Source organism: Parasediminibacterium paludis, assembly GCF_042651445.1.
In the GTDB taxonomy this organism is placed as follows: Bacteria; Bacteroidota; Bacteroidia; order Chitinophagales; family Chitinophagaceae; genus Parasediminibacterium; species Parasediminibacterium paludis.
The window spans coordinates 343765-459107 of sequence record NZ_JBHSDC010000002.1 but is presented as its reverse complement, the minus strand read 5'-3'; the positions used below and the strand labels follow the sequence as shown (position 1 = coordinate 459107).

The window sequence follows — 115343 nt, the reverse complement described above, 5'->3', positions numbered from 1 at the left end:
GCCATAATAAGTTAATTCTTGCGCAATCAGCATGATTTCTTTCACACCTTTCTTCACTAAACCTTCAGCTTCAGCCACCAATTGCTCTATTGGCTTACTCACATGCTGACCACGCATTAACGGTATGGCACAAAATGAACAAGTACGGTTACAGCCTTCACTAATTTTTAAATAGGCATAATGCTGTGGTGTACTTAACAAACGTTCGCCTATCAGTTCTGCTTTGTAATCAACCTCAAACTTTTTTAACATTAATGGTAATTCCATCGTGCCAAACCAAGCGTCTACTTCTGGCATTTCGGCTTCTAAATCTGCACGGTAGCGTTCACTTAAGCAGCCTGTAACAAATACTTTGTCTAGCTTGCCTCTCCGCTTTAATTCCAATTGATCAAAAATAGTATTGATACTTTCTTCCTTAGCTTTATCTATAAAACCACATGTATTTACTACTACAATATTGTGGTCTAGTTTTTTATTTTCATGAACCACATCTATATCACTAGCCTGCAACTGACCACTCAGCACTTCGCTATCTACTAGGTTTTTACTACAACCAAGGGTAATAATATTTACCTTGTCTTTTTTAAGCGTTTTCGATTTCATAATATGGCGGCAAAGGTAGGGATGTTGCATGATAGACCATAGTCAATAGAGCACATACTACAGCAAAACGAAAAGTCGTTAATGTTATTCTTAGTTACTATCGTCTTTTGACCATTGTCTAAGAGCGCTTTATCGCAAATAAATTCAGCGTTTCGTGCTCGTTTTTGGTAGTGTCTTTTAGCGCAAACCCTACTTTGGCAAGCACTTTTTCTGAAGCAACATTTTCTGGTTGTGTAATGGCAAATAACTGCTGTTTATCAAAATTGTTGAAGAAATAAGCCACACCAGCCTGTAGCAATTCTGTGGCATACCCTTTTCCCCATTCATCAGGTAGCAAAGCATAGCCAATATGATAATCGATATTGCCTTGCATTGGTAAAATAGAAAACATACCTATTAATTGGTCTGTTACTTTTTCACCCACATACCATCGGCCAAGCTTCGGCGTATCAACATATTCACCTAATTGCTGAGCCAAAAAGACCTCACATGCAGCCCTATCTTTTACGGGTCTTATATAACGCATCACTGCTTCATTACTATTTAGCAAATAGAAGGCTTCGCTATCTGTTGTTATAAATTGTCTTACAATAAAATGTTGTGTGGTAAAAATGAGCATGTTAACAGTGTTACTAGTGTTTATTCTTTTTAGGGTGTCTTCTAGTATCACTTAAATTTAGAATAATCAATGTATTGTCTTTTACGCGATAGATAAGTCTATTATGTTTGGTTATCAAAATACTTCTTGCATCTTTTAGCTTATCAGAACGAATGCCAATATTTGGTTGAGATGATAATAGAAGTATCTTACTATCAACCAATTTAATAAAATCTAAAGCTATTGATTCGCCCCAATTCTCATGTAAGTAAATCATTAACTTTTCAAGGCTTTTAAGATACCTATTTTTAAGAATAATTACTTTCGCCATTTAGCTGTCAATTTTTGATATTCATCCCAGCTAACACAATTCTCTTCAGTATCAGGCTCGTTTAACTGCGCTTCTAATTCTTTAAATTCCTCTTCGCTAAGTTCGTCAGCCCAGTCATGTTTGGCTTGTTGATTAAGTTCTTCAATATCAGTTTTTAATATCGACAAAATATTCTCATCATCTATTGATGCTACCATTTGCAATACTTCTTCTTTTAATGTACGTGTCATACAACTACAATTGAATAGCCGAATTTACAATATTTATATAAAACAATAGGCTACAATTCTTAAATCATAGCCTATCATTCCAATCATTCCCAATAGCGGTACTTATTTCTGCACCTCATTGGTAAAATGAAACTGTATATCTGGATTATTGCTGATTTCTGTATTTAAAAACCATTCGCTTTGTGCCAAATACACAGGATTGCCATCTTTATCAGCCGCAGAGTTCTGTTGTTTGAAACGCAAGAAATCTTCTAGCTTTTTCTGGTCATTACTCGTTAGCCAGCAAGCTTTGTAAAAAGGCAAGGTTCTAAACTCACAAGCAGCACTGTATTCGTGCAACAAACGGTACTGAATTACTTCAAACTGCAAATCACCCACACAACCAATGATCTTTTTATTACCGCCAAACTGTGTAAATAACTGCGCCACACCTTCATCTGTTAGCTGACTAATGCCCTTTTCCAATTGCTTGGTTTTCATTGGGTCTTTGTTCACCAATTCTTTAAATATTTCTGGCGAAAACGTTGGTATGCCTGTAAAGTAAAAATCTTCACCCTCAGTTAAGGTATCACCAATTTTAAAGTTACCCGTATCAAATAAACCCACTACATCACCAGGAAACGCATCCTCCACCACCTCTTTACTTCTTGCCAAAAACGAATACGGATTGCTAAAACGCACATCCTTATCTAATCTTACATGGTGAAAATATTTGTTACGCTCAAACTTACCACTACATACCCGCAAGAAGGCAATTCTATCTCTATGCTTAGGGTCTAGGTTGGCATGAATTTTAAAAATAAAGCCGCTAAACTTATCCTCGCCTACGCTTAAGGTACGCTTAGTGGTTTCTCTGCTACGCGGCACAGGCGCTATTTTTATAAACGTATCTAGCATTTCCTGCACACCAAAATTGTTTACCGCACTACCAAAAAACACAGGTGCTACTTTACCACTCAAGTAATCCGCTTTGTTCAGTTCGCCATACACGCCATCTATCAGTTCTACATCTTCCCGCAGTTGGTTGGCATCTCTGTCACCTACTTTCGCATCTAACACCGCATCGTTGAGGTCTTCAATCGCTACCGTATCTTCTTCGTCTTCACCTTTGGTACTTGCTGCAAATAAGCGTAAACTTTTATTATCCAAATTATACACCCCCTTAAAATCCTTACCACTGTTGATTGGCCAGGTCATTGGGTGTAGCGATAATTGCAACTCATTTTCAACTTCCTCTAGCAAGTCGAAACGGTTTTTACCATCACGGTCCATTTTGTTTACAAACACAATCACCGGTGTATCTCGCATACGGCACACTTCCATCAGCCTGCGTGTTTGGTCTTCCACACCATTCACACTATCAATTACCAATATTACCGAGTCAACAGCCGTCAAGGTTCTATACGTATCTTCAGCAAAGTCTTTGTGGCCGGGCGTGTCTAGTAGGTTTATCAAAAAGCCTTCATACTCAAACGTCATCACACTCGTAGCCACACTAATACCACGCTGACGTTCAATTTCCATAAAGTCACTCGTCGCATGTTTTTTAATCTTATTGCTTTTAACCGCACCAGCCGTTTGAATAGCACCACCAAACAACAACAGTTTCTCTGTCAATGTCGTTTTACCAGCATCGGGGTGAGAGATGATAGCAAAAGTTTTCCGCCTGTTTATTTCTTTCTCAAATTTCATAATAGGGCGCAAAAGTAAGGATTAGCGAGGCATTTCACACAAAGCAACCAAGAAGACTAAGTACACTAAGTTTACATTTAAAAAGGTGTATGTCACCAGCTTTTGTACTACTATGAGGCTTCGGTTGTATCACTCGCTTTTACGTTCTGTTCGCTGTGGGGCTTTTATTGCAGCGTAGGTATTTCACGCAACGATGAAACGAAGGCAAAGGGCGCAACGGTTTTCTTTGTCATGCTGAGGAACGAAGCATCTAACTGACTGAAACGTAAAAAAGCTCTTTGTGAAAGCATCAGTACAGTGGCGAAAACGCATGAGACCTATTTAATTAAATTGTTATCATAAGCATATATCAAACCTTTTTCTGTTGAAGCTACCCTTGAAAAGGCAATTACCCATATCGCCAACCCTTTATCAATAAGTTTCCCCATAGCTATTTTGAAGAACGATGGTGAAATATTTAGGGTCTGTATTATTGAACTTGAATATTCAAAACTATCAATCCCTTGACCGTTTAGAATTGCAATAAGTACAGTATCTAAGAGCTTGTTATCCTCTTCCATTTTCTCTTTTACAATTGGTATAAAAGGGTTATTTCCTATTGGAGGTTTTACAAATAATGGTGAATTATGAATCGTTCTAACAAGTTCATCGTAACTAAACTCAAAATCGTCTGCTTTGGAAAAGTTAATATAAAGTTTACTTTTTAAGAATGTAGGAACCTCAGTAGTTCCATTTTGACGTATAATTGGTATGATTTTAATTTCATCAATATTCTTCATTAAACTTGAGGTAATAATCATTTTCTCATAACCAACACCACCTTGTCCTTTATTAGCTTTTTCAACATATTTATTAGTACAAATCATGATTATTTTATCTGATGATGCTAAATGGGTTTCCATGAAATGTGGCAAATCTGCACCTGGCTGCAATTCAAATTGGTCTAAAATAGCATCGATACCATTATTACGTAATCTTGTAGCCAATTCAAGAGCCCATTTTTTATGTTCTAAAGTATCATGCGAATAAGATATAAATGCCTTTGGAATTATCATTTTATAAGTTTTAATTCTTTATTCTCGACTTCTGTGAGTTTCATATTCACCTACAGTAGCACTTCTATAATTGCTGCAATCTACTCAGTAGCCTAGCGAAATTACAAGTTTCATAACAGTATTTGATATACTATTTGAATACTTTACCCCTCTTTTTATTACATCCACCCTCTGCGTTTATCTGCGACATCTGCGAGAAACACTTTCACCCCCCAGTCACCCCACCCACCTTCTGCGTTTATCAGCGCTATCTTAGAGAAATACTTCCTTCATCCTACGTTTATCTGCTAAACAAGCTAGAACCACATTCTACGCCCTATGTTACGCCAAAATGACCCGAAAAAGGGTAACATAGCTCGGCAAAAGCATAACGTGGTTCGGAAAAATGTCAACGTGACAGCACAAAAGAATAACGTTGCGCTGCACATGCTTAACAGCATAACGCTTTGGTACAACGTGGATCTGAAATAATATAACGTGGTACCTCAAAACAGTAACGTGGTGCATAGCACGTATAACGTAGCTGAGCGGTGCTATGCCTAATCAAAAGTTATCCACAAAATAATATATTTATGCAGCAATACTTTTTATTTTAATATGCGCATTGTACTTTCAGTAAATAAAATTATAATTAATGCCTACAAAAGTTGAAACACGCCTGTATTCTATGGCCGATGCCGACCTAAAGCAAAGAGCCGATAGTTTAAAAGCCACCATCAAAAGAGACTTGACAGACTTTGCCAAGCGCAACATTACCGCTACACAAGTAACTGCCTACGAAGCACTGATAGACACCTTTGACGATGCCTCTACCGATGAAGAATTATTGGGCGAAGTAATGGTAGCTACCGATGCCAAAAATGTTATTGCAGAAAACACCCGTAAAGCGATACGTGCAATACGTGGCATGGCAGATACGGCCTATAATGGCAAGGGCAAGTACCGCATTTTTGCGTTTGAAGAGCTTACAAAATTAACCGATGCCGACCTGTATAAGCTAGCCAAGCGTGTGGTACGTGTGGGTGGCAAACTATTTACCGACCTTGCCGCGCAAGGGCTTACACAAGTACAACTCACCGAGCTTGATACCCTTGCCAAAAGCTTTGACACCGCCATAGATGCCGTAGAAGAAGCCATAGAAAACAGAGATTTAGAAACACAGGACAGAATATTAAAAGGTAATACCCTATGGCAAGAAATGCTACGCCTTGCAGCCATAGGCAAAAGCCTATACGAAGACACCAACGAAGCCAAGTTTAACGACTATGTGTTAGTAGGTGGTAGTAGTAATCCACCTGCACCGCAGCCTGCGGGATAAGTGGATGGTGTGCTCTAATAGCAATATCAAGAAAGGCAGAATATGTAAGCAGTTTTAAAACTGCTTACATATTTAATCAAAAGATTTAAAAATTAAGTAACTAAACTCAGAAAAATACTAATAGATATAAAAACCTGCGTATATTCTGGGTCGAACACCAAAACATGACAGCCTCAAAATTCTTACTTTCCTTTTTATTGACACTTACCTTTTGTTCTGCAAACAAGACAAAAATGAATAGCTCATTTACCCAAAAAGACATACTTGATAATTTAGAAGCGGCTGACTTAGAAAAGTATCATTTTTTTATAGACCTAGAACATCCATACTTTTTCACAGCAGGTTCTCGTTTGACACTTTATGCAGATGAAAAACGTTGGGCTATTGTGTTTGAAAAATCGGGTTATGACAATAGAGGTCTCAGAGGCGAAATTGATTTATTTTACTTCGGCAATTGTTTGCAGAACATGCAAGCTCAAGGCGACGCTATCGGTATTACTTCAAATATGCAAGTAGTCCCTTTAATTGATAATGAAGAAATGGAAAGAATTCAGGGTGGAAATTTTGAGTTGGTTAGTAAAAATATAAAGCAAGTTAAAGTAAGAGATACGCTAATAGACATTGAACACGATAAATCTGTTTACATCAAAAAGGACATAACAGATACGATATATGACCATGACAACCCAGAAAAACTTGTTGACATACCTTCATTAATTCGATATTTAGAAGAACAGCATCCCGAACTTTTCAGAGCGACAGATAAAGAATTAAGAACGTGTTTGCCGAAAGATTTACCCATGTTAATGCATATTGACTCTTGGCATCATGAAGCTTATAATCTCTACAGAAATTATACTAGCCCCACTCAATATACCTATAAGGTTCTAGGTAAAAAACCAAGTGAATATGAAACTTATAAAATGATTGCTAATATTCTTGTTTCAAGGGACACAACAAAATGGAAACCGACTTTGCAACCAAATAATAACTGGAGAAATTGGCGTGAAGGCGGACAGATGTAAATGAGAATTTCACTCTTGTTGGTATTTAGCCCAGCTAATATGTACACCTATAACAATTAAAACAAAAACTCAAGTTCATAACAAACAAAAATTACCAACTATGCTAGATACAGCGATTATTAGAGAACATTATGCATCAATGTCTGATGAACACTTGATTGCATTTACCATTAATGAAGGCTCGCAAATTTCTAATGAAGCTTTCGAAATTTTAAGGAATGAGTTTATAAAAAGAAATTTAGACACATCCCCTTTGGAAAATTCTGATGATACCAAAAAGTTAATTCACGAGCAAAAAATTCAGAAAGTCAAAGAAAGTGGTTCAGAAGAATACCTTAGTTCAATTTGGGATTATGCACTAAATGAAAAAGAAGAGAATAAAACAGACTTAGAAATTATAAAGGGTTTAAAGGAAAGAGGCCTTGAAGATGAAAATGCCCAATTTATCATATTAGGACTTGAAAACAGGGCAAAGAGTATTTTAAAACACCATGAATCCCAAACTGCTGTTGGTGGTTTTATATGTGTTGCAGGTATTATAATAACGTTTTGGACATTAGCGAACGCTTCAGAAAATGGTGGGTCTTATTTTATAACTTGGGGTGCCATTGTTTTTGGCGCAATAAGATTCTTTACAAATATTTCAGCTCAATCTAAGTACAAAACAATTGTAGCAAATATTGAAGCTATTAAACCAGCGGAACAAACAATGATATCTTAAGGAATTAGCATCAGTAAATGCATCTCAGTACCAATTATTACTTCACCTATTTATGCATTTTACCCTACCTTACTGCTTTAAATGGCAGCCAATGTTTAGGCATAAAGGAAAAACAAGAACCCTATTACACAATTTACAAATAGCATCGCTGCTATCTTTTGTAGCGGGTATGGTAAATGTGGCGGGCTTTTTGGCTGTGAAGCGGCTTACTACCAATGTTACGGGCCATTTCGCCTTTTTTGTAGATGAAGTGTTTAAGCTCAACTTTTGGGGTGGCTTTGTATACTTCTTGTACATCTTCTGCTTTTTCTTTGGGGCTTTTGCTTCTAATTTTTTAATAGAACTCACCTCTCGAAAAGATGACCATTATAGCTACCTAGTGCCTGCGTTTATCGAGAGTTTTATCTTATTATTAATAGGATGTTTTGGGCTTCATTTAGCTGTAACACATCCTAATTTGATTGCTTGTAGCTTATTATTTGCTATGGGCTTGCAAAACTCTTTGGTAACTACCATTTCTAGTGCTAGTGTACGCACCACACACCTTACAGGCTTATTTACCGATTTGGGTATAGAACTATCGCAACTATTTTTTTATACCACTACCGAGCAGCAACTGCGCCTACGCGCTTCTATTAAGCTGCGTTTCACCATTATTAGTTTCTTTTTAATTGGCGGTGTGGTAAGTGGTGTGCTATACGCACAAATAAGGCTGCATGTATTATTAATCACCGCAGCAGTGTTGGTAATTGGGCTTATTTACGATAGTGTAAAGTTTAGGGTATTACTACTAAAACGGAAGCTAAAAAGCAAAGACTAAACTACACAAAAAACCCTCTACCATGGCAGAGGGCTATTGACCTAAGGGGGTATCAACTTAGGCATTAGTTCGTTTTAATAAACCTACTTGTTGCTATTGGCTTGCCAATTGAATTGGTAACCACGATATTATAAGTGCCACTTGCTAATTCGCTCACAGGTAATACAGCGGCATTGCGGGCACCAGCCACAGTGGTTTGCTGAATGAGTTTGACTACCCTACCCTGCATATCAATAATTTTAATGGCAGTAGTATTACTTACGGCTACATAAGTCATTTGAACAGTAGTAGTAGCAGGGTTTGGCCAGGCTTTTACCACATCGAGTACTGGTCCAGGTATGTCTATCGGCGTTACGGCTTTGGTAGTAACATTTGCCGAGCAAGGCGTATACCCACCATCATTTGAGCCACCATATTCGCAACGTACCATATTACTGATACCCAAATTACTAGTTACAGTGAGCGTTAATACAATTTTAAAGCCATCATATTTGTAAAAACCAAAAGTAGTACCACCAGATAATGGGTAAGGGCCATACTCGGTGTTGCTTGCAAGATCTACCCAGCTATATGTCCAAGTGTACGATACTATACTACCAGTAACAATGCTACTGTTGTAAGGTGCCATATCTGCATAAGCACCAATATAAGTACCATAGTCGCGCACTGCAATAATGGCTTTAGGGGTAATAACTACGTTTACCACTTGAGTTTTTACATCGGTATTACCACCATTGGTATTGGTAACAGTAAGTGTAACCGTTTTATTACCACCTGTAGTAAATATGTGTTTTTTTGTAATGCCAGTAGCAGTAGTACCATCGCCAAAGTTCCAGCTATAGGTAAGCGATGCATTAACATCATTTACGGTAGTACTTGCAGCATTAAGTTCTAATACAGGATTACTGAATAAATTACCATTATAGTTAAGATTGGCCGTGAAATTAGCCGTAGGCTTTACGTTAAAACTAACAATTTGCGAGGTTGTAGCCACCAATCCACCTACATTACTTGTAACGGTAAGCGTAACGCTATAGCTACCGCCTGCGGCAAATGTATGTGAAGGATTAGCAGATGTATTTAAAGCCGTACCATCACCAAAATTCCATACATAGCTAAGTGTGGCAGTTGCATCGTTACTGGTAGAAGTTGATGTAAAAGTATACTGACCTCCTACCGTTGTAGGTGCATAAGTAAAGGAAGCTGTAGGTCTAATATATAAGTTACTCACTATTTGCGAAGCGGCGGCAACAATATTGCCATTACTACTAGTAACGGTTAATGTAATTGTTCGGCGAGCTGCACCAGTAGTATAAATATGCGCGGGAGGTATAATAGCTGTGGTAGTAACAATCGGCGTGTTATCGCCAAAATCCCAACTGTAAGATAATGTAGCCGTACTATCTGCAATAGCGCTAGTATTAGTAGCAATACCTACTACAATTTGATTGTTAGAATTAGTAGTAGGTGCGCTTGTGGTAAAAGCTGCTTTAGGCAATATATACATATTATTGAGCGTAACACTCATTGTATCTGTAAGGCCGCCATTGCTATTAGCAACAGTAAGTACAACTGTTCTATTAGCAGCGCCAACGGTGTAGGTATGGGCTGGCGGTATTGGCGAAGTAGTAGTAACAATTGGTGTATTATCACCAAAGTTCCAACTATAAGAAAGCGTAACGTTTGCTTCAGCCACGGTACTTGTATTGGTAGCAATAGTTAATACAGGTTGATTATTTGAATTATAAGTAATACCATTAGCTGTAAAAGCAGCTTTAGGTTTTATATACAACTGGTTCACAATTTGCGTAGCTATACCTACTAAGCCACCATTGGTATTGGTAACAGTAAGTGTAACAGTTCTACTTGCTGCGCCAACAGTATATGTGTGCGAAGGCAAAGTACTAGCATTGGTAAGTAATGCAGGCGTATTATCACCAAAATCCCAACTATAGGTTAATGCAGGTTGCGATTCATCTACCGAACTTGTATTGGTAGCTGCCGCAACAACAGGCTGACCAAGTGAATTGATAGCGGTATTGTTAAGGGAAAATACAGCAACTGGTCTTATATAAAAAGAATACGTACAGCTAGTGGTATCTACACAACCCACATCGCTAGTAACTTGTAGTTGTGTGATATAAACACCTCCTCTTGCATACTTGCTTGGTGTAGGTGTAAATAATGCAGGTGATAATGGCAAATTTCTTACCGTATTTGCAGTATAAGGTACTTGGTTGCACGCCCACACATTGTTCAATTTGGCAATAGCACCTGCATCTGTAGAATTATCAGTAAACGTAATGGTTGGCCTTTTAATATCACCAGCTACATCAGGCGTAATATTGGTTGTAAACGCAGCTACTGGTTTGCTTAAATAAAACGTAGCACTCGTACTGTCTTTACAACCCATATCGCTAGTAACAGCCAATTTTACAATGTACGTGCCAGCCGCATTGTAGCGAATACGCGCATTTGCGTTGGTATCGCCAGGTTCACGGTAAGTAATATTACTGCTACCAAAGCTCCATTTGTATTGCATTTTACCGCTAGCAATACTACTATTGCTGATAAATGAAAAATCAGCATTTGCGTCAAAGCAAAGTTTTATATTGTTAATATCTGTAAGTGTATTATTAAGGTACAATTGATAGCTCGCTTTAGGAATCGCCGCAATTGTAACTGTTTTACTAATAGAATCTACACTTGTACAAGCGCCAAAAACGTTTTTATTAATTAGCATTATGGTATATGTACCAGCATTGGTATAGCTATGCGTAGCAGCCAAAGAAGTACTTGTACTACCATCACCAAAATTCCATGTACTAGTCACAGTAGCGCTAGTGCCATTTAACGACATATTATTAACTGAAATCACATTACTTGAAGCACAATAATTATTAGCAGTGATAGAAAAATTAGCTGCCACTTTATTACATGTAGTAATTGATTTTGAAGCACTGTCTTCACAACCATTTTGCCCGGTTACGACTAATTTAATGGTATAATTACTAGCACTTGTATAAGTAATTGTTGGGTTTGCAGTGGTATCAGTTTTACCATTACCAAAATCCCATTGATAGCTCATGCTTCCCGCTGCAACGGTACTTGTACTGATAAAAGTGTATTTGTTAGGTATAGAAGCATCTGGCAAAATCGTAAAATCTACAATAGGGCAGCCTTGTTTTGCTTGCGAATTACCATTACCAACAGTAATTTGTTTGGTTAGCGAAGCTACACAACCACCAAGTTCATTAATAACAGTAAGTTTTACACGAAAAATACCTGAACCAGAAAAAATGTGTAGTGGATTTACAATAAAAGAAACATTGTTGCTATCGCCAGATGCGGGATCTCCAAAATCCCATACGTAACGCATATTACCATCTGTTACAGTAGAGGTGCTTATGAAAGTAAAGCTGTTATCGCCTCCATTTGCTTGATTGGATGAGCTTGTAAAACTAACCACAGGGCAACTTTGAGCCATCGCACCTATAAATAAAAACAGGCACAACACTAGTAGAGAATAGCGCATAGAAATACTAAGGTTTAGGATTAAGAATCTTAGCCCCAACAAATGCTACTACATTTTGTAGTAATTCGTTTAAGGTAAAATACACAGCATAAACGCAAAATTTTCTATTTTATTTTCCAAGTGTTATCAATCGTTAAAGAATTAACAGTCAATTAAATTCGCTATAAAAAAGCCCCTTGCAATAATGCAAGAGGCCTTTATCATTTTATAGTTTTGTCAATTTATTATTTCTTTTTAGCATCTTTATCAGCTGCTGCTTCTTGTTGCTTCAACTGACGTGTCATTACAACTGAAGCAATAGGAATACGTTGAGAGTTCATAATTTCCATTTCTGGCGCTTTAATGTCTTCTACACGTAAGTTTTCGTTTAAAGCTAGGTTAGTAATATCCACTTCAATAAACTCTTTCAAATTAGAAGGTAAAGTTTTCACTTTTACACTTTTCATTTTTACTACTAGTTTACCACCTTCTTTCACACCTTTTGAGACACCTACCAATTTAATTGGCAAATCAGCAATTACTTTTTTATCACCAACTAGTTCTAACAAGTCAACGTGTATTAAAGCATCGTTTACTTTGTCAAACTGTAAATCTTTCATAATAGTTGTGTATGTTTTACCATCCACTTTTACTTCTGCAAGTTGAAACTCTCCTGTGTAAACTAATGGTTTAAACGCCTTTGCAGGTGCAGAAAAAGTAACTTCGGTAGCCCCACCGTAAATTACACCAGGCACCAAGTCTTGAGAGCGCAACTGACGGGCAGCTTTTTTGCCAGTTTCGGTCCTCAATTGTCCTTCGATTGTAACTGTTTTCATGTTTGTTGTTTTTGTTTTTATTACCGCATACAACAATTGTATGCGCCCATTTTTTTGGATTGCAAAGGTAAGGGAAACAGATTAATTATTTGATACCTAGACTTAGATTTAGTAAGATTAGGATAGAGTTACCAAATTTATTACAAATAAAAAGCGATGCATTCTTCAATACACCGCTTAAATGAATTATAGACTTAAAATATCAAATTAAAAATTACTAAAATCCTCGCTCTCTGTTTCTTAATTGCGAATGGATAAACAAGCTGGTAATGCTTTTATTTTCGTAGGCATTACGTAAAGCGATGGCAAATAAATCAGCTACAGATAATACTTTTATTTTATCGCTTGGTCGTTTTAAAGGAATGGTATCGCAAACTACCAATTCTTCAAGTACACTATTTTCAATATTGTCGTAAGCTTTACCACTCAATATTGGGTGCGTACACAAAGCTCTTACACTTAAGGCTCCTTTATCTTTCAACAAGCCAGCTGCTTTAGCAAGGGTACCACCTGTATCACATATATCATCAATTAACACAATGTTTTTGCCTACCACATCACCTATAACCACCATGCTTGCAATCTCATTGGCACGTTTACGATGTTTATCACAAATAACCATATCAGCATTAAAATAGCTAGCTACTTCACGCACACGTGTGGTACTACCAACATCTGGCGAAGCAAAAGCTAAGTTACTTAAACGCATTTGCTCTATATATGGAATAAAAATAGCAGAGCTATCTAAATGATCTACGGGCACATCGAAAAAACCTTGAATCTGTGGCGCATGTAAATCCATAGTTACCACTCTATCAGCACCAGCTGCCTCTAACAAAGTTGCGACTAGCTTAGCACCTATTGCTACACGCGGTTTGTCTTTTCTATCTTGTCTACCATAGCCATAATAAGGTAAAACGGCAATTACTTTATAAGCACTTGCACGTTTTGCAGCATCAATCATCAGCAATAATTCCATCAAGTTATCGGTAGGGGCATATGTACTTTGTACTAAAAAAACATAATCACCACGTACACTTTCTAAAAAGATAGGCTGAAACTCACCATCACTAAACTTTTGAATCGTTACTTTTCCTAATGGCACACCAAAACGTTGTGCTATTTTTAATGCTAAATCTTGCGAACCTGTACCTGAAAATATTTTTACTGAGGGATTCATAACAAATTAAGAGGTTGCGGCGAAGGTAATTTTTTAAACCTTAGTGGTAAAGATTATTTATGTTTTTACACAAAAAAAATAAACAAGATGTATATTGAGGCTTAAATACATACATAATGACTGCTATAAAAGATTGGGCTTCCGACGATAGACCGAGAGAAAAATTAATGCTCAAAGGCCCTTCAACACTGAGTAATTCAGAATTATTAGCAATTTTAATAAATAATGGCACGTCTAATAAAAGTGCAGTAGACTTAGCTAAAGAATTACTATTAGCTTGTAATAATAATTTGCAAAGGCTTGGTAGTTTAGGCTATCAAGAGATGGTACAACTAAAAATAAAAGGTCTTGGTCCTGCAAAGGCTATTACGATTGCCGCAGCTCTAGAGCTTGGTATTCGCAGGGATACTTTTGAAAAGCAAAAAACTAAAATTGATTCAAGCAGGGATATTGCAGATTATTTAAAAGCACAATTGCAATACAAAAATAACGAAGTATTTGTATGTATGTTTTTAAATACAGCACATCATATTATTCACCATGAGATATTAAGCGAAGGCGGTATAGATATGGTAATGATAGAACCAAGAGCCATAATAAAAAAGGCGTTAGAGTATAACGCCAAATCAATTATTCTCTGCCACAATCATCCGAGTGGTAATTTAAAACCTAGCCGTTCAGATATTTCACTTACCGAGAAAATTAAGCAAGCTGCTACCCTTTTCGACATTAACGTGCTAGACCATATTATTGTAAGCAACGAAGGTTATTACAGCTTTTGTGATGAAGGGCATATTTAATTTATCATTTAAGATTTATGATTTGAAATTTCAAATCACAAATCTCAAATATTCTATGCCTGTGCCGTAGGCCCGCCAAAATTCATGGGGATTTCTACTTGCTCTAAATCTTTAATATGGCCATTAGCGGCTTCGTAGCGTTCTATATTTTCAATCATCGCTTTCATAAAACGCTTTGCGTGCATTGGCGTAAATATGATGCGGCTTTTCACTTTGCTTTTTGGAGTTCCTGGCATTACGTTTACAAAATCCATAACGAACTCTGCATGACTATGTGTGATAATAGCAAGATTGGCATAAGTGCCTTCTGCTACTTCTTCGCTTATTTCTATATTTAATTGGTTGGGTTGCTGTTCCATGTGATCAGTTATTGTTTTATAAAATGTAAATATAACCGTTGCAATAAAACAAGACTGTATTAAAAGTAAATTTCAAACAAAAGATTGCTAAACGGTTGCCACAAGTTCAACCCAAATGCATTCAATCCATTATAAAATAGTCGTAGCACCAATGGTGAACAGTGTTACAGGACGTACAAGTGTGCGACGCAACAGACGCTAAATAATAGTACAAATGCTGGCTACAAAAGTATTACCAAAGCATAAAAACAAAACAGCCTCGAAAATTTCGAGGCTGTTTTGATATCAATCTTAAAAGATTATTTATACTGAGAGAACAAGCCTTTAGCTAATTCTACCATTTTGTTTAAGCTATCGTCGTTTAATTGACCTTTCTTAAATTCAGCTAATACGTCTGGTAATTTAGTTTCCATTTCCATTAAGAAATGTGCTTCAAAATCTTTTACTTTTTTAACAGCAACGTCTTTTAATAACCCTTGTGTACCTAAGTAAATGATAGCCACTTGTTTCTCTACGGTAAATGGTGTGTATTGTGCTTGTTTTAGTATTTCTACGTTTCTAGCACCTTTATCAATTACGTTTTTAGTAGCAGCATCTAAGTCACCACCAAATTTAGAGAAGGCTTCTAGTTCTCGGTAAAGTGCTTGGTCAAGTTTTAAAGTACCAGATACTTTTTTCATTGACTTGATTTGTGCACTACCACCCACACGGCTTACAGAAATACCTACGTTAATAGCAGGACGAATACCCGCATTAAACAAATTACCTTCTAAGAATATCTGACCATCGGTGATAGAGATAACGTTAGTAGGGATGTAAGCAGATACGTCACCAGCTTGTGTTTCAATGATTGGTAAAGCTGTTAAGCTACCACCACCTTTTACCAAATGCTTAATGGAAGCTGGCAAATCGTTCATTTGACTAGCTACTTCGTCATTCGCAATCACCTTAGCAGCTCTTTCTAATAAACGACTGTGTAGATAGAATACGTCACCCGGATAAGCCTCACGACCTGGTGGACGACGTAATAACAAACTCACCTCACGGTAAGCTACCGCTTGTTTAGATAAATCGTCAAATACAATTAATGCAGGACGACCGGTATCACGGAAGAATTCACCAATAGCAGCGCCAGCAAATGGTGCGTAGAACTGTAAAGGTGCTGGATCGCTAGCAGAAGCACACACAATAGTGGTGTAAGCCATCGCACCGTTATCGTTCAATGTTTTCATTACACCTGCAACAGTAGATGCTTTTTGACCAACCGCTACGTAAATACAGTATACTGGTTTACCAGCGTCGTAAAACTCTTTTTGGTTGATGATAGTATCAATACAAATAGCAGTTTTACCAGTTTGACGGTCACCAATTACCAACTCACGTTGACCACGACCTACAGGAATCATCGCATCAATAGCTTTGATACCTGTTTGCAATGGTTCTTTTACTGGCTCACGATAGATAACACCTGGTGCTTTACGCTCAAGTGGCATCTCGTATAGGTCGCCAGTAATAGGACCTTTACCATCTATTGGCTCGCCCAATGTATTAATGACACGTCCTACAACACCCTCACCTACTTTAATAGAGGCAATTTGGCCAGTACGTTTAACTTTTGCACCTTCTTTAATATCTGCACTTTCACCCATCAATACCACACCCACATTGTCTTCCTCAAGGTTCAAGGCAATGGCTTTAACACCATTTTCAAATTCTACTAGCTCACCACTGCGTACACCATTTAGGCCATACACACGGGCAATACCATCACCCACTTGAAGCACCGTGCCTACTTCTTCCAAATCAGCAGAAGCATTAAAATTGCTTAGTTGTTGCCTCAAAATCGCTGAAATTTCATCCGGCTTAATTGCTACCATATTATTTGAGAGTTTAAAATTTTCGTGTTTTTATTTTTTGTTACCAGTCCCGATAGCTATCGGGATTGTACATCTATTAAGCTTCGTTGTATCACTCACTTGTACGCTTTGTATATTACGCAGCTATTAAATAGTGGACACATAATGATTTTTCAAGAACTGCTTTTTTACGTCGTTTAAATCACGTAAAATACTTGCATCTACCAATTTATTGTCAAATTCAAGTACAAAGCCACCAATCAATTTGTCGTTTACTTTAGTTTCTAATTCTACTGAGCCAGAAGCTTGTGTATTGTTTACTTTAGCTTGAATGCTTTGTTTCAATTCATCGCTAATAGCTACAGCAGTAGTTAAAGTAACGGTACGAATACCTTTAATATCGTTATACTGACCAATAAAAGCATTGGCAATTTCATACAAATCAGATTCGCGACCTTTAGTAACCAACAACTTAATAAAAGCCGTAGTTAGCTCACTTACGTTGCTACTTGTAACCGCAGAAATGATGGCTTCTTTTTTGTCAGCCTTAATAATAGGACTTACCAAAAGTGCAACGAACTCACTGCTAGCTTTACAAACAGCCTGTAAATATTTCATATCAGCGTACACCACTTCTAATTGATTTCTTTCCATAGAAAGATCAACTAAACTTTTGGCATATCTTGCTGCTAAACGTGGATTAGGCATTTCTTCAATTTTAAATTTGAAATTTCAAATTCCAAATTAGTTCAACTTAACTACTTCTGCTAATTGCTGAATATAACTTTCTTGTTCAGCTTTATTTGCTAGTTCTCTTCTTAAAATCTTCTCACTCACTTCAATTACCAATGCACCCACTTGATTTTTAACATCAGTTAAGGCCGCATTTTTTTGTTGCAGAATAGCCTGTTGTGCATCTGCAATAATTTTATCGTACTCAGCTTTCGCTTTATCTTTTGCTTCAGCAATCATTTTATCCGAAGCAGCTTTTGCTTCTTTAATCATAGTGGCTCTCTCTTCACGAGCATGGTTCATCATCACCTCGTTCTCGTTTTTCAAGCTAGCCATTTCAGCTTTCATCTTATCAGCTTGCAACAAAGCGTCTGCAATACCAGACTCACGTTCGCTAATAGCAGCCATGATTGGCTTCCAAGCAAACCTGCTCAACAAGAATAATAATACTAAAAAGGCTACAGTACTCCATATTACTAGACCAAAATCTGGTAATACTAATGGATTAATTTCTAAAAACATGCGTTAGTTATTTTGTCTTAACAATCATCTTACAAAAAATCAAGAAAGCCCATTGCCCTTTGCGTTGGGCTTTCTTAAAAACCATTGTGCTTAGCGTACAAATGCGTACTAGCCATTACCCAAAAGGGCAACCACCACAGCAAATAGAGATACCGCCTCTACCAATGCAGCTGCGATAATCATACTTGTACGAATATCGTTGGCAGCTTCTGGCTGACGTGCAATACCTTCAACAGCACCTTTACCAATTTGGCCGATACCAATACCAGCGCCTATTGCAGCTAAACCTGCACCTAGTGCAGCAATACTTCCTCCTAACATGTTGTAGAGTTTTTGATGATTAAAAAAGTTATTTATTAATGATGCGCTTCATGATGATGGTGTTCTTCAATAGCTGAACCAATATATAATGAAGCCAATAATGTAAAAATGAACGCTTGCAAGAAAGCTACTAATAATTCAATAGCGCCAATAAATACTGCAAATGGTACAGCTACTACAGATGTAAGTACAGATTTAAAGATGAAGATTAAACAAATTAAGCTTAATACAAGAATGTGCCCTGCCGTAATGTTCGCAAACAAACGAATCATTAAAGAGATAGGTTTAGTAAATACACCAATTAACTCAATTGGCAATAAGAAAATTTTCATTGGCACTGGTACACCAGGCATCCAGAAAATGTGTTTCCAATAATCCTTATTACCATTAATATTTACAATAATCAATGTAAAGAAAGCCAATGTAAATGTAAAAGCGATATTACCACTTACGTTAGCAGCACCTGGAAAGAAAGGAATTAAGCCAAGTAAATTATTGATTAGAATAAAAAAGAAAATAGTGAGTAAAAAAGGCATAAACCTAGCATACTTAGCACCAATATTCGGTTTTGCTACATCGTCTCTAACAAATAAGATTAGTGGTTCCAAGAATGATTGTAAACCTTTAGGTGCAGTTGTAACGCCAGTTTTTTTGTAAGCAGAAGCTACAGATAAAAACACCAATAATAGCAGCGTTACAGATAGTAACATAGAAGCCACATTTTTGGTAATTGACAAATCATATAAACCTTTAGTAGCATTTTGATCTATATTTCCTTTAGCGTCTACAATTTTAATTTTACCTTCAAATAATTTGTAGTTGTTTTTACTAACAAATACAACTGGTTCGTGGTGTTCATTGATTAAATGTGCAGAGCTAAACACATCTATGCCATTTCTTGTATATAGGATGACTGGTAGAGGCACAGTTGTGTGACCCCATAAATGCCAACCATGTTCATCTTTAATGTGATCGAGAATTGTTTCAGTAACGTTAAATTTTTCCTCGCCTTCTTTTTTTTCTACATGATGTTCTTCAGCAGCAGCATTTTGAAGGGTATCATTCGCAAAAGCAGACACTGTTAAAAATGATAAAATAATGCTGAAAGCCCCTGCCAATAAAGATTTCATGATTTTCGACGCCATATCTATTCTCAAATTTGCGGCGAAGATAAGGGGATACAGACAAAAAATAGAACCCAATAGAATCAAAAGTGGAAAAAAGTTATTAAACAATTGTACATATTCTCAAAACAAATTGCTGAAAAAGCAATCGGTTTTAATGTAACTTTACCCAAGCATATCATTACTCTAATTATCTATTCAAACCATAAAAAAATCACACGTAATAACAAAATGAGATATTTATTCTATTAATTAACCAATAACAGGTTGTTTATCATAGCTCATTTCATGCAGTTTACTGTAAAATCCACCCAAAGCCAATAGTGATTCATGATTGCCAATTTCTTTAATTTCACCTTTATCCAATACAATAATTTTATTAGCTTTACGTATGGTAGATAATCTATGTGCAATCACAATCGACGTTCTATCTGCAATCAAAGTATCAATTGCCTTTTGTATTAATAATTCGCTTTCTGTATCAATTGAAGAAGTAGCTTCGTCTAAAATTAATATCGCAGGATTATATAATAAAGCTCTTGCAAAAGAAATCAATTGCCTTTGTCCTAAACTCAAAGTACTACCTCTTTCCATTACATTATAATCATAATCGCCAGGTAATTGCATAATAAAGTCATGCAAGTCTATCATTTTACAGGCATCAATAGCAGCTTGTTTGGAAATTAATGGATTTCTTAACGTGATATTATCTAGCACCGAACCTGAGAACAAAAACACATCTTGCAATACCACACCTATACTACTACGTAACTTCTCAATCGGATAATCTTCAATATTAATATCGTCAATGCATATTGTTCCTTTTTGGATATGGTACAATCGATTTAGCAGACTAATAATAGACGTTTTACCGCTACCTGTATGCCCTACCAAAGCCACCGTCTCCCCTGCTTTTACATCAAAAGAAATATCTTTTAGCACATAATGTTCCTCATTGTAGGCAAACCAAACTTTGTCAAAACTAATTTGTCCTTTTATTGGCTCTAAGTGCTGTTGACTATTGACTGTTGACTGAGGACTTTCTACCAATACATTCTCATTGTCCAATACTTTAAAAACGCGTTCGGCCGCAATCATCCCCATTTGAATTACGTTAAACTTATCTGCAATTACGCGCAATGGGCGAAATATTTGGTTGAGGTACAAAATAAAAGCTACTAACAAACCTGCATCTAACTTTTTGTCGGCCACCCACCAAACTAACAAACCCGTACTGATTGCCAATACCAATTCTACCACAGGGAAAAATACACTATAAGCAAAAATGGCTTTGATATTAGCATTGCGGTGTTCTTTATTAATGACATTAAACTTGGCTAATTCTCGCTTTTCAGCAGCAAAAGCTTGCACAATATGCATACCTGTTAAGTGTTCTTGCACAAAAGCATTAAGTGCTGCCACTGCATTTCGCACTTTCATAAAACTTTTGTTCACGCTCTCTTTAAAATAATATGTGGCCACAATTAAAAAAGGAAAAGGAACCAAACTTACCAATGTCACCCGCCAATCCATCCAAATCATAGTGGCAAGTGTAATAATAATGGTGAGCAAATCGGCGACTATTGGTATTAACCCATCGCTAAAAATATCGTTAATACTTTCTATATCATTAATGGTTCTTGTGGTAAGCGTACCAATGGGTGTTTTATCAAATTGGCTTAAATTTAAACTCACAATTTTTTCGTACACCGTTACACGTAAATCTTTTACCACATTCTGCCCAAGCCATGAAGTAATAAATGTAAATGCAAAGCGCACAGCCGATTCTACAAATAAAAATATAATTTGAAAAATGGTAATATTGATGATAAACTGAAAAATATCGTTGCTATTTTTCAAGAAAATAATTTGCTGAATCCAATGTGGTACTGGCAAATTATTGTGTATCGATTTGTTAACCGTTAACTGAATCAAGTAAGGGCGAACAGGCGCAAAAATAGCCATGATAATAGCTAGCGTTAAACTAGCAATAAAGAAGCTACGGTAGGGTTTTACAAAATGAAACACACGTTTCATTATCGATAAATCTAGTGCCTTTTTTTTGGTTGTATCACTCATAATGGTCACAAATGTAACAGCATTGGCAGGTTATCGTTTGTTATTACTGGAAATTTATAAGACTTATGCAGCCAAAAAATTTACAGTTAACTCTTACTTAATAATCAGCCCATATTGTCTTATATTCATTATCTATGATGGAAGCGCAACAAATAGTAGAATCAATAGCACAGCCAAAGTATAATTTGACGCCCGAACAAGAGAAAAAAGAGATTCTTCGCCATTACCGTGCCTTGCTACGCAGTTTGCGTCCAAAACTTAAAAAGGGCGATAGAGAACTGGTACGTACCGCTTTTGAAATGGCGGTAGAAGCCCACAAAACCATGCGCAGAAAAAGTGGCGAACCTTATATTTTGCATCCATTAGCAGTAGCCATGATTTGTGTTGAAGAAATTGGACTTGGTGTTAGAAGCACCATTTGCGCTTTGCTACATGATACAGTTGAAGATACGGATATTACATTGGAAGATATTACCAGAGAATTTGGTTCTGAAATAGCGAAAATTGTAGATGGCCTTACCAAAATATCTAACATAGTAGATACCAATACTAGCCAACAAGCAGAAAACTTTAAAAAGATTTTATTAACCCTTACCGACGACCCAAGGGTAATACTAATAAAACTAGCCGACCGCTTGCACAATATGCGTACGCTAGACAGCATGAAAAAAGAAAAGCAATTAAAAATCGCTTCGGAAACCGTGTGGGTCTATGCACCATTGGCACACAGAATGGGTTTGTACAGTATTAAAACCGAGCTAGAAGATTTGTCGATGAAGTATTTGGAAACAGATGCTTACAAAGACATTGCAAAAAAATTATCAGATACCAAGCGAGAAAGAACACGTTATATCAACGAATTTATTCGCCCTTTAAAAGAAAAACTGGCAGCTACAGGCTTTAATTTTGAAATTTATGGCAGGCCAAAAAGCATCCATTCTATTTGGAATAAAATCAAGAAAAAAGGGGTGTCCTTTGAAGAAGTGTACGACCTTTTTGCCATACGTGTAATATTAGATGCACCTGCAGAAAAAGAAAAAGAGCAATGCTGGAAAGTATATTCAATGATTACCGATGAATACACACCTAGCCCCGAACGTTTACGTGACTGGCTAAGCAACCCAAAAAGCAATGGTTACGAGGCCTTACACACCACGGTTATGGGGCCACAGGGTAAATGGGTAGAAGTACAAATACGCACCAAGCGTATGAATGAAATTGCCGAAAAAGGTTTGGCAGCGCATTACAAATACAAAGAAGGCAGCAGCGATGAAGACAGATTTGACAAATGGTTTGGACAAATAAGAGAAGTACTAGCACAAGAAGATACCGATAGTGTTAACTTCTTAAACGACTTCAAAACCTCTTTTTTAGCAGAAGAAATTTACGTGTACACACCAAAAGGTGAGGTAAAAATGCTACCTAAAGGCAGTACTGCTTTAGACTTTGCATTTGCTGTGCACAGTGCCGTTGGGGCTAAATGTATTGGTGCGAAAGTGCATCACAAACTAGTACCCATAAGCCACAAACTGCGCAGTGGCGACCAAATTGAAATTATTACGAGCAACAAACAAAAACCTAGTGAAGATTGGTTAAACATTGTTGTTACCGCCAAGGCAAAAGCAAAGATTAAAGATAGCCTGCGTGAAGAAAAACGTAAGATTGCAGAAGATGGTAAATATATTTTGCAACGCAAGCTAGAAGGCATGGGTGCGGCATACAGCCAATATAATATTGATGAGTTGATGAGTTTTTACAAACTCTCTTCCCAGTTGGATTTGTTTTATAATATTGCTGTAAAAGCCAACGACCTAAAAGAATTGAAAGAGTTTAACGTTTTAGGCGATAAACTAGAATTACCAAAACCAAAGGTAATTGTACAAGAAGTTACAGTAGAACCACAAAAGCATTATAGCAAAAAAGATAGCGAACTCATCATTTTTGGCGAAAGCAGCGATAAAATTATGTACTCGCTAGCCAAATGTTGCAGCCCGATACCAGGTGATGCGGTATTTGGTTTTGTAAGTACTGGTAAAGGCTTAATTATCCATAGAACCAACTGCCCAAATGCCACACAATTAATGGCCAATTACGGCCATAGAGTGGTAAAAACCAAGTGGGCTAAAAACAAAGAAATCTCTTTCTTAACCGGCTTGCGGATTATTGGTGTAGATGATGTAGGTGTAATTAATAAAATTACCAATGTTATCAGTGGCGAGCTTAGCATCAATATCGCCGCCCTCACCATAGAAAGCGGTGAAGGCATATTTGAAGGCACAGTAAAAGTATTTGTTCACGATAAAGAAGAACTAGAAGAACTTGTAGCAAGATTAAAAGGACTTAACGGTATTCAAAGAGTGGATAGATTTGATACAGAAGAAGGAAAATAAAGATGCCCCTAGAATAAAGAATAAATAATAAAACAAATCGGCTGCTCACATCATTATGAGCAGCCGATTTTTATTCGTGTTTGCGAGGTACGAAGCAATCTATTCCTTTACAAATTGTTTTTGTTGCACGCCACCACTACCCTTTACAACCAATACGTAACTACCATTTGCCAAAGCACTTGTATTTACAGATAATGACACATTACCTATACCAACTTGTGTATCTTCTTGTTGCAGTAGTTTACCTTGTAAGTCTGTCAATTGTAGGGTTATTTTTTCTGCTTTCGTTGAGGTTATTTGTACAAATAGATTATCCTTTACAGGATTAGGATAAACCGTTAATGCCCTACTAATACCTGACAACTGACAACTGACTATTTTGCTATAAGTAAAACTACCATCCTTATCTACCATTTGTAAACGATAGTAAACTACAGAAGCACTAGGCAACTGATTATCTGCAAAAGCATAACTACCATCGCCTTTTGCTGTTACCTTACCTATATTACTAAAGCTAGAACCATCTACACTGCGCTGAATAGTGAAGAAAGAGGTATTGACTTCATTGGTAGTTTGCCAAGTAAGGGCGATATTATTGTTTTGTTGTTGTGCAGAGAAGGTAAGAAGATTAAGGGGAAGTGAAATTGTTTTTTTATTTTTTAGAATTGAAATTGTGGATGAACTTTGATTTGCTGTAGCAATATCTGGTAAGCCATCGCCATCTAAATCACCTAAAACTATACTTCTTGGGCCTCTGCCACCACCAGTAACATCTGCTAAAACATAATTTATTGGTAACCCGAAAACAATATCATTCAAGGTGCTATTATTTTTTAGCGCAACTACTGTATTACCCTGGTTTACTAAAGCAATATCTGGTTTTCCATCACCATCCAAATCCGTTATTCTTATTGAATAAAGACCTGCACCACTTCCAATGATATAATCAATTTTAGGAGCAAAAGCAATACTATCTATGGTACTTATGTTTTTATACACCGAAATAAGATAATTTGGTACACTTATTACAACGATATCTGGTTTATTATCCCCATCAAGATCTCCACTAAAAATGCTATTAGATGATACATTATTACCAGTAGAATAATCAATTTTGCTTGCAAAAGAAATACTAGTGGCAGAACTAGTATTTCTTAAAATAGATATTTTAGAATTTAGACTACTCACTATCGCTATATCTGGTTTATTATCCCCATTAAAATCATTTATTGTAATATCTTTTCCGTATGCCAAAGGGAAATCTTGTTTTGCGGCAAATGAGATACTCCCAACAGTACTAGTATTTTTAAATATTGAAATTGTACTTGCGCCTTCATTCACTACTAGCACTTCAGGTTTTCCGTCACCATCGATATCTGAAACAGCACCACTAGAAGGATTACTTTGATAACCAGTTAGATAGTCATTCTTAATATCAAACATTATTGAATCAACTGTACTTGTATTTCGTAAAGTGCTAAATGTGGAATTAAATGAGGTAGGTGCATTACCATTATTAACAAGTACTATATCCAGTTTTCCATCCCCATCTAAGTCGTTAAGACGAATACAATTTGAACCTGTATCAATGCCCCCTGTTATAATATCTTGCTTGTTATTCAAATTGATTGTACCAGGTATGCTTTTATTACGAAACAACGATAAAGAAAATTTTACACCAAAATTAACAGTGACTAGGTCAGATTTACCATCGTTATTCAAATCGCCATTAGCTATAAAAATGGGTGTACTTCCTGTTGTAAAATCAATATTCTGGGCAAATGAGTTGATAGAAAGTGTATCATTTACGAAAGATAATCCAAAAGGACGAGTTGAATATCCGGTGAGATTATTATTGACAGTTGTAACACTAATAGGACCATAAGTTGCGCATGCAGGTACTATTACATTTAGAGCGGTTGTTGAAGATGCGACAACAACTGCTTTAACAGCGCCAAAGTAAACAATATTATCTGCTGCTATTGGTCTAAACCCTGAACCTGCAATATTTATATTACTTCCTGCAACAGCCGTGGCAGGTGAAAATGAGTTAATAACTGGCCTATATATAAAACCATCAGCTTCACCTCTACCATAGACATTATCTACGCTCACTTTGCCTTTTGAACCAATACCAATTACAGAAGTAATAACCGTATCTGACAATATTGTAAAAGATGCAGATGTAGTACCGCCATATGAAACATTAGTGGCACCTAAAAAATTATAGCCTTGTATAGTGACTATTCCACCTTCTCCTGCCGCAGTAGGTGTAAAAGATTGAATAACAGGTTCATCCACTCTATTACGTGAAATAGATAAAAAGCCGTCTGGTGCAGAATATTTAGCACCTAATACGTCCATTTTACTATCATTATTTATATCAGCAAAACAAAATACTTCTCCAAAATTATAATTGGTAGTAAGTGTAAATGATATTGATGTTGTAGTCACATTTCGTAATAAACTATTTGAAGTTGCAATATCTACTTTGCTATCCCCATCAATATCTGCTATTGCTATGTTACGGGGGCTACTCCCAGTAGCAATATCTATTTTATTATCAAAAATTATAGAGCCAGGGGAACTTAAATTTTTAAATATTGAAACCGTATTGGAATTATAATTTGCAATTGCTAAATCTAGCTTTCCATCAGAGTCTATATCGCCAGATGCTATTGAGGAGGGATTTGAACCAACTTGGTATGTACTGTTTACAAAAGATATAACTCCAGAACTAGTGACATTTTTTAAAACGGTAATTGTATTATTAGAACTATTAACGGTAACCAAGTCCATCTTTCCATCACTATCTAAATCAATGACCGATATTGCATTTGAATTTACCCCAACATTTACCTGTTGATTTGATGAAAATGAGATAGTCCCCAATGTGGAAGTGTTTTTAAAAAAGGAAAGCGAATTTGATGTTTTATTAACAGCAACAATATCTTCTTTACCATCATTATCTAAATCCCCAATAACTACATCAATTGTACTGGACCCAGTTGTGACATAAATCGGACTAGCAAATGCGATATTACTACCCACACTAGTATTTTTCAAAATTGCCAAAGTACTGAAGTTTGAATTAGATATAACCAAATCTAGCTTTCCATCACCATCCAAATCGCTACTTGCAATGGCTTGGGTAGAAATACCTAAAAAAAGATTCACAGGTGATGAAAAAGAAATACTTCCATTTGAACTAGTATTATTAAATATTGAAACGGATGAATTGTTACCGTTAGCTGTAATAATGTCAATCTTTCCATCTAAATTTAAATCAGCCTTAGTAATACCAACAGGAGTGGCACTAGGTAAAGTACTAAGCATTGAATCAATTTTGGGTGCAAATAAATAATTATTAAATCCTGCATCTCTTCCAGGAAACGTAACAATAAATGGGATTCTAGAATAGTTAATTAATCCATTTACATTCACAGTGATTGGCTCATATGTAGCCCCATTTGGAACTACAACCACCAAAGTAATAGGCGTAGCAGAATTAACAACTGCCTTCACCGCCCCAAAATATACAATATTATTTGCAGGAATAATACTAAAATTTGTTCCTGTAATTGTTACCAATGTACCCACTGCACCACTACTAGGGCTAAAAGAACTAATGGTTGGCGCCTGCCCCTTAACACCTGTTGCCACAACAAATAATGTAACAACAGTAAAAACTACTCTAGTAAAAAGCTTCATAACAGTTGGCTTGCTTAATAATATAATGCAATAAAAATATAATTTTCAGACATTCAGCCAAATTATTTTTCTAATATCAAACAATTACCACCCCCCCTGCCCACAAAATTCCAATACCATCCCTCTTTTACTCCAACACAGCATAATTACTCAAATTATCAGCTAACAATGGTTTCCACAAGCCCCTTGTAATGCCATTACCAAAGCACTGTGGCTTCCATTTGATACATGTAATGCAATTATAAGTATGCAGTTGCTGCCACACTGTTAATGTATTAAGAAAATATTGGCAGTTTACAACATTATATACAATATTATTCGTACATTCAACTATTAATTAATTACAAAAAATGCATTGTATTGTATGAAAAAGTAAAACTATTTAGCCCCGATGCGACACCATCAACTAGCGGTACACCTACAACTTTAGGTACATCAGCCAACAACATTCCTAAAAAAGACATCGATTTTTTAGCAACTATGGAAGCAGTAGCAACTAAGTGGGCTTTAAACCCTTCACTTACTTTAGTTTGGGTAACGCAAGCAAGTTTTGCAACTACTGTTCAAGCCTATCGCACCGCATTAACTACCCGTAACACTACTGGTAGTAAGCGCCCTGCGCTTACCAAAGCCCTACAGACACTAGACAAAAAAATAGATGAAGCAGTAGCAGAAGTAAAAGTATATATACAAAAGAAATTTAAAAAAGCCAATGCCATACCACAGTTTAGCCGCTATGGCATAATTAAACAAGCAAGTGCTTACCAACTACCAAGAGACCATGAAGAAAGGCTGGCAGCCCTAGCCTTAATGCTAGCAGCTATTACTGCAGACGGCTTTGATAATGAAGAATATGGTAAAACTTTTTGGACCAGTATTACTGCTGAATACAAAACCACGCTAGATGCGGCAAACGCTACTGATGGCACAGTAAGTACCAACGTAGCTACAAAAAATGAACTGAGAAAGCAATTAAACAAAGTATCTGTGGCACTGCTTCTTTTGTTAAAAGCTAATTATCCTGATACTTATGCAGGTGTATATAGAGATTGGGGATGGAAGAAATAATGTACTTCCTAAAATGAAAAAAGTCCTTGATATTTTGAATCATCAAGGACTTTTTTTTATTAAAAATTAAAATCTTCTGGTTCACCATTTAACACTCTACCACGTAGTATTTGCTTTTTTATGTTGTCAAAAAGCCCTTCCATATCTCTATCGCCTGCGGGAAATTGTATCTTATTCGCTAGTCTAAACAAATAACTATCGTAGGCAAATGGCAAGCAGGCAATAGTTTGTTCCTTTTCAAATTTATGCCAGGCAGTTATTAAGCCTTTTCGCCAGTCTGCATTGGCTTCTATGGGTATCACTATCCCCTTTAGGCTATCCATGGCATGTAAAATATCTTGTACTTGCTGGTTAATATAGTCGTTATCATCATCCACTACATCAGCATTGTGCGCCCTACCATAATAGTAATAGCCATCGTATAAGCGAATATTGTCCGGTGTTTCAAAACGTTTCATAAAGTTCATCACGTCATTATAATCAAAGCCCCATAAATGTGGTCTTTCATCTGGTACATGGCGCTGTAATTCACCACTTGCATATTTCGCTTCAATCTCTACACTTTTTTCTTTGCTATTAAGTTCTCTATAAAAATCTTCCTTTTCTTCTCTAATTTTTGGCAGTAATAAGTTGCTACCAGCGCCTGTATATTGGTTGTGGTATAAAAACCAACTTGGCAGTTGGTCTACATCTTCACTATCACTACGAATGTCACAAACATCCATCCAACTAAAATAACTGTTGTACTCGTAGTGGTGGCTATTCATGTAAGCAAGGTATAGATCAAGTTCATCTTGTTGTATTGGTGTAAGTATTTTGCAGTTAAGAATATCATCTGCAAATGCGTAAAATTCCCAACAAATAGTTACGCCCTCAAGGACAATTTGCTCTGCATTCCATTGGCAATAAAGGTCAAATAATTTTTTGTATTGTATTTCCCTAAGGCACTCTTCTGCTTGTTCAAGATACGCTGATTCTCTTACATCCATCATTTCCTGAAAAAGTGAGCCATACTCGCTATATATACTTTTTATATGTGCATATCTAACAATAAAAGTATCAATACTACTGGCAGAAAAATTGCTAAAATAGGCTTGAATAGCAGGATCACTTTTTAACCATTCAGTAGTTTCAGCGGTTATTTTTGCAATACGCTCATCTCGGCTTGCTGCTTTTGAAACATCGTCTTTACTTTGTTCATTGCTACTTGTAAGTTCTTTATTATCTTCCATAACTTTAATATCATGATATTCGGCTTTGAAAATAATACAGAATTATATAAAAACAAATTGAATAAAAAATAAAATAGCGTGGATTGTGTGATTTTACAAAAACCCAACACTTACATTTGCTGCTCAATAATAAATTATGGTTGATGTAATTCTTGGTTTGCAATGGGGTGATGAAGGAAAAGGTAAAATCGTTGACTTCTTTGCACCTAACTACGATGTAGTTGCACGTTTTCAGGGTGGCCCAAATGCTGGACATACTTTATATGTAGGCGATAAAAAGGTAGTGTTACACCAAATTCCTTCTGGTATTTTTCATCAAAATACGACTAATATTATCGGTGGCGGTGTAGTACTTGACCCTGTAACATTGAAGCGTGAATGTGATTTGGTGGCTTCTTTTGGTATAGATGTAAAAAAGAATCTATTTATTAGCGAACGTACCAATATTATTGTGCCAACGCACCGTGCTTTGGATAAAGCGAGCGAGCTATCAAAAGGGGATAGCAAAATTGGTTCTACATTAAAAGGTATTGGTCCTGCTTATATGGATAAAACAGGGCGCAATGCCATTCGTGTAGGCGATTTGCTTGACAAAAGCTTTACTTCTCAGTACATAAAACTGCGTTTAAAACACCAAAAACTATTAGATAATTTTCATTTTATTGAAGATATCGCTGCTTGGGAAGATGAGTTTTTTGAAGCATTAGATTTTTTAAGAACGTTAAATGTTGTGAATAGCGAATACTTCATCAACAATCAAATTACTGCTGGAAAAAAAGTATTAGCTGAGGGCGCCCAAGGTAGTATGCTAGATATTGACTTTGGCACCTTCCCTTTTGTAACGTCTTCAAATACTATTTCGGCAGGTGTTTGTACTGGTTTAGGTGTATCGCCTAAAAAAATTAATGAAGTATTGGGGGTAACCAAAGCTTATTGTACAAGAGTTGGTAGTGGTCCCTTTCCGACAGAATTATTTGACGAAAAAGGCGAAGAATTGCGTAAACTGGGTAGCGAATTTGGTGCTACTACTGGTCGTCCACGTAGATGCGGCTGGATAGATTTAGTAGCTTTAAAATACACATGCATGATTAATGGTGTTACCAAAATCATCATGACAAAAGCGGATATTTTAGACAGTTTTGAGGAACTTCAAGCTTGTACAGCTTACTCGATTGATGGCAAGCAAACACAAGAAGTTCCATTTGCCATATCGAAGGTAAAAATAGATCCTGTTTTAGCATCACATCCAGGCTGGCACTGCGATACCTCTTCTATTAAGGATGCAGCTAACTTACCTCAAAACATGTCTAGCTACATTAGTTTTATAAACGATTATGTAGGTGCCCCTGTTAAGTATGTGAGCAATGGCCCGGGTAGAGAGCAAATTGTAGCATTGTAATAAAGAATTCGCAATTGTTTGAACTAATCTTCAAGATAGTGCGTAATTATTATGCCAATTAGTTATCCTCGAATCAGGGATTAAAAAAATATTTGGTCAATAAAAATTTCAGTTGAAAATTTACTCTATAAAATCTTATTAGAACATGGCAATTAAATCTGATAAGGATGCAAAATCCACAGGAAAGAAGACACCAGTAGCAAGTACTACACCAAAAGCATCATCAAAAAGTAAAAAACAATTAGAAGACGATGATGATGACGACGATTTAGACGATGAAGATGTAAAACCAGCAAAAAAAGGTGCCAAAGCTTCTACTAAAAAAAGTAAAGATGATGACGACGATGATGATGAAGATGTTGAAGTAGAGGATGATTGGAACAAGGCTGACGATGATGACGATTGGGATCCAGATTTTGATGAATTTGATATTCCAAAATCAAAAGGTGGTGCAGCTAAAAAACCCGCTGGCGGTAAAAAGTCAAAAGATGAAGATGATGACTTTAAATTAGATGAAGATTTTAAAGAATTTGATTTATTTGATACAAAGGGCGGCGGATTTGACGATGACGATGATGACTTTTAATCATCGCTATTAAAGCATCAAATTATTTGTGCAAAGAGCTACAGGAACATTTGTAATACAAGATTTTCAAAAAATAAAGCAACAGCTATTGCATTGGGCTAACCAATACGATAGCTGTTCTTTTTTAGACAATCACCAATACACATCGCTACACCATAGCGTTGAATGTTTGGTGGCCGTAGGTGAAGTAAATCGCTGCTCGCCTAGTAGCCATCATCAACAAGCATTAGCTAGCTTTTTACAACAGACCAATGATTGGTTATTTGGCCATATTAGCTACGACTTTCACAGTATTTTATACCCTTCATTAGCGCAGCAAAAGCCTGATAGCATTGGCTTTCAGCCCATCTACTTTTATCAGCCAGAAATTGTGCTACAACTATCTGCTACTGAATTAAGAATTGAAAGTTTGACGCTTTTACCAATTGATATTTATCAACAAATTCGTAAAAGTTCAATCACTAGCAGTCAGCAACCAATAACTAGCAGCCAACAACTAGCGATACAATCTCGCATTAGCAAAGCAGACTACTTACAAACGATTCATCAACTTCAGCAATATATTTTACGGGGTGATTGCTACGAAATAAACTACTGCCAAGAGTTTTATGCAAGTAATGCTGTAATAGAGCCGCTCGCCATTTATCAACAGTTAACAGCCATTTCCCCCAATCCATTTGCTAGCTATTATAAGCTTAACGATAAATATTTGTTGTGCGCAAGCCCCGAACGTTACTTAAAAAAGCAAGGCCATCAATTAATTTCTCAGCCCATAAAAGGTACTTTTAAAAGAAATTTGCAAAATACAGAAGCAGATAAGGCACTAAAACAACAATTGTTTGCAAGCCATAAAGACCGGACAGAAAATGTAATGGTGGTAGATTTGGTACGCAACGATTTGAGTCGTATTTGTAAAGAAGGTACCGTACAGGTAGAAGAATTATTTGGCATTTATACTTACCCTCAAGTGCATCAAATGATATCCACCATTGTAGGAGAAATAGACGAATCAACCAACCTTGCAACTATTTTACAAGCCACTTTTCCGATGGGTAGTATGACTGGCGCACCTAAACAAAAAGTGATGCAACTAATCAATGAATATGAACCAAGTAGCAGAGGATTATATTCCGGCGCAGTCGGCTACATTAGCCCAAACAAAGACTTCGATTTTAATGTGGTAATCAGAAGTATTTTATATAATTCAACTAGCAAGTATTTATCCTATCAAGTAGGCGGTGGTATTACGTTTAACAGCATTGCCGAACAAGAATATGAGGAATGTTTGTTAAAGGCTGAGGCAATAAGAAAAGTATTAAGCGTAAGTAAAGGCTAGCAATACTGATTAAACGGATTAAAGCAGATTTATCTGGTTATTTTAATCTGCGATGATCAGTTTCATCGGCTCAGTCAGCGTTTCTGTCAATAATCTTAGCAAATCATTGCATCATAAAATCATTAAAATCAACAATACACAACTACTTTTACAATTCATTGTTATAGCACTATGCAACCGGTTATAAAAGTTTCCCATCTATCCAAGCAATTCAAAGATTTCAAAGCCGTCAGCGACCTTTCTTTTACCGTCAATCAAGGGGATGTATATGGTTTTCTAGGGCAAAATGGTGCTGGAAAAAGTACCACTATTCGTATGCTAATGACGCTAATAGAACCTACTTCAGGTGATATTGAATTATTTGGCATGCCACTAAAAACACATCGCAACGAGATATTACACCAAGTAGGAGCAGTCATCGAAAAACCAGATGTATATAAGTATCTATCGGCATATGAGAACATTAAGCTATTCGCTAAGCTAAGTGGCGTGAAAGTAACAGATAAGCTCATCATGGACCAACTAGAAATGGTAGGGCTAGCTACACGTGCCAAAGACACTGTTAAAACCTTTTCGCAAGGTATGAAACAAAGGCTTGGTATAGGTATTGCGTTAATACATAACCCACAATTAATAGTACTCGACGAACCTACCAATGGCCTTGACCCTCAAGGTATTGCTGATATTAGAAACTTAATTTTACGACTAAGTAGAGACATGAAAAAGACGGTTGTGGTTTCTTCTCACCTACTGAACGAAATTGAACAAGTAGCAACACGTGTATTAATTATTGATAAAGGTAAAAAGTTAATAGAAGGTAATGCCAACGAACTCTTTGACCCAGCACAAACCATTGTTGAAATTGTAACAACCAATAACGCTTTTGCATCCCAGCAATTAACGCAAAGCAGTTGGCAGCAATATGTTCAAGCATCACGCAACAGCAATATTTTTCTAAAACTCAATAGACAAGCCATTCCTCAATTACACAAAGATTTAGTGAACCTGAATATTGAAGTGATTTCGCTGCAGCCACGCCATAGTTTAGAAGATTATTTTTTACAAATTACTAGCACCAACCAACATGTACAAGCTTATACAAATTGAGTTATACAAAATTTTCCGTAGACCACGCACATACATTGCATTTGCAGCCATTACGGCTTTAATCACCATTATTCAATTTGGTTTAAAGCTAGATGGCAAAACCTATGCAGATTTTATGATGCGTGACTTATCCTCTTCTCTCACTATAGATGGCAATATTTTAAATGGCTACTTGGTTTGCTACATTATGCTACAATTATTATTGGTACATGTGCCATTGTTAATTGCCTTAATTGCTGCCGATATGATTAGCGGCGAGGCAAATATGGGCACATTGCGCATCATGCTTACCAAGCCTATTAGTCGCACACAGTTTATGCTGGCAAAGTTTGCAGCAGCAGCCGTATACACAATGATGTTGCTCGTTTGGCTAGCTATTTTAGCTTTGTTTGTTAGCATGTTAATTTTTGGCACAGACGATCTTTTTTTAATGAAAAGCAGCTATGTTGTTCTATTGAAAAATGGTGATATATTTTGGCGCTACGTAGGTGCATTCGGCTTTGCAGCAGTCGCCATGTTAACTGTGGCAGCGCTTGGTTTTCTATTGTCCGTTTTTGCCGAAAACTCAATTGGCCCCATCGTTGCAACCATGAGTGTGATTATCTTTTTCACCATTTTAAGTACACTCAACATCCCTATTTTCAACTCCATAAAGCCGTTTTTATTTACTACACACATGAACGACTGGAAAGAGTTTTTTGATATGAAAGTCACAGAAACCAATGAATCTATTATAGGTTCGATACTAAGGCCAGATAAAATCATCAACTCCATTTTGGTATTGCTCGTTCACATCATAGGCTTTGTTACCGCAGCCATCCTCATTTTTAAAAAGAAAGATATTTTAAGTTAAACAGTGAGATTTATGTCACCAGCTTTTGTACTACTATGGTGCATCGTTGCGTCGCACACTTGTACAGATATAACTTTATTCAGCATTTAAACCATCAACACATGAAACAGCTACTCACCTTTATTATACTTTTTGCATTACACACCACAGTAGGTGCACAAGATGTTACAACACTCATTAATAAAGTAAAAGCAAAGCTAGATGCTGTGAACGATTATGAAGCAGATGGTAAAATGAAAACAGATGTGGCTTTTATTAAAGCGCCGTTAGGTAGAGTAAAAGTTTATTTTAAAAAGCCTAATAAATTTCGTTTGAAAAAAGATGGCGGCATTTCTTTATTACCAAAAGGTGGGGTTTCGGTAAATATGAATTCACTGATTAGTGGTAAAGATTTTGTAGCCATTGCAGCTGGTGAATCTGTCTTAAACGGCACTAAAGTAAAAATAATAAAGCTATTGCCAAGTAGCGATAACAGCGATATTGTATTAACAACTTTATATATCGATGAAGCCAATTTACTAATTCGCAAGGCCGTAACGACCACCAAAGAAAATGGCACTTACGACATCGAAATGGCTTATGGCAAATTTGCCAACTATAGCTTACCAGACAAAGTTGTATTTAGCTTTAATACTAAGGATTATAAGCTTCCAAAAGGTATCACTTTGGAATTTGACGATAACAAAAAGCCAGAAACAGAAGCTGAAAAATTACATAATAAAAAGGGAAGAGTTGAAATTACATATACAAATTATATCATTAATAAAGGTATTGATGATGCCGTGTTTAAAATGTAATGATAGGTTATTTTAATACTGCAGCCATTTGTGGCGCTAACTGATCTACCCATAGCTTATATTGCTTAGCACTTGGGTGTAAGCCATCAATGGCTACTAAGGTTCTATCTGTAGCTGCCAATCTTGATGCTGGCGTAATATCAATATAATGAACGCCTGAAATGCTTTGTGTTATTTGCCTATTAATGGTGTTATAAGCATCTATTTGCTGACTAATAGCGGGATTATTACCACCAAAAGGCGTTACACCATAGTCAGGAATGCTGAGTACAAATACATGGCTAGGTTGGTTCCCTGCAAGTTGAACAGCTGTTTGTAACAACTGCAAAAAGCGCCCGCCATAATCATCAATATTTCTACCTTGAAATTGGTCATTTACACCAATTAATAAACTCACTACATCAAATGGACCTTTTGGATTCACGCTAGTAATCGCATTTGCAAGATTGGTAGTTGTCCAACCGGTGGTAGCGATATATTGTAGCGGTACAATATTGATGTTCTGTTGTTTTAGTACAGCTGCGGTTTGGGCAGGAAATCTATCGACGCTGTCCACGGATTGGCCAATGGTATAAGAATCGCCCAATGCCAAATATGATTTAAAAACAATAGGTGTAGGCGTTGGTAATGGTATTGGCGTTACAGGTGTTATAGTAGGCATTTCAGTCATAATTACTTTCTTGTTGCAGCTTGTTGCGTCAATTGCTAAAAGCAATAATAACATTAACCAAGCTCGATATTGTATCAGTTTTCGCATATTAATATATACGTCAACGGTTGCATAATTGTTTGTGTTGTACGAAAATAGTATTCCATTACATTTGTAACCCTTATTAAAATTTGTAAACGAAAGAACATGCCACAAAAAATCAAAGTTGCCAATCCGGTAGTGGAATTAGATGGCGACGAAATGACCAGAATTATCTGGAAGTTTATTAAAGACAAATTAATTCTTCCTTACCTAGAATTGGATATTAAATACTACGATTTAGGTATGGAATATCGTGACGAAACTAACGACCAAGTAACAATCGACGCCGCAAATGCTATTAAACAATATGGCGTAGGCATTAAATGCGCTACTATCACACCCGATGAGCAACGTGTAGAAGAGTTTAAGCTAAAACAAATGTGGAAATCACCAAATGGCACTATTCGTAACATTTTGGATGGCACGGTTTTTCGTGAACCAATTGTTTGTAGCAATGTACCACGTTTAGTGCCAAACTGGACCGCCCCTATCTGCATCGGTCGTCATGCATTTGGCGATCAATACCGTGCTACTGACTTTGTAACCAAGGGCAAAGGCAAACTAACCGTAAAATTTGAAGGTGAAGACGGTACTGTGCAAGAGTATGAAGTATTTAACTTTAAAGGCGATGGTGTAGCATTGGCTATGTACAATACCGACGAGAGTATCTACGGCTTTGCACGTGCTTGTTTCAACCAAGCATTGGCAAAAAAATGGCCTTTGTACTTGTCTACTAAAAATACCATTCTTAAAAAATACGATGGTCGCTTTAAAGATATTTTTGAAGAAGTGTACCAAAACGAGTTTAAAGCCAAATACGCTGAAGCTGGTATTACTTACGAGCACCGCTTAATAGACGATATGGTGGCTAGTGCCCTTAAATGGAACGGTAACTTTGTATGGGCTTGTAAAAACTACGATGGTGATGTACAAAGCGACACGGTAGCACAAGGTTTTGGTTCACTTGGTTTAATGACGTCTACCCTAGTAACGCCAGATGGTACTGTAATGGAAGCAGAAGCAGCACATGGTACGGTTACACGTCACTACCGCGAACACCAAAAAGGCAAACCAACTTCTACCAACCCAATCGCTTCAATTTTTGCTTGGACAAGAGGATTAGAATTCCGTGGAAAATTAGATGGCAACCAAGAGTTAATCAACTTCTGCCATGCACTAGAAAAAGTATGCGTAGAAGTGGTAGAAAGCGGTAAAATGACCAAAGATTTAGCAGTATGTATTTACGGCAATAAGGTAAATCATGGTGAACATTACCTTTACACAGAAGAATTCTTAGATGCTTTAGACACAGCTTTACAAGCAAAATTGGCCTAGTTATTCCTCGTCATTGCGAGGCACGAAGCATTCTCAAAACATAAAAAGCCCTGCATAATTACGATGCGGGGCTTTCTTTTAATTATGTCACCAGCTTTTGTACTACTATGATACATCGTTGCGTCGCACACTTGTACGTTCTGTTTGCTGTGGAGCTTTTATTGTAGCGTAGGTATTCTGTGAAAAGAAACAACCGCTACCCCTTCATCTCATCTTTCACCCGCTTTATAATTGCGCCACCAAATACACAAAGCCCTGCATTAAACAATACCAATGCTAATGTACCGTACCCAAACCAAGGCTGCCCATTGGCTTTTTGGCTACCTGCATCTATCGCCATACTTAATCCTGCACCTACAAATATTAGCCCAAGTGGCGCTTGCCATAACCATGTTTTTATTTTCATACAATTAAAAATAAAGAAACTCAAATATCACAAAAGAAATTTTTTCTAAATTTACGCTTACTAATAACTTTGGTACATGACAACAACTTACCACTTAAACGTAAATGAGCTATCTATAGAATTACTAAATTCTATAAAGCTGGCATTTAAAGATAAAACGATTGATATTGTTGTTTCAGAAGCGGTAGATGAAACCGAATACTTATTGGCTTCACCAAATAACAAAACCTATTTAATGCAAGCCGCAAAAGATTTAGAAGAGGGCAAAGGCATTACTTTCTCGGTAAATGAATTACAAGAAAAATATGGCAAATGATGAGAGCCGTGACATTGAGTCCACTTGCACTTACTCAGCTAAACGAGTGGAAACAAACTGATGCCAAAATGCTCTCAAAAATAGTAGCACTTATTACAGAAATTGCAGCAACACCATTTGCAGGTACTGGTAAACCTGAACCATTAAAACACGACTTAAAAGGCAAATGGAGTCGCAGAATTAGTCAAGAACATCGATTAGTGTATCAAATAAAAGATACAAGCATTGAAATACTCTCTTGCAGATATCATTATTAAAAAAGGTGGCTAAGCATAGATTTGCTTAACCACCTTTTCTTATCCATCTAATTCAATCACACACAATTACGCTTCCATCACAAATGGATATTTGTAGTCGGTTGGCGGTACAAATACTTCTTTGATGGTTCTTGCACTTAACCAACGGTATAGGTTAAGTTGGCTACCTGCTTTATCATTGGTACCGCTGCCTCTTGCGCCACCAAATGGCTGCTGCCCTACCACAGCACCGGTACATTTATCATTTACATAAAAATTACCAGCGGCATTACGTAAAGCTTTGGTGGCTACCTCTATGGCGTAACGGTCTTGCGCAATAATTGCACCAGTAAGCGCATAAGCTGATGTACTATCAACCACAGCTAAGGTTTCTTCATATTTATCAGCATCATACACATAAATAGTGAGTACTGGCCCAAATATTTCCTCGCACATGGTAACATATTGAGGGTCTTTGGTTTCAATAATCGTTGGCTCTACAAAATATCCAACAGATTTATCGTAATTACCACCAGCAATAATTTTTACCTTTTTATCCTTCTTTGCTTCATCAATGTATTTGGTAATTTTCTTAAAGCTACGCTCATCTATTACAGCCGTAATAAAATTACTGAAATCTTCTGGGCTTCCCATTTTCATGCTAGCCAAGGCCGCTACCAATTTGTCTTTTATCGCATCGGCTAGGTTACTTGGTATATAAGCCCTAGAGCAAGCACTACATTTTTGCCCTTGAAACTCAAAAGCCCCACGTACTAAAGCTGTTACAGCTACATCTACATCAGCACTTTTATGCACCATAATAAAGTCTTTACCACCAGTTTCGCCCACAATTCTTGGGTAGGTTTTAAACTTAGCAATATTAGTACCTATAGCTTGCCAGATGGTATTAAACACAGCCGTACTGCCTGTAAAGTGTACACCCGCCAAATCTGGATGGGAGAAACAAACCTTACCCAATGTTGGGCCATCCACATAAATCATATTGATTACGCCATCAGGCAAACCAGCTTCTTTCATCACTTTCATAAACATCTGTGCAGAATATACTTGTGTATCGGCAGGTTTCCATACTACCGTATTACCACACATTGCGGCACTTGCAGGCAAATTGGCACCAATGGCTGTGAAGTTAAATGGCGTAATAGCCAATACAAAACCTTCCAATGGTCGCCACTCTAAACGGTTGTGCATACCCGGTGAAGACACAGGCTGTTGTTTATAAATTTCGCTTAGATAATGTACGTTAAAACGTAAAAAATCAATCAGTTCGCAAGCTGCATCTATCTCTGCTTGGTAAGCATTTTTACTTTGCCCAAGCATCGTTGCGGCATTAATATGGTAACGGTATTTTGTTGCTAGTAAGTCGGCAGCTTTTAAAAAAATATGCGCTCTTGCTTCCCAACTCATATTAGCCCAAGCTTCTTTGGCTGCCAATGCTGCGGCAATAGCTTGTGTAATATGTTTTTCTTCCCCCATATTAAAATAACCAAGCGTAAAAGCTTTTTCATGCGGCGGATGCATGGCTACTTTGTTGGTAGTTTTTACTGCCTTATTACCAATATACATTGGCACATCAATTTGCTTTTTCTTCATCTCTTTTAAAGCCGCTTTTAGAGCAGCTTTTTCAGGGCTTCCAGGACCATATTGCAATACTGGTTCATTTGGTGGTAATGGGTATGAGAATGTTCCAAAGTTCATAACACTTAATTTTTAGAACCTGCAATTTAGGGAAAGGATAGGAACACGGATAAAACTGATTTATACAGATTAGAATGAATTTTATATTACTGGTAAAAAAAATCATTGACCATAGTATTTATTTACTAAATTTTTCATTGTGCATAACATTGAAGCAACCATATAAACCTCACAACTAGGGAGCGAAGGAGGTAAATATTATCTCATGCCTCCTTCCTTCTTGACTCTAAGGTTCATTTACTTTTTAAATCAAAATGTTATCAGTTTAATCAGTAAAAATCTGCGTTATGAGCGTTCCCATCTACATCTTACCGTAAGTTTGTAATCAATTCTTTACTATGGCTATCGTTCTATTTGACAATGCACAGCGCAACTATTTACAACCATTTATCGCCACGAAAGCCATTGCTGCATTGCGGTTTGGGATTATAACTATTGCTGAAAGATGGGCTTTGCGCACCAATCAACAAGTGTTTATTCATACCAACCATTATTTACAATCACTTTATCCTTTGCTTGAAGAAGGCGACCATGTTTGGGTAGATGCATCTATTATGCCTACTGAAAATTTGCTAGATAGAATATTATCATTACAAATAGGTGAAGCTTTAGCCAATGAACGTGGCTTAATTGCTGGCAGAACTAATGCACCGTCACACACATTTAACCCAAAAGAAAGCCTACAATGGTTTCAAAATATTTATGACGTGCTAGATGTTGAGTGCATCCAATACCCACAACAATTATTTCATTGGAACGATAAAATGATTCGTGAAGATTTTGCCTATTTAACAAAAAACAAAACGTCACAACCCATTAATCATAGTAACCAAGTAATAAACGCCCAAGCTATTTTTCTTGAAGACAATGTGACACTCGATTTCTGTACGCTAAATGCTTCTACTGGCCCTATTTATATTGCCAAAGATGCCGTAATCATGGAAGGTTCGATGTTACGTGGGCCATTAGTCATTGGCAAGAATAGTTTGGTAAAAATGGGTAGTAAATTTTATGGTGCCACCACTATTGGCCCTAATTGCGTGGTGGGTGGCGAAATTAAAAACGTGGTATTTCAAGGGCATAGTAACAAAGCCCATGATGGTTATTTAGGCGATAGTGTGATTGGAGAATGGTGCAATTTTGGTGCAGGCAGTAGCAATAGTAACGTAAAAAATACTGGCGGTGACGTGAAAATTTGGAACGCTGGCGCAAATGCATTTGTATCGGGCGGACAAAAATGTGGCGTTCTGATGGGTGATTATAGTCGGGTGGCCATCAACTCATCTGTGAATACAGGATCGTTTATTGGTGTGTGTTGCAACGTATTTGGTGCAGGTTTGCTACCTACCAAAATTCCAAATTTTACTTGGGGTACATTGGCAGAATATGATTTGGAAAAAGCTTATACAGACATTAATAATTGGAAACAAATGAAACACCAAAGCCTAACCGACGCTGAAATTGGCATACTGAAACATATCTTTGAAGCCCGATAGGAACAGCGATTTATTGGATTAAACAGATAATAACATATAAACTAACAGCAAACCATTAAACTTTAAACTTCAAAACTTACCCATGCGTAAACAAATTGCAGCAGCCAACTGGAAAATGAATGGCACACTTGAACAAGCCAATACCTTATTAGATGCTTTTGCTTCGGCAGCATTAGATGTAAACGACAACAGACTAGCCATATTTGCAGTTCCTGCACCTTATCTTATTTTGGCAAAAGAAAAATTAGCTGGCAATCCATATTTGCAAGTAGCTGCGCAAAATATTTACAGTAAAAAAAGCGGTGCTTATACTGGCGAAATTTCGGTAGAAATGTTACAGTCTATTGGCATTAACTACGTGGTACTTGGTCACTCGGAAAGACGTGAATATTTCAACGAATCAAATGCGTTTTTAGCAGATAAAGTAAATATTGCTTTAGAATACAATATCACACCTATTTTCTGCTGTGGTGAGCCTTTAAACATTCGTGAGGCCGATACACAAAATGCTTATGTTGCTGAACAATTAACCGAAAGTTTATTTCATTTGTCAGCAGAAGCCATACAAAAGGTGGTGATTGCCTACGAACCAATTTGGGCTATTGGTACTGGCAAAACTGCAAGCAGCGCACAAGCACAGGAAATGCACGCCTATATCCGCTCACATTTTGCTGCGAAATATGGCGCAGATGTAGCCAATAATATATCTATTTTATACGGTGGTAGTGTAAAAGCCAATAATGCGGTTGAGTTATTTTCTCAGCCAGATGTTGATGGCGGCCTAGTTGGTGGTGCTTCGCTTATTGTAGATGAATTTGTACAGATAATTAATGCGTAATTAATCGTAGAATATAGTTTTAAATCCTATAAGGTTTTGCGCAACCTTATAGGATTTTTTATTTTAGTGACCAGCTTTTGTATTACAATTTAGCAACCGTTGCGTCGCACACTTGTACGTTCTGCCCCCTCTTGAACTTCTTATTTCCCATCAATCACTTTCGCGATGGCAAAAGCAGCAGCAGCGGCGGCAGCACCAATCATCATCACTTTTAAACCGCCAATAACTGGATTCACGCCTGTCATTTTACTTTTAAAATAGCCAAATACAAACAAGCATATGAGCGTTACTCCCACCGAAACTTTTAACGCATCTTCAGAATTTGCCACAAAGAAATATGGACTTAATGGTATTAGGCCGCCCATCACATAGGATAAGCCAATATTAAAAGCACTTTTAGAAGCCCGTTTAGGATCTGGTTTATCTAAGCCAAGCTCGTGTTTCATCATAAACTCTACCCAGCGGTCTTTGTCTTTACAAATTTCTTCTACCGCTTTATCCTGCAATTCTTTACTAAAGCCCCATTCTCTAAAAAAGATGCGTACTTCTTCCTTCTCTACCTCAGTTTTGGTTTCTATTTCGTCGTATTCAATTTTTAGTTCGCTATTGTAATGGTCTTGTTCGGTTTTGCCCGCTAAATAACCACCTAAGCCCATCGCTATAGACCCAGCAGCAATTTCTGCGATGCCAGCTACTACTATCAAACTCGTATTGCTTACCGCACCGCTTAAACCCGCAGCCAAAGCGAATGGTACCGTTAAACCATCGCTCATCCCTATTACAATATCTGTTAATAATTCCGAGCTTTTTAAATGTTTTTCTTGATGGTTGTGGTGTAAATAAGTGTCTTGCATGCTTAATCTTTATAACGGTGAAAAGTCGTGTAAATATAAACAACTCAAGTTTTCTACTACATGTTTTTCATCAGCTTTTGTGGCAACTGGTTTAAATAGTATTTTGCACACTGTATGAAACAAATAGCCTTCCTAGTTATCTTAAGTTGGTGTTGCTTGGCCTGCAAAAGCAAGCACGTGTACGACAATCCGCATGTACGTATTGAAACCTCTTTTGGCGATATTGAACTGGAATTATTTGATAAAAAAGCACCGAAAACGGCAGGTGCATTTTTGGCTTATGTGGATTCTGGTTTTTATGACAATAGCAATTTTTACCGTGTACTCAATATTACCAATCAACCTTCCGATGCGCCTAAAACTGAATTGATACAAGGCGGACTTTGGAAAAGTAATAATGCAAAAGCAAGAAGCCTAAAAGGCACACCACACGAAACCACTTTGCAAACAGGTATTTTGCATAAAACAGGTGTTATCTCTATGGCAAGAAACGAGCCCGGTAGCGCCACCACCGAGTTTTTTATTTGTATGGATAACGAACCTGGCCTTGATTATAACGGCGAAAACATGGCAGATAAACAGGGCTTTGCGGCTTTTGGCAGAGTGGTAAAAGGAATGGATGTTGCAAAAATGATTTACAAAGAATCGGATATCAACCAACAATTTAAAACACCCATCCCCATTTTTAAAATCGTACGATTATAGCTACGGCTTTACCATAATTTCTGCTTCTTTAGCAACAATTATTTCTGGTTTGCCTTTAAATTCTTTAATCACACCCGTAATACATACCTCCTTTTCTACATAAAACTCTTCAGGTTTATTGCTGAAGTTTTTTCTACTATCTGCTTCAATCAAAATGGTTAATGGCGATTGCGGATAAGCGGCACCCATATTTAGCAACGTGATTTTATTATCGCTTCTATCAAAATACCTGCCGCCAAATATTTTACCACATACCGTTACACTATCGCCGATATGTTTGGCCGCTTCGTCCGGGGTAATTTTTGTTTGGGCAGATAAGATAGTACTGAAAAGTAGTATGGCCACTACTGAAAAAATAAGATTACGCATGGTCTAATAATTTGGTGGCAAGTTTGGGGAATTTATTTTGGTAGCACTATCAATGACAATTAAACGCTTAAGTATGGGTTTAAATGGTCTTTTTTTGGGAAATGACAGATATAAGACGATGATCGCATCCAATTTCTGTAGATCTATTGTACCCATACAACAAGCTGAAGCAAGTTATAAGAAGGCGTTGCACTACTACAACAGCCTGACGCAAATTGCAGGAAACATCTGTACCTCTACGACAGGCTCTCGCAAATTGCAGGAAACATCTGTACCTCTACGACAGGCTCTCGCAAATTGCAGGAAGCATTTGTACCAGTACAACAGGCTGTCCACAACTTTCTACTCGTTGTACATGTGTAATGGCGGGAAGTTTTGTAACGCCTAAAACTTTTTTTATTTAAAAACGCAGTTTTCAAGTTTTAAGAATTTCGTTCAAATGGTTTAAAAGCTTCCTACAAATTACAGCAGCTATTTCAAATACTATCAAAACTGTTAACATAAAAATCCCGCCACCATGGGCGGGATGGGATTTATTTCTCATAATGCACAATGCACTTGCTTAATTACCAGCCACTTGCTTGCGAATGATGTTTAATGCTGCACCAGCTTTAAACCATTCAATTTGCTGGTGGTTGTAAGTATGGTTGGCTAAAATTTCGTCTTTACTACCATCGGTATGAGTCAATACAAGTGTTAACGGCTTGCCCGGTGCAAACTCAGTTAAACCCACGATATCGATGGTATCATCTTCTTGAATTTTATCATAATCGGCTTTGTTAGCAAAGGTTAAAGCCAGCATGCCTTGTTTTTTCAAGTTGGTTTCGTGGATACGCGCAAAGGATTTGGTAAGTACCGCCCGAACACCTAAGAATCGAGGCTCCATGGCTGCATGTTCACGAGAACTGCCTTCACCATAGTTTTCATCACCTACTACAATACTGCCTATACCTGCAGCTTTATAAGCACGTTGTGTAGCAGGTACAGGCCCATATTCGCCAGTTAATTGATTTTTAACGCTATCTGTTTTCTCGTTAAAATAATTTACTGCACCAATCAACATGTTGTTACTAATATTATCTAAATGTCCACGGAATTTTAACCAAGGCCCCGCCATAGAAATATGGTCAGTAGTACACTTGCCTTTTGCTTTAATGAGTAGTTTCAGGCCTTTCAAATCTGTCCCCTCCCATTCAGCAAATGGCGCTAACAATTGTAAACGCTTACTTGCAGGGTCTACCGCTACGGCTACGCTACTACCATCTTCAGCAGGTGCTTGATAGCCAGGATCGTCAACTGCAAAACCTCTTGGTGGTAATTCCATTCCAGTAGGTTCATCGAGCTTAACGCGTTCACCTTTTTCATTGGTTAAAAAATCGGTGATAGGGTTAAATGTTAAATCGCCAGCAATCGCTAATGCGGTAACCAACTCTGGACTTCCAACGAATGCCAAAGTGTTTGGGTTACCATCTGCACGTTTAGCAAAGTTTCTATTAAAACTATGAACGATGGTATTGCGTTCTTGCTTTTCTGCGCCCACTCGTGCCCACATACCTATACAAGGCCCGCATGCATTTGCAAAAACCGTGGCCCCCATTTTATCAAAGATTTCTAAAAATCCATCACGCTCAATGGTATAACGCACCTGTTCGCTACCCGGCGTAATGGTGTATTCTGCTTTGGCTCTTAAGCCTTTTTCATTGACTTGTTTTGCCAAAGACACCGCTCGAGAAATATCCTCATAACTACTGTTGGTACAGCTTCCAATTAAACCCACTTCAATTTTTGTTGGCCAATTGTTTGCTGCGGCAGCTTCTTTCATTTTAGAAATCGGCGTTGCTAAATCTGGTGTAAAAGGCCCATTTAAATGCGGCTCTAATTCACTTAGATTAATTTCAATCACCTCATCAAAATATTGTGCAGGATTGGCATAACATTCAGCGTCGCCATTCAAATATTCTTTAATTCCATCAGCCATGGCAGCAATTTCTGCACGACCAGTTGCAGCCAAATACCTGCTCATACTTTCGTCGTAGCCAAAGGTGGAAGTAGTAGCGCCAATTTCAGCACCCATATTACAAATAGTGCCTTTACCAGTGCAGCTCATGCTGGTAGCACCTTCGCCAAAATATTCAACAATAGCGCCCGTACCACCTTTCACCGTTAAAATACCTGCTACTTTCAAAATAACATCTTTAGGCGCGGTCCAGCCACTTAATTTACCAGTTAACTTTATACCAATCAGTTTAGGCCATTTTAATTCCCACGGTAAGCCTGCCATTACATCACAAGCATCTGCACCGCCAACGCCAATAGCAATCATACCAAGCCCACCAGCATTAACGGTATGGCTATCGGTTCCAATCATCATCCCGCCAGGGAAAGCATAATTTTCTAGCACTACTTGGTGAATAATACCTGCACCGGGTTTCCAAAAACCTAACCCGTATTTATTACTGACAGATGCTAAGAAATCATAGACTTCTTTGCTTTCTGAGTTGGCTACTTCAAGATCTTGCTTGGCTTCATTTTTTGCCATGATTAAATGGTCGCAATGCACCGTACTCGGTACAGCCACTTTAGGACGTCCAGCTTGCATAAATTGTAACAAAGCCATTTGCGCTGTAGCATCTTGCATAGCTACTCTATCGGGCGCAAAATCCACATAACTTTTACCGCGACCAAAGTTTTCCAACTTCATATCGCTATGTAAATGTGCAAACAGAATTTTTTCTGATAAGGTTAACGGTCTACCCAAAGCTGTTCTTGCTGCATCAACTTTTGCAGGCATTTCTGCATACACTTTCTTAATCATGTCAATGTCGAAAGCGGTATTTTTCATTTCCATATCGTTAAAATTGAGGTTTTTTAGAGAGGCTAAAGTTAGTGATTGTATTCGATTAAGACAGGTTTAGCATATTCGATTGTCGATAAAAAAAGCCCCATTCTATTTTAGTTGAATGGGGCTTCACAAGTAATTTGAATGATACTTTTATTTCACTAATTGCATACTAGATGGGGCAAATTTGGTTAAATTGATACCATCTACCGCTTTTACATATTCTTCAATCGTTGGTGTTCTACCAAGAATAGTAGATAATACCACAACAGGTGTAGAAGATAGTAACGATTCGCCTTTTTTACCTTCAGCGTCTTCAACCACACGGCCTTGGAACAAACGTGTAGAAGTTGCCATAACCGTATCACCTTTGGCAGCTTTTTCTTGGTTGCCCATGCATAAATTACAACCGGGTCGCTCTAGGTATAACATTTTTTCGTAAGTAGTACGTGCAGCAGCTTTAGGTGCGTTATCGTCAAATTCAAAACCAGAGTATTTTCTCAATACTTCCCAATCGCCTTCCGCTTTTAATTCATCTACAATATTGTATGTTGGTGGCGCTACCACCAATGGGGCTTTAAATTCAACTTTACCATTTTGCGCTTCTATGTTTTTAAGCATTTGCGCCAAAATTTTCATATCGCCTTTGTGTACCATGCAAGAACCAACAAAGCCAAGATCTACTTTTTTATCGCCACCATAGTAAGACAATGGTCTGATCGTATCGTGCGTATATCTTTTAGAAACATCTGCATTGTTCACGTCTGGGTCAGCAATCATTGGCTCGGCAATGATGTCTAAATCAACCACTACCTCTGCATAATATTTCGCATTAGCATCAGGTTTTAAGGCTGGTTTTTCGCCAGATTGAATTTCTGCAATACGTTTGTTTGCTTTGTCAATCAAACCTTGCAATACTTGGTTTCTATTATCCATGCCTTTGTCAATCATAATTTGGATTCTGCTTTTGGCAATTTCCAATGATTCAATCAAAGTGGCATCTTCAGAAATACAAATAGACGCTTTCGCTTTCATCTCAGCAGTCCAGTCGGTAAACGTGAAGGCTTGGTCTGCAGTTAAAGTACCAATATGTACTTCAATCACTCTGCCTTGGAACACATTTTCACCGCCATATTGTTGTAACATCTGTGCCTGCGTAGCATGTACCACATCGCGGAAATCCATGTAAGGTTTCATGGTACCTTTAAAAGTAACTTTCACAGAATCAGGAATTGGCATAGAAGCTTCACCAGTAGCCAATGCCAAAGCAACGGTACCTGAGTCAGCACCAAAAGCCACACCTTTAGACATACGTGTATGCGAGTCGCCACCGATGATAATTGCCCAATCATCCACGGTGATATCATTCAATACTTTGTGAATAACGTCGGTCATTGGATGGTAAACACCTTTAGGGTCACGACCAGTAATTAACCCAAATTCGTTCATGAACTTCATCAATTTTGGAATATTTGCTTGCGCTTTTTTATCCCAAACTGAAGCGGTATGACAACCAGACTGATAAGCACCATCTACTGTAGTAGAAATGGTGGTAGCCGCCATTGACTCTAATTCTTGAGCTGTCATTAAACCAGTGGTATCTTGAGAACCAACAATATTTACCAATACACGCACATCAGAACCAGCATATAACACTTTGCCTGGTGTAGCACCTACCGCATTTTTATTGAATATTTTTTCAACAGCAGTGAGGCCTTGACCTTCAATTGACACCTCTTTTGAAGGGGCAAATACAGGCGCAATAGCAATACCAAGTACTTGAGAAGCGAAAGTTTGGATTTTCTTACCAAACACAATGGCATATGAACCACCCGCTTTGATAAATTCCATTTTTTGTGGAGTGAATGATTTAGAAATATCAATCAACTCTTTATCGCCGTTGTACAATTTTTTTGTTTTTGTGTTAATGGTTAATACTGTACCAGTAGCCACAGAATAAACATGTTCAAGTATCGGTTCGTTATTTTCATCACGCACCACTTTACCATCAGCATCTACTTTTTTAACCCAGTTTTTAAGGTCAATACCAATACCACCCGTTACATCCACTGTGGTCAAGAAAATGGGAGAAATACCATTTGTACCACCTACAATTGGGGCAAAGTTTACAAAAGGTACATAAGGGCTCGCTTGTTTGCCTGTCCAAAGTGCCACATTGTTTACGCCAGACATTCTTGAAGAACCAACCCCCATGGTACCTTTTTCGGCAATCAACATCACAGATTTATCAGGATGTTGTGCTTTCAAAGCTTCAATTTCAGCTTGGGCAGCAGGAGAAATCATACATTTTCCATGTAATTCACGGTCAGAACGAGAGTGTGCTTGGTTACCCGGTGACAATAAATCGGTTGAAATATCACCTTCGCCAGCTATAAATGTTACTACTTTAATTTCTTCAGGTACATCTGGTAATTTGGTAAAAAACTCAGCCTTAGCATAACTTTCAAGAATGTCTTTTGCAGTAGCATTGCCACTTTCATAAGCATCTTTCAAGCGTTTCAAATCTGCATCGTACAAATACACTTGTGTTTTTAATACATCACCAGCTTGTTTTGCAATAGCAACATCGTTGCTTAAGGCTAAATCCAACAGCACTTCAATAGAAGGCCCACCTTTCATGTGCGACAGTAGTTCAAAAGCAAAATCAGGGGTTATTTCTTTTACAACAGCCTGACCTAAGATGATTTCTTTTAAAAACTTAGCTTTTACACTAGCCGCGGGTGTGGTTCCTGGTAAGGTATTATAGATAAAAAACTGTAGCGAGTCAGTACGATATTCATTGTCTAAATCTTTAATTTGCTCAATAATATCGGTTATCAAATCAGCACTATCAATAGGCTTTGGATGCAGCCCTTGTAATTTTCTTTCTTCAATTTCGTTGATGTAGTCTTTATAATTCATGATGAAACTTTTTCACATTAAACTTAAATACAGTTGTATAGTCACAGCCATTCAAACTTTTTAATAGTAAATTTTAGCTGCTTAAATTTTGGTGGCGAATTTACGGTAAAACAAAACCCAGTTAAAATGTGTTTTAGTTTATCATGTAAATTTTATAAATTGCATTTGATTGGCAACCCCTATCAATCGAAAAACGTACGACTATGGACAAGATTAGAGCTTTTTTTGAGGTTCATGCATTTGGGGTTTGCACAGCTTTGGGCGAAAGACTAGGCATTGCTACCACACGCATACGCATGTGGTTTATTTACATTTCGTTTCTTACCGTTGGTTCGCCTATTATTGTATATATGATTTTAGCTTTTTGGCTAAATATGAAACGCTACATCACCGCAGCACGTAGAAATCCTTTAAGGGATTTGTAGATTACATTAAACCTTAATTGCATTTTTAAACAATATTCATCTTTGCGTAAGGGATGGCAGCGAAAAGTCCACAGCCTGAGGAACGAAGGCGAGGACTTGCAGCGAACAGCCCAACCCAACGGGTTACGCCATAAAAAAGTTACTAAATTCCACGTAATCGTTCCCGTTTTTAATTCGTTATAATACCTAGTTACCCTTTACTTTTGCACCGCAAAAAATTATTTCCATTTAACCATAAAATTTTCTTGTATGAAAGTTACTGTAGTAGGTGCTGGTGCTGTGGGCGCTACTTGTGCCGATAACATTGCTCGTAAAGAGTTGGCTGCTGAATTGGTATTGTTAGACATTAAAGAAGGCGTTGCAGAAGGTAAGTCTATAGACATGATGCAAACCGCTGCTTTATTGGGTTTTGATACAAAAATTAAAGGTGTTACTAACGACTACGCTGCTACTGCAGATTCTGATGTGGTAGTTATTACTTCTGGCTTACCACGTAAACCAGGTATGACGCGTGAAGAACTAATTGGGGTAAATGCTGGTATTGTAAAAAGCGTTACTGAAAATATTTTAAAATATTCACCAAATACCATCATCATCGTTGTATCCAACCCAATGGATACCATGAACTACCTTACCTTACAAACGTCTGGTTTACCTAAAAACAAAATTTTAGGTATGGGTGGTGCGTTAGATTCTGCCCGTTTTAAATACTATTTAAGCCAAGCTTTAGGTTGTTCACCTGCTGACTTAAACGCTGTGGTAATTGGTGGTCATGGTGATACGACTATGATTCCTTTAATTAAACACGCTACTTGGAACAGCATTCCTGTCACCAACTTTTTAACCCAAGAACAACAAGATAAAGTAGTTGCTGATACCATGGTTGGTGGTGCCACTTTAACCAAACTAATTGGTACTTCTGCATGGTATGCACCAGGTGCTGGTACAGCAGCTATGGTAGAAAGCATTTTACGTGACGAGAAAAAATTAATTTCTTGTGGTGTAGCTTTAGATGGCGAATATGGTCAAAAAGATATTTCACTAGTAGTACCTGTCGTTTTAGGTAGAACTGGTTGGGAAAAAATTGTAAACTTCTCATTAAGCGATGCTGAACAAGCTGCCTTTAATAAAAGCGCCGACGCGGTACGTAGCATGAACGATGTATTGAAGACGTTATAATTTGTAAACGCAAACAAGTATTAATTAAGAAGGTATCATTTACAAAAACGTATTTGATACCTTTTTTATTTACTTTCAGCACCTAAATTTTGGAGATTTTGACATATATACAGACTTCTATCTGCATTATTGGTGCCGGTCCTGCCGGTGCAAGCACATCTATATTTTTGGCAAAAAAAGGTATTGCACACACTATTGTAGATGCGGCTGAATTTCCGAGAGATAAAATTTGTGGTGATGGGTTGGATTACAAAACCATCCGAATGTTGAACCACATAGATCCCAATATAATTGAAAAGGAAATTTTCAATCATCCAGATTTCACGGCTTCTTGGGGCTTGCGATCCATTATGCCTAATGGCAAATTGAAAGATTTTATGCACCAGCCTGATGCTGATAAACCACATCAATGCTCGTATTTTGTAAGTAAGCGCATACACTTTGATCATTTTTTGGTACAAAAAATCAATCCAGAGTTTGCCCAATTTATGCGCGGCATTAAAATAGTGAACATTGCACGGGATGGTAAAAAATGGCTATTATCTGCTGTTAATAAAGAAGGTGAACATACTATTTGTTGCGACCTTGTAATAGGTGCCGATGGCGACCATAGTATTTTATTAAGGCATTTAGGTGAACGCAAAATAGATCGAAGTCATTATGCTGGTGCTGTAAGACAATACTGGCAAGGCATCACCGATATGCATGAGAAGAATTTGCTAGAAATCTATTTTCCTAAAAATTTACCGATGTCTTACTTATGGGTATTTCCATTACCAAATGGCGAAGCCAATGTAGGTTTAGGTATGATTAGTAAATATGCTGCAAAGCAAGGTATCAATTTTAGAACGCAGATGCAAAAAATGATTGAAAACGATACTGCGATTGCACATCGATTTAAAAACGCCAAACCATTAACACCCATAGAAGGTTGGGGTTTGCCATTGGCTTCCTTACGCAGAAATCTGGCAGGCGATGGTTACTTGTTGACGGGCGACGCTGGCTCTATGATTTCACCTTCAAGTGGCGAAGGCATTGGCAACGCAATGATTACTGGCTATATAGCGGCGCATTTTGTAGAAAAAGCTATTGCCAAGAACGATTTTAGCGCTCAAACATTTGCCAATTATAACCGTGAGGTATTTCGCATTTTTAACGACGAGATAAAAGCGCATAACTTTTTCTCACAGTATAAAATTGCTGAAATTTCTATGTGGCTACTAAATAATGTGTGGTTGAACACATCATTATTCAAACATTTTTATGAAAATAAAATTAGCGCTTGGACAAATACTGCCTACAACAAAACATTGAAAGTAACAGTAGATTAAGCTAGTGTATAAATATCATCGGGGTAAGTCACTTTTACTAAAAACAAGCCATGTGCGGGTGTACTAAAATTAGCCTTGGTGCAATCTTTCGCTTCAATAATATTTCTAAAATCAGCGACAGAAATAGTACCCCTTCCTGCCAACAACATGGTACCAACAAGGCCACGCACCATACCCCGCAAAAAGCGATTGGCCTTTACATTAAATACCAAGCAGTCATTTTCGTATATCCATTGCGATAGCATAATATCGCAATTAAAATTATTAACTTGTGTATGCTTTTTAGAGAAGCTAGTAAAATCTTGATACTCAAACAACACTGCGGCGCATGCATTTAAAATTTCTATATCTAAAGGAAAAACATAGCGCCAAGCAGTCTCCTCTAAAAATGGATTTTTATCTTGGGTAATAAAATACTTGTACTCTCTTGCTTCGCCGCTAAACCTAGCATGCACATTGTCTTTTACTTGAGCGATATTTTTAATCACTACATCGTTTGGCAGTAGTGCATTAAGGTTGTACACTTTTTTATCTAATGGTAAATCGGTATCTACATGATAAAAATTTTGCAAGGCATGAACACCTGCATCGGTACGAGACGAACAAGTAAGTTGCAATGGCTGACGATAAAATATCTGCAACGCATCTTCAACTACCGACTGAATAGTGATAGCGTTTTGCTGTACTTGAAAACCGCTATAATGGGTGCCCTTATAAGCTACTTCTATAAAATACCTAGGCATTATTGCAGGGCTTTTCTAAATTGTTCAATAGTTTCTGGCTTGGTTAAAAGCTTTTGTAGTGTAGGAAAATTGTAAGTATCGTACACTGTTTTTTTGGCAGAGAGAAAGAAGGTTAATTTATTTTCTTCTTCTATTAACAAATAGCTTAAATACTTCACTTGTTCAACTGAAAAACATTTGTCTTTAAATGCCTGCGCACCAATATTGAGCATTTCGTATTCAGCTTCTGCTGCCGCCATTTTAGCGCGTGTTTTTAAAAAATCCTCATTGGTGGCGAATGTGCAGTTTTTTACACTCTTATCTACTTTGTTGGCCAAATTCGCTTTTACCGCGGTGGTGCTATCAGCTTTTGAAGTAGTAGCATTTGGTACAAACACACGCACAGTATCGCCTTTATCAATATATACTTCTGTAACACCAGTTTCTGAAATAATACTAGATAATTTTTTAATACCATTAGTTGCAACGTCTGTTTTTGGTAAGATGTTTATTGTGCCATCGTTATTTACTGATATGTTTGGCAGTTTTTTTGGCTGTCCGTCAAAATCAAAAGAACCATCATTCCCTAAAGTAGAGGTAGCTTGAGGTTTTGCAACTGCATTAACAGACGTAGTAGTGGTAGCTCCAGGCGTTACAGTTTCTACAGTTTTGGTTACTGTTGGTGCTTGTGCAGTTACATTGGTAGAATAAATCGCTTCAGACTTTAAGCCTGCACTCACTATAGAAAAATCTTCTAGATTAAAGAGTTCCCATTGCTTATCGGCATTTAATCTTAATGCATAACCCAAATCGTTGTTAGCAATAATAGTAGCAAAACTTTGTTCGGGATATTTATCTCTAGCAAAGCCAATTTTAAAATTCACTTCCCCACTTTTTAGCTTTGGTAAAATTAAATAGCCGTTTATACTAGAGCTATAGTTTATGCCGTTTAGCATTACATAAAATGGCTCTTTGGTTTCAGATTGAAAATATATAAAATGGTTCACATTTTGCTGTGCATTAGCGCTGGCGCTTAACAAACAACCCATTAATAGTATTGGTATCAATAACTTCATCGTAATAACATTCGTGATTGCAAACTTAAGTGGAAAATGCATTTGCGTAATAGAAAATGCGATTGTGTAACTTCTCATAATCTGTAACGTATTTATACGTCTTGCAATTATCTTTACCACAATAAAACTATTTGAATGAAGCAATTATTATTAGCATTGAGCCTCTTTGTGTCGCTTGTAAGTCTGGCACAGCCCGCTGCCCAAGACACCACTTGGAAAAAACAATACAGAGCATTTGCCCCCAAAGTAAACGACCTTGTACACACCAAACTTGAAGCAAAGTTTGACTACGCTAAGCAATATATGTATGGTAAAGTGTGGCTTACACTAAAACCACATTTTTATGCCACCGATAGCTTGCAATTAGATGCAAAAGGTCTAACAATCAACAAATTAGAAATAGTAAAAGCTGGTAGAAATACAGCATTACAATTTACAAATACTAAAGAATACTTAATTATTAAGCTAGATAAACCCTATAAAGGCGGCGAAACTTACACCATTTATATAGACTATATTTCTAAGCCAAATGAGCTTGAAGTAAAAGGTAGTGCTGCCATTAGCGATGCAAAAGGTTTATACTTCATTAACCCTTTGGGCGAAGAAAAAAACAAGCCCACACAAATTTGGACCCAAGGCGAAACAGAATCTAACTCAGCTTGGGTGCCTACTATAGATAAACCCAACCAAAAAACAACCACTGAGTTTTGCTTAACTGTTCCTGCTAAATATGTAACGCTTAGCAATGGCAGATTGGTTTCCCAAATAAAAAATACCGACGGTACTAGAACCGACTGCTGGAAAATGGAATTGCCACATGCACCTTACTTAATGTTTATGGGCATTGGCGATTTTGCCATTGTAAAAGATAGCTATAAAGGCAAAGAAGTAAGCTACTACGTAGAAAAAGAGTACGAAAAAGTAGCTAGAAAAATATTTGGCCTTACACCAGAAATGATAAAATTCTTTAGCGAAAAAGTAACTGGTGTAGATTTTCCTTGGAATAAATACGCACAAATAGTAGGGCGTGATTATGTAAGTGGTGCGATGGAAAATACCACTTCTACCCTACATGGTGAAGGTGTACAGCAAAATGCACGTGAATTGGTTGATGGAAACGGTTGGGAAGGCACCATTGCACACGAACTATTTCACCAATGGTTTGGTGACTATGTAACCGCCGAGAGCTGGAGCAACATCACTGTCAACGAATCTTTTGCTGACTATAGCGAGTACTTGTGGCAAGAATACAAATACGGTAAAGACGCTGCCCTAGAAGATAACTACTCACAAATGCTGCGCTACATGGGTAATCCTGATGACGCTAAAAAAGACCTTGTTCGGTACTATTATGCAGATAAAGAAGATGTGTTTGACAATGTAAGCTATCCCAAAGGCGGCCGTATTTTAAACATGTTACGCCATTATCTTGGCGATAGCGCTTTTTTTAAATCGCTAAACGTTTATTTAACTACCTACAAGTTTGGCAATGGTAACCCAGATAAATTGCGCCTAGCAATGGAACAAGTAAGTGGTAGAGACTTACATTGGTTTTTTAATCAATGGTATTTTGGAAGTGGTCATCCTAAAGTAGAAATTAGTTACGCTTACGATGCGGCCGCACAAAAAGCGTCTGTGTTTATTAAGCAAACACAAGCTGGCGATAAAATCTTTAAACTACCTATTGATATAGACATTTACCATGGTGCTACCAAAACAAGAAGCACTGTGTGGATGGAAAACAAAACAGATACATTTACCTTTAGCGCAGCTACCAAGCCAGATTTAATAAATGTAGATGGCGATAAGTACTTGCTTTGGGAGAAAAAAGAGAGCAAAACATTAGCTGAATATATTCATCAATATAAATATGCTAGCAACTTTGTAGATAGACGCGAAGCCATTGATTTTGCTACAAAAAATAAAAAAGACCCTGCTGCATTTGCCCTGCTAAAAGACGGTTTAAAAGACCCTTACTTTAAACTTCGCAATCGTAGCTTGCTACAAGTAAGTGATAAAAACCTTGATGCTACAACGCTTACTATTATTGAAAAAATGGCTACAAACGATCCAAACAGAACAGTACGTAGTTATGCTATTGATGCGTTGGCGAAAACTGAGAAAAAAGAATATCTACCATTGTACCTAAAAGCCGTAATGGATAGCTCGTACTCTGTAGCAGGTGCCGCTTTAGATGCCATAGCAGGACTTGATGAAGAGAAAGCGATTAGCTTATTACCTACTTTGTTAAAAGACAATAAAGGGCGTTTAAAATCTTCTGTAGATGCAGTGGTGGTATTAACCAAAGGCGACAAAGATTTTGATGAAATGTTTGGTAACTACAAGCAAGTAAAAGGCCTACAAGAGCAGTTTAATGCATCGTTTAATTTTATAGATTACTTAGCCAAGGTAACCACTACCGATAACTTTAAAAAAGGCATAGACGAGGTAATTGCCTTTAGAGAAAAAGTAGCGCAATACGGCGTAGCGCCGCAAATTAACAATGCTATACAAGACATGGCCAAAAAGAAAGAAGCTTACAAAGCCAAAGCACAAGATGCAGCAGCTATCGATATTCAACTGGCCTACATAAAAGAGAAATTGAAATAAGCTAGTTGCTTGTTAAAGGTTCTTAGTTGCTTGATAGAAATTTGCCAATCCTTAAGGATTGGCAAATTATCTTATTTAGTTAGTTTTATTGACTAATTGGTCAGACTTAAAATTGCTATACTTACCAATAAGTGCTATTACCTTATTAATGAAACTTCCTAGTATATTCAGCTAGCTTTACAATTTTACTATTTTTAATTTGCACGTCATTAATTACTGAAACAGAATCTTTTGCACCTTTTCCATCATCATAGTATTGCACGTACCATAGTGTTACCCATTCTTCGCTTTTATCTTTAGCAATTACGGATTCCCAGTCTTTCATGGTAACACTTACATTTTTATAATTATTCCAAGAACCGATTAACAAAACTTTCAAACTATCATTTGAAAGTTTTTTATCCATACCATCAAACATTACCTGAGTAGTATCTGCAAAATATTTTACACATTCATCAAATTTACCTTTTTCCCAAGATTTTAAAGCACTTAAAGCAGTTGCCGTATTGGCAGAACTACCTATTTCCCAATTATCGGGATGTTCAATAGTGTAAGCATAAGCTGTAGGTACTTGTGCAGAATCTTTTGTAGCTTTAGATGTTGAGTCTGCATTTTTGCAACTCGTAATTGCCGCTGCTGCTATTACAGCTACTAATAAAATCGAAATCTTTTTCATAAAGTAAGTTTTTGATGATTGTTTTTAAAATAACTGGTATTGAAAATAGTACATTATTTATGAAACAATCAAATTAATAATTTTTTATTTACTCATTTTAGTAAAGCGATATATATCTCTTTAAGGCCTCTCAAACTCTTCAAGAAGACTTAGTGAAATAATGTGGAAGACTTTGGTAACTCAAACAGTTCATTTTTTGAAGTCGTAATTAACTCTAATTTGTATATATTTCAAATACAACAATAGTGAATGTCTTAATGATGTTACCTAACCAAGCTTAACAAATAATTCTCTCTTACTTTCACTATTTCCTCTTAAATTTATTTCTGTTTGTAACGCTTCTGCAAAGCAGTTATTTTACTATCTAACGATGTATTAATTATGTCACACAATAAAGTTGCGCCACTTGCGCCAGCACTTACGCATACCGATTCGTTAAAAACATTGGTAGAAAACAGAACTATTTACAACCTAGATTACTGTGAGTTAAATGTATTTGAAACTTATCAAACAAGCGAATTAGTGCCACTTCGCTTTAACGATTTAGTAGTTACCAGCATGTTACGTGGAAAAAAAATAATGCATTTGTTTGACAAACCCGGCTTCGATTATTTACCTGGCGAGTCGGTAATTATCCCCGCCAATGTAGAAATGCACATAGATTTTCCTGAAGCAACTTTAGAAACGCCTACACAATGTCTTGCCCTTGCTATAGACAATAAAAAAATTGAAAACACACTGAACTTTTTAAACGAGAAATATCCCAAAGAAGGACGTAATAATTTTTGGCAATTAGACGATAGAAATTTCTTTTTCTACAACAACCAAGAGCTTGCTATCACGATTAATAAACTCATTGGTATTTGCCAAAGCACCTCGTTAGGAAAAGATGCATTGGCAGATTTAACCTTGCAGGAATTGCTCATCCATATAACACAAGCACAATCGCTGAAAGCTGTAAGTGAGATGGACTTACAAAAAACCAGTACATTTTTAGCGCAAGCAATTGACCTGATTCGCAAAAACTTAACGGGTAAGATTAACTTGCAGCAAATAGCCAAAACAGCTTGTTTAAGTACAGCTACTTTATACAGACTTTTTAAAAGAGAACTAGGCATTAGCCCAATAGAATTCATTATTCTCGAACGCATAAAATATGCCAAGCGCTTACTTAAAAACCAAGACATCTACATTAAAAATGTATCTTTTGAGGCAGGATTTGATGATTGCAACTACTTTATACGCGTATTTAAACATTATGAAGGTATTACACCAAAGCAATACCAACAGTTAAATAAAGCATCCTAATATGTATGATATTAGAAGTAAAATTTACTATTAATCTTCTAAAAAACGAATAGGTGACAAGTGTTGTAATTCTTCATCTGTAAATACACGAGACTGTGTTAAAAAACGCAAGCCCATAGGTATTTCTAATGAAAAACTTGCTCCTCTTCCAGCTGCTATATGTATATGTAATTGCGTATATTGCCAATATTCAAATTGATCTTTTGCCATCCAAAATTCACAGCCCTCAATCTCACCAAGGCACACATCGCTTGCACCGAGTTTAAAGTCACCCTTTTCAAAACACATGGGTTGAGAACCATCGCAACAGCCACCGCTTTGATGGAACATTAATGCGCCAAAACGTTGTTGTAAGGTATGAACTACAGCTACCGCTTCTGAACTTATGGTTACGCGAGGTATCATACAAAGAGATTGATGATTTAGAATTTAAATACCCTAAATAAAATAACAAGATGTCGCCAAGCTTACGTTTAGCGACATCTACAACCAAAACAAAACTACCAATTAAAAAAAGCCAAGTTTCTTTTTATCGTAGCTTACTAGCATATTTTTAGTTTGGCGATAATGGCCAAGCATCATTTTATGGTTTTCTCTACCAAAGCCAGATTTTTTGTACCCACCAAATGGTGCATGTGCTGGATAAGCATGGTAGCAGTTTACCCATACCCTACCAGCTTGTATAGCACGTGGCACTTGAAACAGTTCGTGAGAATCTCTCGTCCAAACACCTGCACCTAGACCATACATGGTATCGTTGGCAATTTCGATAGCTTCTTCAGTAGTTTTAAAAGTAGTTACGCATACCACAGGGCCAAAGATTTCTTCTTGAAAAATGCGCATTTTATTATGGCCTTTAAAAATTGTTGGTTGGATGTAATAACCTTCACTTAATTCACCGTCTAACTGCTGCACTGCGCCACCACATAACAATTCTGCACCTTCTTCTATTCCTAATTTTAGGTAAGTCTGTATTTTTTCGTATTGGTCGTTAGAGGCTTGTGCACCCATCATGGTTGTACTATCAAGTGGGTGGCCCATTTTAATGGCCTTGGTACTTTCAATAACTCTCGCCATGAATTTATCGTAAATGCTTTCATGGACCAATATTCTTGAAGGACAAGTACAAATTTCACCTTGGTTCACTGCAAACATTACCGCGCCTTCTACGGCTTTTGCAAAGAAATCATCATCCGCATCTGCTACTGACGGGAAAAAGATATTTGGAGATTTACCGCCTAATTCCATCGTTACAGGAATTAAGTTTTCAGATGCGTATTGCATAATCAATCTACCTGTAGTGGTTTCGCCAGTAAAAGATACTTTAGCAATACGTGGAGATTGCGCAAGTGGTTTACCAGCTTCTGGGCCAAAGCCAGTAACAATATTTAACACACCAGCGGGTACTATGTCTTTGATTAATTCCATCAAGCACATAATGCTGGTAGGCGTTTGTTCGGCAGGTTTTACGACGCAGCAACAGCCAGCAGCTAAGGCAGGCGCAATTTTCCAAGTAGCCATCAGTAAAGGAAAGTTCCAAGGAATAATTTGTCCTACTACACCAATTGGTTCACTTAAGCAAATGCTAACAGTGTTCTCATCGTGCTCAGAAATAGTACCTTCTTCCGCTCTAATAACGCCAGCGAAATACCTAAAATGATCAATACATAATGGCAAATCAACATTCACCGTTTCACGAATAGCTTTACCATTATCAATGGTTTCGATGGTTGCTAACAACTCTAGGTTTGCTTGCATTACATCAGCGATTTTGTTTAAAATGCCCGCTCGGTAGGCAGCAGAACTTTTGCTCCATGTAGGAAAAGCTGTATGTGCTGCATCTAGCGCCAAATCAATGTCTGCTTTACTAGAGCGAGCAGCTTTGGTAAATACTTTTCCATCAATTGGACTAACGTTATCGAAATACTCGCCGCTTACGGGAGCAATAAATTGGCCGCCTATAAAATTGTCGTAATGGGCCTTAAATGAAGGTTTGTTTTGTGGCATAGCAATGTTATTTTTAATTAACAGCACAACATTAGCTAGCATTTTAAAGAATGGTTAGCACTATTTAATCAAAAAGTAGCACAGGCAAAAAACAACAGAATTTCTAAGAACATAAACTAAGCACAACGATAATTAAATTTGTTCGAACCATAACATCTAAAAAATGGATTTAAAAGAGCTTTATAAAAGAGCAACTTTATACCCTTCGGTAATAACCATTATTGCTACCATTGTTTTTGTAACAATAGATAATTACAATTATAAGAGTGAATGGATGACTGGTGAAGCATTCAGCGGCTTTGAGATTATCATGGCATTCTTTTATTGCATTTTCATTAGTGCACTTATTTTACCCATCTTTCTAAACAGCTACTCAATAATTAGCCAAAATAGAGTTTTCAATTTTCTAAGTTGGTTCTTGCTTCCGATGAGTTTAATTGTAGTAGTAATTACACATGAAGTCAAGTATTATCTTGAATATAGTCATCACTTTGATTCTAGTTTAATAGCAGTAATAATTCTTAACCTACCCTTTCTAACAGCACTTGTCTGGACTTATTGTTCTTACATAAAGCATCAAAAGGTGGGTAATCTACCTTAACTTGCAACTCACAAAACGTTTGCCATGTCAGCTCAATTTTCTGCTTTTAAAGCCATCATGACCAATCCTATCAAGTATAAATTATTTTTACTAAATAAACTACCAATGGCTTTTTTGGCTGGGCTACAATTGCAGCAATTACAAGAAGATGCAGCCATTGTAAGCGTACGGTTTAAATGGCTAAACCAAAATCCTTTTCGCTCTATGTACTTTGCAGTATTGGCTATGGCGGCAGAATTAAGTACAGGGATTTTAGCCGTTGCATTTACCTACAAAAGCGAACCAAGCGTGAGCATGTTGGTAGTAAAATGCGAAGGCGAGTTTTACAAAAAAGCCGTTGGCAATATTGTATTTACCTGCAACGATGGTTTGGCCGTAAAAGCTGCTATTGCACAAACTATAACAACCAAGGAAGGCGTTACTGCATGTACCACATCAGTTGGTGTTAATGAACAAAAGGAAGTAGTGGCAAAATTTGTATTCACTTGGAGTTTTAAAGCAAAAGCTTCTTAGTAGGGCTCTCGCGGAAGACGCAGATAACGCAGAATAAATTTTGTTTGTTTGTTTTTACCAATAATTTGTCGTTTTCACACAGGCTATGCGTTTCATGTTAGGTCTATTTTTGTACAAATAATTATTTCATTTACCACTCAATAATTCAACATGGCTAATAAAATTCACCCTTGCCTTTGGTTTGATGGGCAAGCAAAAGCAGCGGCTAGTTTTTATACCAGTATTTTCAGCAATTCTAAAATTACTGCAGATACCCCAATGGTAGTAACCTTTGAAATTGAAGGTTTTAAAATAATGGGGCTAAATGGCGGGCCAATGTTTACCATCAACCCAAGTATTTCGTTATTTGTTACCTGCCAAAGCGAAGCAGAAATAGATAACCTGTATGCAAGACTGCTAGAAGGTGGTAATATTATGATGGCTTTAGACAAATATCCCTGGGCTGAGAAATATGCATTTGTAAGCGACCAGTTTGGAGTTGCTTGGCAGTTAATATATACAAGTGCAAGCATTGGTACTCAAAAAATTTATCCAAGCCTTTTGTTTGTAGGCGAGCAATTTGGTAACGCAAAAGCAGCTATAGAATCTTACGCAAGCATTTTTCCGAATACGCAAATACATCCTTTAAACCTCTACAAAGCAGGCGAAGAAGCGCCTGAAGGTTATGTAAAATTTGGTCAATTTGAACTCAATGGAGCGTTGTTTACAGCCATGGATGGTGCGGGAAAGCATGCATTCCAATTTAACGAAGCCGTATCTATGGTATTAGAATGTACTAACCAAGATGAAATTGATTATTACTGGGAAAAGTTAACCGCCAACGGTGGTAAAGAAAGCAGATGTGGGTGGCTAAAAGATAGTTTTGGTATCAGTTGGCAAATTATTCCTGCTAATCTTGGGCAACTTATGAGTAACCCAAGTAAGGGCGGCAGACCAATGCAAGCCTTGATGCAAATGGGTAAAATTGATATTGCTACATTAGAAAACGCCTAATAGTTATTATCGGTTTTTACAAGATATTCAGATTTATCCTAGTATAAGTAAGCTTTGCAATAGACAAAAGCAGTATCAATTATTAATTGTAAAAACAAAAGTTATGTAATAAACAATTGCTTTAACAATTTACTCACAATACCTATCTTGCAACTTTATTACCGCAGGCTAAAAAGTGCTATTCGATGAGCTTAGTTGACAAACTAAAACATGTTCGTATTGTTCGTTCGCTGATTTACGGCGTGGTTGGTGCTATCACCTATCCTGGTTTAACATTGGTAAATAAAATTGAAATCTCTGGTACTGAGCACCTTAAAAACTTGCCTAATCGCAATGTATTGTTTGTGAGTAATCACCAAACCTACTTTGCAGATGTGATTACTTTTATTCATATTTTTTGTGCAGTTCGCTGGCGCAAAGAAAACCGTTTGGGTCTACCGTATTACTTATTAAACCCATTTACCAATTTATATTTTGTTGCTGCTGAAGAAACCATGAAAGGCAGTTGGATAAGTCGCTTATTTATTTTGGCTGGTGCGTTAACGGTGAAACGCACTTGGCGCGCCGAAGGCAAAGAAGTACGCCGTGGTTTAGATCCTTCAGATACTAGAAAAATAAACCAAGCATTGGATAAAAGCTGGGTAATTACGTTTCCGCAGGGTACTACAAAGCCGTTTGCACCAGGCAGAAAAGGCACTGCCTATATTATTAAAAACAATCACCCGATAGTTATTCCTGTGGTTATTAATGGATTTTGGCGTGCTTTTACTAAAAAAGGCTTGACGTTTAAGAAGAAAGGTTCGTTACTGACCGTTCGTTTTAAAGAACCTATGGTAATCGATTATGAACAAACCACCGATCAGATATTAGAACAAGTAATGGATGCCATTGAACAAAGCAAAAAGTTTATGATGAAGGGGAAGCATCACTTAATGAACGCTTTGGACAAATAAATATGCTACAGTTCCAGTGTGCGACGCAAGCACAGCTACATAGCAGTACAAAAGCTGGTTACCAAAAACATATACCACTCAATTTTAGATTGCTGAAATCAAAAAAGTCGGTTTAAAACATGGTTCAGACTTTTGAAACCTTTACTTTTGCCGCCAATTAACTTGAAACTTAAAACTAATGGGTGCTCAATTAAAAGAGGTTCGTAATAGAATTAAAAGTGTACAGAGTACACAGCAAATTACCAAAGCCATGAAAATGGTGAGTGCTGCAAAATTGCGTAGAGCGCAAGATGCCATTATACAGATGCGTCCATATGCAAAAAAATTGCAAGAGATGCTGAGCAATATTGTGAGTAACATTGATAGTGATACAAGCATTGCATTGGCGGAAGAAAGAGCAGTAGAAAAAATATTATTGATAGTAATTACAAGCGATAGAGGCTTGGCGGGCGCCTACAATAGTAATATTGTAAAAACTGCTAAAGAAACCATCGCTACTAAATACGCCGAGCAATTTAAAAATGGTAATGTCACCATTTGGAATATTGGCAAAAAAGGCTGGGAAAGCATGAGCAAAAGTGGGTATAAAACCGATGCTACTTTTAAAGATATTTTCCTCCACTTAACGTTTGATAACGTACAAGCAGCAGCGCAAGCGGCTGTAAAAGCATTTGAAAATAAAGAATTTGATGCCGTTGAGATTGTGTACAGCGAGTTTAAAAATGCAGCCACACAAGCTTTTAAAGTAGAACAATTTTTACCAATACCAAAGGTTGTGAAAAAAGAAGGCACTACAAAAGCGGATTTTATTTTTGAACCTGCACAAGAAATTTTAGTGGCGGAATTAATGCCTAAGATTCTAAATACACAATTATACAAAGCAGTATTAGATGCTAATGCCAGCGAGCATGGCGCTAGAATGACTGCAATGGATAAAGCAAGTGAAAACGCTAACGAGCTATTGAAAGGTTTGAAACTGAGCTACAACCGTGCAAGGCAAGCAGCAATTACTACCGAATTAACCGAGATTGTAAGTGGTGCAGCTGCATTAGAAGGGTAAATCAGATGATAGAGATTAGTTGACAGTTGATAACTCATTTAAATGCCAACTGTCAACTATCAACTTTTAAACTTTATCATGGAACTTTCTTTAATTATACCACATATAGAAGTTTTAATCTTCGCTAGCGAAAAGCCATTAACTGCTTTAGACATTGTTGAGCTTATCAACAATGCCTTTGGCTTTATGGAAGAACGTGTATCGTTAGAACAAATAGAAACTTGTATAGAAGGCATTAAAGAAAAATACAATTCAGAATTTTATCCATTTGAAGTGAAAGAAAGTGGTGGAGGTTTACAATTTTTAACAAAGCCAAGTTTTCATAAAACAATTGTCCAACTAAATGGCGATAAGTTTTTAAAACGCTTATCTAACGCAGCCTTAGAAACGCTAGCAATTATTGCCTACAAACAACCCATAACAAAAGGCGAAATTGAAAGCATTCGAGGTGTAAACAGTGATTATAGTGTTCAAAAACTTCTTGAAAAAGAATTGATTTTGATTGCAGGTAGAAACGAGAAATTGCCGGGTCACCCTTTAGTATATGCTACTTCTAAAAACTTTATGGATTATTTTGGTATTAATTCTCCTGCCGACTTACCAAAAATTAGAGAAGTGCTAGCCGAACAAGTAGTTGAAGGTACCTTGGTAACACCAAAAGATTTTGCAATAGAATCGCTGCCAAATATTACAGAAAAATCTGACATTATTGTAAATGAAGACGGCCAACTAGAAATAAAGCCTAGTGATAACGAAGCAACCTCAAACAAAGACGAAAACTAAGATTTAATTATACAACAGTTGAATATTCCAATTATAGCAAGCAAATAATGGCCTCACAACTTAGCAACCAACAATTATCAGCAATAGCCCAACAATTTGGTACACCTACTTATGTGTACAATGCTGATAAAATAATAGAACAATACCAAACTTTAACGACTGCATTTACACAACAAAACGTAAGAATATTTTATGCTTGTAAAGCATTGACCAATATCAATATATTAAAATTAATTAAAAATATTGGTGGTAATGTAGATTGTAGTTCTATTAACGAAGTTAAGTTGGCCTTGCATGCAGGTTTTGAACCTAGCCGAGTTTTATATACTAGCAATGGCATTACTTTTAATGAAATTGAAGAAGCGCAAAGCTTGGGTATACATATTAATATAGACAGCTTATCGAACCTAGAAAAGTTTGGTAAAAAATATGGTCATAGCTACCCTGTTGGTATTCGCTTACGACCAAATATTATGGCTGGTGGCAATTTAAAAATTTCTACTGGTCATGATAAAAGTAAATTTGGTATTCCTGTAGACCAGATTGATGAGGTGCTAAAAGTTGTTGCAGATAACAATATTTTCATTAAGAACCTACACATACATACTGGTAGTGAAATTAAAGATGTAGCCGTTTTTGTAAAAGGTATTGAAGTATTATTTGATATTATTCCATTGTTTAAAGAACTGGAAGTTATTGATTTAGGCGGCGGTTTCAAAGTACCTTACAAACAAGACGATGCTGAAACTGACATCAATTTACTAGCCCAAGAAGTAGGTAAAGCCTTTGAAAATCATCCAAACCCCAATGGCAAACCATTGCAAGTATGGTTCGAGCCGGGCAAATATTTGGTAAGTGAAGCAGGTTATTTAATTACCGAAGTAAGTGTGTTAAAAACTACTAAAACTACCACATTTGCTAGTGTTAACAGTGGTTTCAATCATTTGATAAGACCAATGTTTTACGATGCTTATCATAAAATAACCAATATTTCTAATCCTGAAGGTGAAGAACAGGTATATACTGTTACAGGAAATATTTGTGAAACAGACACATTTGCGACAGATAGAACATTAAATGAAATAAGTGAGGGTGATTTATTGGTATTTGCTAATGCAGGCGCTTATGGCTTTGAAATGAGTAGCAATTTTAATAGCCGCTACAAGCCAGCGGAGGTTTTGGTAAAAGAAGGCGAATTTCACCTAATAAGAAGACGTGATACATTTGAAGATTTATTAAGAAATCAGTTAGAAGTTTTATAAAATTTCAGAAAACGCAACCGTTTTTTCATTTTGCTATGGCTAATTAATATTCAATGCCTATCTTCGCCTACCAAACAAGTAGAGTGTTCAATTTATGCAAGCAAAAATCTTCAATTCTAATCGATATAAATGGTGCTGTTGCATGCATAAAATATAATTCTAGAAAGGCTTTTTACGACTACTTCTCTCAAAAAAATCATAACAAAAAAATTAAAAATTAAATGTCAAATAACAATTCAATCGACCTTACATCATTAGTCTACCAAATTGGTGGGTTAAAAGTAAGGGAAAGTTTGGAATTACTTGCAAATAAATTTTCTGGAAAAATTACTTTTTCTTCAAGTTTTAGTTTTGAAGACCAATTAATAAGCCACGAAATACTCGCTAATCAATTACCAATTAGCATTTTTACATTAGATACAGGTCGTCTATTTTCAGAGACTTATAGTGTTTGGAACAGCACCAACGAGCGTTACAATACACACATCAAAGCTTATTATCCCCAAGCAGAGGCGCTTCAAAATTTTGTTGCCGAGAAAGGCCCCAATTCATTTTATGAAAGCGTAGAAAATAGAAAAAACTGCTGCTATATTAGAAAAGTAGAGCCATTAAAAAGAGCATTAGCGGGCAATGAAGTTTGGGTTACTGGCTTAAGAGCAGAACATTCACCCGACAGAGAAAATTTGGAAATATTAGAATGGGATGAAAGCAATAATATTATTAAATATCACCCCTTATTGCACTATACAACCGAGCAAGTAAAGGCAGAAATCAGCAAATACAATATTCCTTATAACCCTTTGCATGACAAAGGTTTTGTGAGTATTGGCTGCTTGCCTTGCACAAGAGCCGTAAAACCTGGCGAAGATTTTAGAGCCGGCCGCTGGTGGTGGGAAGACGCAAGCAAAAAAGAATGCGGCTTGCATGTACATTAAAAAGTCAATAGTGAGTGGTCAATTGTCAGTTAAGATAATTTTTACCATTCGTTTATCACATTTACAAAGCGTATTATGAGCAACTACACATTAGATTATTTAGACCAATTAGAATCAGAATCCATCCATATTATGAGAGAAGTGGCTGGCCAGTTTGAGCGCCCTGCATTGTTGTTTTCTGGTGGTAAAGATTCTATTGTATTGGTGCATTTGGCGTTAAAAGCATTTCGTCCGGGTAAATTCCCTTTCCCATTGGTACATATAGATACTGGTCATAATTTTCAAGAGGCATTAGATTACCGAGATAAATTGGCGAATACTATTGGAGAGAAATTGATTGTGCGCTACGTAGGCGATACCATTAAAACGAAAAACTTAACGGAGCCAAAAGGAAAATTCGCTAGCCGTAATGCCTTGCAAACCTATACCCTATTAGATACAGTTGAGGAATTTCAATTTGATGCTTGCATAGGTGGTGCAAGACGCGATGAAGAGAAGGCAAGAGCGAAAGAAAGAATTTTCTCGGTACGTGACGAGTTTGGACAATGGAACCCAAAATTGCAACGTCCTGAATTATGGAATATTTACAATGGCAAAATTGACAAAGGCGAAAACGTTCGTGTATTTCCTATTAGTAACTGGACAGAACTAGATATTTGGAATTATATCCGCAGAGAAAATATTGCCTTACCTTCTATCTATTTTGCGCATGAACGTGAAGTATTGGAATTTGAAGGTCAATACGTAGCCATGTCAGAATTTATTCAGCTTGAAGCGAATGATACAATTTCTGTGAAAAAAGTCCGCTACCGGACAGTAGGTGATATGACTTGCACAGCAGCAGTAGAAAGTGATGCAAGCAGTATTGAGGATATAATCAACGAAATCATTGCGACTAAAACAAGCGAACGCGGAGAAACAAGAATTGATGATAAAGTAAGCGAAGCTGCCATGGAAGATCGAAAGAAAAATGGGTATTTCTAGCCACTAAATCTACGCTTAGGCAAAGCTCAATAAAGTATCAAGGCAATGCAGTGTGCGACGCAACGATGCTAAATTGGAAAACAAAAGTTGATTACAAAAAAGAAAAAACGTATATCGAAATAAAGCATATGGACTTACTAAGATTTATAACCGCAGGCAGTGTAGATGATGGAAAAAGTACATTAATTGGTCGTTTATTGTATGATAGCAAAAGCATTATGATAGACCACTTAGAGGCGATAGAAAAGCAAACCAAAAACCGCGAAGATGGTGAGATTGATTTGGCTTTATTAACCGACGGTTTGCGTGCAGAAAGAGAGCAAGGCATTACGATTGATGTGGCTTACAAATATTTTTCTACCCCAAAGCGTAAGTTCATTATTGCTGATGCCCCAGGACATATTCAGTATACGAGAAATATGGTAACTGGTGCTTCAAACTCTGAGCTAATCATCATTTTAATTGACGCTAGAAAAGGCGTTATTGAACAAACGAGACGACATTCAATTATCGCTTCTTTGCTTAATATTACCCATGTGGTGGTGGCTGTCAACAAAATGGATTTGGTAGATTATTCGCAGGATGTGTACAACAATATCTTGATTGATTATTCGACATTAGCAAAACAATTAGGCATTAAGGAAGTTACATATATACCTATTAGTGCTTTAAATGGCGACAATATTGTAGATCAATCGACCCATTTACCTTGGTACGAAGGCGATACATTGTTAAATCATTTAGAAAATGTATCTATTTCAGATGGTATCAATTTAACCAAAAGTCGTTTTCCTGTGCAATATGTTGTGCGCCCACAAACCGAGGAATTGCATGATTACAGAGGTTATGCAGGTAAAATCATTAGCGGTATTTACAAAGTTGGTGATACAATTACAGTTTTACCTTCTGGCGTAAAAAGTAGTGTATCTAGAATTGAATTGGGTGGCAATGAAGTAGCTGAAGCATTTGCACCCCAAAGCATCATTTTACATTTAGCTGACGATGTGGACGTAAGTCGGGGCGATGTGATTGTAAACGACAAAGATTTGCCACAAGTTGAGCAAGAATTAGAAGTATTATTATGTTGGATGGATAGCAAACCGCTTGCCGCTGGTAAAAAATATTTACTTCAAATAAACAGTACAAGAGTAAGAAGTGTAATAAAAGATATTGCATACAAACTGAACGTAAATACGCTTGAAAAAGAACGCAATATTGAAAGCGCAGGCTTGAATGACATCGTAAAAGCAACCATTAAAACTGCTATTCCTATTGCATTTGATAGTTACAAAAACTTACGTGTAAATGGTGGTGCTATTTTGATAGATGAAACCAGTAATGTAACCGTTGGTGCTTGCATGATTCAATAATTAATATTATATAATGACTGATAATAACTTTATACAACAACTACTTGAGCGTAATAAAAACTGCTGTGGTAATTTTCCTGACAAGGAATTAACCGAGCAGTTTATTGATGATTTATTCACATTTTTATTTGCTTCATATAGAGAAAAAGATCTTACAGAAGCGTCCTTATTACAACGCTATCAACAGCTAAAAAGCACATTTGAGATTATACTGCTTGATTTGCTGAAAAGTAAAGAACCTGTTGAAAATAACGCCCGCATTTTCTTTGAAGTATTACCTGTTTTATATCATCAATTGATTAAAGATGCCAACGCAACTTTAGAGTTTGATCCTGCAGCCACTTCCATTGAGGAAGTGTTGGTAGCTTATCCGGGTTTTTACGCTACAGCTGTACACCGCATTGCACATCAATTACATAAACAAAAAATACCAACGTTACCGCGCCTGTTGTCTGAATACGCCCATAGCAAAACTGGTATTGATATCCATCCCGCTGCTACCATTGGCGAGCGATTTACGATAGACCATGGTACGGGTATTGTAATTGGTGAAACAACGATTATTGGTAACAATGTAAAAATTTACCAAGGCGTTACATTGGGTGCATTAAATGTTACAAAAGCCAATGCAACTAAAAAAAGACACCCCACCATCCAAGATAATGTGGTGATTTACAGTGGCGCAACCATACTTGGTGGAAAAACAGTGATTGGTCATGATGCAACCATCGGTGGAAATGTATGGCTTACCAATAGTGTAGAACCATATTCAATTGTATACCATAAAAGTGAAATCACAGTAAAAGGCAGTTTTGACTTTTCGGAAGTGTTAAATTTTGTTATTTAATCATCCAACCACATTAATCTTTATAAATAATAAATTATGAAAGTATCAAATATTTTACAAACAATTGGTAACACACCACATGTGTTAATTAATAATTTGTTTGGCAATAAACACCAAGTATATATCAAACTAGAAAAAACAAATCCCGGTGCTAGCATCAAAGACCGAATTGCTCTGGCAATGATTGAAGATGCAGAAGCGAAAGGTTTATTAAATGCAAACAGCGTAATCATTGAACCTACATCAGGCAACACTGGTATTGGTTTGGCATTGGTAGCGGCTGTAAAAGGTTATAAAATTATATTGGTAATGCCAGAAAGTATGAGCATTGAACGTAGACGTTTAATGGCTTTATATGGTGCTGAATTTGTACTTACGCCTAGAGAATTAGGTATGAAAGGTGCTATTGCAAAAGCAACAGAATTAACAGCAAGTACGCCAAATGCGTGGATGCCCCAACAGTTTGACAATCTTGCAAACAGCGCTATTCATCGAACAACTACTGCACTAGAAATAGCAGCCGATTTCCCTGAAGGCATTGACTACATGATTACTGGCGTAGGTACTGGTGGTCATATTACTGGGGTTGCAGAAGTGCTAAAGGCTAAATTTCCAGATCTTAAAGTTTATGCAGTTGAACCAGAATTATCGCCCGTATTAAGTGGTGGCGCGCCTGGCCCGCATCCATTGCAAGGTATTGGAGCAGGCTTTGTTCCATCAATTTTAAATACAGAAATTTTAGATGGGGTAATTCAAGTAAGCAAAGACGAAGCATACACCTATGCGCAACGCATAGCAAAAGAAGAAGGTATTTTAGTAGGTGTTTCTACAGGAGCTTCATTGGCAGCAGTCGCAAAAAAACTTGTTGATATTCCCGAAGGCGCTATTGTATTAACCTTCAACTACGATACAGGTGAAAGATATTTATCCATTGAAGGACTATTTTAAAATATCTATTAATCATATAAACAGATAATCACATAGGCAAATTTGGCTAAAAAACCGTGCAATACAAATCACCTATAATAAAATTACAAAGTAACAAGGTAACCTTATCTGTCTTTGTGCCTTTTTAGTAAAATAGAACATGCAAGCAAGCAACAACATATCAACCAATGGCTACGTAGTGATAGCAGGTGCTGGCCCTGGCGATGCAGATTTAATTACCATTAAACTGCAAAAACAATTGGCCATAGCAGATGTTATTATTAGTGACCGTCTCGTAAATCCTGACATTATTAGCAACAATGCTAGCAAAGACGTTGAGGTATTTATTGCTGGCAAGCAAGCTTATAATGATGCATCATATACCCAAGATGAAATAAACGCTTTGATTGTAACTCACGCTACTAAAGGCAAGCGGGTACTACGTTTAAAAGGTGGTGATGTTGCTTTTTTTAGCAATGTGTTAGATGAACTGTATACCTTGCTCGATAAAGACATTCCCTTTGAAATTATTCCTGGTATTACGGCTGCAGCAGGTGCTTCAGCCTATGCAGGGATGCCTTTAACGGCAAGAGGCTTCGCACAAGGTGTGCAATGGATTACGTTTAACCCAAGTACCAATTATCGCCCTGAAAAATGGCGCTATTTGGCTGCTACAGAAGATACATTGGTGTTTTATATGGCCTCGAAAAATGTAGGTTATTTAGCAGAGTTACTCACCCGCTACGCACCAAAGAAAAATACACCAATAGCAGTTATAGAACAAGCAACTACACCATACCAAAAAGTAAGCATTAGCACATTGCAAAAATGTGCCGCCGACTTTAAAGACATTCAATTTAGCTCGCCGAGTTTGGTAATTGTGGGTGAAGTAGTAAGTCTGCATCGCCAGTTTAAATGGTTTGAAACCACTGCAAGGAATGGTAGTATTTTTAAAGAGTTGGTAAAATAAAATAGCTTGATTATTGGCATCAATAATATGTCTTATAATCATTAAATGATAAAAAATCATTCTAATCGATGATTAAAAAATAGTAAGGTTTATGTTGGATGACGCAAAACTACAGCAATGGAACGCTTTGATAGCAACGCTTTCAAAGGAAGAGTTAACGTGGATACATGGCTATATTGCTGGCAAATTAAGCATTGGCAATACAAACACAACAGCAATTGCCCAACCTACAACTACCATTTCGCAAAAGGTAACCATTGCTTATGGTACTGAAACTGGCAATTCAAAAAAATTAGCTGCTGACTTTGCAGCGAAAGCAAAAAAAGCTGGTATTAACGCCAAGTTGGTAAGCCTAGATCAATACCGCTTAGCTGACCTTTCAAAAGAAGATTATTTTGTTACAGTCATCAGTACGCAAGGCGACGGTGAACCACCTGTGGCAGCCAAAAAATTCTATGACCATATTCATCAAAATGGTTTTACCGTACCTAAAATGAAATATGGGGTTTTAGCACTTGGCGATACTTCTTACCCAATGTTTTGCAAAACTGGCGAAGATGTAGATGCACAATTTGAAAAACTTGGTGCTACACGCTTTGCGCCTTTGAAAAAATGTGATTTAGATTACGATAGAGAAGCCAATGAGTGGTTTAACCAAGTGTTGCAAACCATCAATGCACCTGCTGCAGCCACTGCGCCTATACCCACTGATGTAGCAACGCCTGCTAAGCGAGTAACTACTAAAAAAACTTATACAGGTACTATTGCTGCTAACATTAATTTGAATGGTAGCGGTAGTAATAAACAAACCCATCATATTGAAATTATTGCAGACGATGTTGAATACGAATGCGGCAATTCGCTTGGTGTAGTACCTGAAAACGATTTGGAAGTGGTGCTATCTATCTTAACCATTGTAGGCATTAACCAAGATAAAATCGTTGAGTTTAAGAAAGAATCTGATACGATTCTAAATATCTTAACCAAAAAAGCCAACATTACTTATTTACAAGAAAATACCATTAAAAAATACGCTGCTATTATTGGGCAAGCGATACCAATTGTGCGGATGGATTTACTGGATGTACTAAAAATTTATCCAGTAAAAAATGCCGAACAATTTGAAGAAGTGCTTGGTATTTTAAATGCTATACCACCACGCTTGTACACCATTGCATCGTCGCCTATTGCACATACTGGTGAGGTACACTTAACCGTAGCGAAAGATGTTTTTGAAGTTGATGGTGTGCAAAAATTTGGCTTATGTTCTCGTTATTTATCCTTGCAAAAGCCTGATACGCAGCTTAACTTCTTTATACAGCCAAACAAACGTTTTAAGCTGGTAGAACCAACCAAAGACATCATTATGATTGGCCCTGGTACTGGTATTGCGCCGTTTCGTGCTTTTGTGGCTGAACGTGATGCCACTGGCGCTACTGGCCGCAACTGGTTGTTTTTTGGTGACCAGCATTTTACCACCGATTTCTCTTACCAAACTGAGTGGCAAAATTGGTACAGCACAGGTGTTTTGACTAAAATCAGTTTGGCTTTTAGTAGAGACCAAGAACAGAAAGTCTATGTGCAGCATCGCATGTTAGAACAAGCCAAAGAGCTGTACGAATGGATAGACAACGGTGCCATTGTGTACTTAGCTGGTACTAAAAATCCAATGGGTAAAGATGTTGAACACACATTAGTACAAATTATTAAAGAGCAAGGCCATAAAACAGAAGAACAAGCCGCAGAATATTTTGAAAAAATGAAAGATGAATTAAGGTTTATGGAAGACCTGTATTAGTGAATGGTGAGTAGTGAATAGTGAATGAAAGCGAAGTGTTTTTATGTGACGAGCAATAGAACAAGCATTAAACTGTAGTTGCGTCGCACACTGCAACTGTAGAACATTTCTGAACGTGGATTTGGTAGGATTATTAAGATTAAGAGGACTTTAAACTTGGTGCAACTTAGGGTCTTGGAGCCTTTGTGGCAAAGAACTACGCTTCGATAAAAGCTGAAAAAGGTTATAAACGTACAAGTGTGCGACGCAACAGAGGATAATAAAAGCGTTACAGCTGGTAACAAAAAAGAAACAATTACGATGAGCGAAAAACAACAATTATCTCCAGTAGAACATATCAAATTGAGAAGTCAAGGGCTGAGGGGTACGCTGCGTGAAAGCTTGCAAGACGAGATTACTGGTGCGGTACGTGAAGACGACCATGCATTGGTGAAGTTTCATGGTATGTACGAGCAAGATGACCGTGACTTGCGTGAAGAACGTGCTGAAAAAAAGCTCGATAAATTGTATTCTTTCATGGTGCGGATGCGCATACCTGGCGGTTTAATTACGGCACCACAGTGGGTGGCTGCGCACCATATTGCTGGTAAATATTCAACTGGTGTTATTAAAATCACCACAAGGCAAACCATACAATTACATGGCATTTTAAAAAGCGCTATTAAACCTACGTTACAAAGTTTTAGTCAGGTGGGCTTAGATTCTATTGCGGCTTGTGGCGATGTGAATAGAAATGTGGCTTGTGCATCGCACCCACACCAATCGCCTATTCATGCGCAAGTACATGCATATGCAGATAAAATTAGCCAATTGCTACTGCCTAAAACAAGGGCTTACTATGAGATATGGTTAGATGAAGAAAAGATTGCTGAGATTAATGAAGCTGACCCCTTATATCAAGACAGATACTTACCACGTAAATTTAAAATTGGCATAGCCATACCCCCAAATAATGAAGTGGATATTTTAACCAACGATTTAGGGTTAATAGCCATTATAGAAAACAACGAACTAAAAGGCTTCAACATTGCTGTTGGTGGCAGTTTATCAGCTACGCATGGTAATCCAAATACGTATCCAAGATTGGCTACTGTGATTGGTTTTACGGATACTGAAGAAAAAACCTTGAAAGCCGTTTACGAAGTATTAACCATCCAAAGAGATTTTGGTAACCGTGCTGATAGAAAGCTAGCTCGCTTGAAATACACATTAGATAAAATGGGGGTAGCAGCTTTTACCAAAGAACTTGAAAACCGAATTGGCTTTGCACTTGAGCCTGCCAAAGAAGTAATATTTACTGCTAGAAAAGATGCATATGGCTGGGTAAAAGACTATCAAAATAAATGGCATTACACTTTATTTGTAGAACATGGTAGAGTAACAGACGAAAATGATTATCCATTAAAATCTGCGCTGCTTTCTATTGCAGAAGCTGGTAAATGCACATTCAGATTTACCAGTAATCAAAACCTGATTTTAAGTGACATTGCAGAAGCTGATAAAACTGCGGTAGAGGCATTGCTAAACGAGTATCAGATTATAGAAAAGCAAAGCCAATTAACTGGCTTACGCATGAATTCTATGGCTTGTGTGGCTTTACCAACTTGCCCATTAGCACTTGCAGAAGCACAACGCTATTTACCAGAATTAATTAGCAAAATAGAGTCGCTATTAGCGAAATACCAGCTTGAAAAAGACGATATCATTATACGCATGACTGGTTGCCCAAATGGTTGTGCAAGACCTTATGCAGCTGAAATTGGTTTAGTGGGTACTTCTCCAGGGCATTACAACCTTCATATTGGCGGTGACAGAGAAGGGACTAGACTTAATACCAAATTTAAAGAACAACTAGACGAAAGCGCTATTTTACAAGAGCTTGACGATTTGTTTGGCCAATACAAAAAGGGAAGAAAACTAACAGAATCGTTTGGCGATTTTGTAGTAAGGCAACAATTGGTTTAAAACAAAAAGGCTCGCAAGTATTTGCGAGCCTTTTTAAAAAATGGTTAACGACTATGGATTAACTTTCGCTCTTGCATCTTCAACAGGTGTTCTTACCCCTTTATTTTTCAAGTGCTTTTTAGTTGCATTTAAATGTTTACGTTCTGCATTAATTTCTCTTTGGTCATTTTTTGCTGACTTCAGTCTTCCATGAGCAATTTTTTTATTACGTTCTTTTCTTTCTGCTTTTAAATCTTTTACATCTTTAACCATTGCCTTTTCTGCTGCCTTTTTTGTAGGTGTTGTTTGCGAAGGCGCTGATTGTGCCATAGCACTCAAGGTCAGTGCGGTACCTAAAATTAGAGATAGTGCTTTTTTCATTGTTCATTTTTTTAATGTACCTAATTTATGATAAAACCGTGCCACACTTATTGATATTACTTTATTTAACAATAAATAGTATCATACTTCTTATAAAATCATCTGCCTGTAACGACATTTATTGCTAAAAATTATTTTTCTTAAAGTCTACTATTTTAGTAGAATAATATTATGTTTGCAACCTCAAATAAAAAACAATGATGAATTTTAGGCAAAATCAACCTGTCCAAATCAACTTCCACCCTTCATTAGTAGCCATGCGTTGCCCATTGGGGGCTATTAATTTTTAATCAACAATTTTTTTATCTTTTTAGTCTACTAAAATAGAAGACTAATTTATACCAAACAATCAACAATAGGATAATATATGAACAAACAGTTAACAAGAACCGTTTTTTTAACTGCCCTTTCCTGTGGAGTAATAGGCAGTTTTTATGCACAAGCGCAAAATAGTATTACAGGTAATATAAAAAATAAACATGGTAATAAAGTTGCTGCTGCCACTATTACCATAAAGGGTAGTAATACCGTAGCAATAGCAGATAGCGTTGGTAATTTTAAATTATCCACCAATGCAACTTTACCCCTGGTTTTAGAAATAAGCTCGGCAGGCTATTTTAAACAGCAGTACAAAGTTGTTGCCTTTCAAAATAGTCCCTTTCTAATTACACTAGTAGAAGACAGCCAAATTGAAGAAGTAGTTGTAACATCGCGCCGTAGACAAGAAGTGGTACAAGATGTGCCAATTCCGATTACTGTTTTAGGAGGTACTAAAGTAGACGAAACAGGTTCGTTTAACGTCAATAGATTGAAAGAATTAGTACCCTCTGTACAACTATACGCATCCAATGCTAGAAACACCACTTTAAATATTAGAGGTTTAGGTTCTACGTTTGGACTAACCAATGATGGCATTGAACCTGGCGTAGGTTTTTATATTGACGGGGTATATCATGCGCGCCCAGCAGTTACGGCTCTAGATTTTATAGATGTAGATAGAATTGAAATTTTAAGAGGTCCACAAGGCACTTTATTTGGCAAAAACACTACCGCAGGAGCCTTTAATATTACTACCAAAAAGCCAACGTTTACCCCTACCGCAAAAGCAGAATTAAGCTATGGCAATTATAATTTTATTCAAGCCAAAGCATCTATTTCTGGGGGCTTAGCCAAAAATATTGCGGCTAAATTTTCTTTCTCTGGTACTCAAAGAACAGGTACTATTGTAAACGAAACCTCTCACCAAAACTATAATGGCTTAAATAATGTGGGCATTAAAGGTCAATTATTATGGTTGCCATCGGATAAAGTAGAGGTATTGTTCTCAGCAGATTACAACGTACAAAATCCTGATGGTAGTGCTTTGGTGGTAGCTGGCGTTACTAAAACACAGCGCTCTGCTTACAGACAGTACGATTCTATTGTAAAGGATTTGGGGTATGCCTATCCGCTAATCGATCCATATGCAAGAAAAGTAGAAACAGATGGTTGGAAACATTACCAAGTAATTAGTGGCGCACATATTAACATTGATTATAAACTAGGCAAAGGCACATTGACCTCTACAACCGCTTGGCGCTTTTGGTACTGGGATCCTGCTAACGACCGCGACTTTACTGCCATACCAGCTTTAACCAAATCGCAAGGAACTTCAGTACACAACCAATATTCGCAAGAAATAAGATACGCTGGTAACCTTAATAAGCAAATAAGTAGTGTATTTGGTGCGTACTTTTTATACCAAAACTTAGCAACACCTACCCCGCAGCTAGAAGAAGTAGGCTCGGCACAATGGCGCTTTGTACAAACTAGTAATACAGGTACACAGGCTTTGTACAAAACACCTGGCTTATTAGACAATTATGGCATTAAAACTGACTTTAACCTAAACACCATTTCTACAGCGCTTTTTGGGCAAATTGATTGGGAAATCACCAAAGGTTTACACCTACTACCGGGTTTGAGATACAACTACGATAGTAAAGATTTAGATTATGCACGTACCACTTATGGCGGCTTACAAACTACCGACCCTACCCTATTGGCGTTAAAAAAAGCCGTGTATGCAAACCAAGCTTTTAGTACCAATACTAGTAATACCAACCTTTCGGGCAATATCACTTTGTCGTACCGACCAGTGGATAATTTTAATGCATATGCTACTTACTCCACCAACTACAAATCTATTGGCTTAAACCTTGGAGGCTTACCTACCATTGGCACTAGCGATTCGGCAGATTTATCGGTAGCACAAGTAAAACCAGAGTATGTACAGCACTATGAAATTGGTATTAAAACAAGACCCATTAAAGGCGCTATTTTAAATATTACCGCTTACAATACCGACATTAAAGATTACCAAACTACCGTACAAGTACCACAAATAGGCCTGAATAGAGGTTACCTTGCCAATGCCGAAAAAGTAAACGTAAAAGGTATTGAAATTGATGCATCGTATCAGTACACAAGAGACTTTACCATCAATGCATCCCTTGCTTACACCGATGCGAAATATGTGTCTTTTACCAACGCGCCTTTACCGCTAGAACAAACAGGCAAAACCGTTGGTGGGCAGCAGGTAGCATTTACCGATGCATCGGGTGGCGCTTTACCGGGTGTATCTAACTGGAATTTAGCAGGTGGTATAGATTGGAGCTTTACCAAAGGCCAATTCTTAAACAGAACGGGTAAATATTTTGCAGCTATTGATGCCTCTTACCGTTCAGATTATTCCTCAAATCCAACCCCTTCTGCCGTGCTCAATGTGGGCGGTTACAGTGTGGTAAACGGTCGTATTGGTTTCAGGTCAGACAGCTTTAGCATTTTTGCTTGGAGCCGTAACCTAACAGGCACTAACTATTTCGAGCAATTGCAAGCAGCCGCAGGTAACTCAGGCTTGTATGCAGGTGTATTAGGCGACCCAATTACTTATGGCATTACCTTGAAATTTAGCTTTTAATAATTCTCGATATACATTTTGTAATTTGGTTTAGGGGTTTATCATCCGCCGCTAGTGGCGGATGTTTTTTTATGTATGTAACCAGCCAAGAATCGCTATTCAGCGACAGAAGCGTCGCACCCTGCATCGCTTAGCTGGGTATTGAGCTTTTAAGCCCACCGAGTAGTTGTATAGATGTAGGTAATTAGGTATATTGCAAGAGATAAGAACTGCTCGTCATGTTTAAAAAAACCAACATTCAGAACTTGTATGCTTAAATTGACATTTTTTGTATCGACAATTATCGGACTATGCACAGCTGTATCGGCTCAGACAATTCAATTTAAGACTTATAAAGACCCAGTTCATAAAATTTCTTTTGACATCCCATCCTATTGGACAATTAAGTATAGTAAAAAAGATGGGCTTATAGGCATTCCAATTACTAAAGCTCAAAAAGATATTTTTAAAGATTGTTTTGAAGGCATTGTATTTAGAATGGATTTTGACAATTATGGTTTAGATACACTTTTATTTCAACAGTTTGACAAAAACGGTAATGACTATGTAACAACCGACAAGGTTAGACTTAATGTTCCAGTTAAATTTATACAAGGACAAAATTGGAAAGGTATTCGCCACGACAATATTTGCGGTGTTTATTGTAGAGATTACGTTTCCCATGCCGGTGGTGAATGTCAATTTTTCTACTTCTGTAAAGGGAATAAGACAGTCACAATTGAAACAAATGGACGTGCTTTTGATGAGAAGTTTATTGAAAGACTGTTATCAAGTTTCAAGTTTATCGACTAGCAAAACACAAGTATTATCCTAACTAGTAACTAGCCATATTTCCAACACTTCATACTCATAAATAAAGATACAATGCCGGAGATAAAAGGTAAAACCATAGATAACCAAACCCGCTGTGTGCATTATCATTCTGCGCTCGATATTATTGCTATTAAATTTAAATGCTGCGATACCTATTATCCCTGCTATCAATGCCATGAAGAACAAGCCGACCATGTAGCCCAAGTATGGCCTACAACAGCCTTTGACACAAAAGCTGTATTGTGCGGGGCTTGTAACACTGAAATGAGTATTACCGCCTACTTACAATCAGACTATCAATGTCCTTTCTGCGCCGCACCTTTTAACCCAAAATGCAGTTTACACAACCATTTATATTTTGAGAATTAACCGCTAACTTGCCTTAGTTTCTACCAATTTGAATGAAAGCAGTTGGTGAAAGGAACACCAACTGCGGCGAAAAGCCTTACACCGAGACAAGAAGTTAAAACCACATTAAAAACATTTTCAAAGTGAAAATAACACGTAATAAATTCCAATTTTATTCCAAAATAATCATCTTATTATTGGTAGCGACATTAGTATATGCTTTTGCATATTCTCGTCCACCAATTAAATTCGACGACGCACCAGTTGCAGAAATAATCTTTTTAGCATTGCTAATAATGCTTTTGGTGTTTATGCTTGCGATAATGATTTTACAACTTATCATATTTCCAATTGGAGTTGAAATTGATGAAGAAGATAAATCATTTACAATTAAATTTCTTTTTTCTAAACCTCTAAGATTATCGCCAAATGATTTAACTGACTTTAATTCGATTGTATTAAAAACAAAATCAGATAGCTACAATGGCATTTTAATCAGGGTTACAAATGGAAAAGAGTTTTTAATAGGCAACTTTAGTCTTAAAGAGTTTGAACCTATGCAACTATTTTTAGAAGAACAGAATGTTACTTTTTCAGGCCCTTACAAGCTCAATATTGTTTCTTACTTTTATAAATACTTAAACATTAAAACAAACTCGCACTCTGTTTAAAATTTTTTTGCGCCCTTCTACCTCCATCCAAACCCATTTTCCAAAACACAATTATTAAACGGCTGCCTTTTAGGCTCATGCAAACTTACTTGGGGTTAAACGGCCGCCGTTTGGATTCATGCAAACTTACCTGAGGTTAAACGGCCGCCGTTTGGGTTCATGCAAACTTACTTGGGGTTAAACGGCCGCCTTCTAGGTTCGTGCAGATTTACTTGAGGGTAAACGGCCGCTTTCTTCTAAATGCCGCAAACGAACACCACAAAGATGGCTTTTGAGCCTTATTTTACGTACACAATCAATGGTTTCCTAAACTATTCTCGCCTTTACCTGTTCTACATTAAAACCCCAAATGATGACGATTCCTTCAACAATTGCTATTGCCGCCAATAGCCAACAACCATTACAGGTTAACCGATTGGGCTATGGCACCATGCGCCTAACAGGCGAAGGCATTTATGGTGAACCTGCCAATAGACCTGAAGCTTTGCAAATATTGCAAGCGGCGGTGGCTAGCGGTATCAACTTTTTAGATACTGCAGACTACTATGGCGAAGATGTTACCAATCGATTGATTGCTGAAGCACTTTATCCCTACAACAGCGACTTGGTGATATGTACCAAAGTAGGGGCTACTAGAAAACCCGATAAAAGTTGGATAGCGTATAACAGCCCTCAAGAGTTGCAGACGAGCATTGAAAACAATTTGCGTACTTTAAAAATAGACCAAGTACAATTGGTGCATTTTAGGGTAATGCCACACAGTACTATGCCGTTTGAAAAATCGATGGAAGCGATGTTTGCCATGCAACAAGCGGGTAAAATATTGCATGTGGGCGTGAGCAATGTAACCCCTGAAGAACTTACAACCGCTATGAGTATGGGTGCTATTGCCACTGTGGAAAATATGTATGGCCATGGTCAGCGTACCACCTTAAAAACACCGCACGGCGAAAACCGCGGCGGCGAGGAAGTCATCGCTATTTGCGAAGCCAACAGTATCCCATTGATTCCCTATTTTTCTTTAGTAAATGCATTACATAAAAGCGATAACCGCATAGCTACCATCGCCGAAAAATACAATGCTACCGAGGCACAGGTAAATATTGCTTGGTTGCTACACCGCTCGCCTTGGTTGTTGCCAATACCTGGCACCTCCTCTTTGGCGCATTTTAATGAAAATAGAAAAGCAACTACCATCTCGTTAACGGAAGAAGACATGGCGTTTTTAAGATAGTGGCTTTCATTGCTAACTCACATGCAACACTTGCCACAGAGACTCAGACATACAGAGACATCTAGTAGCAGTTGTGTTTTAATGAACCGTCTATTTGCTTAGATGGTAAAATAAAAGCGGCATTGCAATATTGCAATGCCGCTTTTTATAAATGCTTATGATGGATATTTTAGCCTCTACGTCTACCCCCGCCGTTATTGTTGTTACCAGAACTGCGTGGCGCCTGTGCTGGTGCTTGGGGTTGGGCAGCCCTAAAATTATTTTCACGCATACTGCTTCTCTCCCTTTGTTGTTGTACGCGGTTTAGGTCTGGTATCTGCGTACTTGGGGCAGGTCGCCATTGGTTATTATTACCGCCGTTGCCGCTATTCTGCTGCCAGCCATTATTGTCTCTTCTAAACACATTACCCTGCCTATCTGTCGCAATATTGTTGCCATTAACTTGCTGAGCAGGTTGTGCAAATGGTCGATTGTTAATGCCCATACTAGGCTGGTTAATATTGTTATTATTAAAACGATTGTTATTAAAATTACCATTACTCGCAGGTCTACTCTCTATACGATAATCGTTAGGATTATTATTAGCCGCTCGGCCATTGTTAGGATTATTGACATAAGCATTACCCGGTATACGTCTTATATCGCTTGTTTGTGCACCATTTACTCGGTTGTAAAGATTAATACTGTGGTTACGGTTAGCATAAACGTTCACATTATTAATACGGGTATAGTTGTTATAAATAGTAATTGGACGATTGATAACAACATTTGGCCTACTTAAAACCACGTTTCTACCACCGTAATAGCCGCCATTAAAACCCCAAGGGCGGTAAGGCGGGTGGTAAGCTCGAGGACCAAACCAGCCACCCCAATAAGGATTGCTATCATAATAATGCCAACCTAAACTGTAGCCCACATTAAAGCCAATATTCCAGCCACTCCAAGGGTTATAGCTCATGCCAAAGCCCCAAGTGTAGGCACGAGGATAATAATAATGCCTGTACCAAGGGCGGTAATACCAACCAGTGCCCCAAACCACCGTAGGGCCATAAATATAGCAACCTAAGTAGCCAGGCGTATAACCAGTGTACACATAATCGGGTGTATAATCATAAACGTACACATATTTGGTATTATAGGCAATATTATCTGGCGGAATATTGTTAACTTCCTCAGGTCTTGTTGTAGATACCTGCCAAGGACCATTTGGATTATTGCTTACATACCAAGTGCCATTGTCTACGGCAAAATATTGACCATTAGATCGCAACACTGTAATGCTACTATTTTCGGCTACTGCCATATTTGTACCGCGGATAGGTGAAAATTGTGGGTTACCATCATAGGTAACATTGGTAGTAGCCGTGTGCCTATCTATTTTGGCTGTTTGTGGTATTTGTGCATCCATCAATGCTTCATTGGCAGCATTAGTACCAGCTACGCTAGATAGTACGCCATCTTTTTCTGACCCTTCGGGAATCTTAGCAAAATCGGCTGGTAATTTATCTGCAGGTACGTAAGTCCAACCACCATTTAAGGTGTTAGAGGTATACCATCTACCCGATACCAGTATGTAATTTTTTTGGGTATTGATATCCTTAAAAATATCGTTTAAAGAATTATTAGCGTACAATAAGCTGGTACCCGCTATGCTTTGATAAGTTGGTTCGCCTTCAGTTTGTATCAATTCAGCAGGTTGGGTACTTACAATAACATCGGTTGGGGTAGTAGGTTTATTAGCCACATTATTTTCATCGCCGTCTTTTTGCTTTTGTTGAATTTGCGCATCTACTTGTTGAATCCTTGTAGGTAGATATTTAACATAGTTCCAACCATTTAAAATATTGTTAGAGCTATACCACAAACCACCACCATACAAATAGAACAAATTATCATCGGGGTTTTGTACAATGATAGAAGGGCTATTGACTACTTTTTGCATATTGAGCTCTTGGTCTAATTGCAGTTTAGGCTCGCCATCTATGATTACCAAAGTAGATGGTCTAGTTCTATAGATAATACTGGGGGCATCATTTTTTAAATTGGGGTCGTTCAGTTGCTGTGTTTGCTGAATAGAGGTCAGCAATTCATCTAGCGGAAAACGTAGGTTCCAATTAGGTATCTGGCCTTGCAGGGTTTGCGTATACTGTAGCAACTGTTGTTGGTCTTGTATGCCTGGAAATTTAGCTTCCTTAACGTTCATACTCTCCAATGTGGCAGTGCGATTGTCTTTATCGGTTTGTAAAGTCGCATCAAACCATATTGCGCCAAATGTAGGCTCGTCGGTTGCTGATTTAGCAATAGATACAGCCGCTCTTGCGGATAATAGATTGCCTTTTAGGCTTTCGGGTTGTGGCTGATAGATGGTGATTCTTCCCCCATTGTCTAATGGGATTTCTTTAGGCCACTCGGATTGAGCGTTTGCAATAATGCCCATACCTAAAAAGGCAAGGATCATTTTAAGCGCTTTGTTGCGTACTGATTGCATGGTTTACTTGTTTTTAATGCTTTAGGCAAATGTTGTTCCAAAAAATATACAAATAATATGGATAGTATTAAATAGTAAGGGTTTAACGAAACTTATTTATTAAGGATATTATAACGTTTAGGATGGCTACAAGGGATATTCCTACAACTGTAAGGAATATCGTTTTGGAGTCAGAGCAGAAAGCTCACACTTGAAGATATTTGCTTACTGTATCTCGAAATAATAATGAAAGGGCCTCTCGGAGGTCCCTACTAGGAGTCGCTTGTACTTCAGCCTTTTGGCTTATGCGGAGCCTATGCTATATTTTTGTACCTAATATTTACTAAACTAGATACTGCAATTGCAAATCTTCTAAAGCATCTCCAAAAATTCATCATTGCGAAAGAAAAGCATCAAGAAAAGCTTTAAGCGTAAGTATTTTTCTTCATTCAATTACTCTATTTAAACCTGCAGACTATTATTTACGACCACATAAGCTTCGCCTAGGTTATTTAAGATTGGTAATGAAAGACCTACGTCTATAGGTATTAATTAGGATATGGCATTACGTTTATAATTTTTTCCAAAAAAATTCCTATATCTGTTTATACTGTAATAAAGCAGTATTATAGACCCCTCAAATTAGTCTATTATCTACTTCTGTGTATGCCAAAACAGAAATTTTTACCGAAAAATTCAACTAATCGGAAAAAAATAAACCTAAGCTAAAAAATTCTGTTAAAGTTTCAATGCCATGAAGTTAAACGATTGCTAAAACTACTGAATCAAAAACCCACCATATGTACCATTTTCTTTTAGATGCGTCGTTCAAAGTTATCGACCCAACAAATTACGTTGCCTTTACTTTCTTTATTGGCACGATGGCCATGATGGCCGCTTCAGCTTTCTTCTTTTTTGAGTTAAACAACACTTCAAAAAAATGGAGAACATCTGTACTAGTATCTGGCTTAATTACCTTTATTGCGGCTGTGCACTACTATTACATGCGCGGTTACAATTTAGAAACTGGCGAATCGCCAATTTTCTTCCGTTATGTTGACTGGATTTTAACAGTGCCTTTAATGTGTGTTGAGTTTTACTTAATCACCAAAAAAGTAGGCGCTAAAGTATCTTTATTGTGGCAACTAATTGCTGCTTCCTTAGTAATGCTTATCACTGGTTATTTCGGTGAAGCAATTGACCCTGCTCACAGCTGGCAGTGGGGTTTGGTATCTGGTATTGCTTATTTCTACATTGCTTATCTTATTTGGTTTGGCGATGTTGCAAAATTGGCACAAACCGCTGGACCTTCAGTGGCTGCTGCTAACCGCACTTTAGCTTGGTTTGTTTTAGTAGGTTGGGCTATTTACCCAGTAGGTTATATCGTTGGTACACCAGGCGGTTTGTTTGGTATGCACGTAAACCTAGGTTTAAACATGGACATCATCTACAATATTGGTGATGCTATTAACAAAATTGGTTTCGGCTTAGTGATTTATTCATTAAGTAGAAAAGATGAGGTAGCTTAATTTTACCACCACATTTATTTGCAAAGGATGCTTCGGCATCCTTTGTTTTTTTATACATGAAAAAACATTATCAATATATCATTGTTGGCGCTGGCTGTGCAGGCTTGCAACTAGCAAAGTCGCTATTACAATTAAGTAGTAACGTCGTACAGTCGATATTATTGATAGATGCATCTGCCACACATGAAGAAAAGTCCTGGTGTTTTTGGTACAATAAAGATCACCCTTATAGGCATTTGGTTAAAAAAGAATGGGATGCAGTGCAATTTATAACAGACAATTATGCAACAACGCAAAAGATAGCACCCAAAAGCTACCAATTTATTAATAGTTTAGATTTTTACAATGATTGTATCGCCTATTTTGCTACTGATAGTAGAATAGAAATATTACACAATACGGTGCTAGAAATACAACCTCACCAACAGCCGATAGTCGTTACCAACACAGATACGTTTACCTGTGATACCGTATTCTTTACCAACCCCAAATTGGGGTTCAAGGCGTATCCCAAAACAACTATTTGGCAACAATTTCTTGGCTGGACAATTGAAACAGAAGTACCCACGTTTGATGATACAGTAGCCACTATGATGGATTTCTCGATAGATAATACAAAATTTATCAGCTTCGTATATATATTACCTTTTAGTACTACCAAAGCACTGGTAGAATGTACCATTTTTTCTGATTGCTTAGCTGAACCTACCTACTATGAAGCAATATTAGGTGATTATATCGCAAAAAAATTTACCATAAATTATCGCATTACCAGCAAAGAACATGGTAAAATACCTATGCAGTTGCCACCTAGTGAAAATGCATTGCCAAATAATATTATACCGATAGGTACCGCAGCAGGCTGCATTAAAGCATCAACTGGCTACTCGTTTGTAAGAGCAATGATGCATACAAAAGAAATTATTAATGCTATTACCAACCAACAAGTGGTAGGTAATAGGCAGTTCAAAAAACGTTTTTTATTTTACGATGCCTTATTTCTCAATATTATTCAGCAAGCGCCAAATAGGATGAAATACATTTTCTATAAACTATTTAAATACAATACGTTGCGCACCGTTTTGCAATTTTTAGATGAGCAAACAACCCTTTGGCAAGATGCGCTCATATTTCTACATTTACCTAAAATGCCGTTTTTAAACGCCTTGTTTAGAACCCATAAGCAGCCAAATAATGACTAAGCTGAAACGATATTTACTTGCACTAGGCTTATTGCTCACATTAGCAAATAGCTTATTGGTAATCCCTATTCAAGCTCAGTTGTACTTTCTTTATATTACCATATTTGTTACTGGCATACCGCATGGAGCTTTAGATTATTTTGTTGCTTCGCAAACGCAAATACAAGTTGGCAATAAATTAACCTTGTCTAAATTTTTATCTCGCTATCTCATCAATATTGTAATTTATAGTATTATTTGGATCATTTCTCCCTATGTTGGCTTTGCAATTTTTATGTTCTTAACGGCATTCCACTTTGGCGAAGTAGATTGGCCCATAAGACAAAATAGAAAATTGGATACTTTGCTATATACCTTGTTTGGGTTTCTGATATTGACATTTATTGTTTCTAGCCATGCGGATACAGCACTACCCGTGGTGGTACAAATACTCAAATTATCTATCAATAATACTTATGTTTTAAAACAAGCAAGCATAGTTTTCGCCATTACAGTCGTCTTACTATTATTATGTATGGTGCTTATTGCTATCTTTTTCAAAAGTATTATTGGTTGGAGTAAACAAATAACTTTCGACTTTATATTGCAAACAATCGTATTGCTTTTAATTATCTACTTTTCGCCACTCTACCTTGCATTTGGCTTTTATTTTGGCATTTGGCATTCTGTTCTATCTTTTAACTTAATCAGAAAACACTTATCGCTACCCAATACAAAACTTGGCTGGTTGCAGATGGCGCGGCAGGCTCTACCCTATGCTGTAGCTGCTTGGCTAGGGATTGCTATTTTAGTAATAGCCAGTAATTGGTATCAAAAAACGATCATTACATCCAACTTAGGTATTGTTTTTATCGCCATTTCCATTCTTACATTACCCCATTTACAAGTATTTACCAAACTAAAAAAATAAGCACCATTAATCGTTAAATATCAAAACGACTTTGTTCAATGATATTAATCTACTAAATTTGTGGATTAATCAACATTTAGCGTTTTGAAAGAATCGAACCATCTCTTCCCTATATTTTTAAAGCTAGAAAATCTGCGCCTTGTCATGGTTGGTGGCGGTCTAATTGGTTTAGAAAAATTAGAAGCTGTACTAGCCAATGCACCAAGTACGAATATTAAATTAGTTGCCACTACGATAAGTGATGATATTAAGCAAATTGCGCGTCTTCATCCAAATATTTTACTGGTAGAAAAAGCTTATCATAGTGATGATTTGAACCATGCAGACGTGGTAATAGCGGCTGTAAATGATAAAGATTTAGCCACTATTATTGCTGTGGATGCAAAGCAAAAAGGTATTTTAATCAATGCTGCTGATAAACCAGAGCTCTGCGATTTTTATTTGGGAAGTATTGTAAAAAAAGGAAACTTAAAAATTGCAATTTCTACCAATGGCAAATCACCTACGGTAGCCAAGCGTTTGAAAGAAGTTTTTAACGAAATAATACCAGATGAAATGGACGAGCTGTTGAATAATATGGCAGTTATTCGAAATAAATTAAAGGGTGACTTTGCCAATAAAATCACCCAGCTAAACGAGGTAACAAAAACCTTAGTAGCCACCCAAGCAGCTTCAGAAACATTAGCGGCAAAAATTGTTATTCAACCTACCGACCAACCCGAACACAAACAATGGCAGCAAATTGTAAAATGGTGCTTATTGGCATTCTTGTTTATGATTGTGGGGCATGCTTTTTTTAGTTTCGTTCCGTTTAGCGATATACTTGCTGGCGTAAAAAAACTACCAGACTATATTGACACTAAATCGTTTCTGTTAATGATTGTATGTGGCTTTCTCGCACAAATGGCGGATGGTAGTTTAGGAATGGGCTATGGTACTATTTCTACCACATTTTTACTAGCCATTGGGGTAAATCCTGCCATAGTAAGTAGCCGTGTTCACTCAGCAAGAGTATTTAGTAGTGGCGTTTCTGGCTATAGCCATCACCGATTTGGTAATATCAATAAAAAACTTTTTCAAGCCTTGGTTATTCCTGGTATCCTAGGCGCTATTATTGGTGCTTATCTTGCAGTTAAAGCAAAGGACTATGCTATTTATGTCAAAATACCGCTATCCATTTATACCATTTATTTAGGGTATTATATTATACAAAAAGCCTTTAAAAGGAAAAATGGACAAGACAAAGTAACAAGTGCTGGTTGGCTAGCAAGCGCAGGTGGATTTATGGATGCTTTTGCTGGAGGTGGCTGGGGCGCTTTGGTTACCAGCACCTTGGTTTCGAAACGAAAAAACACCCGTTATGTTATTGGTTCGGTTTGCTTGGCAGAATTTTTTGTGGTGTTTGCAAGCGCCACCACTTTCTTTATTTTATTGAAGCACTTACCTATTTTAGATGTGGCAGGCTTAATTATTGGAGGTGTCATTGCTGCGCCTATTGCCGCAAGATTGGTCGGTAAATTACCTGTAAAAACCATGCTGATAGCAGTAGGTATTTTGGTAATACTTACCAGTTCCAACACCTTAGTTCGTGCCATTATTAATGTGCTACACATAGCTAATTAAACTATACGCTCAACAGAAAAGCAGCTAAAATGCTGCTTTTCTGTTAGATGAATCTACAGTTTGTGATTATATTATTGCATACCATCTATGGCTATGGCAACTTTTCCTCTTGCATCGATCGTGGTAATAATAGCATTGCTGGTTAAAACAATTTTTTGTGGTGCCAATGAAGTTAACGTACCCGTCACTTTTACCCCTTTCACTGGTTCGTATCCACTTAAGTAGGTTTTTACATTCTTCTCACCTAATGCCAATTGATCTGCGATAGAATACTTACAGTTTTCTTTTAATTTAGCTGCAATCGTGCCATGCGCCAACCAATCACCAAGCTTTAATAACTTATTTTTTGAATCGAGTACAAAATCAAGTTCATCCAAGTACATTTCCTTTTTAACAGCATCATATTTTGGTATGCCAGATAAATAAAAGTTACCATTTATTGAGCCAGTCATCCCTAGTTGGATAATCATTTTACCATCTTTACCCCAGATATCTATTTTCTCTACAGTAATAGAACGGCTACCACTTTCAAATCTTTTACCATTAAAATTGGCTTGCATTAAAGCAGAAGCATTGGCATAAGTTACAATGCCAGCGATGGTTACCCCAAAGTCGGCGGGCAATTTTTCAGCACCTTGTAACAGCAATTTGGTTTTATCAAACTTAACCGAAGGCTGTGCATTAATAGAAGTTTCTAAATATGCTTTTAGCCCCATCGTAATGCTTACTTTTTTATTAGCTACTACTGCCTGATTGGTATATAGTTCTAATGGCTGCAAACCTAGCCATACGTGGTAATCTTTGTTAACCTCGGTTGGTTTGCTCATAAAATCTAATGCATTTAAAACGTAAGGCTTGATGTCCATAGAACGCTCAATACCATTATCTATATTTTGAGCAATTTGTTTTTTAAACAAGTTCACCGCTGGATTTATCAAGTAAGTCATTGGTATATTTTTACCAGCAATAACTACGGAAGGACTCTCGGCCCAATCGAAACCAGTAATTTCGGTAACGGTAGAAAAATGCCAGTTTTTAAAAGTTACAGCCGATGTTAATTTGATGGTACCGTTTAAGTTTAGCTCTTTGGTATCGTAGAGTTTTACCCCAAATTGCTCAAAGCCATAGCGCACTTTCGCCCATATTTTTAAAGGTAATACCATATCTATTTTACCAAAACGTTCATTGAGTATGATAGGACCTTGCTTCCAGACTTTTACCATCATATTATCATCTTCAAGTACGTTGTCTTCATATACTAGTCCGTTGAAATACTTGTTGATTTGGCCTTGCAGGTCGGTCATGGTTATTTCTACAGGGAGGTTAAAATAGCTCACTTGTTTCTCGTACACAATGTCGGTAGTGTAGCTGGGTGTTGGTTTTAAAGCCTCAATTTTTTGGGTGGTTGAGCAGCTGAAAAATAAGATTGTAACAGTTGTGGCAGTAATAATTTTGCCGAATAGTTTTATCATAAAAAACGCTTAATGGTTGCTAGTTTTAATAGTCAATATTACAAAACTATTGCTTATAGTAACAAACAGGATTGAAAAGCATTTGGATGCTAGTTGAATGTTGGAAATACAAAACTTATTAGTATCAAAGTCAGTCATAAAAATCTTACTCAAATATGTATTTTAGAGTGGAAGTGCACATTATATTTTTTCTTCCAAAGTGTTTAACCACAACGATACTATTTTAATTAACTTGTTACATCAAAATACCATAGGTATTAGCTGCTAGTTGGTCTATTTAAAGCTTTGTATATAATCAGGTTGATAATATACTTATAAAGATAAATCGTATTTAAGAAAGCTTTGTGTAGCTTGTTTAGCAACATATATAAAAATATTTTTCAAAAAACAAATGCCCATATTAAATTATTCATTATTTTTACTTTATCCCCATTGCTATACCCGTAACAACATATTAGCATTTGCCTTACAAGCATTACAGCCATTTATGCTATTACTGTATCAAAAGGATACGTATTAATAATAATATTTAGAAGGTATTAGAAGTACGAAAATATCTATCAACTAATAAGTTTTGTAACTAATAAAAGACGTAAAATAACTAGCAAAACAGAAAAAAAAGTCTACCCCCTATAGTAGCCCCCGAAAGTTAGTGGTGTTACACTATCTAACTTGGAGCACTGGCCGCAAGGCTAGTGCTTTTTTATTGTGGGTAACTGATGAACAAATTATACAGCAAGTTGCAGTAAAAACATTGTGGCAAAATATTTTCAAAATAATAGTCTATAAATTTGGTAGTCTAAAATAAATGTTTCACTTTTACACCATCAAATTAAAAACATGACCACAACATTTTACATAGCCGCTTTTTTATGTGTTGTATGTGTACCTGCTGCAAGTAATACTAGCAGACATTTTGTTTATTACTGATACCAAATTCTACCAACCTTTTTTACCACTTTTTAAATTGTAATTACCATGGCAACCACCACACCACAAATTCAAGCAAGCATTTTTTCACAAGTACCAAGTGTATCTACTAGGCAATATAATTATGGCTACTACCCTTTGCTAAAAGGTGATATAGCACCCATATTTCAGTTGCACCAATCGTCGTTTGTATCTATTCAGCATTTTTTTGAAGCAAAACAACCATTGGTCATTGCATTTTATACCAATTTACTTAACAATACAACAGGTATACAACAGCTAGAAACCTTACAAACACAGGTAAATCAGCATGGTGGCAACTTAATTATTATCACAAGCAATACTAGCAAAGCATTTAAAAAAGCCATTGCAAGTGCTACTAATTTAAATGTATTTGTAGATGCAGATAATAGCATTGCAGAACTGTTTGGCTTATATGATGATGCAAACCCATTAACCAATTGGCTATCAGGCATAGAAGATGCAGCGGCAGCTTTGCCAGCATTGTATGTTATAAACCCAGAAAGACAAATTGTACATCATTTTATTGACTACCAATTTGAATTATTTGGCAATGCCAATACCAATAATCACTTCACAGATGGTGTATTTGAAGCTGTAGACAATATATACAATACATATACCTACTTAAATGTGCGCTACAATAAACTAGTATCGTAAAACATAAGCTAGTAAAGCATTTCACAATTTTTTAGTACAAAAATATTACGGTAATGAAATTAAACATCATTGCGTTTGGCATACCATTGTTTATAGGTTTGATTTACATTGAGTACCTCATCATTAAGCGCAAAAAACTCAATTATTCCAATCTTCATGAATCGATAAATAATATCAGCATTGGTATTGCAGAGCGCTTGTGCGATGTGCTTGTTACAGGTTTATTCTACCTTATTTACGATAGCATACAAAAAAAGTATGGCATTTTTAATATAAAGCCAAGTGTGTTTTTATGGATATTGTTACTACTTGCTACCGATTTTATTTGGTATTGGTATCATAGGCTAGCCCACGAAATGAATGTGCTTTGGGCTTTGCATGTGGTACACCACCAAAGTGAAGATTTTAATTTTACGGTTTCTGCAAGAATTACAGTATTACAGGCTGTAGCAAGAACAGGTTTTTGGTGTGTATTACCGCTTATTGGCTTTCCGGCACCTATGATAACAGGTATGTTACTAGTGCATGGTTTATATCCATTTTTTGTACACACAAGGCTTGTAGGCAAGCTAGGCATACTAGAGTATTTATTTGTAACGCCATCTCACCACAGGGTGCACCATGCTAGTAACGAGCAGTATTTAGATAAAAACTATGGAGATGTGTTCATCATTTGGGATAAGCTGTTTGGTACGTTTAAAAAAGAAGATGAAGAACCTGTGTATGGGCTAACGCATCCCCTTAAGACCTATAGTTTTTTATGGCAGCACTTTCATTATTTTATAGAAATGGCTATAGCCATGAAGCAAGAGCCAACACTAAAAAGCAAATTGAAATTACTGTTTGGCAGACCCGATGCACTAGACCCAACCGCCCGTGCAAAAGCAGAAGCAATATTTCATATAAAGCAAAATAAATCGACTATAGAAAAGCCATTAAACAATTATGTTGTTTGGCAAATGATATTATTATTAGTGGGATTATTTGCCTTTATATTAACCGAGCATTACTTAAGTGTAGGCACTATTATAGCATTTACAACATTTACCCTTTTAACATTAATCAACTGCGGTGCGATTATGGAACAAAAGCGTTGGATTTATAATGTAGAATTTTTAAGAGTTTTCTCTTTGTTAGCCATTGCTTTTCAGTTTCACAACTACGCCATCATCATAACGGTATTAAGCATTGTGGCAATAGCAGCATGCATTTACTATAGACCTGTACAAAATAGGTATTTATCATTGGTATACCGCTATCAACAATAAAAAAAGCTGCGTGGCCGAGTGGTTTAGGTTAAGGTCTGCAAAACCTTTTACGGTGGTTCGATTCCACCCGCAGCGTCAGTAGATATTATCATTCATTCATTTAAAAAATTAAAAAATGGCAAAATTTATCACCAGCATCGAATTGTTTAATGCAAGCGAGACTGATTATTTAAACCTTAGCAAAGCGCTAGAAAACGAACGCTTTAAAAAAAATAATCAAAGGCACCAACACCAAAAAGGGGTAGAGTATAATGTAGAAGGCAATATTACCCTAACTGATGTTACCGACAAAGTGTTTAAAGTAGCAAGTGGTATTGGTAAAAAATATGCTTTTACTATTATAAAAGAGAAGCAAATACAGGAAAGTTTGTATTTAAAAAAGGCTAGTTAGCAAGCGTAATAGTTTGTTTTAGTTTGTTGTTTGAATTAAAAAAAGAAGTCAACTGAAGAGGTTGGCTTCTTTTCTTTTTGTATAACGCTAAAACAACAAAACTATCTTTGATTTAATTTATAGAAATATAATTCAAAAAAATGAGAGGTGTTAAAATCGCATTTATAAAAAACATATTATTGCACTATAGCTATAAAAAACTTTTGAAATAAAAAAACTAGTAATAGCACTACTGCTGCTAACTAATTTGAATGTTTTTGCCCAAGAAGGCGCAAAACAAATCTACGAGTCACCCAAAATGAAGGAAGCGATTGCCAAGCACAAAATTGTTGCTATTTTACCGTTTACTGCTGGTTTCGTACAAGCGCCCGCCTAAAAACTTTGATGCCCAAGCTAACAAACAAGAAGAAATTAAACTATCTCGTGACTTACAAAATGAAATGTTTACATTTCTTTTAAGAAAAAAAGATAAGTACACCGTTGATTTCCAAGATCCAGATAAAACAAATACTTTATTGAGAAAAGCAGGTGTATTTGACAAAATAGATGAAATTGGTATTGATTCTTTAGCAAAAATACTTGGCGTTGATGCCATTATAAAAAGTAGCTATTCATACGAAAAAACATCTTCGGAGGGAGCTGCAATAGCAAAAACACTTCTTTTTGAAGGTATTGGTGCTAAAACTGGTAGTGGTCAGTTAGTAATGCAAATTAAAAACGGTGTTGATGGTGAGCTACTTTGGAGATTTTCTAAAGATATGAATGATGGTGTATTCTCATCAGCTAGCGAATTAATGGAAAGAATGATGCGTAAAGTGTCAAGAAATTTCCCATACGAAAAATAAATAATAAATTTAATGTAAAAAGCTATCTCAGCACGATGAGTTAGCTTTTTTATTGTGTGTTTAATAAACAAAACACTAATAATGGCAACAAAAAGAAATCCCATTATCTTGCAGGTATGATAGAACTGAAACATATTGAGAAGTCGTTTGGAGATAGAGTGATTCTAAACGACATCAATGCAGTAATGGAAGCAGGAAAATGCAATCTTATCATTGGCGCAAGTGGTAGTGGTAAAACGGTTTTAACCAAATGCATGGTCGATTTATTTCAACCCGATAAAGGCGAAATCATTTACGATGGTAAAAACATTACTACTATGGAAACCGATGAGCGTAAATTATTGCGTCAGCAAATAGGTATGCTTTTTCAAGGTTCTGCCCTATTTGACAGCATGACCGTAGAGCAAAACGTAATGTTTCCGCTAGATATGTTTAGTAAAATGACACTAGCACAGAGGCGTAAACGTGTAGATGAAGTGTTAGAAAAAGTAAATTTAACAGGCGCTAATAAAAAATTTCCATCAGAAATAAGCGGTGGCATGAAGAAGCGGGTAGGTATTGCACGAGCCATTGTTTTAAACCCCAAATACCTATTTTGTGATGAGCCAAATTCTGGATTAGATCCACAAACATCTTTACTGATAGATAAACTAATTCAAGAAATAACCCTTGAATATAAAATAACCACTATCGTAGTAACCCACGACATGAATAGTGTAATGGAAATTGGTGACCATATTGTGTACATGCACCAAGGGCAAAAACAATGGGAAGGCAGTAATAAGGAAATTATTTTCAGTAAAAATGAGTTGCTCAATAAATTCATTTTTGCATCTGAGTTTTTGCAAGATGCCAAGCAAATGCGCATGATGGAAGCCGAAGGAAAGCAATTCTGATAATTGCTAATTTGAAATTCGGTAGCGACTTAACCATCTCAAATTATAAATCTGATATTATAAATGACCATTACTCATATTTATATTTATAAATATTCCATACCAATGGTACCTTTTACCATTGCTACTGGCACAATGGATTATGCCCAAAATATTTTTATTCGGGTTTATACAGATGCAGGTATTATTGGTGTAGGTGAATGCTCGGCTTTTCCAATGATTGTAGGTGAAACGCAAGCTACTTGCTACGAAATGGCGAAAGATTTTGCAGCTATTTGGAAAGGTAAAAATCCATTAGATATTGAGGCTAGAATGGCTGAATTACATAACTACACAGCCGGTAATTATACAGCCAAAAGCGCCTTCGATTTAGCTTTGTATGATATAGCTGCAAAGCATGCACAGCAACCTTTGTATCAATATTTAGGTGGCACAAAAAAAATGATAGAAAGCGACCTTACCATTGGCATTAGCACGCCTGCAATCATGGCTCAACAGGCGGTAGAATTTGTAGCGAAAGGCGTTAATATGATTAAAGTAAAACTAGGCAAGGAGCCCAAAGATGATATTGAGCGCATCCATCAAATACGAGCTGCCATTGGTTACACTACACAGCTACGTATAGACGCCAACCAAGGTTGGTCTTTTGAAGAAGCAGTTGAAGCATTAACTGGCTTAGGCAAATACGGTATTCAGTTTTGTGAACAACCTATGCGTAAGTACAACGACCATTTACTGCCACAACTGTGTGCCATTTCGCCCATAGCTATTATGGCTGACGAAAGTGTATTTACCCACCATGATGCTGAACGTATTATCGTAAATAAAGCCGCCAAATACATCAATATTAAATTCTCTAAAAGTGGCGGTATTTTAGAAGCCATAAAAATTAATGCTATCGCAGAAAAAAATAATATACCATGCATGATGGGCGGCATGCTTGAAAGTCGGGTGGCATTAACTGCCAAAGTACATTTTGCGATGGCTAATGATAACATTCAATTCTACGATTTAGATACTTGCTTATTAGGCCATAAAATAGACCCAGTAATTGGCGGTGTTACTTACAATGGTATGCATTTACAATTAAGCGATGCTATTGGCATTGGTACAGAGGTTGATGATGCTTACTTAAAAGATTTGGTACAAGTGGTGGTATAAATGAAAGTCTACTTCAACATGCTCCCTGTTGATAGATACTTGTCAAATCATGTAAATCGTAAACACCATTATTAAACTGCGGTTATCTTCGCACAATGGAAGCAAAAAAAGCAAGTGAAAGTTTTACAATCATGAATGAGATGGTATTACCAAACGATACAAATACGTTTGGTAATTTAATGGGTGGCAGATTAATGTATTGGATGGATATTGCGGCTGGTATTGCGGCCGCAAAACATTGTAATAGTCCTTGTATGACGGCCTCTGTAGATAATTTAAGTTTTAAAAATTCTATTAAGCTTGGTAATATTGTACATATTGAAGCTATTGTATCTCGTGCTTTTACAACATCGATGGAAATACATTTAAAAGTATGGGGGGAAGATTTATTACGCAAAACAAAATACGAAAGCAACGAAGCGTATCTCACTTTTGTTGCTTTAGATGAAAATAACAAACCAAAACCAGTACCAGCTTTTATTCCAGAAACAGATGAACAACAGCGTGTATACGATGGTGCGTTGCGTAGAAGACAATTGCGTTTAGTATTAGCAGGTAAAATGAAAGCCCATGATGCTACAGAATTAAAAGCTTTATTTTCTTAAATGAATCATAAGTCATGGTTCATAGCTAATATTACTTGTATTTAACTATGAACCATGACCTATCATCTACAGCCGATATACCACCCCTACACCATTTTGCGAAGCACCAATATCTACTTTTTGCAGCCAACCGTTCAAGTGCTTACCATTGGCATGATGCAGATAATATTGCACTACATCAAATACCAACAAAAAGCTACCTTGTAACAATACACTCTTCCCAAAACCTTCCGTTTGTGTATTATTAATATGTTGCCCACGCTCTTGCATATACAAGCCCGCAAATACATACCCTACATCTAAGCCAGAATTGAGCAGCAATATTTTCTCAAGTTTTTGCTGCTCATTAACGTTTTGCATTAATGACAATTTTTTATTGACAGCTTTTTTCACACTGTACAAGCCAACCCCAGCAATCGCTAGGTTTACCACATTCCAATAAGTATTCATTTTAAAGAACGCTTTATCGCTGCCAGTAGCATTGGCTGACGAAATACTACTTTGAACGATATTTACACCCGCCCAACCTGCCAAAATGGTCATATTGGTTTTATTTAATTGATAGCGTCTTTTCGCAATGGAATCTAAACTTATCAACTGGTTTGTATTTTTCAAAGTATCGATTTTTAATATAGCAGAATCTCTTACACTGCTTTGCGAAAATGCTTTACTAGTAAGCATTAGAAAAGATAAACAACAAAAAAATGTAATCCGCATGTTTTATATTTTAATGAATAAAAGTTAAAATCATCTTATGATTTGTTCCTTCAAATCTTCGAATAGCATTCATCTGTAAGCAAATGCTTTATATTTATCGCCTCAAAATAAGTGTGTCAATTTGACTAAAAAATATTGCAGCACTTTATTTGATAAATATTAACACCAATCATACAATTATATAAGATATATGTTGAAATTTATTAGCAAGTTATTAGGGGGTAATAAGAGCGAAAAAGACGTAGCACAGATTAAACCTATCGTTGAAAAAATTAACCAATATTTTCAACAGTATCAAAGTTTAACAAACGATGAATTGCGTAGCAAAACGCAAGAATTTAAAAGCCGCATTAAAGAGCATCTAAAAGATATTGATGCAGAGATTGCTAAAAAGCAAGAAGAAGCCGAAGCGCTGCCTGCAAGCGATATTCATGTAAAAGATAGCATTTACCAAGAAGTAGATAAACTAAAAAAAGAGCGTGACAAACAATTAGAAGAGGCTTTGAAAGCTATTCAAGCTGAGGCTTTTGCTGTTATTAAAGAAGCTGCAAGACGCTTCAAAGAAAATGAAACGATTGTGGCTACCGCAACCGAATTGGATAGAGAATTAGGTGTAAAAAAAGACTACGTAACTATCAATGGAGACACTTGTACTTTTAAAAACACTTGGACTGCCGGTGGTGGTAAAGTTACTTGGAACATGGTGCATTACGATGTGCAACTAATAGGTGGTAGCGTATTGCACAGCGGTAAAATTGCCGAAATGGCAACGGGTGAAGGTAAAACCTTGGTAAGTACCTTACCTGCATACTTAAACGCTTTAAGCGGTGAAGGTGTTCACGTAGTTACGGTGAACGATTACTTAGCAAAGCGTGATAGTGAGTGGAACGGCCCAATATTCGAATGGCTAGGTTTAACGGTAGATTGTATTGACAAACACCAACCAAACACTCCAGAAAGAAGAAAAGCCTATTTAGCTGATATTACCTATGGTACTAACAATGAATTTGGCTTTGACTACCTACGTGACAACATGGTACACAATCCAGATGAAATGGTACAGCGCAAGCACCATTTTGCAATGGTGGATGAGGTAGATAGTGTATTGATTGACGATGCTAGAACGCCTTTAATTATTAGCGGACCCATTGGCAAGCAAGATAATTTAGAACAATTCTTTGAATTAAAACCGAGAATTGAAAAATTGGTAGATGCACAAAAACGTGCCATCAATAGCTTTTTAAACGAAGCTAAAAAGAAAATTGCAGAAGGCAATGACGATCCGAAAGATGGTGGCTTGGCATTGTTTAGAGCACATCGTGGTTTACCTAAAAATAGTGCGCTAATCAAGTTTTTAAGCGAGCCAGGCATGCGAGTAAAATTGCAAAAGGCAGAAAACTATTACTTAGCAGACCAGCAAAGAGAAATGCCTAAAGCAGACGCTGAACTATACTTTTACATTGATGAAAAAAATAACTCGGTTGAGTTGACTGATAAAGGTATTCAGCTAATTACAAAAGCGGGTGAAGACCCCAATTTCTTTATCATCCCAGACATCAGCATCAGCCTTGCAAATGTTGATAAAAGCGCAGAAGCTGCTGAAGATAAATTACGCCAAAAAGAGAGTATCATCAACGATTATTCTGTAAAGGCAGATCGTATCCATACCGTACAACAATTATTAAAAGCCTACACATTATTCGATAAAGATGTTGAATATGTGGTACTAGATGGTGCAGTAAAAATTGTTGATGAACAAACAGGTCGTATTTTAGACGGTCGTCGTTATTCTGACGGCTTGCACCAAGCTATTGAGGCCAAAGAAAATGTACAAATTGAAGCGACAACGCAAACTTATGCAACCGTAACACTACAAAACTATTTCCGTATGTACCACAAACTCTGTGGTATGACGGGTACTGCAGAAACCGAAGCTGGTGAGTTTTGGGACATCTATAAACTAGATGTTGTAACAATTCCTACCAATATTCCTGCAGTAAGAATAGACCAAGAAGATTTAGTGTACAAAACCAAACGTGAAAAATTTGGTGCGGTAATAGAAGAAATAACGAAATTAAGAGAAGCAGGCAGACCAGTACTTGTAGGTACTACATCAGTTGAAGTGAGCGAATTGCTAAGCAGAATGTTGCGCCAAAAACAAATACCACACAATGTATTAAACGCTAAGCAACATGCCCGTGAAGCACAAATTGTAGCCGAAGCAGGTTTAGCAGGTTCAGTTACCATTGCTACCAATATGGCTGGTCGTGGTACCGATATTAAATTAGGGTCTGGTGTAAAAGAAGCGGGTGGCTTGGCAATTATTGGTACTGAACGTCACGAAAGCCGCCGTGTAGATAGACAGTTACGTGGTCGTGCAGGTCGTCAAGGTGATCCAGGGTCTACACAATTCTTCGTAACATTAGAGGATGATTTGATGCGTATGTTTGGTAGCGAACGCATTGCAAAAGTGATGGATTTTGCCGGCTACAAAGAAGGCGAGGTGATTCAGCATAGCATGATTACCAAGAGTATTGAACGTGCCCAAAAGAAAGTAGAAGAAAACAACTTTGGTATCAGAAAACGCTTGCTTGAGTACGATGATGTGATGAACAAACAACGTACAGTTATTTATACCAAACGTAACCACGCTTTGTTTGGTGAGCGCTTGGCACTTGATTTAGACAATGCTTTCTACTCAGTTGCCGAAGGTTTGATAAGTTCGTTTAAAGAACAAAACGACTTCGAAGGTTTTAGATTGGCAACAATTGTCAACTTTGGTATTGATACAGCTATTACAGCCGAAGAATTGAATAAAAATGGGGCGCAACAATTATCTGAAAAGTTGTATAATGAAGCAATAGCACATTACCAACGCAGAAAGGCTGAAATGGCTGAACAAGCATTGCCTGTTTTCCAAAATATTCGTAAAGACCAAGGCAATCATATTGAAAATGTCATTGTACCATTTACCGATGGCAAACGTGGCTTGCAAGTGTTAGCGAGTATGGATAAAACCCTGGCTACATCTGGATTAGAGCTTATAAACAGCCTTGAAAAAACGGTGACATTGAACTTAATTGATGACGAATGGAAAGAGCATTTAAGAGCGATGGACGATTTAAAACAAAGCGTTCAAACAGCCACTTATGAGCAAAAAGATCCATTGGTAATTTATAAAGTGGAAGCCTTTACCTTGTTTAAAAACATGGATGAGGAAATCAACAAAAACATTGTTTCTTTCTTGTGTCATACCACCATTCCTATTGAAAATGAAAGCCAAGTAAAAGAAGGTCGCCAACAAAAAACCGACCTCAGCAAAATGCAATCTCGTAAGCAAGATTTTGATGGATCTGGTAACGAACCTGCGCCATCAGAAAATGATTATTATGACCCTACACCTGTAAAGCAACAGCCCATAGTTGTGGGACCAAAAATTGGCCGTAATGATCCTTGCCCTTGTGGTAGCGGTAAAAAATACAAAGCTTGCCACGGTAAAGAAGCAGAATAAGCTATCAACAAGTTTAACATATAATGAGCAACCCGAAAATGGGTTGCTTTTCTTTTAAAAGCAAATACTAAACACCATGACTATTAACCAATACATAGACCACACTATTTTAAAGCCAACCACTTTAATAGCAGATATTCAAAAGCTATGTAACGAAGCCGTACAATACCAATTTGCTGCCGTATGTGTGCCCCCCAATTTTATAAAAACAGCTAAAACTTTTACAAAAGATAGCAGTGTAAAAGTAGCAACAGTAATCGGTTTTCCATTTGGCTATAGTGCTATTGAAGCCAAGCTTGCAGAAGTATTACTAGCCATTGTAGATGGTGCAGATGAATTGGATATTGTGATTAATATTTCGGCCATTAAGAATAATGATTGGGAATATTTAGCCAATGAAATCAACCATTTAATGCCTATTATCAAACAAAATAATCGGGGCGTTAAAATCATTATCGAAAGTGGTGTTTTAACAGACGATGAAATTGTAAAATGTTGTCAGCTATATGGTGTTGCAGGTATTGACTATTTAAAAACCTCTACAGGCTATGCAGAAAAAGGTGCTACCATAGAAGCCGTAAAACTATTTAGAGAATACTTGCCACCACATGTTCAAATAAAAGCGTCTGGTGGTATTAGAGATTATGCATTTGCTAAACAATTAATTGAAGCGGGTGCTACACGCCTTGGTTGTAGTGCTAGTGTAGCTATTGTAAATGGCGAAAAGGCTGAAGGTAGTTACTAGTTACAAGTTGCTGGTTAATAGTTGCAGGTTACTTGTTACTTGAAACTTGTTCCTTGCATATTCTACTTTATCTTGCAAACGCAAAAATAACCATCTATGCAAAAAATAATGATGCTATTGGTAGTCACCGTTTTGGCATTACAAGCAATGGCAAATGGTGATACCGTAATTGTACGTAAAGACCCACGTTTAGATATGCTTTCTGCGAAGCAAGCACAAATAAACAAGCGCAGCAGTATGATGACTAGCAGTGGCTTGTACAAAGGGTTTCGTGTGCAAGTATTGAGCACACAAAGCCGCGGCGAAGCCTTCAAAATGAAGACAGATTTATTAACGAGATTTCCAGAAGAGAAATCCTATCTCATTTTTCAATCACCCAATTTCAAAGTCCGTATAGGCAACTTTATAAAACGTGCAGATGCTGAAAAACTAAAGCAACAATTAGCAAAATTAGTTGGACAAAATGTGTATGTAGTAGAAGATGCTATTGAATACACCCCTAAAGAAGGTGAAGATATTGCGGGCTAAACTGCTCTATCCAAATCTCACTTTTCACTCCCGATAGCTTTCGGGATCACGTTTCACCTTTCACATTACTAGCTATGTTACAGCAAACCATTAAGCAATTAGCCGCTCAGTACGCACAAGAAAATATTACCACAAGAAGATACCTACACGCACATCCCGAACTAAGCTACTTAGAGTTTGAAACCAGCAAATATGTACAACAAAAATTAACCGAGCTTGGTATTGCATTTGAAGTGATGGCAACAACGGGTATTGTAGCCACCATCAAAGGAAAAAACCCAGAAAGCAGAGTGATGGCTTTGCGCGGTGATATGGATGCATTGCCAATTGTAGAAGAAAACACGGTTGACTATACATCTCAAAACGCAGGTATTATGCATGCCTGCGGCCATGATGTACACACTACCATTATATTAGGTGCAGCACGAATATTAAACGAAATAAAAGAGCAATTTGAAGGTACTGTAAAGCTGTTGTTTCAGCCAGGTGAAGAAAAAAACCCAGGCGGTGCTAGCTACATGATACGTGATGGCGCATTAGAAAATCCACGACCAAAAGGCATTGTAGCCTTGCACGTACATCCGGGCTTAAACGCTGGTAAATTAAGTTTTAGAAAAGGCCGTGTAATGGCTAGCGCCGATGAAATTTACATTACCATTCGTAGTAAAGGCGGTCATGCGGCTTCGCCACATTTAACAGCCGATACAGTATTAATCGCTTCACATTTAATTGTGAGTTTACAACAAATTATTAGCCGTAACAACAATCCTACCTCACCGTCGGTGCTTAGCATTTGTAGCATACAAGGCGGCCATACTACCAACGTAATACCTAGCGAGGTAAAGCTGATGGGTACATTTAGGGCTATGGACGAAACTTGGCGTTTTAAAGCCCACGAACTGATTACCAAACAAGCAATTGGCTTGGTAGAAGCCATGGGTGCAGAAATAGATTTATTGATAGATGTGGGCTACCCTACTGTAGATAATGAGCCCGTATTTACTGAGGACGTATGGCAACAAGCCAATGCATTTATGGGTAAAGAAAACGTAGAAGAAACCGAACTACGTATGGGTGCAGAAGATTTTGGCTATTACACACAAGTAATACCGGGCTGCTTTTTTAGATTAGGTGTGCGCAACGAAGCCGCAGGCATTGTACACAATGTACACACGCCTAAGTTTAACATTGATGAAAGCGCCATTGAAATTGGTGTAGGCATGATGGCTTGGCTTGGTGCAACGGTCTAATATTGTATTTGCACAAACCTATAAGGTTTTAAAAACCTTATAGGTTTAGTTTCACCCCGCAAAACGAAGTTTTGCGGGGTATTTTTTTATTATAGTTATTTAACGCATAAAAAAACTAAACACATTGCACTTTGAAATACTAAATAAACTATATTGAACTCCTAAACTAATTGCAAATGGAAAACACCACAGACAACTCATTTGAAACACCACAAGATGTACCAGTAGAATCTACTGCTGAAACCCCAATTGTAACGCCTACAGAAACGACTGCCGAAGCACCACAACCACAACAGTATTACTACCAACCGCCTGAAGTTAATTTAGTATTAGCAGGTAGGGGCTTGCGTTTTGCCAATTATCTTATTGACCTCATTGTTTTTTATATCGTATTAATTGTTGGTGGCGGGCTTATTATTGGTATTTTCTTCCCGGCGTATGCAGCTGATTTAGAAGAAATGAACCCACTTTTAGATCGTATTATCACGCTACTATTTTACGGTATGTATATGAGTATTGTAGAAGTAATGACACAAGGCCGCTCTCTTGGTAAATACATTACAGGCACCAAAGCAGTGAACCACGATGGTACGCCTATTTCTGCAGCTACTGCATTTGGAAGAGGCTTTAGCCGTATGGTACCATTTGATCAAATTAGTGCTTTGGGCGACCCGCCAAGCCCTTGGCATGACCAATGGAACAATACACATGTTGTAGTGATTAAATCCTCTACTTTACCATAAACGTATAATACACATAAAACACCCCGCAAGACTTGGTTTTTGCGGGGTGTTTTGTATGAAGAAATAAACCATGGCGTGGCATTACAAATACCTTTTTATCTGTGCTTCGAGATGCCGCAAGCGAACATCACGAAGAGCGGATAGCAACCAACGGCCAAGGTATTTGCGAAGGCTGGGTAATAGTATTCCGTCCGCCCACAACCAATGCCGATTGAAATTATTTTGTTGAAGGTAACAATTGATGTTGAATGTTGCCGTGTCAGCCCGAACCGAAATTGATTAAAGATTTACTGTCGATTGTGCTTCCGTCCGCCCAGCTTTTGCAAGATACCCCTGTTGTACGCATACCCTTTCTACTCGGTCGTCTATAATGTAGGTCTGGTCGTGGTCATAGGGTGGTTGCCGTGCGTTGGGCAAGGCAGGCTCTTGGGCAGGTTGGCTTCTGTGGGGTGGGTTTGTGTGCCTGCCCATGTGCCTGACTTGCAGCGTTGGCTTGTTAGAGTTGTCGTTCGCTGGGTTTGTCAGTCTGCTTGCTAAAAATATTGGTCTGTGTCCAACAATTACTTGTCTTTACGACAATATTGGCAGTCTGTAAGTAAAAAGTATTTGTCTGTACGGTAATATTGTCAACCTGCACGCAAATATTATGTGTCTGTAAGCAAATATTGATTGTGTTAGTGCTAACATTATAAACCTGTATCTGAAAATATACAGTCGGGTAGGTAGGTTTGTATTTAAGGTTTGTGTCCACCTGCTCGACTGTTTGAAATTAACGGTCTTTTACGTTTGTAAACCCAAGTCCGCTTACTTGTTTGAATTGTGGGCTTGTTGCTCCGAAAACTGACTTCATATATTTTTTAAGTGATTGGATAAATATATAATTCCTTAGGCTTAAACTTTTTGATTAAAATGTTGCCGTAAAGCCTGCATAAAAACTACGACCAACTGATGGGATAATCCCAGGGCCTGGGTATTTGTCTGTTCTATTTGTAAAATAAGATTTTTGTTACAAGCTAACCAGATACAAAATTTACCACTTTGCTTTTACTGCATTCTCTTAATTATTTAAATCCGTCGGTTAATGTTTTAATAAATGCAACAATATCTTTTTCTTCTTGTGCTGTAAGGTGCAGGTTACCAACTTCGGTGCGGTTAACGGTTGCTGTTATTTCAGCAGGGGGAAAAGGTTCAACATCTCTTTTATTATAAAAATGTACAACTTCTTCTAATGTATTATAAAATCCATTGTGAAAATAGGGGGCAGAAATGGCTGAATTTCTTAAAGTAGGTACTTTAAATTTTCCATAATGCGTAGGGTTATTTAAAAAACCACCTAAGCCGTAATCTATTGCATTATTACCTAAGGGATTAAAAGTGGTAGGTAATGTATAAAATGGATTTGCTGGGTTTTTAGGAACACCAATATTATCATACGTAAAGTCTGTAAATAATACTTTACCGCTTATTGGGTCTGGCTCAGAAATATGGCAATTGGCACATTTACTTTTTGCACTGTCATTAAACAATTGCAAGCCTCTTAATTCCTGTGCATTTAGTTTTGCCTGTCCTTTTAAATAGTAATCGTATTTTGAGGTAAATGGATTTAAGTCGGGTGATTTTTCAAATAATGCAATGGCATCAGCTACATTATTAAAAGCAATATTATTATCTAAAACTTCGCCATATACCTGTTTGTACAATGGGTAATAACTAGCGGCTTTAATTTTATTAATTAATGTTTGAACATTTGGAATGTTCATCTCAAGCGGATTAAGAAATGGTTCATGGGCCTGCTCTTTTAACGAATTTGCTCTGCCATCTAAAAAGAAGCCGCCAACATAAGTAGAATCTACATTGTCAAAATATAACGCTGGTGTAAACATGCTATAAGCAATGTTGGGTGTGTTTCTATTACCAAATAATCCATTTACTGCACCTTCAGAAATAATGCTGTGATTGGGGTCGCTAAAACCAGTGGATGGGTTGTGGCAACTAGAACATGATTGCCCAATTGGGGTTGATAAATTTTTATCGTTAAATATGAATTTACCAAGTTTTATTTTGTCAATATATTCAAAGGTAACAATGTCTCTTTCTTTACTGCAAGATGATAGCGTGACCATAGAACCAATAACAACAGTTATTAAACAAGTAATAGTAATGGTTAATTTATTTTTTCTCATTGTTATTTAAAATTTAGCTGTAAACCCTATATAAAAACTACGACCAACTGATGGAATGATGCCTGGGCCTGGGTATTCGTCTGTTCTGCGGGTGAAGTATGATTTATCAGTTAAGTTATTGGCACCAATTTTTATGGCGTAATTGTTTATTTTGTAGGTAGCACTTATGTCTACAACGGTATATGCTGGTATATAACCTGCAATGGGGTCGCTGCTTGTTGTGACATTAGAAGCATCACCGTAAGCATCGCCAACTGAATTTATCTGAAAGGTGGAAGAGAATTGTTTGTTACTAAAAATTAAGCCAACACGGTTGATGGTTTTTGCTGCAGCTTCTACTCTTTTACCAATAAATTCTCCACTTGTATATTTTGCATCTATATATGCAAATGAATTAAAAATACTTAACCCGTATTTAGATTTTTCGTTGATAGCTTTTAAAATATTCAATTCTACATAATTCTCAATGCCTTTGTGAACACTATTGGCAATATTGGTTCTTAACGAATAATCGTTGCCTGCGGGGTCTTGTTTTAGCACTACACCAATTCTATTATTATAGGCCAAATAAAAACCGCCAATATCAAAGTTTAAATAATTTTTTATAGTGCCTCTGTAACCTAAATCAGTATTGAAACCGTAAGCATCTTTTAAATTTGGGTCTATTTTGGAAGTAATGCCAAATGGTTCTAACTGGCTGTAATCAATAGGGCGGTAAGCCTGACTGAAATTGGCATACACACTTGTGTTTTTAGTTGGCTTATATTCTATACCTAAACCTGCCAATGCAAAATAGCGATTACGGCTTAGGTCGGGTAATTGTTTAATGTTATCTACTATTTTGTAACCTGTTGCAGTGCTGTTTAAATATTCAAATCGAAAGCCAGGTGTAATGGTTAGCTTATCATTTAGTCTAAAAATATTTTCTACAAATGGTGCAATATTGGTAGTTGAAAAATCTAAATTATACCCCCAATCTCCTGTAATAGATAAATCAAAATCGCTTTTGGTAGTGCCTTCGCCACCGCCTTGTCTTTTAAACCAAGCATAACTATACCTTACACCACCTGCAATGGTTGATTGTTGTTTACCTAATTTATAAGTGTGTGCAATTCTAAGTTCAGTTGTTGTATTATGTATATTTTCTTTGCCAACTTCTCTTGGTACAAAGTCATTTGTGGCTGGGTCTATTTCATCTAGGGCACTTGCGCCACCATCTTCATTACGCCAAACTAATGAACGATTGCTAAATAAATAGGTTGTTTTTAAGCTAATGGTTGTGTTGGCAGATGATGTAAAGTTTGCATAAGCAGAAACAATATTCCAAGGACTTTTTAACCAATTTCTTGCCCTTGTTGATGCTTTTGGATTTGCATAAAATGTACTATCATCTAAGCCACCTGGCATTTTTATTTGATTGCGAAGCAATGAATATTCTACACCAATAGTAAGTTTGTCTGTTGGTTTATATTCAAATTTTCCAAACCCTGAAATTTGCCATTGCTGGCTATTGGGGCGATAGCCCTCCATATTTCTATATTGCAAAAAAGCATAGTAGCTAATTTTTTTGTAAGTTCCTCCAATAGAATTAAAAGAATTAAACAGCCCAAAACTTCCTGCTGTTTGCGATGTTGTAAATTCAAAAGGTTTATTTATTGGTGCATCTTTGGTTACATAGTTTACAAGGCCACCAAAGTGTGCCCCAAATTGCAATGAGGCTGCACCTCTTACCATTTCTATTCGGCTTACTGCTTCCATCGGTGGAATATAATAGGCCTCGTTGTAGCCGTAAACATCTGCACTTATGTTGTACCCATTCTGCCTTGTATTCATTTCAATACTTTGTATCGGGTTTAATCCTCTTGTGGCAATACCATTGGCTGTAAAGCCGCTACTTTCTGTTTCTACAATATTAAGACCTGGTATTCTACCTAATATTTGTCTTGTGTTATTGATGGCTTTATTGGCATCTAAGCTATCTATAAGAATAATTTCAGTTTTCTTTCCTGCATAGATGATACCGTTTTTCATTTCAGGTAGATGCCCAACACCGTTTACTGTTTTATAACCTGTTACAGTTACATCTGGTAGCATTTTGCTGCTGTCTGCCTTTTGTGCACTGGCATTTATGATATAGAATATTGCACATATCCCAACTATAATTTTCTGTTTGCCCATACTTTTATTTTTAATTTGGTGCAAATGTGTGGTAAGATTTTTTTGTACACTTTTACATTTGGGAAAAGAAATAACGCAATCGGGAAAAGTTTGTCATAGATAAAAGAATAAGTAAAACGAAACCTCCGTAGGCGGTTTTTCTTTTCTTCTTCTTTTTCGGGGTGGGGCTGCCTGAATAAATTGACTGTCTGCCGTGTGTTGGCAATTGCAGCTCTTTTGTAAGGTTGGCTTCTGTGTGTTGGCTTTGTGTGCCTTGCAAATGTGCTGCAATGTGCAGTGGATTGTTAGGGACTTAGCTTTGAATGTCTTGTTGCTTGTAGGGAAACGAAATTTTGGTTTAGGGCTGCGTACAACGAAAAAGGCTTGGCGTTGTTGGGGAATTAGCATTCCGTCTGCCCATAACCGAAGCCCAATGATTGCAATATTGCTGATGTTTTATTCATAAGCCAAATTTATAACGTCAAGCCCGAACTAAAGCACAATAAAGAACAAATGATGAGGCAATATTCGTCAAGCCCCAATAATGCCAAACCATATGTTATGTGCCGTACTTCTTCGTGTCAAACTTTTAGCCAACTTGAATATTCAATGTAATCTTCAAGATAAATCTGTTTCATTTGTTTATCGTCTAAGTCGTCAAAGCCAAGTTTTGAACATCTTGGATACTCTGCCCACATAAAAATATCTCTGCTGTCAGTGTTAGCTTTTTTAATTAGTTCGTCTAAAGTGTCAAAGTTTTTGTTCGCAAGTTTTAAAATACCTGCTGCAATTCTGTTTTTTCCTGCTTGATTGTCGCTGTGAATAGTATTGAGTTTTGTCTTTACTGTTGCTGAATTGCTTTTGTAATCTCTCTCAATTAATGTGTCAAGCAGTTGGTCTGAAATTTTTGCAACTGGCTGGTGTCCGAATAATTTTATTTTAAGTAAGTCAAACATATCGTAATGTGTCGTGCTGCTTAATAGTTTTTGTTAAGGTTGTAATGATTGTCAAACTGTGTGCTGTGTCCACTTGCTTGTGACTTGAGCAAAAGTCCACCCGATACAAATGCTAAATTGAAAAACCAAAGAACAAAACTTGTACAAAAACTAAACAAAGATTGTCAAGCCTATGTGGGCTTTGGGTCAAGTCAAACCTAAATGATAAAGAACATTTTTACTGTCGCCCCCAAAGCTGATGAAACTGTTGGGCAGTATGGCACATAACGTTTTTCGGCTTGGCGATGTGGCGGATTTTTAGCACAAAAGTTCAATAGAGTTACTGCTGTTGAACCTTGCACAAATGTTTCAGAGAAGCACTTTAGCCGCCATATTGCCAAACCGATGTTAGCGGTTCGGCTTTCTTTTCTGTCGTCATTATTTAGCTGAATATTCATGGTCTTTACTGAATTGAAGCAATGTAATTTTCAATTTCTTCACTCTCACCAAATGCAGTTGTCGGATTGTTAAAAGGTGGTCTGTCAGAATTTTGAGGACTTAAAATTTCTCCGTTTTCAACTTCATCGCCAAATGTTGGTGTTTCTCTAAATTTTCCTTTTCCCCTAAAATTTAAAATTACTGCTTGAACTCCTGAAATGATACAAATTTGAAGTCCGGTTTCTTCACTTTCAAAAAAGTCGCTTTGGTTAAGTCGCATACGAACTGTTTTTCCTTTCAACAAACTTTCAGGACAGTATCCGTCCCACATATTTGAAATCATATTTGTTGGTTTTAAGTTGTTTCCGAAAGTAAAAAGGAATAATTCAATGTTTTCTCCTTCTGTTTCTATGTTACTTGCAACCTGCCTTGCAAGCTGTAAGAAGTCAAGATATTTTTTTTCAGCGTTGTCATAACGAATGTTGCTTAATTGCTGAAAGTTAGCATACGATTTGCTCGCAAAAACGTCAATAAGTCGCTGGTCAAGTATTAAACAAGGATTGCCGTTAAATGATATTTTGAAAAAGTAAAGTATTTTGCTATAAGTTGATAGTCCAAGTCCTGCAACATTTTTGAAAGTTAGTGTCAGGTCGTTAAAGTCTGTCGTTGTGGGGTTTGTTTTATCTCTTAAAGTCCGCAATACGTTTTCAATGGTGTCAATGTGTTTCAGAATATTTACAAAATGATTTCCACGCATTCCTGCTGTGTAGCCCCAATAAATTATCTTGATAATTGTTTCTCTCGGTTCGTTTGTTTCAAAAATGTCTTGACGGCTTATTGTCAAAGTTTTATTGTCACCAAACAACTTGTCATTGAGATTTTTTAGCCACTTAATTTCATTCTCCGCCTTTGTCCAAGTTGTTCGTTTTGTCGTAAAACATTGTTGTCTTACAGGCAGATTTGAGATTAATATTTTGTAATTGTTAATGTTCATTTGTGTCGTCTTTTAAGCTGACCGCTAACGCAAGTATATATGATATTAGGCGCACTATCAAATATTTTCTTGCTTCTGATTATCAATATATTAGTCTTCGCCTTTTTGTATTGTCGTTGTCACAATCCACGCTCTTCGCCATTTGTATTGTTGCACATTTACCAGTCTATTTTACCACTTCTAAACAAATCATCAAATGGACTAGCAATGTTAATCAATTTCTTTTTACTTACATGCAAATACCTTTCGGTAGTTTTTATGTTAAAATGACCCAATAAATCTTTTATAAACTTTATGTCCGTTCCTTTCTCTAATAAGTGTGTTGCAAAACTATGGCGCAAACTATGTATGCCTATATCTTTAGATATACTTGCTTTTTCTTTTGCCAACTGAAATATTCGCTGAATTGTTCTTGTTGGGTAAGCTGTAAACGTTTGCTCGCTTTCAAATAAATACTGCTTTGGCGTTGGCTGGTACGTTTTTATATAATCTCGCAATATA

General features: G+C 37.1%; 100 protein-coding genes and 1 tRNA gene (2 of these 101 only partly in view). 61 read left to right on the top strand and 40 right to left on the bottom strand.

From position 1 onward, the window contains the following. The 6 genes from rimO to ACFOW1_RS02620 all read right to left on the bottom strand — a co-directional run. On the bottom strand, positions 1-603 hold the 5' portion of the coding sequence (gene rimO / locus ACFOW1_RS02645; protein ID WP_379012156.1) for a 30S ribosomal protein S12 methylthiotransferase RimO. The gene continues 705 nt to the left of window position 1, outside the view; 603 of the gene's 1308 nt are visible here — the first part of the coding sequence; its start codon is at positions 601-603; its stop codon lies off the left edge, out of view. Positions 604-721: 118 nt separating this feature from the next. Then, positions 722-1222, bottom strand: coding sequence for a GNAT family N-acetyltransferase (locus tag ACFOW1_RS02640; RefSeq protein ID WP_379012154.1), 501 nt, complete (start codon positions 1220-1222; stop codon positions 722-724). A gap of 13 nt (positions 1223-1235) precedes the next feature. Further along, a complete protein-coding gene (locus tag ACFOW1_RS02635; protein ID WP_379012153.1) occupies positions 1236-1532 on the bottom strand; it encodes a type II toxin-antitoxin system RelE/ParE family toxin in 297 nt (98 codons plus the stop codon). Then, positions 1520-1762: a hypothetical protein gene (locus tag ACFOW1_RS02630; RefSeq protein WP_379012152.1), complete on the bottom strand. Its 243-nt coding sequence runs from the start codon at positions 1760-1762 to the stop codon at positions 1520-1522. The genes ACFOW1_RS02635 and ACFOW1_RS02630 overlap by 13 nt, the downstream gene beginning before the upstream one ends. A 102-nt stretch (positions 1763-1864) precedes the next feature. Next, positions 1865-3454 carry a peptide chain release factor 3 gene (locus ACFOW1_RS02625; RefSeq protein WP_379012151.1) on the bottom strand — a complete coding sequence of 530 codons (1590 nt, stop codon included), beginning with the start codon at positions 3452-3454 and terminating at the stop codon, positions 1865-1867. Between the two features lie 317 nt (positions 3455-3771). Further along, positions 3772-4509, bottom strand: coding sequence for a toll/interleukin-1 receptor domain-containing protein (locus ACFOW1_RS02620; protein WP_379012149.1), 738 nt, complete (start codon positions 4507-4509; stop codon positions 3772-3774). Positions 4510-5143: 634 nt separating this feature from the next. Here ACFOW1_RS02620 and ACFOW1_RS02615 point away from each other — a divergent pair. The 4 genes from ACFOW1_RS02615 (at position 5144) to ACFOW1_RS02600 (ending at position 8393) form a co-directional block, all read left to right on the top strand. After that, complete coding sequence (locus ACFOW1_RS02615; protein ID WP_379012148.1) at positions 5144-5827, top strand: hypothetical protein; 684 nt, start codon at positions 5144-5146, stop codon at positions 5825-5827. 164 nt (positions 5828-5991) lie between these two features. Beyond that, entirely contained in the window at positions 5992-6852 is an 861-nt protein-coding gene (locus ACFOW1_RS02610; protein ID WP_379012147.1) for a DUF7003 family protein, read from the top strand. Between the two features lie 100 nt (positions 6853-6952). After that, positions 6953-7573: a hypothetical protein gene (locus ACFOW1_RS02605; protein WP_379012146.1), complete on the top strand. Its 621-nt coding sequence runs from the start codon at positions 6953-6955 to the stop codon at positions 7571-7573. A gap of 91 nt (positions 7574-7664) precedes the next feature. Then, positions 7665-8393 carry a YoaK family protein gene (locus ACFOW1_RS02600; RefSeq protein ID WP_379012144.1) on the top strand — a complete coding sequence of 243 codons (729 nt, stop codon included), beginning with the start codon at positions 7665-7667 and terminating at the stop codon, positions 8391-8393. A gap of 64 nt (positions 8394-8457) precedes the next feature. Here the strand turns inward: ACFOW1_RS02600 and ACFOW1_RS02595 are convergent, their stop codons facing one another. From ACFOW1_RS02595 to ACFOW1_RS02585, 3 genes are all read right to left on the bottom strand, one after another. Next, complete coding sequence (locus ACFOW1_RS02595) at positions 8458-11928, bottom strand: PKD domain-containing protein (RefSeq protein WP_379012143.1); 3471 nt, start codon at positions 11926-11928, stop codon at positions 8458-8460. Positions 11929-12152: 224 nt separating this feature from the next. Continuing rightward, positions 12153-12743: a 50S ribosomal protein L25 gene (locus tag ACFOW1_RS02590; protein ID WP_379012141.1), complete on the bottom strand. Its 591-nt coding sequence runs from the start codon at positions 12741-12743 to the stop codon at positions 12153-12155. A gap of 217 nt (positions 12744-12960) precedes the next feature. Beyond that, positions 12961-13923, bottom strand: a complete 963-nt coding sequence (locus tag ACFOW1_RS02585) for a ribose-phosphate pyrophosphokinase (RefSeq protein WP_379012140.1) — start codon at positions 13921-13923, stop codon at positions 12961-12963. A gap of 116 nt (positions 13924-14039) precedes the next feature. Here ACFOW1_RS02585 and radC point away from each other — a divergent pair, with 116 nt between their 5' ends. Further along, positions 14040-14723 (top strand): RadC family protein, encoded by a 684-nt coding sequence (gene radC / locus ACFOW1_RS02580; RefSeq protein WP_379012139.1) that lies wholly within the window; start codon positions 14040-14042, stop codon positions 14721-14723. A 53-nt stretch (positions 14724-14776) separates the two neighbouring features. Here radC and ACFOW1_RS02575 read toward each other — a convergent pair whose 3' ends face one another. The 7 genes from ACFOW1_RS02575 to ACFOW1_RS02545 all read right to left on the bottom strand — a co-directional run bounded on the left by ACFOW1_RS02575 (position 14777) and on the right by ACFOW1_RS02545 (position 21716). Continuing rightward, positions 14777-15082, bottom strand: a complete 306-nt coding sequence (locus ACFOW1_RS02575) for a DUF3467 domain-containing protein (protein WP_379012138.1) — start codon at positions 15080-15082, stop codon at positions 14777-14779. A gap of 299 nt (positions 15083-15381) precedes the next feature. Continuing rightward, complete coding sequence (atpA, locus tag ACFOW1_RS02570; protein ID WP_379012136.1) at positions 15382-16959, bottom strand: F0F1 ATP synthase subunit alpha; 1578 nt, start codon at positions 16957-16959, stop codon at positions 15382-15384. Between the two features lie 126 nt (positions 16960-17085). Then, positions 17086-17646, bottom strand: a complete 561-nt coding sequence (atpH, locus tag ACFOW1_RS02565) for an ATP synthase F1 subunit delta (RefSeq protein WP_379012135.1) — start codon at positions 17644-17646, stop codon at positions 17086-17088. Positions 17647-17682: 36 nt separating this feature from the next. Beyond that, complete coding sequence (gene atpF / locus ACFOW1_RS02560; protein ID WP_379012133.1) at positions 17683-18192, bottom strand: F0F1 ATP synthase subunit B; 510 nt, start codon at positions 18190-18192, stop codon at positions 17683-17685. 108 nt (positions 18193-18300) lie between these two features. Then, a complete protein-coding gene (atpE, locus tag ACFOW1_RS02555; RefSeq protein WP_379012132.1) occupies positions 18301-18513 on the bottom strand; it encodes an ATP synthase F0 subunit C in 213 nt (70 codons plus the stop codon). Between the two features lie 35 nt (positions 18514-18548). Continuing rightward, positions 18549-19658 carry a F0F1 ATP synthase subunit A gene (gene atpB, locus ACFOW1_RS02550; protein WP_379012131.1) on the bottom strand — a complete coding sequence of 370 codons (1110 nt, stop codon included), beginning with the start codon at positions 19656-19658 and terminating at the stop codon, positions 18549-18551. 231 nt (positions 19659-19889) lie between these two features. Further along, positions 19890-21716, bottom strand: a complete 1827-nt coding sequence (locus ACFOW1_RS02545; RefSeq protein ID WP_379012130.1) for an ABC transporter ATP-binding protein — start codon at positions 21714-21716, stop codon at positions 19890-19892. Positions 21717-21850: 134 nt separating this feature from the next. Here ACFOW1_RS02545 and ACFOW1_RS02540 point away from each other — a divergent pair, with 134 nt between their 5' ends. Continuing rightward, the gene (locus ACFOW1_RS02540) at positions 21851-24106 is read left to right on the top strand and encodes a RelA/SpoT family protein (protein ID WP_379012129.1); all 2256 of its coding nucleotides are present in this window, start codon (positions 21851-21853) and stop codon (positions 24104-24106) included. A gap of 99 nt (positions 24107-24205) precedes the next feature. Here ACFOW1_RS02540 and ACFOW1_RS02535 read toward each other — a convergent pair whose 3' ends face one another. Further along, on the bottom strand, positions 24206-27817 hold the full coding sequence (locus tag ACFOW1_RS02535; protein ID WP_379012128.1) for an FG-GAP-like repeat-containing protein: 3612 nt from the start codon (positions 27815-27817) through the stop codon (positions 24206-24208). Between the two features lie 360 nt (positions 27818-28177). Here ACFOW1_RS02535 and ACFOW1_RS02530 point away from each other — a divergent pair, with 360 nt between their 5' ends. Beyond that, a complete protein-coding gene (locus tag ACFOW1_RS02530; RefSeq protein ID WP_379012126.1) occupies positions 28178-28885 on the top strand; it encodes a hypothetical protein in 708 nt (235 codons plus the stop codon). A 59-nt stretch (positions 28886-28944) separates the two neighbouring features. On the opposite strand, the gene ACFOW1_RS02525 is transcribed toward ACFOW1_RS02530, so the two are convergent. After that, positions 28945-30117, bottom strand: coding sequence for a hypothetical protein (locus tag ACFOW1_RS02525; RefSeq protein ID WP_379012125.1), 1173 nt, complete (start codon positions 30115-30117; stop codon positions 28945-28947). A 136-nt stretch (positions 30118-30253) separates the two neighbouring features. On the opposite strand from ACFOW1_RS02525, the gene ACFOW1_RS02520 reads away from it, so the two are divergent. The 6 genes from ACFOW1_RS02520 (at position 30254) to ACFOW1_RS02495 (ending at position 36195) form a co-directional block, all read left to right on the top strand. Next, on the top strand, positions 30254-31516 hold the full coding sequence (locus tag ACFOW1_RS02520) for an adenylosuccinate synthase (protein ID WP_379012124.1): 1263 nt from the start codon (positions 30254-30256) through the stop codon (positions 31514-31516). A 145-nt stretch (positions 31517-31661) separates the two neighbouring features. Then, positions 31662-32102, top strand: a complete 441-nt coding sequence (locus ACFOW1_RS02515; protein ID WP_379012123.1) for a hypothetical protein — start codon at positions 31662-31664, stop codon at positions 32100-32102. A gap of 28 nt (positions 32103-32130) precedes the next feature. Continuing rightward, complete coding sequence (locus tag ACFOW1_RS02510; RefSeq protein WP_379012121.1) at positions 32131-33438, top strand: anthranilate synthase component I family protein; 1308 nt, start codon at positions 32131-32133, stop codon at positions 33436-33438. A 171-nt stretch (positions 33439-33609) separates the two neighbouring features. Continuing rightward, positions 33610-34545: an ABC transporter ATP-binding protein gene (locus ACFOW1_RS02505; protein WP_379012119.1), complete on the top strand. Its 936-nt coding sequence runs from the start codon at positions 33610-33612 to the stop codon at positions 34543-34545. Next, positions 34523-35398, top strand: coding sequence for an ABC transporter permease (locus ACFOW1_RS02500; protein WP_379012116.1), 876 nt, complete (start codon positions 34523-34525; stop codon positions 35396-35398). The genes ACFOW1_RS02505 and ACFOW1_RS02500 overlap by 23 nt, the downstream gene beginning before the upstream one ends. 101 nt (positions 35399-35499) lie before the next feature. After that, complete coding sequence (locus ACFOW1_RS02495) at positions 35500-36195, top strand: LolA family protein (protein WP_379012113.1); 696 nt, start codon at positions 35500-35502, stop codon at positions 36193-36195. 7 nt (positions 36196-36202) lie between these two features. On the opposite strand, the gene ACFOW1_RS02490 is transcribed toward ACFOW1_RS02495, so the two are convergent. Further along, positions 36203-36919: an SGNH/GDSL hydrolase family protein gene (locus tag ACFOW1_RS02490; RefSeq protein ID WP_379012112.1), complete on the bottom strand. Its 717-nt coding sequence runs from the start codon at positions 36917-36919 to the stop codon at positions 36203-36205. A gap of 132 nt (positions 36920-37051) precedes the next feature. On the opposite strand from ACFOW1_RS02490, the gene ACFOW1_RS02485 reads away from it, so the two are divergent. Beyond that, the gene (locus ACFOW1_RS02485) at positions 37052-38281 is read left to right on the top strand and encodes an NADP-dependent isocitrate dehydrogenase (protein ID WP_379012110.1); all 1230 of its coding nucleotides are present in this window, start codon (positions 37052-37054) and stop codon (positions 38279-38281) included. A 196-nt stretch (positions 38282-38477) separates the two neighbouring features. Here ACFOW1_RS02485 and ACFOW1_RS02480 read toward each other — a convergent pair whose 3' ends face one another. Next, a complete protein-coding gene (locus tag ACFOW1_RS02480) occupies positions 38478-38687 on the bottom strand; it encodes a hypothetical protein (protein WP_379012108.1) in 210 nt (69 codons plus the stop codon). A gap of 76 nt (positions 38688-38763) precedes the next feature. Here ACFOW1_RS02480 and ACFOW1_RS02475 point away from each other — a divergent pair, with 76 nt between their 5' ends. Next, entirely contained in the window at positions 38764-39003 is a 240-nt protein-coding gene (locus ACFOW1_RS02475) for a hypothetical protein (protein WP_379012106.1), read from the top strand. Next, positions 39000-39260: a Txe/YoeB family addiction module toxin gene (locus ACFOW1_RS02470; RefSeq protein WP_379012105.1), complete on the top strand. Its 261-nt coding sequence runs from the start codon at positions 39000-39002 to the stop codon at positions 39258-39260. The genes ACFOW1_RS02475 and ACFOW1_RS02470 overlap by 4 nt, the downstream gene beginning before the upstream one ends. A gap of 66 nt (positions 39261-39326) precedes the next feature. On the opposite strand, the gene pruA is transcribed toward ACFOW1_RS02470, so the two are convergent. Beyond that, positions 39327-40958: an L-glutamate gamma-semialdehyde dehydrogenase gene (gene pruA / locus ACFOW1_RS02465; protein ID WP_379012103.1), complete on the bottom strand. Its 1632-nt coding sequence runs from the start codon at positions 40956-40958 to the stop codon at positions 39327-39329. A gap of 338 nt (positions 40959-41296) precedes the next feature. Here pruA and ACFOW1_RS02460 point away from each other — a divergent pair, with 338 nt between their 5' ends. Further along, the gene (locus ACFOW1_RS02460; RefSeq protein ID WP_379012101.1) at positions 41297-42454 is read left to right on the top strand and encodes a putative sugar nucleotidyl transferase; all 1158 of its coding nucleotides are present in this window, start codon (positions 41297-41299) and stop codon (positions 42452-42454) included. A gap of 82 nt (positions 42455-42536) precedes the next feature. Then, positions 42537-43292 carry a triose-phosphate isomerase gene (gene tpiA, locus ACFOW1_RS02455; protein WP_379012099.1) on the top strand — a complete coding sequence of 252 codons (756 nt, stop codon included), beginning with the start codon at positions 42537-42539 and terminating at the stop codon, positions 43290-43292. Positions 43293-43432: 140 nt separating this feature from the next. Here the strand turns inward: tpiA and ACFOW1_RS02450 are convergent, their stop codons facing one another. Beyond that, positions 43433-44146: a VIT1/CCC1 transporter family protein gene (locus ACFOW1_RS02450; protein WP_379012097.1), complete on the bottom strand. Its 714-nt coding sequence runs from the start codon at positions 44144-44146 to the stop codon at positions 43433-43435. A 114-nt stretch (positions 44147-44260) separates the two neighbouring features. Here ACFOW1_RS02450 and ACFOW1_RS02445 point away from each other — a divergent pair, with 114 nt between their 5' ends. Continuing rightward, positions 44261-44851 (top strand): peptidylprolyl isomerase, encoded by a 591-nt coding sequence (locus tag ACFOW1_RS02445; RefSeq protein ID WP_379012095.1) that lies wholly within the window; start codon positions 44261-44263, stop codon positions 44849-44851. Here the strand turns inward: ACFOW1_RS02445 and ACFOW1_RS02440 are convergent, their stop codons facing one another. The 3 genes from ACFOW1_RS02440 to ACFOW1_RS02430 form a co-directional block, all read right to left on the bottom strand. Beyond that, entirely contained in the window at positions 44852-45220 is a 369-nt protein-coding gene (locus tag ACFOW1_RS02440) for a hypothetical protein (protein WP_379012094.1), read from the bottom strand. A 562-nt stretch (positions 45221-45782) separates the two neighbouring features. Then, entirely contained in the window at positions 45783-48068 is a 2286-nt protein-coding gene (locus tag ACFOW1_RS02435) for an aconitate hydratase (RefSeq protein ID WP_379012093.1), read from the bottom strand. 144 nt (positions 48069-48212) lie between these two features. After that, a complete protein-coding gene (locus tag ACFOW1_RS02430) occupies positions 48213-50981 on the bottom strand; it encodes a bifunctional aconitate hydratase 2/2-methylisocitrate dehydratase (RefSeq protein WP_379012092.1) in 2769 nt (922 codons plus the stop codon). A 203-nt stretch (positions 50982-51184) separates the two neighbouring features. Here ACFOW1_RS02430 and ACFOW1_RS02425 point away from each other — a divergent pair, with 203 nt between their 5' ends. The 3 genes from ACFOW1_RS02425 (at position 51185) to ACFOW1_RS02415 (ending at position 53916) form a co-directional block, all read left to right on the top strand. Then, positions 51185-51406 (top strand): PspC domain-containing protein, encoded by a 222-nt coding sequence (locus ACFOW1_RS02425; protein ID WP_379012091.1) that lies wholly within the window; start codon positions 51185-51187, stop codon positions 51404-51406. Between the two features lie 249 nt (positions 51407-51655). Next, positions 51656-52585 carry a malate dehydrogenase gene (mdh, locus tag ACFOW1_RS02420; RefSeq protein ID WP_379012090.1) on the top strand — a complete coding sequence of 310 codons (930 nt, stop codon included), beginning with the start codon at positions 51656-51658 and terminating at the stop codon, positions 52583-52585. Between the two features lie 98 nt (positions 52586-52683). Then, complete coding sequence (locus ACFOW1_RS02415) at positions 52684-53916, top strand: NAD(P)/FAD-dependent oxidoreductase (RefSeq protein WP_379012088.1); 1233 nt, start codon at positions 52684-52686, stop codon at positions 53914-53916. Here the strand turns inward: ACFOW1_RS02415 and truA are convergent. Next, on the bottom strand, positions 53913-54659 hold the full coding sequence (truA, locus tag ACFOW1_RS02410; RefSeq protein ID WP_379012086.1) for a tRNA pseudouridine(38-40) synthase TruA: 747 nt from the start codon (positions 54657-54659) through the stop codon (positions 53913-53915). The two genes, ACFOW1_RS02415 and truA, sit on opposite strands and share 4 nt — an antisense overlap. Further along, positions 54659-55792, bottom strand: a complete 1134-nt coding sequence (locus ACFOW1_RS02405; protein WP_379012084.1) for a hypothetical protein — start codon at positions 55790-55792, stop codon at positions 54659-54661. Before ACFOW1_RS02405 ends, truA begins: the two co-directional genes overlap by 1 nt. A gap of 57 nt (positions 55793-55849) precedes the next feature. On the opposite strand from ACFOW1_RS02405, the gene ACFOW1_RS02400 reads away from it, so the two are divergent. Beyond that, positions 55850-58324 (top strand): M1 family aminopeptidase, encoded by a 2475-nt coding sequence (locus ACFOW1_RS02400; RefSeq protein ID WP_379012083.1) that lies wholly within the window; start codon positions 55850-55852, stop codon positions 58322-58324. 145 nt (positions 58325-58469) lie between these two features. Here ACFOW1_RS02400 and ACFOW1_RS02395 read toward each other — a convergent pair whose 3' ends face one another. Further along, positions 58470-59000, bottom strand: coding sequence for a hypothetical protein (locus ACFOW1_RS02395; RefSeq protein WP_379012081.1), 531 nt, complete (start codon positions 58998-59000; stop codon positions 58470-58472). Positions 59001-59381: 381 nt separating this feature from the next. On the opposite strand from ACFOW1_RS02395, the gene ACFOW1_RS02390 reads away from it, so the two are divergent. Continuing rightward, positions 59382-60308, top strand: a complete 927-nt coding sequence (locus ACFOW1_RS02390) for an AraC family transcriptional regulator (protein WP_379012079.1) — start codon at positions 59382-59384, stop codon at positions 60306-60308. A 30-nt stretch (positions 60309-60338) separates the two neighbouring features. On the opposite strand, the gene ACFOW1_RS02385 is transcribed toward ACFOW1_RS02390, so the two are convergent. Next, positions 60339-60713 carry a DUF779 domain-containing protein gene (locus tag ACFOW1_RS02385; protein ID WP_379012078.1) on the bottom strand — a complete coding sequence of 125 codons (375 nt, stop codon included), beginning with the start codon at positions 60711-60713 and terminating at the stop codon, positions 60339-60341. Between the two features lie 102 nt (positions 60714-60815). Then, complete coding sequence (locus ACFOW1_RS02380; RefSeq protein WP_379012077.1) at positions 60816-62315, bottom strand: aldehyde dehydrogenase family protein; 1500 nt, start codon at positions 62313-62315, stop codon at positions 60816-60818. A 163-nt stretch (positions 62316-62478) separates the two neighbouring features. Between ACFOW1_RS02380 and ACFOW1_RS02375 the strand changes: the two genes are divergently transcribed. The 15 genes from ACFOW1_RS02375 (at position 62479) to ACFOW1_RS02305 (ending at position 78276) form a co-directional block, all read left to right on the top strand. Then, complete coding sequence (locus tag ACFOW1_RS02375; protein WP_379012075.1) at positions 62479-62916, top strand: hypothetical protein; 438 nt, start codon at positions 62479-62481, stop codon at positions 62914-62916. Between the two features lie 24 nt (positions 62917-62940). After that, complete coding sequence (locus ACFOW1_RS02370) at positions 62941-63429, top strand: thioesterase (protein ID WP_379012074.1); 489 nt, start codon at positions 62941-62943, stop codon at positions 63427-63429. 150 nt (positions 63430-63579) lie between these two features. After that, positions 63580-64422 carry a VOC family protein gene (locus tag ACFOW1_RS02365; RefSeq protein WP_379012072.1) on the top strand — a complete coding sequence of 281 codons (843 nt, stop codon included), beginning with the start codon at positions 63580-63582 and terminating at the stop codon, positions 64420-64422. Positions 64423-64607: 185 nt separating this feature from the next. Beyond that, entirely contained in the window at positions 64608-65375 is a 768-nt protein-coding gene (locus ACFOW1_RS02360; protein ID WP_379012071.1) for a lysophospholipid acyltransferase family protein, read from the top strand. A gap of 178 nt (positions 65376-65553) precedes the next feature. Further along, positions 65554-66435 (top strand): ATP synthase F1 subunit gamma, encoded by an 882-nt coding sequence (gene atpG / locus ACFOW1_RS02355; protein ID WP_379012069.1) that lies wholly within the window; start codon positions 65554-65556, stop codon positions 66433-66435. Between the two features lie 78 nt (positions 66436-66513). Beyond that, the gene (gene scpB, locus ACFOW1_RS02350) at positions 66514-67218 is read left to right on the top strand and encodes an SMC-Scp complex subunit ScpB (protein ID WP_379012068.1); all 705 of its coding nucleotides are present in this window, start codon (positions 66514-66516) and stop codon (positions 67216-67218) included. A 47-nt stretch (positions 67219-67265) separates the two neighbouring features. Next, positions 67266-68480, top strand: coding sequence for a diaminopimelate decarboxylase (lysA, locus tag ACFOW1_RS02345; protein WP_379012067.1), 1215 nt, complete (start codon positions 67266-67268; stop codon positions 68478-68480). Between the two features lie 221 nt (positions 68481-68701). Continuing rightward, the gene (locus ACFOW1_RS02340) at positions 68702-69415 is read left to right on the top strand and encodes a phosphoadenylyl-sulfate reductase (protein WP_379012066.1); all 714 of its coding nucleotides are present in this window, start codon (positions 68702-68704) and stop codon (positions 69413-69415) included. Between the two features lie 75 nt (positions 69416-69490). After that, positions 69491-70399 (top strand): sulfate adenylyltransferase subunit CysD, encoded by a 909-nt coding sequence (cysD, locus tag ACFOW1_RS02335; RefSeq protein WP_379012065.1) that lies wholly within the window; start codon positions 69491-69493, stop codon positions 70397-70399. 128 nt (positions 70400-70527) lie between these two features. Then, positions 70528-71769 carry a sulfate adenylyltransferase subunit 1 gene (locus ACFOW1_RS02330; protein ID WP_379012063.1) on the top strand — a complete coding sequence of 414 codons (1242 nt, stop codon included), beginning with the start codon at positions 70528-70530 and terminating at the stop codon, positions 71767-71769. Positions 71770-71782: 13 nt separating this feature from the next. Further along, positions 71783-72616, top strand: coding sequence for a serine O-acetyltransferase EpsC (gene epsC, locus ACFOW1_RS02325; protein ID WP_379012062.1), 834 nt, complete (start codon positions 71783-71785; stop codon positions 72614-72616). Positions 72617-72652: 36 nt separating this feature from the next. Further along, positions 72653-73564: a cysteine synthase A gene (cysK, locus tag ACFOW1_RS02320; protein ID WP_379012061.1), complete on the top strand. Its 912-nt coding sequence runs from the start codon at positions 72653-72655 to the stop codon at positions 73562-73564. Between the two features lie 139 nt (positions 73565-73703). Continuing rightward, positions 73704-74513, top strand: coding sequence for a uroporphyrinogen-III C-methyltransferase (gene cobA, locus ACFOW1_RS02315; RefSeq protein WP_379012060.1), 810 nt, complete (start codon positions 73704-73706; stop codon positions 74511-74513). A gap of 91 nt (positions 74514-74604) precedes the next feature. Beyond that, entirely contained in the window at positions 74605-76311 is a 1707-nt protein-coding gene (locus tag ACFOW1_RS02310; RefSeq protein ID WP_379012058.1) for a diflavin oxidoreductase, read from the top strand. Between the two features lie 237 nt (positions 76312-76548). After that, entirely contained in the window at positions 76549-78276 is a 1728-nt protein-coding gene (locus ACFOW1_RS02305) for an NADPH-dependent assimilatory sulfite reductase hemoprotein subunit (protein WP_379012057.1), read from the top strand. Positions 78277-78327: 51 nt separating this feature from the next. Here the strand turns inward: ACFOW1_RS02305 and ACFOW1_RS02300 are convergent, their stop codons facing one another. Then, positions 78328-78636, bottom strand: a complete 309-nt coding sequence (locus tag ACFOW1_RS02300) for a hypothetical protein (protein ID WP_379012056.1) — start codon at positions 78634-78636, stop codon at positions 78328-78330. A 367-nt stretch (positions 78637-79003) separates the two neighbouring features. On the opposite strand from ACFOW1_RS02300, the gene ACFOW1_RS02295 reads away from it, so the two are divergent. From ACFOW1_RS02295 to ACFOW1_RS02275, 5 genes are all read left to right on the top strand, one after another. Next, a complete protein-coding gene (locus tag ACFOW1_RS02295) occupies positions 79004-81595 on the top strand; it encodes a TonB-dependent receptor (RefSeq protein WP_379012055.1) in 2592 nt (863 codons plus the stop codon). 249 nt (positions 81596-81844) lie between these two features. Next, complete coding sequence (locus tag ACFOW1_RS02290) at positions 81845-82387, top strand: hypothetical protein (RefSeq protein ID WP_379012053.1); 543 nt, start codon at positions 81845-81847, stop codon at positions 82385-82387. 72 nt (positions 82388-82459) lie between these two features. Next, the gene (locus ACFOW1_RS02285; RefSeq protein ID WP_379012051.1) at positions 82460-82777 is read left to right on the top strand and encodes a CHY zinc finger protein; all 318 of its coding nucleotides are present in this window, start codon (positions 82460-82462) and stop codon (positions 82775-82777) included. A gap of 122 nt (positions 82778-82899) precedes the next feature. After that, complete coding sequence (locus ACFOW1_RS02280; RefSeq protein WP_379012049.1) at positions 82900-83427, top strand: hypothetical protein; 528 nt, start codon at positions 82900-82902, stop codon at positions 83425-83427. 349 nt (positions 83428-83776) lie between these two features. Then, a complete protein-coding gene (locus ACFOW1_RS02275; RefSeq protein ID WP_379012047.1) occupies positions 83777-84661 on the top strand; it encodes an aldo/keto reductase in 885 nt (294 codons plus the stop codon). 169 nt (positions 84662-84830) lie between these two features. On the opposite strand, the gene ACFOW1_RS02270 is transcribed toward ACFOW1_RS02275, so the two are convergent. After that, a complete protein-coding gene (locus tag ACFOW1_RS02270; RefSeq protein ID WP_379012044.1) occupies positions 84831-87149 on the bottom strand; it encodes a hypothetical protein in 2319 nt (772 codons plus the stop codon). A gap of 779 nt (positions 87150-87928) precedes the next feature. Here ACFOW1_RS02270 and ACFOW1_RS02265 point away from each other — a divergent pair. The 4 genes from ACFOW1_RS02265 to ACFOW1_RS02250 all read left to right on the top strand — a co-directional run bounded on the left by ACFOW1_RS02265 (position 87929) and on the right by ACFOW1_RS02250 (position 92392). Continuing rightward, positions 87929-88657 (top strand): bacteriorhodopsin-like, encoded by a 729-nt coding sequence (locus ACFOW1_RS02265; protein ID WP_379012042.1) that lies wholly within the window; start codon positions 87929-87931, stop codon positions 88655-88657. Between the two features lie 56 nt (positions 88658-88713). Further along, complete coding sequence (locus ACFOW1_RS02260; RefSeq protein ID WP_379012039.1) at positions 88714-89859, top strand: lycopene cyclase family protein; 1146 nt, start codon at positions 88714-88716, stop codon at positions 89857-89859. Next, entirely contained in the window at positions 89852-90769 is a 918-nt protein-coding gene (locus tag ACFOW1_RS02255) for a Brp/Blh family beta-carotene 15,15'-dioxygenase (protein ID WP_379012037.1), read from the top strand. Before ACFOW1_RS02260 ends, ACFOW1_RS02255 begins: the two co-directional genes overlap by 8 nt. 84 nt (positions 90770-90853) lie before the next feature. Continuing rightward, positions 90854-92392 carry a TSUP family transporter gene (locus ACFOW1_RS02250; RefSeq protein WP_379012035.1) on the top strand — a complete coding sequence of 513 codons (1539 nt, stop codon included), beginning with the start codon at positions 90854-90856 and terminating at the stop codon, positions 92390-92392. 71 nt (positions 92393-92463) lie between these two features. On the opposite strand, the gene ACFOW1_RS02245 is transcribed toward ACFOW1_RS02250, so the two are convergent. Further along, positions 92464-93864 (bottom strand): DUF4403 family protein, encoded by a 1401-nt coding sequence (locus ACFOW1_RS02245; RefSeq protein ID WP_379012032.1) that lies wholly within the window; start codon positions 93862-93864, stop codon positions 92464-92466. 978 nt (positions 93865-94842) lie between these two features. Between ACFOW1_RS02245 and ACFOW1_RS02240 the strand changes: the two genes are divergently transcribed. The 8 genes from ACFOW1_RS02240 to ACFOW1_RS02205 all read left to right on the top strand — a co-directional run bounded on the left by ACFOW1_RS02240 (position 94843) and on the right by ACFOW1_RS02205 (position 100641). Continuing rightward, positions 94843-95475, top strand: a complete 633-nt coding sequence (locus ACFOW1_RS02240) for a redoxin domain-containing protein (RefSeq protein WP_379012030.1) — start codon at positions 94843-94845, stop codon at positions 95473-95475. 53 nt (positions 95476-95528) lie between these two features. Next, positions 95529-96743: a sterol desaturase family protein gene (locus ACFOW1_RS02235; protein ID WP_379012029.1), complete on the top strand. Its 1215-nt coding sequence runs from the start codon at positions 95529-95531 to the stop codon at positions 96741-96743. Between the two features lie 4 nt (positions 96744-96747). Beyond that, positions 96748-96819, top strand: a tRNA-Cys gene (locus ACFOW1_RS02230). Positions 96820-96858: 39 nt separating this feature from the next. Next, positions 96859-97134, top strand: a complete 276-nt coding sequence (locus ACFOW1_RS02225; RefSeq protein ID WP_379012028.1) for a hypothetical protein — start codon at positions 96859-96861, stop codon at positions 97132-97134. A gap of 326 nt (positions 97135-97460) precedes the next feature. Continuing rightward, positions 97461-97979, top strand: coding sequence for a hypothetical protein (locus ACFOW1_RS02220; RefSeq protein ID WP_379012026.1), 519 nt, complete (start codon positions 97461-97463; stop codon positions 97977-97979). A gap of 116 nt (positions 97980-98095) precedes the next feature. Further along, entirely contained in the window at positions 98096-98875 is a 780-nt protein-coding gene (locus ACFOW1_RS02215; RefSeq protein ID WP_379012024.1) for an ABC transporter ATP-binding protein, read from the top strand. A 63-nt stretch (positions 98876-98938) separates the two neighbouring features. Next, positions 98939-100036, top strand: coding sequence for a mandelate racemase/muconate lactonizing enzyme family protein (locus ACFOW1_RS02210; RefSeq protein WP_379012022.1), 1098 nt, complete (start codon positions 98939-98941; stop codon positions 100034-100036). 95 nt (positions 100037-100131) lie between these two features. Then, positions 100132-100641, top strand: a complete 510-nt coding sequence (locus ACFOW1_RS02205) for an acyl-CoA thioesterase (protein WP_379012019.1) — start codon at positions 100132-100134, stop codon at positions 100639-100641. A 66-nt stretch (positions 100642-100707) separates the two neighbouring features. On the opposite strand, the gene ACFOW1_RS02200 is transcribed toward ACFOW1_RS02205, so the two are convergent. Further along, the gene (locus tag ACFOW1_RS02200) at positions 100708-101256 is read right to left on the bottom strand and encodes a DUF6992 family protein (RefSeq protein ID WP_379012017.1); all 549 of its coding nucleotides are present in this window, start codon (positions 101254-101256) and stop codon (positions 100708-100710) included. 292 nt (positions 101257-101548) lie between these two features. Between ACFOW1_RS02200 and secA the strand changes: the two genes are divergently transcribed. The 5 genes from secA to ACFOW1_RS02175 all read left to right on the top strand — a co-directional run bounded on the left by secA (position 101549) and on the right by ACFOW1_RS02175 (position 108135). Then, a complete protein-coding gene (gene secA / locus ACFOW1_RS02195) occupies positions 101549-104869 on the top strand; it encodes a preprotein translocase subunit SecA (protein ID WP_379012016.1) in 3321 nt (1106 codons plus the stop codon). 76 nt (positions 104870-104945) lie between these two features. Next, positions 104946-105614: a deoxyribose-phosphate aldolase gene (gene deoC, locus ACFOW1_RS02190; protein ID WP_379012014.1), complete on the top strand. Its 669-nt coding sequence runs from the start codon at positions 104946-104948 to the stop codon at positions 105612-105614. Between the two features lie 96 nt (positions 105615-105710). Then, complete coding sequence (locus ACFOW1_RS02185; RefSeq protein ID WP_379012012.1) at positions 105711-106142, top strand: SPOR domain-containing protein; 432 nt, start codon at positions 105711-105713, stop codon at positions 106140-106142. A gap of 74 nt (positions 106143-106216) precedes the next feature. Then, positions 106217-107392: a M20 metallopeptidase family protein gene (locus ACFOW1_RS02180; RefSeq protein WP_379012010.1), complete on the top strand. Its 1176-nt coding sequence runs from the start codon at positions 106217-106219 to the stop codon at positions 107390-107392. 176 nt (positions 107393-107568) lie between these two features. After that, positions 107569-108135 carry an RDD family protein gene (locus ACFOW1_RS02175; protein ID WP_379012009.1) on the top strand — a complete coding sequence of 189 codons (567 nt, stop codon included), beginning with the start codon at positions 107569-107571 and terminating at the stop codon, positions 108133-108135. 1061 nt (positions 108136-109196) lie between these two features. Here ACFOW1_RS02175 and ACFOW1_RS02170 read toward each other — a convergent pair. From ACFOW1_RS02170 to ACFOW1_RS02145, 6 genes are all read right to left on the bottom strand, one after another. Then, positions 109197-110318, bottom strand: a complete 1122-nt coding sequence (locus ACFOW1_RS02170; protein WP_379012006.1) for a cytochrome-c peroxidase — start codon at positions 110316-110318, stop codon at positions 109197-109199. Positions 110319-110324: 6 nt separating this feature from the next. Beyond that, positions 110325-112496 carry a TonB-dependent receptor family protein gene (locus tag ACFOW1_RS02165; RefSeq protein ID WP_379012005.1) on the bottom strand — a complete coding sequence of 724 codons (2172 nt, stop codon included), beginning with the start codon at positions 112494-112496 and terminating at the stop codon, positions 110325-110327. A gap of 560 nt (positions 112497-113056) precedes the next feature. After that, on the bottom strand, positions 113057-113431 hold the full coding sequence (locus ACFOW1_RS02160; protein WP_379012004.1) for a hypothetical protein: 375 nt from the start codon (positions 113429-113431) through the stop codon (positions 113057-113059). A 197-nt stretch (positions 113432-113628) separates the two neighbouring features. Then, positions 113629-113868: a hypothetical protein gene (locus ACFOW1_RS02155; protein ID WP_379012002.1), complete on the bottom strand. Its 240-nt coding sequence runs from the start codon at positions 113866-113868 to the stop codon at positions 113629-113631. 5 nt (positions 113869-113873) lie between these two features. After that, positions 113874-114842 carry an 8-oxoguanine DNA glycosylase OGG fold protein gene (locus tag ACFOW1_RS02150; protein ID WP_379012000.1) on the bottom strand — a complete coding sequence of 323 codons (969 nt, stop codon included), beginning with the start codon at positions 114840-114842 and terminating at the stop codon, positions 113874-113876. A 158-nt stretch (positions 114843-115000) separates the two neighbouring features. Beyond that, on the bottom strand, positions 115001-115343 hold the end of the coding sequence (locus tag ACFOW1_RS02145) for a tyrosine-type recombinase/integrase (protein ID WP_379011999.1). It continues 830 nt past the right edge of the window; 343 of the gene's 1173 nt are visible here — the last part of the coding sequence; the start codon falls outside the window, past its right edge; it ends in the stop codon at positions 115001-115003.

What these genes read in the sequence shown, in the direction of transcription:
- ACFOW1_RS02635 (WP_379012153.1), bottom strand. Translation starts at nt 1,532, where the DNA reads ATGGCGAAAGTAATTATTCTTAAAAATAGGTATCTTAAAAGCCTTGAA.
- ACFOW1_RS02370 (WP_379012074.1), top strand. Translation starts at nt 62,941, where the DNA reads ATGTCAGCTCAATTTTCTGCTTTTAAAGCCATCATGACCAATCCTATC.
- ACFOW1_RS02515 (WP_379012123.1), top strand. Translation starts at nt 31,662, where the DNA reads ATGGCAATTAAATCTGATAAGGATGCAAAATCCACAGGAAAGAAGACA.
- ACFOW1_RS02300 (WP_379012056.1), bottom strand. Translation starts at nt 78,636, where the DNA reads ATGAAAAAAGCACTATCTCTAATTTTAGGTACCGCACTGACCTTGAGT.
- ACFOW1_RS02390 (WP_379012079.1), top strand. Translation starts at nt 59,382, where the DNA reads ATGTCACACAATAAAGTTGCGCCACTTGCGCCAGCACTTACGCATACC.
- ACFOW1_RS02270 (WP_379012044.1), bottom strand. Translation starts at nt 87,149, where the DNA reads ATGCAATCAGTACGCAACAAAGCGCTTAAAATGATCCTTGCCTTTTTA.
- cysD (WP_379012065.1), top strand. Translation starts at nt 69,491, where the DNA reads ATGAGCAACTACACATTAGATTATTTAGACCAATTAGAATCAGAATCC.
- ACFOW1_RS02535 (WP_379012128.1), bottom strand. Translation starts at nt 27,817, where the DNA reads ATGAAGCTTTTTACTAGAGTAGTTTTTACTGTTGTTACATTATTTGTT.
- ACFOW1_RS02165 (WP_379012005.1), bottom strand. Translation starts at nt 112,496, where the DNA reads ATGGGCAAACAGAAAATTATAGTTGGGATATGTGCAATATTCTATATC.
- cobA (WP_379012060.1), top strand. Translation starts at nt 73,704, where the DNA reads ATGCAAGCAAGCAACAACATATCAACCAATGGCTACGTAGTGATAGCA.
- secA (WP_379012016.1), top strand. Translation starts at nt 101,549, where the DNA reads ATGTTGAAATTTATTAGCAAGTTATTAGGGGGTAATAAGAGCGAAAAA.
- pruA (WP_379012103.1), bottom strand. Translation starts at nt 40,958, where the DNA reads ATGAACTTTGGAACATTCTCATACCCATTACCACCAAATGAACCAGTA.
- ACFOW1_RS02185 (WP_379012012.1), top strand. Translation starts at nt 105,711, where the DNA reads ATGCAAAAAATAATGATGCTATTGGTAGTCACCGTTTTGGCATTACAA.
- ACFOW1_RS02610 (WP_379012147.1), top strand. Translation starts at nt 5,992, where the DNA reads ATGACAGCCTCAAAATTCTTACTTTCCTTTTTATTGACACTTACCTTT.
- cysK (WP_379012061.1), top strand. Translation starts at nt 72,653, where the DNA reads ATGAAAGTATCAAATATTTTACAAACAATTGGTAACACACCACATGTG.
- ACFOW1_RS02255 (WP_379012037.1), top strand. Translation starts at nt 89,852, where the DNA reads ATGACTAAGCTGAAACGATATTTACTTGCACTAGGCTTATTGCTCACA.
- ACFOW1_RS02625 (WP_379012151.1), bottom strand. Translation starts at nt 3,454, where the DNA reads ATGAAATTTGAGAAAGAAATAAACAGGCGGAAAACTTTTGCTATCATC.
- atpF (WP_379012133.1), bottom strand. Translation starts at nt 18,192, where the DNA reads ATGTTTTTAGAAATTAATCCATTAGTATTACCAGATTTTGGTCTAGTA.
- ACFOW1_RS02385 (WP_379012078.1), bottom strand. Translation starts at nt 60,713, where the DNA reads ATGATACCTCGCGTAACCATAAGTTCAGAAGCGGTAGCTGTAGTTCAT.
- radC (WP_379012139.1), top strand. Translation starts at nt 14,040, where the DNA reads ATGACTGCTATAAAAGATTGGGCTTCCGACGATAGACCGAGAGAAAAA.
- ACFOW1_RS02340 (WP_379012066.1), top strand. Translation starts at nt 68,702, where the DNA reads ATGTCAAATAACAATTCAATCGACCTTACATCATTAGTCTACCAAATT.
- ACFOW1_RS02150 (WP_379012000.1), bottom strand. Translation starts at nt 114,842, where the DNA reads ATGAACATTAACAATTACAAAATATTAATCTCAAATCTGCCTGTAAGA.
- atpA (WP_379012136.1), bottom strand. Translation starts at nt 16,959, where the DNA reads ATGGTAGCAATTAAGCCGGATGAAATTTCAGCGATTTTGAGGCAACAA.
- ACFOW1_RS02500 (WP_379012116.1), top strand. Translation starts at nt 34,523, where the DNA reads ATGTACAAGCTTATACAAATTGAGTTATACAAAATTTTCCGTAGACCA.
- ACFOW1_RS02425 (WP_379012091.1), top strand. Translation starts at nt 51,185, where the DNA reads ATGGACAAGATTAGAGCTTTTTTTGAGGTTCATGCATTTGGGGTTTGC.
- tpiA (WP_379012099.1), top strand. Translation starts at nt 42,537, where the DNA reads ATGCGTAAACAAATTGCAGCAGCCAACTGGAAAATGAATGGCACACTT.
- ACFOW1_RS02310 (WP_379012058.1), top strand. Translation starts at nt 74,605, where the DNA reads ATGTTGGATGACGCAAAACTACAGCAATGGAACGCTTTGATAGCAACG.
- ACFOW1_RS02170 (WP_379012006.1), bottom strand. Translation starts at nt 110,318, where the DNA reads ATGAGAAAAAATAAATTAACCATTACTATTACTTGTTTAATAACTGTT.
- ACFOW1_RS02205 (WP_379012019.1), top strand. Translation starts at nt 100,132, where the DNA reads ATGGAAGCAAAAAAAGCAAGTGAAAGTTTTACAATCATGAATGAGATG.
- ACFOW1_RS02375 (WP_379012075.1), top strand. Translation starts at nt 62,479, where the DNA reads ATGGATTTAAAAGAGCTTTATAAAAGAGCAACTTTATACCCTTCGGTA.
- ACFOW1_RS02260 (WP_379012039.1), top strand. Translation starts at nt 88,714, where the DNA reads ATGAAAAAACATTATCAATATATCATTGTTGGCGCTGGCTGTGCAGGC.
- atpB (WP_379012131.1), bottom strand. Translation starts at nt 19,658, where the DNA reads ATGGCGTCGAAAATCATGAAATCTTTATTGGCAGGGGCTTTCAGCATT.
- ACFOW1_RS02595 (WP_379012143.1), bottom strand. Translation starts at nt 11,928, where the DNA reads ATGCGCTATTCTCTACTAGTGTTGTGCCTGTTTTTATTTATAGGTGCG.
- ACFOW1_RS02470 (WP_379012105.1), top strand. Translation starts at nt 39,000, where the DNA reads ATGATGAGAGCCGTGACATTGAGTCCACTTGCACTTACTCAGCTAAAC.
- truA (WP_379012086.1), bottom strand. Translation starts at nt 54,659, where the DNA reads ATGCCTAGGTATTTTATAGAAGTAGCTTATAAGGGCACCCATTATAGC.
- ACFOW1_RS02285 (WP_379012051.1), top strand. Translation starts at nt 82,460, where the DNA reads ATGCCGGAGATAAAAGGTAAAACCATAGATAACCAAACCCGCTGTGTG.
- deoC (WP_379012014.1), top strand. Translation starts at nt 104,946, where the DNA reads ATGACTATTAACCAATACATAGACCACACTATTTTAAAGCCAACCACT.
- ACFOW1_RS02330 (WP_379012063.1), top strand. Translation starts at nt 70,528, where the DNA reads ATGGACTTACTAAGATTTATAACCGCAGGCAGTGTAGATGATGGAAAA.
- ACFOW1_RS02485 (WP_379012110.1), top strand. Translation starts at nt 37,052, where the DNA reads ATGCCACAAAAAATCAAAGTTGCCAATCCGGTAGTGGAATTAGATGGC.
- atpE (WP_379012132.1), bottom strand. Translation starts at nt 18,513, where the DNA reads ATGTTAGGAGGAAGTATTGCTGCACTAGGTGCAGGTTTAGCTGCAATA.
- ACFOW1_RS02265 (WP_379012042.1), top strand. Translation starts at nt 87,929, where the DNA reads ATGTACCATTTTCTTTTAGATGCGTCGTTCAAAGTTATCGACCCAACA.
- ACFOW1_RS02405 (WP_379012084.1), bottom strand. Translation starts at nt 55,792, where the DNA reads ATGAGAAGTTACACAATCGCATTTTCTATTACGCAAATGCATTTTCCA.
- ACFOW1_RS02155 (WP_379012002.1), bottom strand. Translation starts at nt 113,868, where the DNA reads ATGAATATTCAGCTAAATAATGACGACAGAAAAGAAAGCCGAACCGCT.
- ACFOW1_RS02545 (WP_379012130.1), bottom strand. Translation starts at nt 21,716, where the DNA reads ATGAGTGATACAACCAAAAAAAAGGCACTAGATTTATCGATAATGAAA.
- ACFOW1_RS02295 (WP_379012055.1), top strand. Translation starts at nt 79,004, where the DNA reads ATGAACAAACAGTTAACAAGAACCGTTTTTTTAACTGCCCTTTCCTGT.
- ACFOW1_RS02225 (WP_379012028.1), top strand. Translation starts at nt 96,859, where the DNA reads ATGGCAAAATTTATCACCAGCATCGAATTGTTTAATGCAAGCGAGACT.
- ACFOW1_RS02435 (WP_379012093.1), bottom strand. Translation starts at nt 48,068, where the DNA reads ATGGAAATGAAAAATACCGCTTTCGACATTGACATGATTAAGAAAGTG.
- ACFOW1_RS02630 (WP_379012152.1), bottom strand. Translation starts at nt 1,762, where the DNA reads ATGACACGTACATTAAAAGAAGAAGTATTGCAAATGGTAGCATCAATA.
- ACFOW1_RS02240 (WP_379012030.1), top strand. Translation starts at nt 94,843, where the DNA reads ATGGCAACCACCACACCACAAATTCAAGCAAGCATTTTTTCACAAGTA.
- ACFOW1_RS02520 (WP_379012124.1), top strand. Translation starts at nt 30,254, where the DNA reads ATGGTTGATGTAATTCTTGGTTTGCAATGGGGTGATGAAGGAAAAGGT.
- ACFOW1_RS02590 (WP_379012141.1), bottom strand. Translation starts at nt 12,743, where the DNA reads ATGAAAACAGTTACAATCGAAGGACAATTGAGGACCGAAACTGGCAAA.
- lysA (WP_379012067.1), top strand. Translation starts at nt 67,266, where the DNA reads ATGGCCTCACAACTTAGCAACCAACAATTATCAGCAATAGCCCAACAA.
- ACFOW1_RS02245 (WP_379012032.1), bottom strand. Translation starts at nt 93,864, where the DNA reads ATGATAAAACTATTCGGCAAAATTATTACTGCCACAACTGTTACAATC.
- atpH (WP_379012135.1), bottom strand. Translation starts at nt 17,646, where the DNA reads ATGCCTAATCCACGTTTAGCAGCAAGATATGCCAAAAGTTTAGTTGAT.
- ACFOW1_RS02380 (WP_379012077.1), bottom strand. Translation starts at nt 62,315, where the DNA reads ATGCCACAAAACAAACCTTCATTTAAGGCCCATTACGACAATTTTATA.
- ACFOW1_RS02215 (WP_379012024.1), top strand. Translation starts at nt 98,096, where the DNA reads ATGATAGAACTGAAACATATTGAGAAGTCGTTTGGAGATAGAGTGATT.
- ACFOW1_RS02395 (WP_379012081.1), bottom strand. Translation starts at nt 59,000, where the DNA reads ATGAAAAAGATTTCGATTTTATTAGTAGCTGTAATAGCAGCAGCGGCA.
- ACFOW1_RS02445 (WP_379012095.1), top strand. Translation starts at nt 44,261, where the DNA reads ATGAAACAAATAGCCTTCCTAGTTATCTTAAGTTGGTGTTGCTTGGCC.
- ACFOW1_RS02365 (WP_379012072.1), top strand. Translation starts at nt 63,580, where the DNA reads ATGGCTAATAAAATTCACCCTTGCCTTTGGTTTGATGGGCAAGCAAAA.
- ACFOW1_RS02620 (WP_379012149.1), bottom strand. Translation starts at nt 4,509, where the DNA reads ATGATAATTCCAAAGGCATTTATATCTTATTCGCATGATACTTTAGAA.
- epsC (WP_379012062.1), top strand. Translation starts at nt 71,783, where the DNA reads ATGACTGATAATAACTTTATACAACAACTACTTGAGCGTAATAAAAAC.
- ACFOW1_RS02525 (WP_379012125.1), bottom strand. Translation starts at nt 30,117, where the DNA reads ATGGAAGATAATAAAGAACTTACAAGTAGCAATGAACAAAGTAAAGAC.
- ACFOW1_RS02235 (WP_379012029.1), top strand. Translation starts at nt 95,529, where the DNA reads ATGAAATTAAACATCATTGCGTTTGGCATACCATTGTTTATAGGTTTG.
- atpG (WP_379012069.1), top strand. Translation starts at nt 65,554, where the DNA reads ATGGGTGCTCAATTAAAAGAGGTTCGTAATAGAATTAAAAGTGTACAG.
- ACFOW1_RS02450 (WP_379012097.1), bottom strand. Translation starts at nt 44,146, where the DNA reads ATGCAAGACACTTATTTACACCACAACCATCAAGAAAAACATTTAAAA.
- ACFOW1_RS02275 (WP_379012047.1), top strand. Translation starts at nt 83,777, where the DNA reads ATGATGACGATTCCTTCAACAATTGCTATTGCCGCCAATAGCCAACAA.
- ACFOW1_RS02180 (WP_379012010.1), top strand. Translation starts at nt 106,217, where the DNA reads ATGTTACAGCAAACCATTAAGCAATTAGCCGCTCAGTACGCACAAGAA.
- ACFOW1_RS02480 (WP_379012108.1), bottom strand. Translation starts at nt 38,687, where the DNA reads ATGAAAATAAAAACATGGTTATGGCAAGCGCCACTTGGGCTAATATTT.
- ACFOW1_RS02600 (WP_379012144.1), top strand. Translation starts at nt 7,665, where the DNA reads ATGTTTAGGCATAAAGGAAAAACAAGAACCCTATTACACAATTTACAA.
- ACFOW1_RS02575 (WP_379012138.1), bottom strand. Translation starts at nt 15,082, where the DNA reads ATGGAACAGCAACCCAACCAATTAAATATAGAAATAAGCGAAGAAGTA.
- ACFOW1_RS02400 (WP_379012083.1), top strand. Translation starts at nt 55,850, where the DNA reads ATGAAGCAATTATTATTAGCATTGAGCCTCTTTGTGTCGCTTGTAAGT.
- ACFOW1_RS02640 (WP_379012154.1), bottom strand. Translation starts at nt 1,222, where the DNA reads ATGCTCATTTTTACCACACAACATTTTATTGTAAGACAATTTATAACA.
- ACFOW1_RS02615 (WP_379012148.1), top strand. Translation starts at nt 5,144, where the DNA reads ATGCCTACAAAAGTTGAAACACGCCTGTATTCTATGGCCGATGCCGAC.
- ACFOW1_RS02440 (WP_379012094.1), bottom strand. Translation starts at nt 45,220, where the DNA reads ATGCGTAATCTTATTTTTTCAGTAGTGGCCATACTACTTTTCAGTACT.
- mdh (WP_379012090.1), top strand. Translation starts at nt 51,656, where the DNA reads ATGAAAGTTACTGTAGTAGGTGCTGGTGCTGTGGGCGCTACTTGTGCC.
- ACFOW1_RS02540 (WP_379012129.1), top strand. Translation starts at nt 21,851, where the DNA reads ATGATGGAAGCGCAACAAATAGTAGAATCAATAGCACAGCCAAAGTAT.
- ACFOW1_RS02160 (WP_379012004.1), bottom strand. Translation starts at nt 113,431, where the DNA reads ATGTTTGACTTACTTAAAATAAAATTATTCGGACACCAGCCAGTTGCA.
- ACFOW1_RS02175 (WP_379012009.1), top strand. Translation starts at nt 107,569, where the DNA reads ATGGAAAACACCACAGACAACTCATTTGAAACACCACAAGATGTACCA.
- ACFOW1_RS02460 (WP_379012101.1), top strand. Translation starts at nt 41,297, where the DNA reads ATGGCTATCGTTCTATTTGACAATGCACAGCGCAACTATTTACAACCA.
- ACFOW1_RS02430 (WP_379012092.1), bottom strand. Translation starts at nt 50,981, where the DNA reads ATGAATTATAAAGACTACATCAACGAAATTGAAGAAAGAAAATTACAA.
- ACFOW1_RS02360 (WP_379012071.1), top strand. Translation starts at nt 64,608, where the DNA reads ATGAGCTTAGTTGACAAACTAAAACATGTTCGTATTGTTCGTTCGCTG.
- ACFOW1_RS02605 (WP_379012146.1), top strand. Translation starts at nt 6,953, where the DNA reads ATGCTAGATACAGCGATTATTAGAGAACATTATGCATCAATGTCTGAT.
- ACFOW1_RS02290 (WP_379012053.1), top strand. Translation starts at nt 81,845, where the DNA reads ATGCTTAAATTGACATTTTTTGTATCGACAATTATCGGACTATGCACA.
- ACFOW1_RS02585 (WP_379012140.1), bottom strand. Translation starts at nt 13,923, where the DNA reads ATGAATCCCTCAGTAAAAATATTTTCAGGTACAGGTTCGCAAGATTTA.
- ACFOW1_RS02505 (WP_379012119.1), top strand. Translation starts at nt 33,610, where the DNA reads ATGCAACCGGTTATAAAAGTTTCCCATCTATCCAAGCAATTCAAAGAT.
- ACFOW1_RS02210 (WP_379012022.1), top strand. Translation starts at nt 98,939, where the DNA reads ATGACCATTACTCATATTTATATTTATAAATATTCCATACCAATGGTA.
- scpB (WP_379012068.1), top strand. Translation starts at nt 66,514, where the DNA reads ATGGAACTTTCTTTAATTATACCACATATAGAAGTTTTAATCTTCGCT.
- ACFOW1_RS02490 (WP_379012112.1), bottom strand. Translation starts at nt 36,919, where the DNA reads ATGTTATTATTGCTTTTAGCAATTGACGCAACAAGCTGCAACAAGAAA.
- ACFOW1_RS02495 (WP_379012113.1), top strand. Translation starts at nt 35,500, where the DNA reads ATGAAACAGCTACTCACCTTTATTATACTTTTTGCATTACACACCACA.
- ACFOW1_RS02475 (WP_379012106.1), top strand. Translation starts at nt 38,764, where the DNA reads ATGACAACAACTTACCACTTAAACGTAAATGAGCTATCTATAGAATTA.